Source organism: Pelomonas sp. BJYL3, assembly GCF_027257975.1.
Taxonomy (GTDB): domain Bacteria; phylum Pseudomonadota; class Gammaproteobacteria; order Burkholderiales; family Burkholderiaceae_C; genus Roseateles_B; species Roseateles_B flavus.
The window spans coordinates 1-112516 of sequence record NZ_JANZKX010000004.1 but is presented as its reverse complement, the minus strand read 5'-3'; the positions used below and the strand labels follow the sequence as shown (position 1 = coordinate 112516).

At 70.0% G+C, this 112516-nt stretch carries 91 protein-coding genes and 1 pseudogene; 47 read left to right on the top strand and 45 right to left on the bottom strand.

Annotated features, from left to right (window positions below; translation table 11 throughout):
• Nucleotides 1-238: 238 nt before the first annotated feature.
• From O9Y01_RS14075 to O9Y01_RS14060, 4 genes are all read left to right on the top strand, one after another.
• Nucleotides 239-2086, top strand: coding sequence for an ATP-binding response regulator (locus O9Y01_RS14075; protein WP_269632232.1), 1848 nt, complete (start codon nucleotides 239-241; stop codon nucleotides 2084-2086).
• Entirely contained in the window at nucleotides 2064-6209 is a 4146-nt protein-coding gene (locus tag O9Y01_RS14070; protein WP_269632231.1) for an alpha/beta fold hydrolase, read from the top strand. Before O9Y01_RS14075 ends, O9Y01_RS14070 begins: the two co-directional genes overlap by 23 nt.
• Nucleotides 6206-7870: an alkaline phosphatase D family protein gene (locus O9Y01_RS14065; RefSeq protein WP_269632230.1), complete on the top strand. Its 1665-nt coding sequence runs from the start codon at nucleotides 6206-6208 to the stop codon at nucleotides 7868-7870. The genes O9Y01_RS14070 and O9Y01_RS14065 overlap by 4 nt, the downstream gene beginning before the upstream one ends.
• Before the next feature lie 97 nt (nucleotides 7871-7967).
• On the top strand, nucleotides 7968-9029 hold the full coding sequence (locus O9Y01_RS14060) for an alpha/beta fold hydrolase (RefSeq protein ID WP_269632229.1): 1062 nt from the start codon (nucleotides 7968-7970) through the stop codon (nucleotides 9027-9029).
• A 34-nt stretch (nucleotides 9030-9063) separates the two neighbouring features.
• Here O9Y01_RS14060 and O9Y01_RS14055 read toward each other — a convergent pair whose 3' ends face one another.
• From O9Y01_RS14055 to O9Y01_RS14040, 4 genes are all read right to left on the bottom strand, one after another.
• On the bottom strand, nucleotides 9064-9909 hold the full coding sequence (locus tag O9Y01_RS14055; RefSeq protein ID WP_269632228.1) for a DUF6683 family protein: 846 nt from the start codon (nucleotides 9907-9909) through the stop codon (nucleotides 9064-9066).
• A 35-nt stretch (nucleotides 9910-9944) separates the two neighbouring features.
• Nucleotides 9945-11624 carry a hypothetical protein gene (locus O9Y01_RS14050; protein WP_269632227.1) on the bottom strand — a complete coding sequence of 560 codons (1680 nt, stop codon included), beginning with the start codon at nucleotides 11622-11624 and terminating at the stop codon, nucleotides 9945-9947.
• A gap of 159 nt (nucleotides 11625-11783) precedes the next feature.
• Nucleotides 11784-12176 (bottom strand): GFA family protein, encoded by a 393-nt coding sequence (locus O9Y01_RS14045; RefSeq protein WP_269632226.1) that lies wholly within the window; start codon nucleotides 12174-12176, stop codon nucleotides 11784-11786.
• A gap of 10 nt (nucleotides 12177-12186) precedes the next feature.
• Nucleotides 12187-12675 carry a VOC family protein gene (locus O9Y01_RS14040; protein ID WP_269632225.1) on the bottom strand — a complete coding sequence of 163 codons (489 nt, stop codon included), beginning with the start codon at nucleotides 12673-12675 and terminating at the stop codon, nucleotides 12187-12189.
• A gap of 181 nt (nucleotides 12676-12856) precedes the next feature.
• Between O9Y01_RS14040 and O9Y01_RS14035 the strand changes: the two genes are divergently transcribed.
• Nucleotides 12857-13363: a GNAT family N-acetyltransferase gene (locus tag O9Y01_RS14035; protein WP_269632224.1), complete on the top strand. Its 507-nt coding sequence runs from the start codon at nucleotides 12857-12859 to the stop codon at nucleotides 13361-13363.
• A gap of 196 nt (nucleotides 13364-13559) precedes the next feature.
• On the opposite strand, the gene O9Y01_RS14030 is transcribed toward O9Y01_RS14035, so the two are convergent.
• The 9 genes from O9Y01_RS14030 to O9Y01_RS13990 form a co-directional block, all read right to left on the bottom strand.
• The gene (locus tag O9Y01_RS14030; RefSeq protein WP_269632223.1) at nucleotides 13560-13952 is read right to left on the bottom strand and encodes a DUF1801 domain-containing protein; all 393 of its coding nucleotides are present in this window, start codon (nucleotides 13950-13952) and stop codon (nucleotides 13560-13562) included.
• An 18-nt stretch (nucleotides 13953-13970) separates the two neighbouring features.
• Nucleotides 13971-14378 carry a VOC family protein gene (locus O9Y01_RS14025; RefSeq protein ID WP_269632222.1) on the bottom strand — a complete coding sequence of 136 codons (408 nt, stop codon included), beginning with the start codon at nucleotides 14376-14378 and terminating at the stop codon, nucleotides 13971-13973.
• The gene (locus O9Y01_RS14020) at nucleotides 14375-14884 is read right to left on the bottom strand and encodes a helix-turn-helix transcriptional regulator (protein WP_269632221.1); all 510 of its coding nucleotides are present in this window, start codon (nucleotides 14882-14884) and stop codon (nucleotides 14375-14377) included. The genes O9Y01_RS14025 and O9Y01_RS14020 overlap by 4 nt, the downstream gene beginning before the upstream one ends.
• Nucleotides 14885-14972: 88 nt before the next feature.
• Nucleotides 14973-16148, bottom strand: a complete 1176-nt coding sequence (locus O9Y01_RS14015) for an alkane 1-monooxygenase (RefSeq protein ID WP_269632220.1) — start codon at nucleotides 16146-16148, stop codon at nucleotides 14973-14975.
• A 63-nt stretch (nucleotides 16149-16211) separates the two neighbouring features.
• Nucleotides 16212-16673, bottom strand: coding sequence for a DUF3224 domain-containing protein (locus O9Y01_RS14010; RefSeq protein ID WP_269632219.1), 462 nt, complete (start codon nucleotides 16671-16673; stop codon nucleotides 16212-16214).
• 121 nt (nucleotides 16674-16794) lie between these two features.
• The gene (locus O9Y01_RS14005) at nucleotides 16795-19506 is read right to left on the bottom strand and encodes a M16 family metallopeptidase (protein WP_269632218.1); all 2712 of its coding nucleotides are present in this window, start codon (nucleotides 19504-19506) and stop codon (nucleotides 16795-16797) included.
• Between the two features lie 91 nt (nucleotides 19507-19597).
• Entirely contained in the window at nucleotides 19598-20323 is a 726-nt protein-coding gene (locus O9Y01_RS14000; RefSeq protein WP_269632217.1) for a site-2 protease family protein, read from the bottom strand.
• Nucleotides 20320-21294: a DUF2167 domain-containing protein gene (locus O9Y01_RS13995; RefSeq protein ID WP_269632216.1), complete on the bottom strand. Its 975-nt coding sequence runs from the start codon at nucleotides 21292-21294 to the stop codon at nucleotides 20320-20322. The genes O9Y01_RS14000 and O9Y01_RS13995 overlap by 4 nt, the downstream gene beginning before the upstream one ends.
• Nucleotides 21295-21492: 198 nt before the next feature.
• On the bottom strand, nucleotides 21493-23520 hold the full coding sequence (locus tag O9Y01_RS13990; protein ID WP_269632215.1) for an Ig-like domain-containing protein: 2028 nt from the start codon (nucleotides 23518-23520) through the stop codon (nucleotides 21493-21495).
• Nucleotides 23521-23841: 321 nt separating this feature from the next.
• Between O9Y01_RS13990 and O9Y01_RS13985 the strand changes: the two genes are divergently transcribed.
• The gene (locus O9Y01_RS13985; RefSeq protein ID WP_269632214.1) at nucleotides 23842-25449 is read left to right on the top strand and encodes a S41 family peptidase; all 1608 of its coding nucleotides are present in this window, start codon (nucleotides 23842-23844) and stop codon (nucleotides 25447-25449) included.
• 84 nt (nucleotides 25450-25533) lie between these two features.
• Here O9Y01_RS13985 and O9Y01_RS13980 read toward each other — a convergent pair whose 3' ends face one another.
• Nucleotides 25534-29091, bottom strand: a complete 3558-nt coding sequence (locus O9Y01_RS13980) for an indolepyruvate ferredoxin oxidoreductase family protein (protein ID WP_269632213.1) — start codon at nucleotides 29089-29091, stop codon at nucleotides 25534-25536.
• Nucleotides 29092-29897: 806 nt separating this feature from the next.
• On the opposite strand from O9Y01_RS13980, the gene O9Y01_RS13975 reads away from it, so the two are divergent.
• The 3 genes from O9Y01_RS13975 to O9Y01_RS13965 are packed head-to-tail and all read left to right on the top strand — an operon-like array spanning nucleotide 29898 to nucleotide 33959.
• Nucleotides 29898-31244 carry an HlyD family secretion protein gene (locus O9Y01_RS13975; protein WP_269632212.1) on the top strand — a complete coding sequence of 449 codons (1347 nt, stop codon included), beginning with the start codon at nucleotides 29898-29900 and terminating at the stop codon, nucleotides 31242-31244.
• Nucleotides 31241-33361, top strand: coding sequence for a peptidase domain-containing ABC transporter (locus O9Y01_RS13970; RefSeq protein ID WP_269632210.1), 2121 nt, complete (start codon nucleotides 31241-31243; stop codon nucleotides 33359-33361). Before O9Y01_RS13975 ends, O9Y01_RS13970 begins: the two co-directional genes overlap by 4 nt.
• A gap of 52 nt (nucleotides 33362-33413) precedes the next feature.
• Nucleotides 33414-33959 carry an Lrp/AsnC family transcriptional regulator gene (locus tag O9Y01_RS13965; protein ID WP_269632209.1) on the top strand — a complete coding sequence of 182 codons (546 nt, stop codon included), beginning with the start codon at nucleotides 33414-33416 and terminating at the stop codon, nucleotides 33957-33959.
• Nucleotides 33960-33966: 7 nt separating this feature from the next.
• Here O9Y01_RS13965 and O9Y01_RS13960 read toward each other — a convergent pair whose 3' ends face one another.
• Together O9Y01_RS13960 and O9Y01_RS13955 are read right to left on the bottom strand one after the other, a co-directional pair.
• Nucleotides 33967-34524 carry a lipocalin family protein gene (locus O9Y01_RS13960; RefSeq protein WP_269632208.1) on the bottom strand — a complete coding sequence of 186 codons (558 nt, stop codon included), beginning with the start codon at nucleotides 34522-34524 and terminating at the stop codon, nucleotides 33967-33969.
• An 81-nt stretch (nucleotides 34525-34605) separates the two neighbouring features.
• Nucleotides 34606-35511: a LysR family transcriptional regulator gene (locus O9Y01_RS13955; protein ID WP_269632207.1), complete on the bottom strand. Its 906-nt coding sequence runs from the start codon at nucleotides 35509-35511 to the stop codon at nucleotides 34606-34608.
• Nucleotides 35512-35585: 74 nt separating this feature from the next.
• Between O9Y01_RS13955 and O9Y01_RS13950 the strand changes: the two genes are divergently transcribed.
• Nucleotides 35586-36581 (top strand): sodium-dependent bicarbonate transport family permease, encoded by a 996-nt coding sequence (locus O9Y01_RS13950; RefSeq protein ID WP_269632206.1) that lies wholly within the window; start codon nucleotides 35586-35588, stop codon nucleotides 36579-36581.
• A 33-nt stretch (nucleotides 36582-36614) separates the two neighbouring features.
• Here O9Y01_RS13950 and O9Y01_RS13945 read toward each other — a convergent pair whose 3' ends face one another.
• From O9Y01_RS13945 to O9Y01_RS13935, 3 genes are read right to left on the bottom strand one after another with little or no spacing between them, the layout of a single operon-like run.
• Complete coding sequence (locus O9Y01_RS13945) at nucleotides 36615-37307, bottom strand: ArsR/SmtB family transcription factor (protein WP_269632205.1); 693 nt, start codon at nucleotides 37305-37307, stop codon at nucleotides 36615-36617.
• 4 nt (nucleotides 37308-37311) lie between these two features.
• Nucleotides 37312-37656, bottom strand: coding sequence for an antibiotic biosynthesis monooxygenase family protein (locus O9Y01_RS13940; RefSeq protein WP_269632204.1), 345 nt, complete (start codon nucleotides 37654-37656; stop codon nucleotides 37312-37314).
• Nucleotides 37653-37991 (bottom strand): NIPSNAP family protein, encoded by a 339-nt coding sequence (locus O9Y01_RS13935; protein WP_269632203.1) that lies wholly within the window; start codon nucleotides 37989-37991, stop codon nucleotides 37653-37655. Before O9Y01_RS13935 ends, O9Y01_RS13940 begins: the two co-directional genes overlap by 4 nt.
• A gap of 170 nt (nucleotides 37992-38161) precedes the next feature.
• Here O9Y01_RS13935 and O9Y01_RS13930 point away from each other — a divergent pair, with 170 nt between their 5' ends.
• The gene (locus O9Y01_RS13930; RefSeq protein WP_269632202.1) at nucleotides 38162-39211 is read left to right on the top strand and encodes a transporter; all 1050 of its coding nucleotides are present in this window, start codon (nucleotides 38162-38164) and stop codon (nucleotides 39209-39211) included.
• Nucleotides 39212-39610: 399 nt separating this feature from the next.
• The gene (locus tag O9Y01_RS13925; RefSeq protein WP_269632201.1) at nucleotides 39611-40015 is read left to right on the top strand and encodes a hypothetical protein; all 405 of its coding nucleotides are present in this window, start codon (nucleotides 39611-39613) and stop codon (nucleotides 40013-40015) included.
• A 139-nt stretch (nucleotides 40016-40154) separates the two neighbouring features.
• On the opposite strand, the gene O9Y01_RS13920 is transcribed toward O9Y01_RS13925, so the two are convergent.
• The 6 genes from O9Y01_RS13920 to O9Y01_RS13895 all read right to left on the bottom strand — a co-directional run bounded on the left by O9Y01_RS13920 (nucleotide 40155) and on the right by O9Y01_RS13895 (nucleotide 49560).
• Complete coding sequence (locus O9Y01_RS13920; protein WP_269632200.1) at nucleotides 40155-41141, bottom strand: hypothetical protein; 987 nt, start codon at nucleotides 41139-41141, stop codon at nucleotides 40155-40157.
• Between the two features lie 253 nt (nucleotides 41142-41394).
• Entirely contained in the window at nucleotides 41395-43839 is a 2445-nt protein-coding gene (locus O9Y01_RS13915; protein ID WP_269632199.1) for a two-component system response regulator, read from the bottom strand.
• Nucleotides 43836-45668 (bottom strand): PAS domain-containing protein, encoded by a 1833-nt coding sequence (locus O9Y01_RS13910; protein ID WP_269632198.1) that lies wholly within the window; start codon nucleotides 45666-45668, stop codon nucleotides 43836-43838. The genes O9Y01_RS13915 and O9Y01_RS13910 overlap by 4 nt, the downstream gene beginning before the upstream one ends.
• Before the next feature lie 224 nt (nucleotides 45669-45892).
• The gene (locus O9Y01_RS13905) at nucleotides 45893-47863 is read right to left on the bottom strand and encodes an RDD family protein (protein WP_269632197.1); all 1971 of its coding nucleotides are present in this window, start codon (nucleotides 47861-47863) and stop codon (nucleotides 45893-45895) included.
• A 72-nt stretch (nucleotides 47864-47935) separates the two neighbouring features.
• Nucleotides 47936-48814, bottom strand: a complete 879-nt coding sequence (gene nadC / locus O9Y01_RS13900; RefSeq protein ID WP_269632196.1) for a carboxylating nicotinate-nucleotide diphosphorylase — start codon at nucleotides 48812-48814, stop codon at nucleotides 47936-47938.
• A 44-nt stretch (nucleotides 48815-48858) separates the two neighbouring features.
• Nucleotides 48859-49560 carry a fumarylacetoacetate hydrolase family protein gene (locus O9Y01_RS13895; protein ID WP_269632195.1) on the bottom strand — a complete coding sequence of 234 codons (702 nt, stop codon included), beginning with the start codon at nucleotides 49558-49560 and terminating at the stop codon, nucleotides 48859-48861.
• Between the two features lie 117 nt (nucleotides 49561-49677).
• On the opposite strand from O9Y01_RS13895, the gene O9Y01_RS13890 reads away from it, so the two are divergent.
• A complete protein-coding gene (locus O9Y01_RS13890) occupies nucleotides 49678-50736 on the top strand; it encodes a septal ring lytic transglycosylase RlpA family protein (RefSeq protein ID WP_269632194.1) in 1059 nt (352 codons plus the stop codon).
• Between the two features lie 88 nt (nucleotides 50737-50824).
• Nucleotides 50825-52360 (top strand): methyl-accepting chemotaxis protein, encoded by a 1536-nt coding sequence (locus O9Y01_RS13885; protein ID WP_269632193.1) that lies wholly within the window; start codon nucleotides 50825-50827, stop codon nucleotides 52358-52360.
• A gap of 22 nt (nucleotides 52361-52382) precedes the next feature.
• Here O9Y01_RS13885 and O9Y01_RS13880 read toward each other — a convergent pair whose 3' ends face one another.
• A complete protein-coding gene (locus O9Y01_RS13880; RefSeq protein ID WP_269632192.1) occupies nucleotides 52383-53129 on the bottom strand; it encodes an SDR family oxidoreductase in 747 nt (248 codons plus the stop codon).
• A gap of 100 nt (nucleotides 53130-53229) precedes the next feature.
• On the opposite strand from O9Y01_RS13880, the gene O9Y01_RS13875 reads away from it, so the two are divergent.
• A complete protein-coding gene (locus tag O9Y01_RS13875) occupies nucleotides 53230-54384 on the top strand; it encodes a GGDEF domain-containing protein (RefSeq protein WP_269632191.1) in 1155 nt (384 codons plus the stop codon).
• Entirely contained in the window at nucleotides 54378-55541 is a 1164-nt protein-coding gene (locus O9Y01_RS13870) for a GGDEF domain-containing protein (protein WP_269632190.1), read from the top strand. Before O9Y01_RS13875 ends, O9Y01_RS13870 begins: the two co-directional genes overlap by 7 nt.
• A gap of 18 nt (nucleotides 55542-55559) precedes the next feature.
• Here O9Y01_RS13870 and O9Y01_RS13865 read toward each other — a convergent pair whose 3' ends face one another.
• Together O9Y01_RS13865 and O9Y01_RS13860 are read right to left on the bottom strand one after the other, a co-directional pair.
• A complete protein-coding gene (locus O9Y01_RS13865; RefSeq protein ID WP_269632189.1) occupies nucleotides 55560-57185 on the bottom strand; it encodes a GGDEF domain-containing protein in 1626 nt (541 codons plus the stop codon).
• A gap of 158 nt (nucleotides 57186-57343) precedes the next feature.
• Nucleotides 57344-58861 carry a CoA-acylating methylmalonate-semialdehyde dehydrogenase gene (locus O9Y01_RS13860; protein ID WP_269632188.1) on the bottom strand — a complete coding sequence of 506 codons (1518 nt, stop codon included), beginning with the start codon at nucleotides 58859-58861 and terminating at the stop codon, nucleotides 57344-57346.
• Nucleotides 58862-59010: 149 nt separating this feature from the next.
• On the opposite strand from O9Y01_RS13860, the gene O9Y01_RS13855 reads away from it, so the two are divergent.
• Nucleotides 59011-59964 (top strand): LysR family transcriptional regulator, encoded by a 954-nt coding sequence (locus tag O9Y01_RS13855; protein WP_269632187.1) that lies wholly within the window; start codon nucleotides 59011-59013, stop codon nucleotides 59962-59964.
• A 193-nt stretch (nucleotides 59965-60157) separates the two neighbouring features.
• Here O9Y01_RS13855 and O9Y01_RS13850 read toward each other — a convergent pair whose 3' ends face one another.
• Nucleotides 60158-60721 carry a flavodoxin family protein gene (locus tag O9Y01_RS13850; protein WP_269632186.1) on the bottom strand — a complete coding sequence of 188 codons (564 nt, stop codon included), beginning with the start codon at nucleotides 60719-60721 and terminating at the stop codon, nucleotides 60158-60160.
• Nucleotides 60722-60851: 130 nt separating this feature from the next.
• On the opposite strand from O9Y01_RS13850, the gene O9Y01_RS13845 reads away from it, so the two are divergent.
• Nucleotides 60852-61757 carry a YecA/YgfB family protein gene (locus O9Y01_RS13845; RefSeq protein WP_269632185.1) on the top strand — a complete coding sequence of 302 codons (906 nt, stop codon included), beginning with the start codon at nucleotides 60852-60854 and terminating at the stop codon, nucleotides 61755-61757.
• A 42-nt stretch (nucleotides 61758-61799) separates the two neighbouring features.
• On the opposite strand, the gene O9Y01_RS13840 is transcribed toward O9Y01_RS13845, so the two are convergent.
• The 4 genes from O9Y01_RS13840 to O9Y01_RS13825 form a co-directional block, all read right to left on the bottom strand.
• Entirely contained in the window at nucleotides 61800-64259 is a 2460-nt protein-coding gene (locus O9Y01_RS13840; RefSeq protein WP_269632184.1) for an alpha/beta hydrolase family protein, read from the bottom strand.
• The gene (locus O9Y01_RS13835) at nucleotides 64256-64786 is read right to left on the bottom strand and encodes a GNAT family N-acetyltransferase (protein ID WP_269632183.1); all 531 of its coding nucleotides are present in this window, start codon (nucleotides 64784-64786) and stop codon (nucleotides 64256-64258) included. Before O9Y01_RS13835 ends, O9Y01_RS13840 begins: the two co-directional genes overlap by 4 nt.
• Nucleotides 64787-64847: 61 nt before the next feature.
• Nucleotides 64848-66173 (bottom strand): Hsp70 family protein, encoded by a 1326-nt coding sequence (locus O9Y01_RS13830; RefSeq protein WP_269632182.1) that lies wholly within the window; start codon nucleotides 66171-66173, stop codon nucleotides 64848-64850.
• A gap of 84 nt (nucleotides 66174-66257) precedes the next feature.
• Nucleotides 66258-67574: a D-amino acid dehydrogenase gene (locus tag O9Y01_RS13825; protein ID WP_269632181.1), complete on the bottom strand. Its 1317-nt coding sequence runs from the start codon at nucleotides 67572-67574 to the stop codon at nucleotides 66258-66260.
• Nucleotides 67575-67766: 192 nt separating this feature from the next.
• Between O9Y01_RS13825 and O9Y01_RS13820 the strand changes: the two genes are divergently transcribed.
• Together O9Y01_RS13820 and O9Y01_RS13815 are read left to right on the top strand one after the other, a co-directional pair.
• On the top strand, nucleotides 67767-68723 hold the full coding sequence (locus tag O9Y01_RS13820; protein ID WP_269632180.1) for a LysR family transcriptional regulator ArgP: 957 nt from the start codon (nucleotides 67767-67769) through the stop codon (nucleotides 68721-68723).
• Between the two features lie 296 nt (nucleotides 68724-69019).
• Nucleotides 69020-69247, top strand: a complete 228-nt coding sequence (locus O9Y01_RS13815) for a hypothetical protein (RefSeq protein WP_269632178.1) — start codon at nucleotides 69020-69022, stop codon at nucleotides 69245-69247.
• 45 nt (nucleotides 69248-69292) lie between these two features.
• Here O9Y01_RS13815 and O9Y01_RS13810 read toward each other — a convergent pair whose 3' ends face one another.
• The 4 genes from O9Y01_RS13810 to O9Y01_RS13795 all read right to left on the bottom strand — a co-directional run bounded on the left by O9Y01_RS13810 (nucleotide 69293) and on the right by O9Y01_RS13795 (nucleotide 72382).
• The gene (locus O9Y01_RS13810; protein ID WP_269632177.1) at nucleotides 69293-69715 is read right to left on the bottom strand and encodes a universal stress protein; all 423 of its coding nucleotides are present in this window, start codon (nucleotides 69713-69715) and stop codon (nucleotides 69293-69295) included.
• A gap of 116 nt (nucleotides 69716-69831) precedes the next feature.
• Nucleotides 69832-70605, bottom strand: coding sequence for a metallophosphoesterase (locus O9Y01_RS13805; RefSeq protein WP_269632176.1), 774 nt, complete (start codon nucleotides 70603-70605; stop codon nucleotides 69832-69834).
• Between the two features lie 51 nt (nucleotides 70606-70656).
• Nucleotides 70657-71412, bottom strand: coding sequence for a UPF0149 family protein (locus O9Y01_RS13800; RefSeq protein ID WP_269632175.1), 756 nt, complete (start codon nucleotides 71410-71412; stop codon nucleotides 70657-70659).
• A 34-nt stretch (nucleotides 71413-71446) separates the two neighbouring features.
• Entirely contained in the window at nucleotides 71447-72382 is a 936-nt protein-coding gene (locus tag O9Y01_RS13795; protein WP_269632174.1) for a LysR family transcriptional regulator, read from the bottom strand.
• Between the two features lie 121 nt (nucleotides 72383-72503).
• Here O9Y01_RS13795 and O9Y01_RS13790 point away from each other — a divergent pair, with 121 nt between their 5' ends.
• Nucleotides 72504-72743 carry a hypothetical protein gene (locus O9Y01_RS13790; RefSeq protein WP_183105918.1) on the top strand — a complete coding sequence of 80 codons (240 nt, stop codon included), beginning with the start codon at nucleotides 72504-72506 and terminating at the stop codon, nucleotides 72741-72743.
• Between the two features lie 183 nt (nucleotides 72744-72926).
• Nucleotides 72927-73145: a DUF6289 family protein gene (locus O9Y01_RS13785; protein ID WP_269632173.1), complete on the top strand. Its 219-nt coding sequence runs from the start codon at nucleotides 72927-72929 to the stop codon at nucleotides 73143-73145.
• A gap of 104 nt (nucleotides 73146-73249) precedes the next feature.
• Here O9Y01_RS13785 and O9Y01_RS13780 read toward each other — a convergent pair whose 3' ends face one another.
• Entirely contained in the window at nucleotides 73250-75118 is a 1869-nt protein-coding gene (locus tag O9Y01_RS13780) for a phosphoenolpyruvate carboxykinase (GTP) (RefSeq protein WP_269632172.1), read from the bottom strand.
• A gap of 426 nt (nucleotides 75119-75544) precedes the next feature.
• Here O9Y01_RS13780 and tssA point away from each other — a divergent pair, with 426 nt between their 5' ends.
• Nucleotides 75545-76609, top strand: coding sequence for a type VI secretion system protein TssA (gene tssA, locus O9Y01_RS13775; RefSeq protein WP_269632171.1), 1065 nt, complete (start codon nucleotides 75545-75547; stop codon nucleotides 76607-76609).
• A gap of 104 nt (nucleotides 76610-76713) precedes the next feature.
• Here tssA and O9Y01_RS13770 read toward each other — a convergent pair whose 3' ends face one another.
• The 4 genes from O9Y01_RS13770 to O9Y01_RS13755 all read right to left on the bottom strand — a co-directional run bounded on the left by O9Y01_RS13770 (nucleotide 76714) and on the right by O9Y01_RS13755 (nucleotide 83460).
• Nucleotides 76714-77514 (bottom strand): OmpA family protein, encoded by an 801-nt coding sequence (locus O9Y01_RS13770; protein ID WP_430765602.1) that lies wholly within the window; start codon nucleotides 77512-77514, stop codon nucleotides 76714-76716.
• A gap of 7 nt (nucleotides 77515-77521) precedes the next feature.
• Entirely contained in the window at nucleotides 77522-78517 is a 996-nt protein-coding gene (gene tagF / locus O9Y01_RS13765; protein ID WP_269632169.1) for a type VI secretion system-associated protein TagF, read from the bottom strand.
• Between the two features lie 3 nt (nucleotides 78518-78520).
• Nucleotides 78521-82354 carry a type VI secretion system membrane subunit TssM gene (tssM, locus tag O9Y01_RS13760; RefSeq protein ID WP_269632168.1) on the bottom strand — a complete coding sequence of 1278 codons (3834 nt, stop codon included), beginning with the start codon at nucleotides 82352-82354 and terminating at the stop codon, nucleotides 78521-78523.
• A gap of 284 nt (nucleotides 82355-82638) precedes the next feature.
• Nucleotides 82639-83460: a M15 family metallopeptidase gene (locus O9Y01_RS13755; protein ID WP_269632167.1), complete on the bottom strand. Its 822-nt coding sequence runs from the start codon at nucleotides 83458-83460 to the stop codon at nucleotides 82639-82641.
• 179 nt (nucleotides 83461-83639) lie between these two features.
• Between O9Y01_RS13755 and O9Y01_RS13750 the strand changes: the two genes are divergently transcribed.
• Entirely contained in the window at nucleotides 83640-84518 is an 879-nt protein-coding gene (locus tag O9Y01_RS13750) for a hypothetical protein (protein WP_269632166.1), read from the top strand.
• 195 nt (nucleotides 84519-84713) lie between these two features.
• On the opposite strand, the gene icmH is transcribed toward O9Y01_RS13750, so the two are convergent.
• Genes icmH through tssJ form a run of 3 tightly spaced genes read right to left on the bottom strand, consistent with a single transcriptional unit; the run spans nucleotide 84714 to nucleotide 87434 of the window.
• Nucleotides 84714-85484 (bottom strand): type IVB secretion system protein IcmH/DotU, encoded by a 771-nt coding sequence (gene icmH, locus O9Y01_RS13745; protein WP_269632165.1) that lies wholly within the window; start codon nucleotides 85482-85484, stop codon nucleotides 84714-84716.
• A complete protein-coding gene (gene tssK / locus O9Y01_RS13740; RefSeq protein ID WP_269632164.1) occupies nucleotides 85481-86824 on the bottom strand; it encodes a type VI secretion system baseplate subunit TssK in 1344 nt (447 codons plus the stop codon). Before tssK ends, icmH begins: the two co-directional genes overlap by 4 nt.
• 40 nt (nucleotides 86825-86864) lie before the next feature.
• Nucleotides 86865-87434 carry a type VI secretion system lipoprotein TssJ gene (gene tssJ / locus O9Y01_RS13735; RefSeq protein WP_269632163.1) on the bottom strand — a complete coding sequence of 190 codons (570 nt, stop codon included), beginning with the start codon at nucleotides 87432-87434 and terminating at the stop codon, nucleotides 86865-86867.
• A 414-nt stretch (nucleotides 87435-87848) separates the two neighbouring features.
• On the opposite strand from tssJ, the gene O9Y01_RS13730 reads away from it, so the two are divergent.
• The 23 genes and pseudogenes from O9Y01_RS13730 (at nucleotide 87849) to O9Y01_RS13620 (ending at nucleotide 112150) form a co-directional block, all read left to right on the top strand.
• The gene (locus O9Y01_RS13730) at nucleotides 87849-88577 is read left to right on the top strand and encodes a tetratricopeptide repeat protein (RefSeq protein WP_269632162.1); all 729 of its coding nucleotides are present in this window, start codon (nucleotides 87849-87851) and stop codon (nucleotides 88575-88577) included.
• 24 nt (nucleotides 88578-88601) lie between these two features.
• Nucleotides 88602-89111, top strand: coding sequence for a type VI secretion system contractile sheath small subunit (gene tssB, locus O9Y01_RS13725; RefSeq protein ID WP_269632161.1), 510 nt, complete (start codon nucleotides 88602-88604; stop codon nucleotides 89109-89111).
• 1 nt (nucleotide 89112) lies between these two features.
• Nucleotides 89113-90597, top strand: a complete 1485-nt coding sequence (gene tssC / locus O9Y01_RS13720; RefSeq protein ID WP_269632160.1) for a type VI secretion system contractile sheath large subunit — start codon at nucleotides 89113-89115, stop codon at nucleotides 90595-90597.
• Nucleotides 90598-90641: 44 nt separating this feature from the next.
• Nucleotides 90642-91187 (top strand): Hcp family type VI secretion system effector, encoded by a 546-nt coding sequence (locus O9Y01_RS13715; RefSeq protein WP_183106795.1) that lies wholly within the window; start codon nucleotides 90642-90644, stop codon nucleotides 91185-91187.
• 107 nt (nucleotides 91188-91294) lie between these two features.
• The gene (gene tssE, locus O9Y01_RS13710; RefSeq protein WP_269632159.1) at nucleotides 91295-91804 is read left to right on the top strand and encodes a type VI secretion system baseplate subunit TssE; all 510 of its coding nucleotides are present in this window, start codon (nucleotides 91295-91297) and stop codon (nucleotides 91802-91804) included.
• An 11-nt stretch (nucleotides 91805-91815) separates the two neighbouring features.
• Nucleotides 91816-93654, top strand: a complete 1839-nt coding sequence (gene tssF, locus O9Y01_RS13705) for a type VI secretion system baseplate subunit TssF (RefSeq protein WP_269632158.1) — start codon at nucleotides 91816-91818, stop codon at nucleotides 93652-93654.
• Nucleotides 93636-94718 carry a type VI secretion system baseplate subunit TssG gene (gene tssG, locus O9Y01_RS13700; RefSeq protein WP_269632157.1) on the top strand — a complete coding sequence of 361 codons (1083 nt, stop codon included), beginning with the start codon at nucleotides 93636-93638 and terminating at the stop codon, nucleotides 94716-94718. Before tssF ends, tssG begins: the two co-directional genes overlap by 19 nt.
• Nucleotides 94719-94752: 34 nt before the next feature.
• Nucleotides 94753-97473 carry a type VI secretion system ATPase TssH gene (tssH, locus tag O9Y01_RS13695; RefSeq protein WP_269632156.1) on the top strand — a complete coding sequence of 907 codons (2721 nt, stop codon included), beginning with the start codon at nucleotides 94753-94755 and terminating at the stop codon, nucleotides 97471-97473.
• 27 nt (nucleotides 97474-97500) lie between these two features.
• Complete coding sequence (locus O9Y01_RS13690) at nucleotides 97501-97875, top strand: hypothetical protein (protein WP_269632155.1); 375 nt, start codon at nucleotides 97501-97503, stop codon at nucleotides 97873-97875.
• 638 nt (nucleotides 97876-98513) lie between these two features.
• Nucleotides 98514-99380 (top strand): ankyrin repeat domain-containing protein, encoded by an 867-nt coding sequence (locus O9Y01_RS13685; protein ID WP_269632154.1) that lies wholly within the window; start codon nucleotides 98514-98516, stop codon nucleotides 99378-99380.
• A gap of 525 nt (nucleotides 99381-99905) precedes the next feature.
• Nucleotides 99906-100586, top strand: coding sequence for a hypothetical protein (locus O9Y01_RS13680; RefSeq protein ID WP_269632153.1), 681 nt, complete (start codon nucleotides 99906-99908; stop codon nucleotides 100584-100586).
• Nucleotides 100587-100591: 5 nt separating this feature from the next.
• Nucleotides 100592-100966, top strand: coding sequence for a hypothetical protein (locus tag O9Y01_RS13675; RefSeq protein ID WP_269632152.1), 375 nt, complete (start codon nucleotides 100592-100594; stop codon nucleotides 100964-100966).
• 27 nt (nucleotides 100967-100993) lie between these two features.
• Nucleotides 100994-103204: a type VI secretion system Vgr family protein gene (locus tag O9Y01_RS13670; RefSeq protein WP_269632151.1), complete on the top strand. Its 2211-nt coding sequence runs from the start codon at nucleotides 100994-100996 to the stop codon at nucleotides 103202-103204.
• A 3-nt stretch (nucleotides 103205-103207) separates the two neighbouring features.
• Nucleotides 103208-103735: a hypothetical protein gene (locus tag O9Y01_RS13665; RefSeq protein ID WP_269632150.1), complete on the top strand. Its 528-nt coding sequence runs from the start codon at nucleotides 103208-103210 to the stop codon at nucleotides 103733-103735.
• A gap of 9 nt (nucleotides 103736-103744) precedes the next feature.
• A complete protein-coding gene (locus O9Y01_RS13660; protein ID WP_269632149.1) occupies nucleotides 103745-104905 on the top strand; it encodes a DUF2169 family type VI secretion system accessory protein in 1161 nt (386 codons plus the stop codon).
• The gene (locus O9Y01_RS13655) at nucleotides 104902-106164 is read left to right on the top strand and encodes a hypothetical protein (protein WP_269632148.1); all 1263 of its coding nucleotides are present in this window, start codon (nucleotides 104902-104904) and stop codon (nucleotides 106162-106164) included. The genes O9Y01_RS13660 and O9Y01_RS13655 overlap by 4 nt, the downstream gene beginning before the upstream one ends.
• 6 nt (nucleotides 106165-106170) lie before the next feature.
• Nucleotides 106171-106557 (top strand): DUF4150 domain-containing protein, encoded by a 387-nt coding sequence (locus O9Y01_RS13650; RefSeq protein WP_269632147.1) that lies wholly within the window; start codon nucleotides 106171-106173, stop codon nucleotides 106555-106557.
• Between the two features lie 8 nt (nucleotides 106558-106565).
• Entirely contained in the window at nucleotides 106566-107801 is a 1236-nt protein-coding gene (locus O9Y01_RS13645; RefSeq protein ID WP_269632146.1) for an HNH/endonuclease VII fold toxin-2 domain-containing protein, read from the top strand.
• Between the two features lie 11 nt (nucleotides 107802-107812).
• The gene (locus O9Y01_RS13640) at nucleotides 107813-108871 is read left to right on the top strand and encodes a hypothetical protein (protein WP_269632145.1); all 1059 of its coding nucleotides are present in this window, start codon (nucleotides 107813-107815) and stop codon (nucleotides 108869-108871) included.
• Nucleotides 108864-109556 carry a hypothetical protein gene (locus O9Y01_RS13635; protein WP_269632144.1) on the top strand — a complete coding sequence of 231 codons (693 nt, stop codon included), beginning with the start codon at nucleotides 108864-108866 and terminating at the stop codon, nucleotides 109554-109556. The genes O9Y01_RS13640 and O9Y01_RS13635 overlap by 8 nt, the downstream gene beginning before the upstream one ends.
• Nucleotides 109553-109960 (top strand): thioredoxin family protein, encoded by a 408-nt coding sequence (locus tag O9Y01_RS13630; protein WP_269632143.1) that lies wholly within the window; start codon nucleotides 109553-109555, stop codon nucleotides 109958-109960. Before O9Y01_RS13635 ends, O9Y01_RS13630 begins: the two co-directional genes overlap by 4 nt.
• Before the next feature lie 820 nt (nucleotides 109961-110780).
• Nucleotides 110781-111536, top strand: a pseudogene (locus O9Y01_RS23175) (RHS repeat-associated core domain-containing protein); the annotation flags it as partial.
• Complete coding sequence (locus O9Y01_RS13620; protein WP_269632141.1) at nucleotides 111536-112150, top strand: imm11 family protein; 615 nt, start codon at nucleotides 111536-111538, stop codon at nucleotides 112148-112150. The pseudogene O9Y01_RS23175 and the gene O9Y01_RS13620, both read left to right, overlap by 1 nt.
• Nucleotides 112151-112516 lie beyond the last annotated feature (366 nt).

Sequence of the window (112516 nt, the reverse complement as noted above, 5' to 3'; positions counted from 1 at the left end):
CCCATTGGGGTGGCGGTGGTCGGCATAGTCATTTGTGGCGCCCCGGGCGGGAGGCCCCATTCGAGTTCGGGCAGCGTACCCGGCGGTATAGTCAGCGCACTTTGGTCAGCGCCTTGTGTGCCCAGGTCCGCTCCATGTCCTTCCGTTCCTTGTCCCTGCGCTTGTTGGCAGTACCGCTGAGGGGTGGCTGCGCAGCGCTGGACCGCGAGGCCCGCAGCCCCGTGGGGGAGTGCGCCCCATGAGTCTCAAGGAGCGCCTGGCGATCTGGACGGGCTGGCGCGCCGCGCCGCCCCACGAGACGCGCGACGAAGCGCAGCTCCTCATCAGCGTCGAACTCCTGCGCCTGCTGGCCCAGCAGAGCCGGCGCATGCCCTATCCCGTCGGGCTCAGTGCCTTCTTCATGGCCCTGATGGCCGCATTGCCGACCCGCTCTGCCTGGCCGGTGCTGTGGATGCTGGCCGTGCTGGGCACCCTGCTGCTGCGGCGTCATGTGCTGGGGCGGCTGCCTCAGCTGGATCACTACCCCGTCTCGCAGCGCATGCGCTGGGCCGTGATGCTGAGCCTGCTCAACGGGCTGGTGTTCTCGATGGTGCTGGTCTTCTCGGCCTCCATCAGCGACTACGAACGCATGGTGCAGACCATCCTGCTGCTGGGCCTGTGCGCCGGCGCCGTGGCCAGCACCGCGGGCTACCTGCCCGTGTTCATGGCCTTCTCCGGGCCCGTGACCCTGGCCAACGGCCTGGCCTGGCTGACCGGTGGGGCCGGCGCGCATGCCACGGTCTGGCAGGACGCGGTGATGGGCGGCCTGATCCTGCTGTTCGGCTTCATGCTGCGCAATCTGGCGCGGGACAACTACCGCGTCTTCTGTGATTCCGTGCTGATCCGACAGCAGCAGGTCAAGAGCAACCAGCAGCTGCGTGCCGCGCTCAAGCAGACCGAGCAGGCCATGCAGGCCAAGACCCGCTTTCTCGCCTCGGCCAGCCACGACCTGCGCCAGCCGATGCACACGCTGACCCTGTTCGGCTCCGCCCTGCTGCGCCGCCGCCTGGACGAGGACAGCCTGGGCGTGGTGCGCAACATGAATCTCGCCATCGACGCGCTCTCGGGCCAGATGGACGCGCTGCTGGACATCTCCAAGCTCGACGCCGAGGTCGTGCCCGTGCACCCCAAGGTCTTCAACCTGGGCCACTGGCTGGGCCGCTTGCAGCAGGAGTTCCTGCCCAGCGCCCAGCGCAAGCGCCTGGAGCTGACCCTGATCTGCCCCATGAACGCCTACGTGGAGACCGACGCCCTGCTGCTGGAGCGCGTGGTGCGCAACCTGATCGACAACGCGATCAAGTACACGCAGGCCGGCCAGATCAGCATCGTGGCCGAACGCCGCGGCGAGCTGTGGCAGGTCTCGGTGCGTGACACCGGCTGCGGCATTGCCGAGGAGGAACAGCAGAAGGTCTTCGACGAGTTCTACCAGATCGGCAACAAGGAGCGCGACCGCGCCAAGGGCCTGGGCCTGGGGCTCTCCATCGTCAGCCGCCTGGTGGACCTGCTGGACCTGCATCTGCAGCTGGAGTCCACGCCGGGGGTCGGGTCTTGCTTCACCCTGGGCATCGAGGCCGCCGAGCAGGGGCCGGACAGCCAGCTCGACGAGACCGGCGACGCCCGCTCCCTGCGCGGCCTCAAGGTGCTGGTGGTGGACGACGAGGAGCTGGTGCGCCAGGCCATGTGTACCCTGCTGGCCGAGCTCGGCTGCCAGGCGCGCTGCGCCGGCACCACCCGCGAGGCCGTGCTGCTGTGCATGCAGCAGGCGCCGGACCTGCTGCTGATCGACTACCGCCTGCGCGGCAGCGACGACGGGCTCTCCGCCGTGCGCTCGCTGCGCAACCTGGTCCCGGCCCTCCCGGCCCTCCTGATCAGCGGAGACACGGCGCCGCAGCGCCTGCGCGATGCGCAGGCCGCCGGCCTGGAACTCCTGCACAAGCCCGTTCGCGCCGACCAGCTCATGACCGCCATGCAGCGGGTGCTGGGCGGTGTCGCGCATGTTCCACGGTCGGCCAGGGAGGCTGAAGATGTACGAGGAACCCCGGCATGAGGACAGGCGCCGCCATCACTGGCTCTCCCGCCCGCTGAGCGACTGGCTGCTGGCCCATCCCCGCGGGGAGGCCGGCGCCCTTGATGCCGACGTCATCATCGTCGGCAGCGGCTATGGCGCGGCCGCGGCGGCCGAGCAGCTGTCCCGCTGCACCGACGCGCAGGGCACGCCGCCGAAGATCCTCCTGCTGGAGCGCGGCCTGGAATACCTGCCCGGCCGCTTCCCGGCCCGCATGGCCGAGCTGCCGGGGCATGTGCGCTTCTCGATGTCGGACGAAGGCCGGCGCGGCCAGGTGAAGGGCTACCGCGAGGCGCTCTTCGACTTCCGCCTGGGACCGGAGCTCTGCGTGGTGCTGGCCAACGGCCTGGGCGGCGGTTCGCTGATCAATGCCGGCGTGATGCTGGAGGCCGAGGCGGACGTCTTCCGCGGCCCGCGCTGGCCGGACCGTCTGCGCCGCGATCCCGCCGGCATGGCCCCCTGGTACGCCAGGGCCGCACAGCTGCTGGGCGCCGAGCCCGCCGCGCCGGAGGGCCACCGGGGCGAGCCCAACACCATTGCCGCCCTCACCCCGCATGTGCCGCGCCGCGCGGACTATCTGCGCAGCCTGGCCGCGCCCGGGCTGCCCGCCCGCGAGGTGCCCATCACCGTGGCCATGCGGGCGGATCCGCGCTCCGCGGCGGGCCTGCCCCTGGACCGCTGCGTGGCCTGCGGCGACTGCGCCACGGGCTGCAACCACGGGGCCAAGGAGTCGCTGGACACCAATCTGCTGTGGCTTGCGCGCCGCCGCGGCGTGGAGATGTTGACGGGCGCCACCGTGCTGCATCTGCGGCCCGAGGGCCTGGACCCGCGCACCGGCGAGGCCGCCGCCTGGCAGCTGGCCGTGCTGCCCACCGACGAGAACCAGGCACGCCAGGAGGCCCGGCCCTTTCTGCTGCGCGCCCGCCGCGTGGTGCTGGCCGCGGGCAGCCTGGGCTCCACCGAGATCCTGCTGCGATCGCGGCGCCAGGGCCTGGCGCTGTCGGACCGCCTGGGCGAGGGCGTCAGCGCCAACGGCGACCTGCTGGCCGCCGTGCGCGACACCCCGGCGCTCGACGCCCTGGCCGACGAGTCCCAGGACCCCACCACGCGTCAGGCCGGCCCCACCATCACCGCCATGCTGGATGCCCGCCAGCTGCGCGATCCCGATCCCGAGCGCCCGCCTCCCGGCGCCGGCCAGGCACCGCTGCTGGGCTGCGTGCTGCAGGACCTGGCCATCCCCGGCCCCATGCGCTGGGCCTTCGAGCAGCTCTTTGCCCTGGGCGAGACCCTGGACGGGCTGTCCCGCCCCGACCGCAGCGAGCATGGCGCCGGCTTCGACTTCCCCGATCCCTACGCCATCACCCGGGCTGCCAGCGCCCGCACCCTGCCCGTGGCCCTCATCGGCATGGACGCGGCGCAGGGCCGCATGAGCCTGCAGCAGGGCCGGGCCGGTGAGGACGCCGATCCGGGCAGCCTGCAGATCCGCTGGCCTGGCCTGGGGAGCGACCCGCAGGTGCTGTCCCGCCACCGCTGGTTGCGCCAGCACCTGGCGGCGCGCGGGCAGCGCCTGCTGGCCAACCCGCTGTGGGAGATCCTGCCCGAGGCCATGGGCTTTCTCATCGAGGACCGCAAGGGCCCGCTGCTGACGGTGCATCCGCTGGGCGGCTGCGCGATGGCGGACCGCATCGAGGACGGCGTGGTGAACGAGTGGGGTCAGGTCTTGCGTCCGTCGGTGGGCGCGGAAAGCCTGGAGCCGCCCGATCGCGTCTACCCAGGCCTGGCGGTGCTGGACGGCGCCATCGTGCCGGGGGCGCTGGGCATCAACCCGGCGCTGAGCATCACGGCGCTGGTGCTGCGCGCGCTGCCGGAGCTGTGCCGCCGCTGGGGCCTGCAGGCCGGCGCGGAGACGGCCTCGCAGGACCCCTTCTGGCTGCACCGCCCGATCTACCGCGACCGCCGCGGCCCGCCGCCGCCGCAGCGGCCCACCCTGCTGGAGCTGCGCGAGCAGCTGGTCGGCCTGGTGCGGGTGCCTGGCGCGCAGGGGGGCGAGACCAAGCAGCTGGAGCTGAGCTTCGAGTTTGAGCCGACGACGGTGCAGCGCCTGGTCGAGCCGGGCCCCGACCGCGTGCTGCACGGCACACCGGCCTGCCGGCTGCGGCTCTTCGACACCCGGCGCGATCCGCTGCGGCCCGGGCAGCGCATGGCCGTCAGCGCGCAGGGACCCGATGCGGGCCACAAGCTCTGGAAGCATGCCGAGCATCCGGATGCGGCGGCGCGCTGGATCGTGCCGCTGGAGCAGGTCAGCCTGCGTGTCTTCCACCGCGCGCCCAGCCACGCGCGGCAGCGCCTGTGGAGAGGCCTGTGGGCCTGGTGGCGCAACCGCGGCTGGCGCGACACGGTGCAGGCCCTGCAGGAGCGCCTGGCGCAAGGGGCAGCGCCCCGGGCGCGCCCCCAGAGCGCCTGGGCCGCGCTGTGCGAGCGCTGGGCCAATGCCCTGGCCCTGGCCAGCCACGGCGGGCAGGAGCGGCTGATGCGCTACGAACTGCGCATCCCCGCCACCCTGCCAGACGCGCCGGACTGGGCCCGCCCCCTGCTGGGCCAGCGCGTCGTGCTGCAGAAGCACCTGCGCTACACCCGGCGCGGCAATCCCTGGCAGCAGCTGACGCAGGCCCGGCTGGAGCAGGGCCCGTTTCGTGCCGTCGACGGGTCCGGCCCCGCCGTCCTCGCGCTGGACCTCGACGAGCTGGCCCGTCAGCGCCAGCCCCTGCTGCGCCTGGTGCAGGCCGAGGACCTCAGCAGCGCGCTGCGCGACGTCGGCAGCCTGCTGGCCTACATGAGCCGGCTGCTGATGGGCGTGCATGCCTGGACCTTCCGCAAGCCCGACGCCGCGCCGCCGCGCGAGATCCATCGCCTGCCAGGCGCCGTGCCCGGCCTGCCCCTGCCCGAGATCCAGGAGATCGCAGTGGGCCGCTGCGAGGATGCCGGCCTCTCGCGCGGCCCGGCCCGTCATGCGCACGAGGCCCGCGGGCCGGTGATGATCCGCCTCACGCGCTACCGCCGCGAGGGCGGCCGGCCCCTGCTGATGATCCACGGCTACAGCGCCAGCGGCACCACCTTCGCCCATCACTCGGTGCAGCCCGGCCCCGCAAGGCTGATGCACGAGGCCGGCTGGGACGTGTGGATCCTGGACATGCGCACCAGCGCCGGCATGCCCACGGCCCGCCTGCCCTGGACCTTCGAGGAGTGCGCGCTCAACGACATCCCCGTGGCCATGGACGCCGTGCGCCGCGCCACCGGCGCCGTGCCCATCGACGTGCTGGCCCACTGCATGGGCTCGGTGATGCTGCACATGGCCCTGCTGCAGCCGCAGCGCCAGCCCGAGGAGCATTTCTTCCCGCTGCGCCGGGCCTTGATGGAGGAGGGCTGGATTCGCCGGCTGGTGATCTCGCAGGTCACGCCGCGCATGGTGTTCTCGCCCACCAATGCCGCCCGGGCCCTGCTGATGCAGCACCTGCGGCCCTACCTGCCTCTGCAGGACTTCAGCTTCCGCCCCGAGCAGCCGGGCCTGTTGGACGAGCTCGTCGATCGTCTGCTGGCCAGCCTGCCCTACCCGGACGAGGAGTTCGACCTCGAGAACCCGCCCTTTCCCAGCCTGCGCCGCACGCCCTGGACCCGCACCCGCCATCGCATGGACCTACTCTACGGGCGGGACTTCGCCATCGCCAATGTCGCGCCGCCGGTCTTCGACTTCATCGACGACCACTTCGGCCCCCTCAACATGGACACCGTCGCCCAGGCCATCCACTTCTCGCGCAGCCGCGAGCTGACCGACTGGCGCGGCGCCAGCCTCTACCTGGACGACCTGCGCAAGGCCTTCGCGCAGCTGGCGAAGTTCCCCGTGCTGTCCCTGCATGGCGAGCTCAACGGCCTGTGTGAGCCGGAGAGCGGCGAGCTGCTGCACGATCTCTATGCCCAGGGCGCGCCGGGGCGGCACGAGTTCCGGCTCATCGTGGGCCACGGCCACCAGGACTGCCTGATCGGACATGACATCGAGCAGGCGGTCTTCCGCCATGTCATCGAGTTCCTGCGCCGGGAGATGCCATGAACAAGCCCTTGCCCCCCGTCGAGCCTCGCTGCGCCTGGCCGCCCCTGCACCGCGTGGAGCGCCGCCAGGAGGGGGACGAGCTGGCCCTGCTGACCGCCCTGCGCCCCGAGCTGGGCTGGCCGCGCCAGTGGGCCTGGCTGCCGGTGCGCGAGACACCCGCAGGCTATGAGCCGCTGCAGCCTGCGCGCCCCTTGCGCGAGCAGGTGCGGCTGCGCGACTTCGAACTGGCCGGGCAGCGTCATCCTGGCGAAGCCCTGCGCTGCCGCCTGCCGCTGGACGAGGTGCCCGCCGAGCCCGGCACCGGCCTGCTGTGCCTGATGCTGTATGCGGACCTGCGCGGCCAGTGGGTCGAAGCCGCCCGGCGCAGCAGCTCGCCCGAGGAGGAGCTGGAAGCCGCGCTGCGGGCGGCGCTGGCCATGGACGCGCTGGAGCTGCGCCACGCCTTCGTGCCCCGGCCCGAGCCCGAGGAGGCGGCGCCTCGCGAGGAGGGGCTGAGCTTCATCCTCGCCGCCTGCCAGTACCCGCCGGGCCTGCTGGATGCGCGCCAGGGCGCCGAGCGCGACCCGCGCCGCGCCGGCCCCGTGGATGCCGCCCTGGCCCGGATGGTGGACTTCACGCGCCACACGCCCGAGGGCCGTGCCTGCTCGCTGCTGCTGATCGCGGGCGACGAGATCTACGCTGACGCCAGCGGCGGCCTGGCCGACGCCCACAACTCGGTCGAGCGCTACACCCGCGCCTACCAGCACTTCAAGGCCGGCCTCGTGCGCCACCTGCCGCCCACGCTGCAGCGCATCGTCCATGCGCCGGACGACCACGAGATCGAGGACAACTGGGGCCCGGTGCTGCGCGCCGACGGCCAGGTGGACCACGGCCGCTGGGCGGCGCCAGCCCGCGCCGCCGCCTGGGCCGCGCGCTGGGAGCCGGGCGAGCGCGAGGGCCTGCATGCGCACTTCTGGCACCGCTTCGACTGGCGCGGCGTGCGCTTCTTCATCGCCGATGCCCGCCTGGAGCGCCAGCCCCGGCCGCAGTCGCGCCTGATGTCCGCCCGCATCATGGGTGATGCGCAGTGGCAGGCGCTGCAGCAGTGGCTGGCTCAGAAGGCCGAACGCCCGGACGAGCGCCCGCGCGTGGTGCTCAGCGGCTCCCTGCTGCTGCCCCGGCGCCGCAGCGTGGCCGAGTTCCCCGGCGCCGCGGCCGCCAGCGATGCCTGGGACGGCTTTCCCGCCAGCCAGCACGGCCTGCTGCGCGCGCTGTGGCGGCACGGTGCGCAGGACGTGCTCTTCCTCTCCGGCGACGAGCACCGCAGCGGCTACGCCACCGCCTGGGTGGGCGTGGACGACGGCCAGGGCGGCCTGCGCGTGGACCAGCCCCGGGTCCGCCTGCTGAGCGTCCACAGCTCGGCCCTGCATGCGCCCTGGCCCTTCTCGGTCACGGAGGCGGAGGCCTTCCAGGTGCCGGACTCCTTTGCGCTGATGCCCGATGCCGAGGCCCCCGCGGGGCCGGCCCTGCGCTGCCTCGTGACCGACTGGGCCGACCACCCGGGGGACGGGTTTGCCGTGCTGAGCCTGCGCGCGGGGCAGGTGAGCGTGGCCTTCGAGCGCGGGACGGGCTGCCGGCACACGGTCGTCTGGGAGGCCCGCGGCGCTGGCCATCCGGCGTGAGGCCGGGCTCGCCGGCCACGGACCCAGGGGTATGCCGACTGGCAGCCGCCGGCGGGATCGCTACGCTCCAGCATCTCCACCAACGACCGCTCGCCCCATGCCAAGACGCGCTCTCGCCCTCCTTGCCATTGCCTGTCTGCTGCCTGCCTGGGCGCTCGCGGCCACGGACGCCCCGCCCGCCACCGCCGCCTGTGCATCGCCGGCGCAGCGCGTCGACGAGCAGGGCTTCGTCAAGCTGGGCGGCATCGAGCAGTGGGTCACCGTGAAGGGCGAACGCTGCGGCAATCCCATCGTGCTCTTCGTCCATGGCGGGCCGGGCAATCCGCTGAGCCCCTATGGCGACGCCATGTTCGGCGCCTGGGCGCGGGACTTCACCCTGGTGCACTGGGACCAGCGCGGCTCCGGCATGACCTTCGGCCGCAACCCGACGGCTGACGACGTGCCGCTGACCGTTGCGCAGCTGGTCAGCGACGGCAACGAGCTGGCGGCCTACCTGGCAAAGCGCTTCGGTCAGAAAAAGGTCATCGTGTGGGGCAGCTCCTGGGGCTCGGTCCTGGGCCTCCACATGGTGCATGCGCATCCCGAGCTCTTCCATGCCTACCTGGGCACCTCGCAGATCGTGGACGAGGTCGAGAACGGGGTGCAGAGCTATGCCCATCTGCTCAAGCGGGTCCAGGACGCGCAGGACCAGGAGGCGCTGGCGGTGCTGCAGGCCGTGGGCGCACCACCCTGGACGGACCCGCGCAGCTTCGGCAAGGTGCGCCGCGTGATCCGCCGCTACGAAGCCCAGCGCACGATCCCGGCGCCCAAGGCCTGGTGGCAGCCGCCCGCGCTCTACGCCACGCCCAAGGCGCAGGCGGACTACGAGGCCGGCGAGGACTACTCCTTCCTGCAGTTCGTGGGCCTCAAAGGCGATGGCATGGCCTCGACGATCAATCTGCGCAAGCTGGGCACAGAGTTCCGGCTGCCCATGTTCTTCGTGCAGGGCGAAGAGGACCTGCTCACCACGCCCGACGTGACCCAGCCCTTTGTGGCCGGCCTGAAGGCTCCCGTGAAGGAGCTGGTCCTGCTGCCCCAGGTCGGGCATGACCCCAACCAGCCCATGCTGGACGCGCAGTACCGGCTGCTGCGCGAGCGCATCCTGCCGTTGATCCACTGATCCGCTGATCGGTTGAGCAGCGGGCTCGCGGCTTTCAGCGGATCTCCAGGCCCTGCGCGCCGATCTGCAGCCGCTCCACCCCCACGCCCAGGGCCGTCTCCAGATTGGCCCGGGCCGTGTTGCGGAAATGGACCTCCTCCGCCGGATTGGGCTTGAGCCTCAGCTGCTCGCGGTAGACGACCATGAAGGTGCCCACCATGGCCAGCTGCTCGTACATGGCGCGCCGCTGGGCCGGGCTGGCCTGCTGGATGCCGGCGTTCTGCCCCAGCAGGCCCTGCATCTGGCGCACCAGGGTCTTGAAGTGCTCGTCGGCCACCTGCTGCTGCGTGAAGGCGGCGTAGTTGCCCGCGATGAAGGCCGCCACGCCCGCTGCGAGGTCATTGGAGGCCAGGCCCAGCTGCGTCTCCAGCTTCTGCCAGAAGGCGAAGGACTCCTCGAAGGCCTTGCTCATGGCGCCGCGCTGGGCGGCCGGGAAGCGCTGGGCCAGCTCGGTGGCCGACTGCCGCAACTGCGCCGGGCCCTCGACCAGCAGCGGTGCCGCGGCCACGGCCGGCGCCGCGGTGAACAGGGGGCCGGTGCCCTGGGCTGCGACGGTTCCGGCGCTGCCGCCCGCCAAGGGGCCCGCACCCTTGCCTGCGCCGGCAGGCGTCCCCGGCGCGTTGCCGGCGGCCGGCTTGCCCAGCATGGCGCGCATCTGCTCGGCCAGGCTCAGCGTGGGCGTGGCCTGGGCGGCGGGCGCGGCGGCGTTGCCGGCACTGGGCAGGCCCAGCAGGGTGGCCGCCACCAGCACCAGGGTGGCGGCGGCCGCTTTCGGCGTGCGCGCCGGGCGGTGCCGCGGCGGGGTCAGGTCTTGCGTCAATGAGCAGGAATGAGGATGCATGGGACTCTCCGTCGGGGCTGCACGCGGTGCAGCGCTCACTTGTTGATCGAGTAGCTGCCCTGGCCGAGGTAGACCGAGCGGCTGCCGTCGTCCACCGGGAAGCTCAGCAGGCGTTCCTCGTGGCCGTCGTCGTAGCGCAGCACCGCCACATAGCCGCTGAGTGTGTAGCTGCCGCGGCGGCTGGCGCCGTCGTCCTTGCGCGCGGGGCCGGAGGTGGTGGTGACGTTGCCCAGGCCGGTGCCGACGGTACCGGCGAACACGCTCTGGCTGCCCTTGCCGTCGCCCGAGGAGGCGCCGTGGATCACCGTGCCCTGGACGGCGGCCAGGCTGCCCGAGCCGGACTGGGCATAGAAGCTGCGTTCGAAGCGGCCGTCGCGGCTGAAGCGGATGCTGTTCGTGGAGGCGGTGCCGCCGGTGAACAGGCTGCCGTGGAAGGCGCTGCGGCTGTAGCTGCCCTCCAGGCGGGTGCCGGGCGCCCAGGGTCGCATGGGCCGGTGCTGGGCGGCCTCCCAGGCGCCCTCGGGCGTGCCCTGCTCGTTCTGCGCCTGGAAGTCGTAGTGCTCGCCCCGGGCGCGCCACCGTGCCCATTGCTGCGGCTCCAGGCGCCGGGAGCGGCCGGCGTCCAGCTGGTCGGGGGGCATCTCGGTGCGCAGGTAGGCGCTGCCGTCGCGCAGCAGGAAGCGCACGTCTTCCCGCCACTGCGAGCCGTTGCTGTAGTCCCCGTAGCCGTAGAGCACGACGGCGGCCAGCTCCTTCTCCGGCACGCCCTGGCCGGGCTTGCCCAGCACGCGCTGCAGGGGCACGGGCTTGCGCCGGAGGGCCTGGGCCGGCAGCGGGGAGGCCTGCAGGCCGCCGGGGTCGCTGAGCCAGGCGGCATCGGAGAGCTCCACGGTGTAGGCGCGCGGGTCCTTCACGTCGCCCCGCAGCACCACCTCGCGGCCCAGCAGCGGTTCGGCATCGAAGCGCAGGACGATGGCGCGCTGCGCGCTGAAGGGGCCCTCGTCCTGCACCAGCTGGAAACTGACGCGGTCGTCCAGCCAGCGCACGACCCGCCCCCTGACCAGCACATTGGACAGCGGCCGGCGCGCGTCCTGGCCGCCGCCCGCCTTGCCCGCAGGCTCGATCAGCTTCAGCAGCTGGGCGATGGTCAAGACCTGACCCCCGCCCAGCAATCCCGGCACCACGGGCAGGGGCTCGGGCGCATGGGCCAGCTTTTCCGCGATGAGGGCCTGGGCGGTGGCCACGGCGGCCGGGTAGAGCGTGCTGGCGTCCATGGTGGGCGTGGACCAGTCCTGCATCAGCGCCTCGCAGGCCTTGTCGGGCTGGGGCTCGTCCAGCACCCGCTGGTACATGGTCTCGCGCAGGTCCTTCCAGGGGGGATCGCGGTGCTGGCGGGCCGCCAGGCTCATCACCACCGAGCGCAGCAGCGGCAGGCGGTGGCGCGTGCGCCAGTCGGCAAAGGCGGTCTGCAGGGCCGCGCCCTGGGGAACGCCCATCTCGACGCAGGCCCGCACCGAGGCCTCGGCCATGGCGTCCAGCGTGGCGGCACCGACCACCTGCCCGATCGTGCCGGCGTCCAGCGCCGACGCGGCCGCGGCTTCCGTGCCCGGGGCGCCCAGGGCGAGCGTCAGCCCCAGCCCCAGTGCCTGCACGCTGGTCCTGATCCGGTGGCGGGGCGCGCGCAGCCCCATCCCGACGCCTGTCTCGGCCTTCATGGCATCCCTCCCTGCACATCCTGTCGTCGGTGGCAGGCGGGCCTCCGCCCCCTGCACCGCGGCGACACCATGCCTGTTCCCGGGCGCTTGTGGCAGCGGAGATGTATCGGCGCGTTAACCCACGCCCGGCGACCCCCTAGTCCGCAGGAGGGCGGGGCCTCAGCACTCGCGGGGGGCGTCCGCCGGCCGGTCGCCGGGGTAGTGCCCCGTCAGCTCAAAAGGCGGCAGCCAGGACTCGCGCCGCACGGTCCACAGCTCGTAGTGCGGGCGGAACTGGTCGGGGGCGTCCAGCGCACCGAGGTGCACCTCGACCTCGTCTCCCGAGCGCGAGAAGACCGAGGAGCCGCACTGCGGGCAGAAGTGGCGGCCGCGGTAGTGCTGTGTAGGGCCGCTGATCGCGACGGCCGTCTGCTCGAAGATGGCTGAGGCGTGGAAGAGGGCGCCGTGGTGCTTGCGGCAGTCCAGGCAGTGGCACAGGCCCACGCGCCGGGGCCGGCCGCTGGCCACGAGTCGGACCCGGCCGCACAGGCATCCACCGCTGACGCTGTCCATGGGGCCGCCCTCAGCCACGCCGGGCCGCCTCGATGGTGGCGATGTCGATCTTGACCATGTCCATCATGGCCAGGAAGACGCGCCGGGCGACGGCGGGATCGGGGTCCGAGATGCCCTCGCTGAGTACGCGCGGCGTGATCTGCCAGTGCACGCCCCAGCGGTCCTGGCACCAGCCGCAGGCGCTGGGCCGGCCGCCGCTGCTCAGCAGGGCGTCCCAGAGCCGGTCGGTCTCGGCCTGATCCTCGGTGGCGACCTGGAAGGAGAAGGCCTGCGTCGGCGGGAAGCCGGGGCCGCCGTTGAGGCCCAGGCAGGGAATGCCCATCACGCTGAACTGGACCGTCAGCACGCTGCCGGCCTTGCCGCTGGGGAAGTCGGCCGGCGCGCGGCAGATGGGGCCGACGTGGCTGTCAGGGAAGGTGCGGGCATAGAACTCTGCGGCCTCGAGGGCCGTGCCGTCGTACCAGAGGCACAGGGTGTTCTTGGGTGTCTTGGGCGTCATGAGGGGGCTCCGGCTGAAGGAGGGGTGCGCCCGGCCCGGACGGCCGGGCGCCTGGCTGAAGACTAGCCGAGTCGGCCTCGCCTGGCGGGGTGCCCGCCCTGGTCGGTGCAGGGTTGTTGCGGGGCGGTCAGTCGCGCCGTCCCAGGGCCACAATGCCGGCTCTGCGATTGCCTGCCTGTCCATGCCACCGTCCCGCATCTATCTCCGCTCGCCCGAGGCCGGCGACGCCCCCGCCTTCCTGGCCGCCGTGGCCGCCAGCCGGCGCCTGCACGGTCGCTGGGTGTCGCCGCCGGCGGATGCCGTGGCCTTCCTGGCCTGGCTCGACCGCATGCGCCAGCCGGGGCAGCAGTCCTTCCTGGTCCTGCGGCGTGACGACGACAGCCTGGTGGGCGTCGTCAACCTCAGCCACATCGTGCTGGGTGCCCTGCGCAGCGCCTACCTGGGCTACTACGCTTTCGCGCCCCACGCCGGCCAGGGGCTGATGGGCGAGGGCCTGCAGGCGGTCTGCCGTCACGCCTTCCGGGTGCTGAAGCTGCATCGCGTGGAGGCCAACATCCAGCCGGGCAATGCGGCCTCCCTGGCGCTGGCGCGGCGCTGCGGCTTCCGCAAGGAGGGCTTCTCGCCGCGCTACCTCAAGATCAACGGGCGCTGGCGGGACCACGAACGCTGGGCGCTGCTGGCGGACTGAGCGCCGGTGCTTCGCCCGCGGGCGCGGCGGGGGCCAGGGCCGTCAAGGCCGGCAGGGCCACGGCCTGCATGCGCACGCTGTGCTCGGCCACCGGTCGGCGGTCCACGACGGGGCGGGGGTGGAAGAACTGGAACATGGGGCCATAGCTGGAGGCCGGGGCCCGCATTTCAAGCGCGGGCCGGCCCCTGGCGTGGGGTCAGGCCTTGCCGGCGTTGTAGTCGGCCGCCGCACGGATCAGGGCTTGCAGCGCCGGCCCGTCCACCACCGCGTCCTGGGCGAAGTCGATCGCGCGGCGCACGCGGCCGTCCAGGCTGCTGTTGAAGAGGCCGGACGGGTCGGGCAGCGAGGCGCCATGGGCGAAGGTGAGCTTCACGTGGCGCTGGTAGGTCTCGCCGGTGCAGATCAGGCCGGCATGGGTCCAGCAGGGGCCGCTCCATTTCCAGTCTTCCTCGATGTCGGGCCTGGCCTCGAGGATCAGTGCGCGCAGCCGGCCCAGCAGGGCGCCGCGCCAGTCGCCCAGGGTGGCGATGCGCTCGTCGATCAGGGTGGAAGGGGAGGGGCCTGCGGGCTTGGCGCTGCGGCTGGGCATGGGCGGTTCTCCTGTGGTTCAGTCGCGGGTCTGGATCAGCTTCCACCCATTGCCGGAAGGGTCGCGGAAGCCAGCGTCCACGCTGCCGAAGCGCTCCACGGGCTCCTGGGTGATCTCCACGCCGGCGGCACGGAAGGCCGCGCAGCTGGCGCGGCAGTCCTTCACGCGCATCACCAGGGGCGGCATGGCGCCCTTGGCCACCAGGGCCTGCAGCGCGTCGGCCGTGGCCGCGTCCTGCATGGGCGGGCCGGGCTTGAAGAGGCCCAGTTGCACCTCCGGCTGCTCCGGGTGCTGCACCGTCAGCCAGCGGAAGGGGCCATTGCGCACATCCGTGTGCACCTTGAAGCCCAGCCGCTCCACATAGAAGGCCAGGGCTTCGTCCTGGTCGTGAACGTAGAGGCCCATCACGTCGATTCCTGCATTCATGTCAGCTCCTTGTCGCTGTCAGTGTCCGAGGCCTCGTTTGTAGCGGCTGCGGCCTGGCGGCGCTTCTCCGAAACTGCGCTGAGCAGATCGGGGCGGTGGGCGGCCATCAGGTGGCACAGGGGCATGCCGGCCAGGGCCTGGACGGGGGTCTCGCGGCGCAGCTGCTCGCGCACGGCGGCAGGGTGGCTGCCGGTGATGTCGCGGAAGGTGCGGCCGAAGGTGCCCAGGCTCTCCCAGCCGGTCTGCAGTGCGATCTCGGTGACGTTCATCTCGGTGTCCCGCAGCAGGGCGCAGGCACGCTCGATGCGGCGGCTCAGCAGGTAGCGGTGCGGTGGCAGGCCGAAGGCGGCCTTGAAGGCGCGGGCGAAGTAGGCCTCGGTGAGCCCGCACAGCGCGGCCAGGCGCTGCACCGGCCAGGCCTCCTCGGAGGCGGCGTCCATGCGGTCCCGGGCGCGCAGCAGGCGGCGCAGCAGCGCGGGGCTCGGAGAACGGGGGGGCAGGGACATGCCAGGGAAAGGGCGCGGCCGCCCTGTCGTCGGGAAGCTGCGGATGATAGAGGCGGCGCGGCGGAACGCCTGCCGCAGGGGCTTGCGTTCAGCGGGAGGCCGGCGTGCCCCAGCGCGCCAGCAGGCGCCGCCGGCGCGAGGGCTGCAGATTGGCCCGGCCCAGGTCCCCGCCGTAGTGGGTGACGACGCGCGGGTCCATCACCCGGAACCACAGCGGTGGCACATAGGCCAGCAAGAGCATGCCGGCGTAGCCCGAGGGCAGCTGCGGGCTTTCGTCGAAATGGCGCAGCACCTGGTAGCGGCGGCCGGGGTGGGCGTGGTGGTCGCTGTGCCGCTGCAGCTGGTAGAGGAAGACGTTGGACACGCGGTGGTCCGAGTTCCAGGAATGCGTGGGGTCGCAGGGCGTGAGGCGGCCTTGCGCATCACGCGGGCGCAGCAGGCCGTAATGCTCGATGTAGTTGACGACCTCCAGCAGGCTGATGCCGTAGGCCGCCTGCGCCGCCAGGAAGAGCAGCACCGGCGCGCCCAGCCACAGGGCCAGGGCGCCGTAGAAGGCCAGGGTCATGGCCCAGGCCTGCAGGCACTGGTTGCGCCAGTGCCAGGCGGGCAGGCGCAGCCGTGCCAGGCGTTCGGCCTCGATGGCCCAGGCCGAGGCCAGGCTGCCGAAAACGGTGCGCGGCAGGAAGGCCCAGAAGCTCTCGCCCATGCGGCTGCTGGCCGGGTCTTCCGGCGTGGCCACGCGCAGGTGGTGACCGCGGTTGTGCTCCACGTAGAAGTGCCCGTAGGCCACGGGCGCCAGGGTGATGCGCGAGAGCCAGCGCTCCCAGCGCGGCCGCTTGTGGCCCAGCTCATGGGCGGTGTTGATGCCCACGCCATTGATGCCGCCCACGCTGAGCACCAGGCCCAGCCAGCCCCACAGGCTCAGGGGCTGCGTGGCAGCGACCCAGGCGCCCTGCACCGTGAGCCCGTACTGCAGCGGCACGAATAGCACGAGCAGCACGCGGTACCAGGGGTCGGACTCGATGCGGGCTCGCTCATCCTCGGGCGTGTTGCTGCGGTCCTGGCCCAGCAGGGTGTCCAGCAGCGGAATGCCGACATAGACGACCAGGGTGCTGATCCACAGCCAGAGCTCGTCGCCCGTGGCGAGGTAGCGCAGCACATTGAGCCAGACCAGCGCAGGAAAGGCCGGGGACATGAGCCACCACCAGCGCTTGGGGTCGCGCCAGCGGGCCTGGGTGGGCGATGGGGAACTGAGCGTGCGCATGGCCGTCCTCCTGTGCGCCGTGGCGCTGCGGCCGGGCCATGCTGCGCCTGGCGCCGGCCAGCGTCAATCCCGAGGCGGGGTGGCGATACCGGCCTGCTCCGGCAGCGTGTAGGCCAGCTCGTAGTGGTGCACGCCGCCCTCGATGCGCAGCGTCAGCTCGCCCGTGATGCCCTGCAGTGCGCCCATGCCGGAGCCCGGGACGATGGCGATGCGCAGGTCGTGCCGGCCGGCCTGCATGAGGCCCAGGTGGGCCAGCGCGAAGCCGCCCGGGCGGCCCTGCAGCGTGCCGTGGAAGGACTCCAGCGCCACATAGGCGGCCTCGCCCTGCTGGGGCTGGCCGGCCGCCAGCATCTCGCCCACGGAACGACCCTGCAGGCCGCCCTCGAACTGCTTCTCCAGGGGCCGGCGCGCCTGGGCCGGGCCGCCCTCCGGGCTGGCCATCATCTGCGGAGGCTGGATGCTGACCTTGAAGGTGCCGCTGCAGTACTGCGGCGCGACGGTCTCGGCTTGAGGGGCAGGTGACATGGCGTGGGTAATGAAAAAGGGGGCCTGCCTGGGCACAGGCGGGCCCCCATCTTCGCAGCCCGGGGCGGGCGGCGGCATCGAATGACCCCGCCCTGCGCGCGGGCAGGGCGGGGTCCCGGGATCACTTGAAGTCGCCGGCGAAGACCAGCTGGAAGGCGTCCAGCTTGAAGTGCTTGCGCAGGGCGGCGTTGACCTGGTCCAGGGTCTGCTGCTGCAGGGCCTCGTCCAGCTTCTGCTCGCGCGCGAAGCTGCGGTTCAGGCGCTGCTGGCTGCTGAGCATGCCGGCCACCGCGCCGTCCTGGGCCAGGCTCAGGCGGCGCTGGTTCAGCAGGGCCTGCTTGGCCTCGTCCAGCTCCTTGGCATTGAAGCCGTCCTTCAGGGCGCGGGCCACCTCCTCGCGGAAGGCGGTCTCGACCTTCTCGCGGTTCTGCGGCGCGAAGATGGCGTAGACGTACCAGGCGCCGGAGGGGTCCTCGGCGCCCAGGTTGACGCCGGTGCCGGTGCCGTAGGACAGGCCTTCCTTCTCGCGGATGCGCGTCCACAGGCGCGAGCTGCCGCCGCCGCCCAGGATGTGGTTGGCCAGCTGCAGGGCCGCCAGGTCCGGCGAGCTGTCATCCAGAGGCAGGGACTGGACGCCCAGCATCATGGCGTTCTGCTTGTCCGGCGTGCGCAGCAGCTGCACCTGGCCGGGCTTGTCCACGTGCAGGCGGGGGATGCGGCTGTAGGCGGCCTGGGCCTTCCAGCTGCCCAGCTCGGCGCTCACGGCGCTCTTGACGGCGGCAGCGTCGAAGTCCCCGACCATGGCCAGCTGGGCCTGGCTGGCACCGTAGAAGGCGGCATGGAAGGCCTTGAGCTGGTCCAGCGTCACCGCCTTCACGTCCGCCTCTTCCTCCTCGAAGCTGCGCACATGGCGCACGTCGCCGCGGGGCTCGGTGTTCAGGGCCACGCCCACGGCCTTCTGCGCGATGCCTTCGGGGTTGTCCTTCTGGGCCTGGATGCCGGTCAGCGACTGGGCGCGCAGCTCTTCCAGGCCAGCGGCTTCCAGGCGCGGCTGCTTGAGGATCTCGCCGATCAGGCTGAGGGCCTGGAGGGCGAACTCCTTCTTGGTGCTCCAGCTCAGCACCACGCGGTCGGCAGAGGGGCTGCTGATCTGCAGCTCGATCTTGGCTGCGTCCAGCGCGTCGCGCAGCTGCTCGCGGGTCTTGCCGGCCGTGCCCATCTTGAGCATGGCGGCGGTGAGCTCGGCCACGCTCTGCTGGCCGAACAGGCTCTTGGCGTCACCCAGCTGCAGGGCCAGCACGCCGCGCACCGCCTCGCCGCGGGTGGGCTTGGGCAGCAGGGCCAGCTTGAGGCCGTTGGGCAGCTGGCTGCGCTGGGTCGAGCGGTCCAGATTGGCGGGGCTGGCATCGAAGGCGGCGACCGCGCCGGCCGCGGCCTGCGGCTTGAAGGTCTTGAGCTCGGCGGCCACGTCCACGAAGGCCGGGGCCGGCGCGCGTACCGGCTTCTCGGTCGGGATGTACTGCGACAGCGTGCGGTTGGCCGGCAGGAAGCGCTCGGTGGCCACGCGCTGCACATCGGCCACGGTCAGTGCCTTGACGCGGTCACGCAGCAGGAAGAAGAGGCGCCAGTCGCCTTGCGCGATGGTCTCGGACAGGGTGATGCCCACCTGCTCCGGGCTGGTGAAGAGCTTCTCCCAGCGGTTGAGCCAGCGGGTCTGGGCGCGCTTGAGTTCCTCCTCGGTGACGGGGCGCTCGGCGAAGCCTTCGGTCACGGCCAGCAGCTCGCGGTTGAGTTCGTCCTGCGAGGCCTTGGGGGCCAGCTCGGCGATCATCATCGTGAAGCCGGGATCGGCCAGGGCCAGGCCGAAGTTGCCCACGCTGGCGGCCAGCTTGGTCTCCTCGACCAGGCGCTTGTGCAGGCGGCCGCCGGGGGCCTCGGTGAGGATGAGGTTGAGCACCTCGATGGCGGCCTGGTCCGGGTGCGCACCCGGGGTCACGTGGTAGGCGGCCAGGCTCATGGGCGTGCCGCCCTGGCGGCGCACGGTGACGGCATGCTCGCCGTCCTGCACCGGGTCGATGGTGTAGAGCTTGGTCAGCTGGCGCTTCGGCTTGGGCAGCTTGCCGAAGCTCTGCTCCACCCAGTCCAGCACCTTGTTGGCGTCGAACTTGCCGGCCACGATCAGGGTGGCGTTGTCCGGCTGGTAGTAGGTGCGGTAGAAGGCCTGCAGGCGGCCGATGTCCACGTTCTCGACGTCGGCGCGGGCGCCGATGGTGTCCTTGCCGTAGTTGTGCCACTGGTACATGGAGGCCAGGGTGCGCTGGGTGGTGACGCCGCCCGGGTCGTTCTCGCCCATCTCCATTTCATTGCGCACCACGGTCATCTCGGTGTCCAGATGGCGGCGGGCGATGTAGCTGTTCACCATGGCATCGGCCTGCCAGGTGAGGTACCACTTGAGGTTGTCCTCATTGGCGGCGAAGGCGGCGAAGTAGTTGGTGCGGTCGAACCAGGTCGAGCCGTTGGCGGCCAGGCCGCGCTTGGTGAACTCGGCCCAGGGGTCCTGGTGCTTGGGGCTGCCCTTGAAGATCAGGTGCTCCAGCAGGTGGGCCATGCCGGTCTCGCCATAGTTCTCATGCCGGGAGCCCACGCGGTAGGTCACATTGACCGTGGTGGTGGGCTTGGAGGCGTCCGGCGCCAGCAGCACCTGCATGCCGTTGGGCAGGCGGTACTCGCTGATGCCTTCGACGCTGTGGACGGGCTTGAGCGAATGCGCCTGGGCGCCGAAGGCAAAGGCCAGGCCCAGGGCCAGGCTCAGGGGGTGTAGCGTGCGTGTCATGGTGGCGGTGCAGGTTTTCAACCGCGGCGAGTGTGCACCCGCCGGGGTCGTGATGATGAAAGTCAGAGAAGGACGGGCGGGAGGGGCGGCCTCAGTGCAGGCCGGCGGGGCGCTGCAGCATCTCGTGCACGTCGTGGCTCATCAGGGCCAGGAAGGCGGCGAGCGCGAGGTAGTAGGTGCCATATTCCCATTTCACCGCGGCGGGCACGGCGTAGTAGGTCTGGCCCTCGGCGCTGTCGCTGCGGTACTTCCAGGCTTTCCACAGCTGCGGCCAGGCCAGCACGGCCATGAGGATCAGCATGGGGCTGGGGCGCCACACGAACAGCCCCACCAGCACCGGCACGCCCAGCAGCCAGATGCGTGGCGAGAGGACGGCCGTGATGCGCCCGCCGTCGAAGGGCGAGACGGGGATCAGGTTGAAGAGATTGAGGAAGAAGCCGGCGTAGGACACGGCCAGCAGCCAGTCGACGCCCCAGCTGCGGGCCATCAGGTAGCAGACCGTGGCGCCCACGGTGCCCAGCAGGGGGCCGGCCAGGCCCACGAAGGCCTCGGTCTGCGCGTCATGCGGCTGGTCCTTGAGCTCGATCCAGGCGCCCACGAAGGGGATGAAGGTGGGCAGGCCCACGTTCAGGCCCTTGTAGCGGGCCGCCAGGTAGTGCCCCATCTCGTGCACGAGGAGCAGGGCGATGAAGCCCGCCGCATAGCGCCAGCCGTAGAGCAGGGCATAGACGCCCAGGGCCAGCAGCATGCTGCCGCCCGAGAGCAGCAGCTTGCCCAGCTTCAGGCCGGAGAACAGCAGCAGGAGCAGCTTGATCATTCGGCGGCCTTGCCACCCTCGGGGCGCGGCATGGGCAGGGTGTCCTGGTGGGTCTCCACGACCGCGGCCTCTACCTTGGGCTTGCGCTTGAAGAGCTTCAGGAGGGCGCCGCCGAAGCCCAGCACGGCCAGGATGGCCAGCTTGGCGAACTTGGCCAGGAAGGCGAAGATCACCGCGAAGAAGCCCAGCTTCTTGGCGCCCACGCCCAGCACCAGCGCGGCCAGGCCGTACTCGGCGACCTTGTCGGTGCTGCTGTTGAAGTCGGCGTAGCGCTTGCCGTCATTGAACTCCATGGCGCCCAGCAGCTCGCGGGCCTGCTCCTTGTGGGCGCCCAGGTCCTTCAGGTCCGTGACCAGGTTCAGGCTCAGATAGCCTTCGCGGCCCAGGGCGTAGGTGTTGTAGTTGACGCCCTGTTCCTCCTCGGCCGGTGCGTTCTTGCTGCGCGAGCTCATGGCCCAGACCAGGCGGTGGCTGTCGGCGGCATAGGCGGGCTTCTCGGCCCAGCCCACGATCTCCAGCTCGGGCACGCCCATCTTGGCGCGCTCCTTGTTGCTGGCCTCGGTGCCTTCGCGGTAGGACTTCAGCAGGTCGTCGGCGTTCCAGTCCTTGGCATCGTCATCCTTGATGTAGCCGGCGCCCTCGAAGCGCAGCACGGCAAACCAGCCGTCTTCGCCGCCTTCGGGGAAGACCAGGCCCAGCAGGTCGCTGTAGTCGCCCGGATTGCCCATGGCGCGCATCAGCTTGGCGGCCTGGGGCTGGGGGATGAAGACCTTGCCCGCGGGCAGGTGCAGCACGGCCTGGTTGGCCAGCGTGACGTCGCTGGGGCCGGCCGTGGCGGCCTGCTTGGCCTCGGCGAAGACCTGGGCCGAAGGGTCGGGGGCCTCGTCGGCCAGGGCCGGTCGGCCCAGCAGGGCCAGAGGCAGGCTCAGCAGACATGCGGCGGCCAGGCGCCGCCAGAAGTTCGTGTTCATGGATTCCTCCCTGCGGTGTGGCTACCGCTGATGGTTGTCTGAAGCGAAGGCAGGGCCCGGGCACGGGACGGCACCCGTTCAGGCCCGCCCACGGCCTGGCCGGACGCGGCCGCCGAGGGAGTCTAGCAAGGCGCCGACACCTGCCGCCCCGGCGCCGTGGGGCTCATCGCCCCAGGCGGGGCGGGTGCCCCGCGCCTGTCAGGGCCCGGCGCGTTCGTAGCGATAGGGGGTGCTGGTGAAGGCCTGGTCCGGCGTTGCCAGGGCATGGCCGCCTTCAATGACCAGGGCCCCGGACTTGTCGCTGCTGAGGCCCCACCATTGCAGGACGAAGTCCGCGGCCTCGTTGCCGAGGCGGACCTGCAGGCTGCCGTCGGCGGCCAGCATCCAGCGGCCCTCGTAGCTGTCATGGTGCGTCATCAGGCTGGCGCTGCCGTCGGCGCGCAGCTGCAGGGTGCGCAGGAGTCGGCTGATGCGCCACTCGCCGATCAGCTGCTCGCGCTGCCAGTTCAGCGCGGGATCCTGCACATAGGCCTCGCCCAGGCTGGCGCCCTGGCCCTGCGGCCCTTCGTAGAGGGCATGCATCAGGAACTGCCGGGGGGCGCTGCGCTGCAGCAGCTGCAGGCGCCAGCGCTGGCTGCTGCCGTTCTCCACCAGCAGCTCACCGCCGTCCAGGCGCCAGCGCCAGTTGCGGCCCGCGATGCTGCCGTCGGACTGGAGGTCCAGCGGCGCGGCCAGCAGGGGGCCGACCCCGGTGTGGGCCTTGAGCTCCAGGGTCTCGGCGATGGGCAGGAACCAGCGGCCGGGGATCTCCGCGGCCTGCAGGGCCAGCGGCGTGTCGCTGAGTCCCAGGCTCAGCTGCTCGCCTTGCACGGCCGCGCCGTCCTCGGGGCCGCAGTCGAACTCGCTGGTGCACACGCTGAGCTGCAGCACGTCACCGAAGGCGAAGCGGCCCAGACGCCGCATGCCCTGGAGGTACTGGTGGTAGGGCTGGTCGAAGATGTCCGTGCCCGCCGCCTGCTCGGTGCCGCTGCCGCTGAGCAGCAGGGCGCCCTTGCCGTTGATCTCCCAATGCAGGGCGCCGTGGGCCGGCGCAAAGCTCTGGCGGGGACGCAGCTGCCCGGTGCCGCCCGCCTGCAGGGTCAGCAGGGCGCTGCTCTTGGCCGTGCTGAAGACGGGGGCCTGGTCCAGGGCGCCGACGGGGCCCAGGATGTAGCGGGCGGGCAGGCTGGCCTGCGTGAAGGGACTGCGCGCCAGCAGGGCGGTCTGGGCGTCCTGGCGCAGGCGCTCCAGGGTGTCGCCCAGGGTGGCCTCGGCCGCGGCACGGAATTGCCGCAGGCCGGCGTCGTCCGCCAGCAGCTGGGCCAGCGTGGCGATGCCGTCGGGCAGCGGCACCAGGCCCTGCCGGGCGGCCAGGACCAGGGCGCTGCGATCCCCGACGCCTTCCACGGAATAGCCGGACACCGCGCGGCGCAGGGCCAGCTCGTCAGGCACGCTGACCTGCTGGGTCAGGCTGCGGTGCTGCCCCAGCAGCAGCGCGGCTTCGCCGATGCTCGACTCGTCCACCTGCAGGGCCGAGAGGCGGCCGGCATCCAGGCGCCGGGCGTCGCCCGCCAGCGTCATCAGGGTGGCGCCGGACGCGAGGTAGAGCTCGGCACGGTCGCGCGGATGGCCGCTGTCTTCCTTCAGGCGCAGGCGCAGCAGGCTGTCGCGCTGGCTGGCGTCGGCGAGCCACAGCTGGAGGCGGTAGCTGCCTTTGTCGTCCGTCTGGGCACTGGCCAGGGCCTGGTCGCCGGACAGCAGCTCCAGGCCGCGACGGGCCTGCCCCTGGCCGCCCAGCAAGACCTGACCCTCCAGCAGCAGTTCGCGGCGCAGGGTCAGCGATACCGTGGCCTGCTGGGTGAGCCCCTGGGCGTCGTGCACCCGGTAGGTGAAGCGGTCCTGGCCCAGGGCATGGGCAGCCGGCGTGTAGCGGATGCGGCCGCCTTCGATGCTGGCCTGGCCGAGGCTGGGGGCCTGCACGCTGTCCAGCACCAGTCCCTGGCCCTGGTCATTGGCCAGCACGTCGATCAGCACGGCTGCGCCGTTGTCCACCGTGGCGCTGTCGTCACGGGCCTGCAGCGCGGCCGTCAATGGCGCGTCGCCCGAGCCGCAGGCACCGAGCGCGAGCAGGCCTGCCAGCAGCAGGGCCAGGGGCAGCCGGCGCTGCCGGCTCGTGAGCTGTTTCATTGAGACGAGGCCTCCACTCATCAATTGCCCCGCGCAAGGGGCGCAACGGGATCCCTCCCCAGGGTCCCGACGAAAGCCCGCAGCCTAGCCGCAAGGCGGCGGCCCTTTGTTGCTGCAGATTGCTGCTCAGGGGCATCCCCCTTGTCGAAAACCCGTGCAATCCCGCACGGTGGGGCGGGGTTGTGGTGCGATTGCCGCGCAAAAAGCAGCACGAGCCCGCGGGCTGCAGTGTCAAATCGCGGGCTTTGTCCGGCGATCCCCGCCGCTGACGACGCGAAACCGGTGGCAGGTGACTGAGATCACCCCGCACGAGGAGGATGTATGAACACACGATGGAATGGGGCGGCCCTCGGCGCCGTCCTGGGCGCCTGCGCGCTGCTGAGCGCCTGCGGTGGCGGCGGTACCAACGCCGGAGCGCCGGTCTTCGGCAACGTGCCGTCGGACAACGCCACCCCCAGCACGCCCAGCACCCCCGTCAACGAGCCCCTGAAGCCCAGCGCTGTCTATGCCCAGCAGTGCGCGCCCGAGAACGCGCAGGCCCCGGCCGGCAATCGCAACGGCAGCCTCAGCCAGGAGAAGCGCTGGCTGCGCTCCTACTTCGACGAGGCCTATCTGTGGCGGGAGTCCGTCCCCAACGTGAACGCCAGTGCGGCGAGCTTCAGCAACACCGCGGATGTCCAGGGCTCGCTGGAGGCCTATTTCGACGCCCTGCGCAGCCCGGTGCTGACCGCCAGTGGCGCGCGCCAGGATCGCTTCAGCTTCATGATCCCCACGTCCAAGTGGCAGCAGATGACCCAGGCCGGCGTGGACGCGGGCTTCGGCATCGAATGGACCATGGCCTCGCCCACGCCGCCGCGCGGCATCCGCATCGCCTACGTGATGCCCGGCAGCCCCGCCGAGCGTGCCGGCCTGCGGCGCGGTGACACCCTGGTGACGGTGAACGGCGTGTCCGCCGACAGCAACGACCGCGCCGGCATCGACGTGCTCAACGACATGATGAGCCCCGACCAGCTTCAGAAGCGTTTCGACTTCAGCTTCAGCCGGGCGGGCGGCCAGAACGTGCAGGTGAGCCTGCTCAGCGCCGAGGTCGAGACCCAGCCGGTGACCCTGGACGAGGTGCTGACTGGCGCTGACGGCAAGAAGGTCGGCCACCTGGTCTTCAACACCCACATCGCCAAGGGTGAGATCCAGCTGATCGATGCCATGACCCGCTTCCAGCAGGCCGGCGTCTCCGACCTGGTGGTGGACCTGCGCTACAACGGCGGCGGCCTGCTCTTCATGGCTTCGCAGCTGGCCTACATGGTGGCCGGCTCCCAGCAGACCAGCGGCAAGGACTTCGAACGCAGCCGCTACAACAGCCTGCGCCAGGCCACGGAGGGCGGCGCGACGCCCTTCTACGGCGTCTCCTGCCTGCTCAACGCCAACTTCCAGTGCACCTCCGAGCGCCCGCTGCCCGCGCTGAACCTGCGACGCGTCTATGTGCTGGCGCAGAGCGGCACCTGCTCGGCCAGCGAGGCCTTCATCAACGGCTTGCGCGGCGTGGACGTGGAGGTGGTGCTGATCGGCGGCAAGACCTGCGGCAAGCCCTATGGCTTCACCGCCAAGGACAACTGCGGCAACTCCTATTTCCCCATCGAGTTCGGCGGTGTCAACAACAAGGGCTTCGGTGACTACGCCGACGGCTTCGTGCCCGGCGGCAACGGCCCGACCGGCCTGCCCGGCTGCGCGGTGGCGGACGACCTCGGCCACGAGCTCTCCAATCCCGGCGAGGCCCTGCTGGCGACGGCCCTGGAGCACCGCATCAGCGGGCGCTGCCTGGCCCAGGCCCCGGGCATGCGCCCGGCCAGCGCCCGGCCGCGCGAGGGCGATGTGGCCCTCACGCTCAAGCGCTCGCCCGTGCGCAGCAACGCCTTCCGCCTGCCGCGCTGATCGCCGTCGCGCCTGCCCCCAAAGACAAAGCCCGCAGGCCTTCCGGCCTGCGGGCTTTCTTCATGGTGCTTGATCAGGCGTTGATCAGGCCGCCTGCCACTGCTTCATCAGGCCGTCCCACTTGGCGCGGGCGGCATGCACATGGCGCTCCTTCACGTGGCCGTAGCCGCGGATCTCTTCCGGGATGCGCGCGATGTCCGAGGCCAGGGCGAGGCGCTCGGCCGTCAGGCCCTTGGCCAGGATCTGCTCGATGCTGGCGCGGTAGTCCTGGATCAGCTGGCGCTCCATCTTGCGTTCGGCGGTGTAGCCGAAGATGTCCAGTGCCGTGCCGCGCAGGCCCTTGAGCTTGGCCAGCACGCCGAAGGCCGGGCGGATCCAGCCGCCCATCTGCTGCTTGACCAGCTCGCCCTTCTCGTTCTTCTTGGCCAGCAGGGGCGGGGCCAGGTGGTGGACGATCTTGTAGTCGCCCTCGAACTGCGAGGCGATCTTCTCGACGAACTTCTTGTCGCTGTGCAGGCGGGCGACCTCGTACTCGTCCTTGTAGGCCATCAGCTTGAACAGATAGCGGGCCACGGCCTCGGACAGGCGCGTGCTGCTCAGCGGCTTTTCCGCCGCACGGACCTTCTCGACGAAGGCCTGGTACTGCGCGGCGTAGGCGGCGTTCTGGTAGTCCGTGAGGAAGGCCACGCGCTTGGTGATCATCTCGTCCAGGCTGTCGCGCTTGACGATGTTGATGACCTGCTGGGCGGCGAACAGGGACTGCACGGCGGCCAGGTCATGGGCGCAGCGGCGGCCCCATTCGAAGGCGGCCTTGTTGTTGTCGATCTGCACGCCGTTGAGCTCGATCGCGCGCATCAGCGCGGCGTAGCTGAGGGGCACCCGGCCCTGCTGCCAGGCGTAGCCCAGCATCAGCGGGTTGGTGTAGAGCGAGTCGCCCAGCAGCTTGACGGCCACGTCTTCCGCGTCGAAGGCGCGGAAGTGCTCGGCGCCCACGGCCTTGGCCACGGCGGCTTCGCAGGAGGCGCCGGGGAAGGACCAGTCGGCGTTGTTCACGAGGGTCGCGGTGGGCGAGCCATGCGTGTTCAGCGCGACGAAGGTGCGGCCTTCACGCATCACGGCCAGCGTGGTCTTGTTGGCGGCCACGATGGAATCGCAGGCGATCACCAGCTGGGCCTCGGCCGTGCCGACCTTGGTGCAGTGGATGTCTTCCGCCTTGTTGGCGATCTGGATGTGGCTCCAGGTCGCGCCGCCCTTCTGGGCCAGGCCCGCGGCGTCCTGCGTGATGACGCCCTTGCCTTCCAGATGGGCGGCCATGCCCAGCAGCTGGCCGATGGTGATCACGCCCGTGCCACCCACGCCGGCCACCACGATGCCCCAGGCCTCGGTGGCGTTGGGGATGACGGGCTCGGGCAGGGCGCCCAGCTTGGCGTCGAAGGGCGAGATGCGCTTGTCCTTCTTGGGCTTCTTCAGCTCGCCGCCCTCGATGGTGACGAAGCTGGGGCAGAAGCCCTTCACGCAGCTGAAGTCCTTGTTGCAGGTGTTCTGGTTGATCTGGCGCTTGCGGCCGAAATCAGTTTCCAGCGGCTCGATCGAGAGGCAGTTGGACTGGATGGAGCAGTCGCCGCAGCCCTCGCAGACCAGCTCGTTGATCACCGTGCGCTTGGCCGGGTCGATCAGCTTGCCGCGCTTGCGGCGGCGGCGCTTCTCGGTGGCGCAGGTCTGGTCGTAGATGATGGCCGTGGTGCCGGCGATCTCGCGGAACTCGCGCTGGATGCGGTCCAGCTCGTCGCGGTGGTGCACGGTGACGCCGGCCAGCAGCGCCACGCCGTTGTACTTCTCGGGCTCGTCGGTGACGATCACCAGCTTCTTCACGCCTTCCGAGATCAGGCTCTGCATGATCTGCAGCACCGTGTGGCCCTCGGCGCGCTCACCGACCTGCTGGCCGCCCGTCATGGCGACGGCGTCGTTGTAGAGGATCTTGTAGGTGATGTTCACGCCCGAGGCGATGCTCTGGCGGATGGCCAGGATGCCCGAGTGGAAGTAGGTGCCGTCGCCCAGGTTCGAGAAGATGTGCTTCTCGTCGGTGAACCACTGCTGGCCGGTCCAGGGCACGCCCTCGCCGCCCATCTGGGTGAAGGTGGCGGTGTTGCGGCCCGGCATCCAGGTGACCATGTAGTGGCAGCCGATGCCGCCCACGGCGCGCGAGCCTTCGGGCACGCGGGTGGAGGTGTTGTGCGGGCAGCCGGAGCAGAACCAGGGCGTGCGGTCGGCGCCGCCGGCGGCCTTCTCCTCAGCCTTGAGCGCGTTCTCCTTGGCGTCGATGACGGCCACGCGCGCGTCCAGGCGGGCGGCGATGTCGGCATCCACGCCCAGCTTCTTCAGCCGCTTGGCAATGGCGCGGGCGATGATGGCCGGGGTCAGGTCGGCCTGCGGGCGCAGCAGCCAGTTCTTGCTCGGATTGGGCAGGCCCCATTCGCCACCCATGCCGCCTTCGGCGTCGTCGTCGAACTTGCCCAGCACGTGCGGGCGCACGTCGGCGCGCCAGTTGTAGAGCTGTTCCTTGATCTGGTACTCGATGACCTGGCGCTTCTCTTCAATGACCAGGATCTCCTGCAGGCCGGTCGCGAAGTCGCGGGTGATGTTGGCCTCCAGCGGCCACACCACGTTGACCTTGTGCAGGCGGATGCCAAGGCGGCGGCAGGTGTCGTCATCGAGGCCCAGGTCGTGCAGGGCCTGGCGGGTGTCGTTCCAGGCCTTGCCGGAGGCGATCAGGCCCAGGCGGTCGTTGGGCGTGGCGATGACGTTGTAGTTGAGCTTGTTGGCGCGCACATAGGCCAGGGCGGCGTACCACTTGTGGTCCATCATCCGCGCTTCCTGGTCCAGGGGCGGATCGGGCCAGCGGATGTGCAGGCCGCCGGCCGGCATGGGGAAGTCGTCCGGCGTGATGATGTTGACGCGGTCCGGGTCCACGCTGACGCTGGCGCCCGACTCCACGATCTCCTGGATGGTCTTCATGCCGGACCACAGGCCCGAGAAGCGGCTCATGGCGATGGCATGCAGGCCCATGTCCAGGATGTCCTGCACGCTGGACGGGAAGAACACCGGGAAGCCCGCGGCCTTGAAGACGTGGTCGCTCTGGTGGGCGGCGGTGGAACTCTTGGAGATGTGGTCGTCACCCGCGATGGCGATCACGCCGCCGTGCTTGGAGGTGCCGGCCATGTTGGCGTGCTTGAAGACGTCGATGCAGCGGTCCACGCCCGGGCCCTTGCCGTACCAGAGGCCGAAGACGCCGTCGAACTTCGCCTTCTCCTTGAACAGGTCCAGCTGCTGCGTGCCCCACACGGCGGTGGCGCCCAGCTCCTCATTGACGCCCGGCTGGAACACGATGTTCTGCTTGGCCAGGTGCTTCTTGGCGGCCATCAGGGCCTGGTCATAGCCGCCCAGCGGCGAGCCACGGTAGCCCGAGACGAAGCCGGCGGTGTTCAGCCCGTTCATCGCGTCCCGCGTGCGTTGCAGCATGGGCAGGCGCACCAGGGCCTGCACGCCGCTCATGAAGGCACGACCGCGGTCGAGCGCGTACTTGTCGTCCAGGGTGACCTTTTCCAGCGCGCGCAGGATGTGTTCGGGCAGCGGTGCATTCATGCGAGGGGTACTCCGAGAGGGGGGTGCCGAAGAGAGGGTGGACCAGGTCCGGCATCACCTCGCATCAGGAGGTGCATGTGCAGGCGGCTTGTGGCCGCCGGACCTTCCGGGGGGTGGCTGCAGTATGGGCCGGGGAGGGAGTGTAGGGAAAGAGGGGGGGTGTGTCTTTTCTAAGTTTGCGCAGTCAAGGCCTTGTCTGGCATGAAGATGGTGACTTCTGGTTCAATGGAGAAATGTCTTGATCGCGCAATCGCAATAGAGGGAAAAACCCGGAGTCCGAAGGCTTGTGCTGCGGCTCAAAGCGGGCCGTCCGGCGCTCGTCGGGCCGGCGGATCGCGGCGCGCATGACTTTCAGCACCTGATAAATATGTCAGGTGGCTGTCCCGTGAAACTGGGATAACCTGCCGCTACTCGAACAACGGCGGACGTTTCGGCACAGAGGCGACGCACCAGCTGAAGAGAAAGCAACGAGGATCGCGCGGTGCATCAGGCACTGCTCGGGGAGAAACTGGAGAGGCCCGGCCCGTGATGGGTCGGGCCTTTTATTTTTGCCACATTGCAGGCGGGCGTTTGGCAGGCTGCATCGCAGGGCTTCATGGATGACGCATCCGGCCAGGCCCTTGTCGCGCACCCGTCCCTGTGGGCGTGCACCTCGAACACCGCCCTGACCCCATGAGCGCCGGCTGGATTCATCGCCATGGTCATGGAGAGTGGCAAAGTCTCTCTAGGCAAGCGGCCCGGCCGCATTGATGATGTTGCGCCTGGCCGGCGGCCAGATTCCATTCCAAAGAACGAGCGTGAGCCGGATGAGGGAGACCCTGTTCAGAACCGAAGTGGTGCAAGCCCAGTCCACCCAGTGGCTGGGCTCCATACGCATCGGCCGCCCGCCCAGCTTTGCCTGGCTGACGGGCATCGCCCTGGCCCTGCTGGCCGGATTGCTGGCCTTTGCGCTGCTGGGCGAGATCAGCCGCAAGGCGCGTGTCTCCGGTGTGCTGCTGCCCACGGGCGGGCTGATCGGCGTCACCGCGCCGCAGGCCGGCACCGTGGCCGAGCTGCTGGTGAAGGAGGGGGACGAGGTCCAGGCCGGTCAGCCCCTGCTGAAGATCCGCACCGAGCGCCGCCTGGCGCAGGGCGATGTGGCCCTGCTCAACGCCCAGGCCCTGGCCCAGCGCCGTCAGAGCCTGGACACCGAGCGCCTCCTGCAGCAGCAGCAGGCCCGCCAGCGCGCCGATGCGCTCAACGACCGCCTGCGCAGCCTGCAGTCCGAGGAGCGCCAGGCCCAGGGCGAGCTGGACTCCAGCCGCCAGCGCGCCCAGCTGGCGCAGAAGAGCGTCGATCGCTTCAACGAGCTGGCGCGCAGCGGCTATGTCTCGGCCGCCCAGGTCCAGCAGAAGCAGGAAGAGCTGCTGGATCTGCAGATGCGCGAGCGCAGCGCCGAGCGCAATCTCCAGGCGCTGCAGCGCGATGCCCAGGCCGTGCGCGCCGACCTCACCGCCAACGAGACCAGCCTGCGCAGCGCGCTGGCCCTGGTCGACCGCAACCTCGCCAGCCTCTCGCAGGAAGCCAATGAGAACGAGGCCCGCGGCGCCGCGCTGGTGCAGGCCCCCCAGGCCGGGCGCGTGGCCACGCTGTCCCTGCATGCGGGGCAGTCGGTCCTGGAGGGTCAGGCCTTGCTGAGCCTGGTGCCCCAGGCCGGCGAGGGTCGGGGCGACCAGGCGCTGGAGGCCCAGCTCTTCGCGCCCAGCCGCACCAGCGGCTTCGTCCAGCCGGGCCAGCAGGTGTGGCTGCGCTATGCCGCCTACCCCTACCAGAAGTTCGGCATGGCGCGCGGCCGCGTGGTGGCGGTCAGCCAGGCGCCGCTGTCGGCGCAGGAGCTGCCCACCGGGCAGAGCCAGGCGCTGCAGGCCGCGGGCCAGTCGGGCGAGCCGCTGTACCGCATCCGCGTGGCCCTGGACCGCCAGGACGTGCAGGCCTATGGCGCGACCCTGCCGCTGAAGCCGGGCATGAGCCTGGACGCCGACGTGCTGCAGCAGCGTCAGAAGGTCTGGGAATGGGTGATGGAGCCCGTCCTGGCCGTGTCCGGCCTGGCGCCTTTCGTGAACACGCCTGAGGACGGCAGCCCCGCGCCGCAGAAAGCCGGGGCCCCGCGATGAAACTCTTCCTGCAATCCGAAGCCGCTGAATGCGGCCTGGCCTGCCTGGCCATGGTCGCGAGCCATCATGGCCTGGGCCAGGACCTGGGCGAGCTGCGCCGGCGCTTCCCCATCTCGCTGAAGGGCGCCAAGCTGGCCAGCCTCATCAGCCATGCCGGGGCCCTGGGCTTCTCGGCGCGCCCGCTCAAGCTGGAGATGGAACACCTGGGCCAGCTGAGCCTGCCCTGCGTCCTGCACTGGGACCTCAACCATTTCGTGGTGCTCAAGAAGGTCGGTGCCAGGTCTTGCGTGGTGCTGGACCCGGCCATCGGCGAGCGCCGCCTGAGCCTGGCGGAGATGTCCAGCCACTTCACCGGCGTGGCCCTGGAGCTGACGCCCAATGCCGACTTCAAGCCCGCGAAGCAGGCGCCCCGCCTCTCGCTGGGATCGCTCACGGGCAAGGTCAGCGGCCTCAAGCGCTCGCTGCTGCAGATCCTGGCGGTGGCGGTGGTGCTGGAGGCCTTTGCCGTCGTCGCGCCGCTGTTCAACCAGCTGGTGGTGGACGAGGTGCTCAGCAGCGGAGACGCAGAGCTGCTGGGCGTGCTGGTGCTGGGCTTCGGCCTGCTGCTGCTGATCCAGACGGCGCTGTCCCTGGGCCGCTCCTGGATGGTGGTGCTGCTGAGCCAGACCCTGGCGCTGCAGTGGCAGTCCAATGTCTTCGCCCACCTGATCCGCCTGCCTACCGCCTTCTTCGAGAAGCGCCACCTGGGCGACATCACCTCGCGCTTCGGCGCCGTCAACGCGATCCAGCGCAGCCTCACCACCGCGGCCATCGAAGCCGTGCTGGATGGGCTGATGGCCCTGATCGCGCTGGCCATGATGCTGCTCTATTCCGTGCCGCTGACCGCCATCGTGCTGGGCGCGGTGGCGGCCTACGGCGCCCTGCGCTGGGTGGCCTACCGGCCCTTCCGTGACGCCTCCGCCGAACGCCTGATCATCGCCGCCAAGGAGAACACGCACTTCCTGGAGACCCTGCGCGCCATCACGCCGCTGAAGCTCTATGGCCGCGAGGACGAGCGCCGCGCGCGCTGGCAGAACCTCATCGTCGACGTGCAGAACCGCGACGTGCGCACGGCCAAGATGAGCATGGCCTTCCAGACCGCCAACACGCTGATCTTCGGCCTGGAAAACCTGGCGGTGCTGTGGCTGGGCGCCCGCACCATCCTGCAAGGCCAGCAGAACCACGCGGTCGCGCTGACGGTGGGCATGCTCTTCGCCTTCGTCAGCTACAAGAGCCAGTTCACCAGCCGCGTGGGCAAGCTGATCGACTACGGCGTGGAGCTGCGCATGCTGTCCCTGCATGGCGAACGCCTGGCCGACATCGTCCTGGAAGCGCCGGAGCAGGACGATGTCCCGCACAGCGAGCTGGACCACCTGGCGCCCTCGCTGGAGCTGAGGAACGTTTCCTTCCGCTATGCCGAGGGCGAGCCCTGGATCCTCAAGGACGCCAGCTTCAAGGTGGAGGCCGGCGAGAACGTGGCCGTCACCGGCCCCAGCGGCGCGGGCAAGACCACGCTGCTGAAGATCCTGCTGGGCCTGCTGCCGCCCACCGAGGGCGAGGTGCTCTACGGCGGCGTGCCGGTGCGCCACCTGGGCGTGCGCAACTTCCGCCGCCAGATCGGCACCGTCATGCAGGAGGACGCCCTCCTGACGGGCAGCCTGGCCGACAACATCAGCTTCTTCGACAGCCATCCGGACCGTGAGCGCATCGAGCATTGCGCGGCCCTGGCCCAGCTGCACGAGGACATCCGCCGCATGCCCATGGGCTATCAGACCCTGGTGGGCGACCTCGGCTCGGGCCTGTCCGGCGGCCAGAAGCAGCGCCTCCTGCTGGCCCGCGCCCTCTACAAGCAGCCCCGCGTGCTGGCCCTGGACGAGGCGACCAGCCACCTGGACATCGCCAATGAGCGTGCCGTCACGGCGGCGCTGGCGCAGATGAAGCTGACGCGCCTGGTCATCGCCCACCGGCCCGAGACCATCGCAGGCGCCCAGCGCGTGGTGCAGGTGCGCGAGGGGCAGGTGCTGGAGCTGGCGCGCCAGGTGAGCAACGGGCCGGCGGACAGCACGGCAGCCTTCTGAGGCGTCGCGCTCCTCCAGTAGGATGGGTGCTCCGCTGCCAGCCTGCCGAGCCATGACCAAGACCAATGCCTCTCTCGCCACCCGCGGACGCCTGCCTGCGCCGGAGTCCGAGGACCCGCAGGGCGAGCGCCTGGACCGCTGGCATGTGGCCATCCTGGCCGAGCTGCAGCGCGACGCGCGCCTGTCCAATGCGGAGCTGGCCAGCCGCATCGGCCTGTCCACGGCGCCCACCTGGCGCCGGGTCAAGTGGCTGGAGGAGCAGGGCTACATCACCGGCTACCGCGCCGAGCTGGACCGCCGGCGCCTGGGCCTGGGTGTGCTGGCCTTCGTGCGCCTGGACGCTGACCGCAACAACGCTTCGGCGACCAAGGTGCTGGAAGAGGCCATCTGCCAGCTGCCCGAGGTGATCTCCTGCCACTACATCTCCGGCGCCGGCACTTTCGAGTTGCAGGTGCTGGCCACCGACCTCGACGCCTTCAGCCGCTTCACCATCGACACCCTGCTCAACCTGCCCAACGTCAAGGACGTGCACACGAGCTTTTCGCTGGGCGAGGTCAAGGCCGGCGGCGGCGTGCCGCTGGGGCACCTGAAGCCCTGATCGACCCTCAGCGGCCGTCGCCGAGGCCGGCCGACGAGAGGGCGGCGCTCTGCGGCGTGCGCTGGAAGGCGTTGCGATCGAAGCCCAGCGCCGCCGCACGGTCCAGCAGGGCCTGCAGCCGTGACTCCGGCAGCTGGGGTTCGCGGGCCAGGACCCAGGCATAGCGCCGGTCGGGCGCCCCGACCAGCACCTCGGTATAGCCCTCGTCCAGCGCCAGGATCCAGTAGTCCCCGTAGAAAGGCCAGAAGAAGGTGACCCGCAGACGGGCATTGCCAGAATCCGGGACCACCTTGGCATGGCCGCGGACGTCGTCCATGCCCCCGTCGGCCGTGCGGCAGCGGTTGATCACCTCGATGCGGTTGCCGTCCTGGCGGTACTGCGCCTGGGTGTCGGCCACGCACTGGCGCTGGAAGCGGTTGGGCAGCCGCGCGATCTCGTACCAGCGGCCGGCGTAGCGCGCCAGGTCCACTTGCGGCACGGTGGGCAGGGGCGCATCCGCCCCGAAGGACAGCCCGGTCAGGCACAGGGCCGGCAGCATCAACAGGACGCGGATCATCGAACGCATGGGGACCTCCTTCACATGATGGCTCGGACGCTGGCCGCCGTGCCTCGTCCTCGCGGGATTCTGGGCCATGCGCCGGCGGCCTCAGGAGTGGACTTCCCAATGGCCCGCCAGCCCTTGCAGATGCTGCAGAAAGGCTTGCGCCAGCGGGCTCAGGCGCTGGCCGGGCAGCCACATCACCGACCAGGCCGAACGCACCGGGAAGCGGTCCACCTGCAGCACGGCCAGGCCTTCGCTGGCCGGATCGGCCGACAGGGCATGGCGGGACACCAGGCCCAGGCCCATGCCCGCCGCCACCGACTGCTTGACCGCCTCGTTGCTGCCCAGCTCCAGCCGCACGCGCGGGCTCAGCCCCAGCTTCTCGAAGTGGGCATCACCGGCAAGCCGCGTGCCGGAGCCGGCCTCGCGCAGGATGAAGGGCTCCTCCTGCAGGCGCTGCGGCCGCACGCGCGTGCGGCCGGCGAGTGCGTGCCCCAGCGGTGCGATCGGCACCAGCGGGTTGTCCAGCAGATGGGCCCGCTCATGAGGCAGGCCGCGCGGCGGGATGGAGAGGATGTAGAGGTCGTCCTGGTGCGCCCGCATGCGCTGCAGCACGCCGTCGCGGTTGAGCACCTGCAGGGCGATGTCCACCTGCGGATGCCGGGCACAGAAGGCTCCGAGCATGCGGGGCACGAAGTACTTGGCCGTGCTGGCCAGCGCGATGCGCAGGCGCCCGTGCTGCAGGCCGCGCAGGCCGGCCAGGCGCTGCTCGAGCGCCTCCCACTCGGACTGCAAGGCGCGGGCCGTGGCCAGCACCGCCTCGCCCGCCTCGGTGAGCTGCAGGCGCTTGCCGAACTGCTCGTACAGCGGCAGCCCCGCAGCCTCGGACAGCTCCTTGAGCTGCATGGAGACCGTGGGCTGCGTGACGTGGCAGGCTCGAGCCGCCCCGGTGATGGAGCCCGTCTCGGCGAGGGCCAGCAGCAGCTTCAGCTGACGGAAGGTGGCATGCATCGATGAATGTCGATGGAAAGCATCAGAACAATTGATTTTCCGTGATTGTCTGATGTCCCTAGCATCCAGGCCTCATGAATGCCCTTCTTGATCCCGCCCTGCTGTTCTTCGTCCTCGGCCTGCTGGCCGGGGTGCTGCGTTCCAACCTCGAGGTGCCGGCGCCGCTGTCGCGCTTTCTGTCGCTGTACCTGCTGATGGCCCTGGGGCTCAAGGGCGGATTCGCCCTGCACCAGACCGGCCTGAACGGCACCGTCGTCGCCGGCCTGGCCAGTGCCATGGCCTTGGCCGTGCTGCTGCCGCTGCTGGACCTCCCCCTGCTGCGCCGCTGGCTGCCGCCCTACGATGCCCTGGCCGTGGCGGCGACCTACGGCAGCGTCAGTGCCGTCACCTTCGTGACCGCCAGCCACCTGCTGGAGGTGCAGGGGCAGCCTGCCGGCGGGCACATGGCGGCGGCCATGGCCCTGATGGAGTCGCCGGCCATCATCCTGGCCCTGATGCTCAGCCAGCGGGCCCGCGCGGCGAGCACCGTGCCGGCCGGTGGTGCCCTGGCACTGGGCGGGCCGACGGCGGCGCTCGCGCCGGGCGGGGGCGGCCATTGGCGCGAGGCGCTGACCGAGGGCGGCACCCTGCTGCTGCTGGGCGCCCTGGCCATCGGCTGGATCACCGGACCGGCAGGTGCTGCGGCGATGAAGCCCTTCACCGGCGAGATCTTCAAGGGTCTGCTGGCCTTCTTCCTGCTCGACATGGGCCTGCTGACCGCCCGCCAGCTGCCGGGGCTGCGTGCCCTGCCGGTCTCGCTCTTCGCCTATGCGCTGGGCGCGCCGCTGCTGCATGCCGGTCTGGCCCTGCTGCTGGCCGGGGCCCTCGACCTGCCGGTGTCCGATGCCATCCTGCTGGCCGTGCTGGCCGCGAGCGCGTCCTACATCGCCGTGCCCGCCGTGCTGCGCCACGCGGTGCCCGAGGCCCGGCCGGCGGTGTACATCGGCCTGTCGCTGGGCGTCACCTTTCCCTTCAACCTGCTGCTGGGCATCCCGCTGTACCAGTGGGCCGCTCGAACCTGGCTGGGCTGAGGCCGGAGGCGGTGAAGGGCGGCGGCGGGGGCGTCAGCCCGTCAGCTGGGGCAGCAGGATCTGCAGGCCCGGTGGCGTGAGCTCCACCGAGCGGCCTTCGCCCCGCCGCAGCCAGCCCTGGGCCAGGCAGTGGGCCAGGATGGACTCGGCCAGCTGGCCGGCCAGGTGGTCGCGGCGCTCGGACCAGTCCAGGCAGGCATAGGCATAGCGCCGGCGCGTGGGCTGCGGTGCCTGCAGGCCCAGGCTCTGGAGCCAGGCACGGCCCGCGGCCGTCAGCTCGAAGCCTTGCGGCACCGCCTGCAGCCCTTGCAGCGCGTGCAGGCGCTCGTACAGCTGCACGCCCAGCTGGCCGGCCAGATGGCCGTAGCAGCAGCGGGCCGCCCGCAGGCGCTGGCGGGCCGGGGCGGCCCAGTGGCGTGCGTGGCTGTCGCGTTCGGCGACCAGGGCCAGGGCCTCCAGCGCATGGGCCACCTCCGGCCCGGCCAGCTGGTAGTAGCGGTGCCGGCCGCGGGACTCGCAGCGCAGCAGGCCCGCATCCATCAGCCGGCCGAGATGGCCGCTGGCCGTGGCGGCCGTGACCGAGGCCGCGCGGGCCAGCTCGCCGGCGCTCGCGCAGGCGCCGGACATCAGGTAGGCCAGCATGCGCGAACGCGCGGGATCGCCCATGGCAGCGGCCACGCGGGCGATGCGGGGTTCGTGGGGAGGGTCCGTGTCGAGAGCGGCCATGGCTTCAGCCTAACGCATACCGGGAGTCCTGCGGCGCCTGCGCGCGGTCGTGCAGGCCGTAGTCGCGCAGGACCTGGGCCACGCGCAGCCGGTAGTCGGCAAAGAGCTGCCCGCGGCCCTGGCGCTGGGCCGCGCGATGGTCCATCTGCTGGCGCCAGCGGGCCACGGCGGCCTCGTCGCGCCACAGGCTCAGCGAGAGGTAGCGGCCGGGTCGGCCGAGGCTCTGGAAGCGCTCCACCGAGATCAGCCCCTCCTGCTCGGCCAGCACCGACTGCAGGGCCGCGGCCTGGGCGAGATAGGCCTCGGCCTGGCCCGGGAGGGCTTCCAGCTCGAAGAGGACGGCGATCATGGCCGGCACTCCGCGGGTCGGTCCCGGGTGCCGGCCACGTCCTCCAGCCAGCTGCGCTCCTCACGCAGGATGAAGCGGTGCTGGCGGGCCTCCTCGAAGTTGGCGCGGCCGTCGGGATCGCGGCGCAGCGCCGCGCGGTAGCGCTCGTAGGCCGCGAGATCCTCGAAGCCGATGAGGCCCCAGGCGATGTCATTGCTGCCCTCGTGAGGCAGGAAGTAGCCGATCAGCTGGCCGCCGCAGCGGGGGATGATGCGGCCCCAGGCCTCGGCGTAAGCCTGGAAGGCGGCGCGCTGGAAGGGGTCGATCTGGTAGCGGATGAAGCAGGTGAGGGCCATGGGATTTCCAATGTTGCGAGAGCCCCCATGCTGACGGCGGCCGCTGCGGCCATGTTTCGGCGCGGGCCGAAGCATCGGCCCCTCGTGGCCTGCGGGCGCCTCCGCGGCCCCTGCTGTCATCGCGCGGACATGGCCCGGCCCTAGGCTGGCCGGTCCGCCAAGCGCCCACCATGCCGAACGAGAACCCGCACCCGGCTCCCCCCACCGCCCCGCTCCCCACTTATGGCGCCAGCGAGCAAGGCCTGATCTGCGCCTACCGTTTCGACGCTGGCGGCCAGGCCAGCGCGCTGGGCCAGGTGCCTTCGCCGCAGGCGCTGGCCGAGGCGCCGCCCGGCTTTGTGTGGCTGCACGTGAACCTGAGCCATGCCGGTGCGCTCCAGACGCTGCGCCAGGCCGGCGTGCTGGACGACGAGCTGCTGGCCGCCATGCAGCAGGGTTCGCGGGCGACGCGCATCGAGCGCCAGGGCGAGACCCTGTTCGCCGTGGTCAACGACGTCACCTTCGACTTCAGCTTCGATCCGGACGACATCGCCACGCTGTGGGTCCATGTGCGCCCGGGCTGCGTGCTGAGCGCGCGCCGCCAGCCGCTGCGCTCGGTGGACCGGCTGCGCATGGCCGTCAAGCGGGGCGAGGGTCTGCGCTCGCCCATCGCCCTGCTGGATCATCTGCTGCAGGACCAGGCCGACGAGCTGCAGGCGATCGTGCGCCGCACGGCCGATCGCATCGACGACATCGAGGACGAGCTGCTCCGGGGCCGCCATGCGCGCCATGCCGTCGAGGTGGCGCACCTGCGCCGCGTGCTGGTCCGGCTGCAGCGCCTGCTGGCGCCCGAGCCCAGCGCCCTGGCGCGCACGCTTGCGCACCCGCCGGCCTGGGCGACGGACGAGGACCGCGCCCAGCTGCAGCGTGCCAGCGAGGAATTCGCGCTGGTGCTGCGCGATGCGGCCGCGCTGCAGGAACGCATCAAGCTGATGCAGGACGAGACGGCGGCGCGCCAGGCCGAGGAGAACAACCGCAGCCTGTTCACGCTGACAGTGGTCACGGTGCTGGCCCTGCCGATCAATCTCGTGTCGGGCCTGCTGGGCATGAATGTGGGGGGCATTCCGCTGTCGGATCACGGCCAGGGCTTCTGGATCATGCTGGCCCTCATCGCCGCCTTGACCGGCCTGGCGACGGTGCTGGTGCGGCGGCAGGTGCGAGGGGCGCGCGACGGCGCTTGAGCAGGGCCCGGCGGCCGTGACGCTGCGGTGACGCGCAGGCACGACAGATGACCCTGCCATCCCTGGCAGGTTCGGGCGCAGGAGCGCTGGAAGGTCAAGCATCCGTCACCGGGATCGGTGAGCATGCGGCCATTCCTTCGCCAAGCCCCACCATGCCGCAGAACACCGCTTTCGGCCTGTCGTCCGGCCCTTCTTGCCGCCCCCTCGTGGCCCCGTCCCTGCCTCGCGCGACCGAATGCCAAGGCGCAGGGCGCCGGCCGCGGTCCGGGGGCGTGCCGCGGGCGGCGGGCGGTGCTCCTCATGCCGCAGGATGTGCCGGGGCTCGGCATCGCAAGAGTGACGGATGCCGCCGGGAGTGCGGCTTGCCATGCTCGTCCTTCCCGAGTCTGGAGTCTCACCATGATTGACAAGCAAACGACCGGCCGCCGCTGGGGGTGGCCCATGCTGGCCCTGCTGTCGCTGGCTGCGCTGCTGGCGGGCGCCTGGTGGCTGGCCAGCGCACGTCCCGACACCACCCGCGGCTTCCTCCAGCCGCGGGCGAGCCAGCAGCCTGCGCAGACCAGTCGGCAGGCACGCCCGCATCCCCATCCCGCGGGGCAGGGCGCTGGCGAGGCGCCGCGCCGCCGGCCGCCGGTACAGGCGGCTGCGGGTGAGGGGCTGCCGTCCCTGTCCGCCGGCTTTGCCGCGCAGGCCATGCGCAAGGCCTCGGCGCCGGACGGCGAGCCGGAAGCCGCCCCGGCGCGGACGCTCGCCCGGCAGGACGCGCGGCGCCAGCTGTCGCTCAAAGCCTGGCTGCCGATGTGAGCGCGTGGCGCTGTCCGGGCGTCCTCTGACAGGCTCGCCGGGGTCGGGTCCATGAAGAACGGCCGGCAAGGCGCCGGCCGTGATCAGGGCAGTGCGGGGTGCCAGGGTGCGCGCGAGCGCGACGCTGGCCCGGGCAGTCTCACCGGCTGGCCAGCACCTGTGGGCAGGACGCGGGCTTGCTGCCGGGCGGCACCACCGTGAAAGGCATGCCCGCCCAGGGCGTGCCCTTGCCGCACTCGGGGCCGGCCTTGCATTCGCAGCTCTTGGCCTTGACCAGCTGGTCCATGGCCTGGGCGTCCCGGCTGCCGGCCTTGACCGGGCGGGTGGCAAAGCTCAGCTGCAGGGCATCGTCGGGGACGATGCCGTCCCGGGCCAGGGCCTGGCCCAGCACCGTGCGCTGGCCCAGCGCCTCGCTGGCCGCGACGGCGCGCGAGGCATTGCGCTGGCGCTTGAGGTAGGCCAGGGCCACCTCCATGGCCGCATGGCCGCGGGCCGCCGACACGCTGAAGGGCTTGCGGAAGGCCGCCTCATAGGACGCGGCGACCTCGGCCCAGCGGCCCTTGTCCACGCTGAGCGCGGGGCACAGGCCGGCGTCGTACTTCTCGGAGACTGGCGTCTCGAAGTCGATCCAGCACGTGCTGGACGCCGTGACCCGCAGGCCGGTCTGGGAGCGCAGCTTGGCCGCGATCTCCTCGGCCACCCCGGCGCCCACACGCCCCAGCTGCAGCAGGCCGTCATGGCTCTTCAGCCGTTCGGCGTTGGCCGACACCATGGGCACATTGGCCGCCTTGAGCATGGAGGGCACCTCGCCCAGCACGCAGAAGCCGCCGATGACGAGGTCCACCTTGGCAGTGAGAAAGGACTGCGCCGCCGCTTGCGCCTTCCGGGCGTCGCAGCCGCTGTCCTTGACGACCAGCTTGGGTGCGGGCTGCAGGGAGGTGGTCTTGAGGGCCAGGGTCATGCCGTCGCGCATGTCCTCGGCTTGGGTTGTGCTGGGCCAGGACTCCGGCAGGATGGCGCCGATGCTGAGATTCTGGGCCTGGACCAGCCCGGGGGCAGCCAGGGCCAAGCCCAGCAGGGCGGCCGTGAGTGAGCGGGCCGGGCGGGCAGGCTTGATGTTCAACATGGGGTCCCTTCGACGTTTTATGAATCGCTTTGCATCGCCGTTCTCCATGGGGGAACGACACTCCCGTCAGCGCATTCGCATGCTATGCAAGCCGGGCGCAGGTTGTCTGAGGGAAAGCGCGCAGAAGCGATGGGCCGATCTGCCTAATTCGCGGCAAAGCGGCGTATTGCACAGGAAAGGCGGCGCCGAGGCGCGGCCGCGTGCGATGCCGGGGCGTCAGTCCTGCGGGTTAATACCGGGGGCTGGGGCGCGCTCAGTGCAGGTGCCGCGCCAGCTCGGCCTGCAGCTGGGTGAGTGCGAACTCATGGGCCGGGACCGCCTTGCTGAACAGCCAGCCCTGGGCTTCCTCCACCCCCAGGGCCTGCAAGGCCTGACGCTGCGCCGCGCTCTCCACGCCCTCGGCCGTCAGGGCCAGGCCCAGGGCGCGGGCCAGGGCCACGATGGCGCGGGTGATGGCCTGGTCGTTGGCATCCGTCTCCAGGTCGCGGATGAAGCTGCGGTCGATCTTGAGGCGGTCCAGCGGGAAGTACTTGAGCATGGACAGCGAGGAGAAGCCGGTGCCGAAGTCGTCGATGGCCAGCTTCACGCCCAGGCGGCGCAGCTCGCCCAGCAGGCGCTGGCCGCTGTCCACGGTCTGCAGGGCACTCTCGGTGAGCTCCAGCTCCAGGCGCTCGGCCGGGAAGGCATGCTGCAGCAGGGCCTGGCGCACGGCATTGACGAAGCCCTCGCGCTGCAGCTGGCGGGCCGAGACGTTGACGGCAATGCGCTCCAGGTGCAGGCCGGCGTCCAGCCAGGCGCGGCCCTGGCGGCAGGCCTCCTGCAGCACCGCGCGGCCGATGTCCTCGATCAGGCCGCTTTCCTCGGCGATGGGGATGAAGCGCTCCGGGCTGATGGCGCCGTATTCCGGGTGCTGCCAGCGCAGCAGGGCCTCGGCCCCCAGCACGCGGCCGCTGGCGAGCTCGACGATGGGCTGCCAGTGCAGCTGCAGCTGCTCGCCGACGCGGGCGCGGCGCAGGCCCTGCTCGATCTGCAGGCGCTCCACGGCGCGGGCGGCCAGGTGGCTGTCGTAGATCTCACAGCGGTTGCGGCCGGCGGACTTGGCGGCATACATGGCGGTGTCCGCGGCCTTCACCAGCTCGTCGGCCGTGCTGGCATGCTCGGGGAACAGGGCCAGGCCGAGGCTGGCCGAGACCGAGACCGGCTCGACCCCCTCCAGCTGCACGGGCTCGCGGATGGCCGCGAGCAGCTTGTCGGCCAGGGCCAGCAGCGCGTCGCGCTGCACCAGCTGGCTCAGCAGGATCACGAACTCGTCCCCGCCCAGGCGGATGGCGACGTCCGAGCGGCGCAGGCAGGCGCACAGCCGCTGGGCGATGGCGACCAGCAGCTCGTCGCCGCGGTGGTGGCCCAGGGTGTCGTTGATGGTCTTGAAGCCGTCCAGGTCCAGGAAGCACAGCGCGAAGCCGCCGCCCTCCGGCTTGGCATCGCTGGCGCCGATGAACTGCTTGAGGCAGTAGCCCATGTGGTGGCGGTTGCCCAGGCCGGTCAGGGCGTCGTGGAAAGCCAGGTGCTGGATCTGCGTCTCGGCCCGGCGCAGGGCGGAGATGTCGGTGAAGCTCAGCACCTGGTGGCTCAGGCGGCCGTCGTCGGAGAACACCGGCGCCACATGCTCCCAGGCGGGGAACTGGCTGCCGTCGCGCCGCTTGCACAGCACCTCGCCATGGCGGGGCTCGGCCTGGTTGTGGGGATCGTGCAGGAGCAGGTCGGTCTGGCGCTGGGTGTGGAGGATGTCGGTCAGCCGCGTGCCCAGCACCTCCTCCGCCGCCCAGCCGGTCAGGGAGCAGAAGGCGGGGTTCACGGCTCGCAGACGGCCGTCCACGTCCAGGATCACGATGGCGTCGGCCGCGGACTCGAACACCACCGCAGCCTGGCGCAGCTGGGCCTCGGAGTCCACCTGGCCGCTGACGTCGCGGAACACACCGATGATGCGGGCCTCCTGCGCGAAGTGCCGGGCGTGGATCTCCAGCCAGAGCTGGCGCTGCGGCCCCAGCTGCCAGCGCGCCAGGGCATGCAGGTCCTGCCCCGGCTGCGAGCGCAGGGTACCGAGCCGCGCCTGCGAGACGGCATCCAGCCGGGCCATGAAGGCCTCGCGGGTCAGGGCGGGCGGCGGGCCGGCCTGCTCGAACAGGAGCGCCGAATGGCCGTGCAGCTCCAGCTCGTTGCCGCTGGCGCTGAACTCCAGCACGCCCAGCTGGCCGGCATCCAGGGCCAGGCGATAGCGCAGCTCGGCGCGCTCGGCCTGGCGCTCGACCTCGCGCCGGGCCAGGGCCATGTGGATGGTGGCGTTGAGCTCTCGCAGCTCAAAGGGCTTGAGCAGGTAGCCGTAGGGCGCGGTCAGGCCGGCCCGCTTGAGGGTCTCGGGTTCTGCATAGGCGGTGAGGTAGACCACGGGCACGCGGTACTCGTCCATCAGGCGCTTGGCGGCGCGGGTGCCGTCGCCGCCGGCGCCGAGGTTGATGTCCATGAGGACCAGGTCGGGCGCCTCGCGCCGGGCCAGCTCCAGGGCATGGCTCTCGGAGGCCGCGACGCCGCAGACGCGGTAGCCCATGGACTCCAGGTCCTGCTTGAGGTCCAGGGCCACGATGCGCTCGTCCTCGACGATCTGGATGCGCACCTCGGCGCGCTCACCGGAGGTGCTCATGCCGCACCCCCCGGCTGTCTGAACGCCAGGCGGATGCACGTGCCCGGCCCCGCCACCAGGGCCAGGCGTGCCTCGAGCTGGTCGGCCAGCAGGGGGATCAGCTGGTAGCCCAGGGTCTGGCACTGGTCGTGGTCGGGCAGGGCCTGCATGCCCGGGCCGTCGTCGGCGACCTCGATCTCGAACAGGCCCTGGGCATCCCGCGTGGCCCGGATGCGGATGCAGCCCTGGCTTCGCTGCTGGAAGGCGTGCTTCAGCGCATTGGTGACCAGCTCGTTGACGATCAGGCCGCAGGGCACGGCCGCCTGCAGGCTGATGCTGAGGCCCTCGCCGGGCAGGTCCAGCTGCATGGCGATGTCCTTGCCGGGCTCCACATAGGCCTCCCGCAGCAGGGCAGCCAGGCGGCTCAGGTAGGGGCCCAGTTCCAGGGCGGAGAAGTCGCTGCGCTCGTAGAGCAGCTGGTGGGTGAGGGCCATGGCCTTGACCCGGCTCTGGCTCTCGCGCAGCACGGCGCGCACCGGCTCGTCCACATGGCGGGACTGCAGTCGCAGCAGGCTGGAGACGATCTGCAGATTGTTCTTCACCCGGTGGTGCACCTCATTGAGCAGCGCCGTCTTTTCCTTGAGTGCCCGCTCCAGCAGGGCCTGGGCGGCGAGGCGGTCGTCGATGTCGACCACGGTGGCCAGCACTTCGGGCGGCTCGCTGCCCGGGATCGGGTTCAGCCCCACCTCGATGTTGAAAAGGCTGCCGTCCGAGCGCAGGCCCTGCAGCCGCTTGCGCTTGCCCATCAGGCGGGGCTGGGCATCGGCGAAGTAGGAGCGGATGTGGTCGGCATGGGCCGGGCGGTCCGTGGTGGGCACCAGGCGGTCGATGCAGCCGCCCACCAGCTCGCTGGCCTCGCTGCCGAACAGCCGGCCCATGGCGCGGTTGGCCAGCAGCATGCGGCCCTGCACGTCGACCAGGGTCATGCCGTCGGGCGCGGCCTCGAAGACGCTGCGGAAGCGGGCCTCGCTGGCGCGCAGGGCCCGCTCGCCCGCCACGCGGTCCGAGACGTCGATGCCCGAGGGCACGAGATGCTGCACGCGGCCCTCGTCGTCCAGCATGGGGGCCAGCATGAAGTCCACGGTGACCCGGGCGTCGCCCCGCATGCGCACCACCACGTCCTGGCGCACGACCTGACCCTGTGCCGCGGCGCGCACCGCCTCGCGCAACCAGCGCTGCATGGCGGGGTCGTAGCTCCACCAGTAGGTGTCCCAGAAGGGGCGTCCCTGGACGTCCTCGAGGCTGATGCCGGCCGCCTCCAGCGGTGCGCGGTTGGCTTCGAGCACGGTGCCGTCGAGATCCAGCACACCCACGAAGGCGAAGAGGCTGTCCAGCACCCGCCGCAGCCGGGCGGCACTGGTGCGCTGCCGGCGCTCGGCCTCCTGCTGGACGCTCTGGTTGACAGCCTGCACGAGCACGCCCTGCACGCCGCCATCGCCACCGCGGATGGGCAGGTAGCTGGCCTCCCACTGCGAGAGCTCGCCAGGCCGGCTGGGCACCTCCAGCCGCAACTCGCAGCCCAGCAGCGGCTCGCCGGCATCCAGCACGCGCCGCAGCAGGGGCTGCAGCTGCGGCCAGGCCAGGGGCAGGACCTCGCTCACGCAACGACCCAGGGCCTGCGCGGGCGGCACGCCATTGAAGGCGGCCAGCGTGGGATTGATGCGCCGGTAGCGCAGCTCATGGTCGAGCACGGCCAGGCCCACAGGGAGCTCGCTGGCGAAGAGCTGGTCCAGGGTGGCGTCGCTCAGCGGCGGCGGGCTGGACGGGGGCGCGGAGGTGGGCGCCAGCATCTCAGGCGCTCCGCCCTGCAGCCCGCCAGTGCCCGCGCGGGCCGGGGGCTGGCCGGTGGACCCCTTGCCGATCTTCCTCGAAAAGCGAACGCATGCGGCCACTCCCAGGCTGGGCCGGGGCTGCAGCAGCCCGGGCTGACGGCCAGTCTAGCCGTGCTGCGAGGCCTGCGCCATCGTTGTGCATGCCGGCTGTCGTGCCGGCGCGGCGATGCCCTTGGAGGGGGTCAGGCCGGGCGCTGGAACATCAGCCGTTCGGCGAGTTCCCGCTGCTGCACGGGCAGGCGTCCCAGCTGGTCCAGGATCTGCAGGACCTGCTCGCAGCGCGGCGCTGCCGGCACGCCCGGCTGGGCGCCCCACCAGTGAGCCAGCATGCCGGGCGCCAGCGGCCCCAGGCGGCGGCGCACGACCTCCAGCTCGACGGGTGTCGGCACATTGGAGCTGCGGCGGGCCCGCGGTGAATTGGCGGCTTCCTGCATCCAGTGGCTGTCGGTGACATGCAGCTCCAGGGGCAGCAGGCGGCGCAGGATGAGCTGCCCGCCCAGCAGGCCCTGGCAGGCCTCGGGGCTCTGTGCCTTGGCCGCCCGCAGCTGGGCCTCCACCTGGCGGACCAGCTGGTGGCGCAGCACCGGCTGCAGCTCGTGGACCAGGGTGCCCATCTGCTCGGCGGCCACCATGTAGCCGGCGGCCTGCACCGCGTCTTCAGGCAGCTGGGCCTGGCGGGCGGCCTGCATGCGCTGGGCGGCCTGCTCGATGCTGCCGGAGAAGCGGCCCTCCAGCGCATACCAGGCCGGGTTGGCGCGCAGGGCCTCCACATAGGCCTTGAGCGGGCTGTCCGCGCCCGGTGGCAGGAAGATGTCCAGGGTCTTGGGCGGCTCGGGGATCAGCGCGTGGCTGATCAGCTCGTCCATGCTGGGGTACCACATGCTGCGCGAGGGCGTCTTCAGCGTGCGCTTGATGAAGTAGTCCGGCAGGTTGAGCTTGCGGTAGGTCTTTTCCAGCTCCTGGTTGGCCAGCTCGTCGAAGACCGGGTTGTAGGTGCCGGAGGAGGCCCGGTGGAAGCCCAGACGGGCCTCGGGCATCAGCTGGCGCGAAGGCGCGGCCAGGAAGAGGATGGTGCAGGCGCTCTCGCAGTGCTCGACCACCCAGGCGCTGGCGCCGGAGCGGCCCGAGATCATCTCGGCCATGCGCTCGGCCTCGTACAGGCGGCCGCCCGGCGATTGCAGCTCGAAGCGCTGCAGCTGGGGCTGGGCCTTCATCAGGGTGTCCAGGCGCGTGGCATCGCCCATGCCGATGGGACCTTCCATGCGCACGGTGGTGCCGTCCTCGGCCAGGTGGAACTCGGTGCGGCCGATGGGGTCGATGCCGCGGGCCATCTGCCAGTACTCGCCCAGCTGGGGCAGGAAGCCCACCAGCAGCGAGGCGGCGACCTGCAGCATGCCCAGGCCCATCAGCAGGCGGGCGCCGTAGCCCCACAGCGCGGCGCCGTTGTGACGCAGGTAGTTGCCTGCGGAGCGCCAGGCCCCGACCACGCACCAGGTGTCCAGGGCCAGCATCAGGGGCCAGCCCACCATCACGGCGATGGCGCTGGCCTGCAGGTGCTCGCCCTTGGCACCGATCCAGCTCATCAGCCCGGTGATCAGCATGGCCAACGGCACGGCCAGCAGCAGGTTGTTGATCCAGAAGCTCTGCGCCAGGCCTTGTTCGCCGCGCCAGTGGCGCAGCACATAGCCCAGCTCCTCGGGCTCGCCTTCTGCGCGCGCGCGGCGCCAGACCACCTGGGTGCCGGCCAGGCGGTCATGCCAGCTCTGGCCCCGTGCGTCCACGGCGGACCACCACAGGCCCAGGCCCAGCGGCAGCAGGGAGACGAAGGCCCCGACCCAGCGCAGCAGCGTCTGCTTCAGCGTGGGCTTCTCGCCCGAATAGAAGTCGACCACCCGGATGCCGCTGAACAGCATGCCGAAGCTCGCCCCCTGCCAGGCCCAGAAGCCGACGAAGTACAGCGCCGGCAGCAGCCAGTTGACGAAGAGGCTGGTGGGGCTGAAGTCGTCCAGCCGGCTGACCAGGCGGTGCTGGCTCACCCACAGGACGGGCGCGCCCAGCAGCACCAGCAGCAGGGCGTCGATGCAGAAAGCCTGTACCCGGACCACCAGACCGGCGGGCCACAGCTTGGGTCTGGGCTTGAAGATTGGATCCATGTCACTCCCTCGGGGCCGAGGCTCCTGGGCCCGGCGGTTCAGCCCCGGGAGTGTACGCAGGCGCCGGGGTGTTCAGGCCGGGGTGTCGACGGGGCCCTCGACGCGCATGGAGTAGTCCACGGCCTTGACGTCCTTGGTCAGCCGGCCGATGGAGATGCGGTCCACGCCCGTGGCGGCGATCCAGCGCAGCTGGTCCAGCGCCACGCCGCCGGACACCTCCAGCAGTGCCCGCCCGGCGTTGAGCGCCACGGCCTCGCGCATCATGGCCTCGCTGAAGTTGTCCAGCAGCACGCTGGTGGCGCCGGCGTCCAGGGCTTCGCGCAGCTCGGCGATGGACTCGACCTCGATCTGGATGTCCACGCCCGACTGCAGGGCCTGGGCGGCCCGCAGCGCGGCGCCCACGCCCCCCGCGGCGGCAATGTGGTTCTCCTTGATCAGAATGCCGTGGTAGAGGGCCAGGCGCTGGTTCGCGCCGCCGCCCACGCGCACCGCGTACTTCTGGGCCAGGCGCAGGCCCGGCACGGTCTTGCGGGTGTCCAGCACGGCGCAGCCGCGCGCATTGGGGCTGGCGCCGGCGATGGCGTCCACGTGCTGGCGGGTCAGCGTGGCGGTGGCCGAGAGCAGCTGCAGGAAGTTCAGCGCCGGGCGCTCCGCGCTGAGCAGGGCACGGCCGTCGGCCACGATGTGGCAGACCAGGGTGTCGGCCTGCATGCGGGCGCCTTCCTCGTAGCACCAGTCGATGCGGCTGGCGGGGTCCAGGGCCTTGAACACGCCCTCGAACCAGTCGCGGCCGCACAGCACGGCATCTTCGCGGACCCGCACATGGGCCTTGACCTGCCGCCCGGCCGGCACCAGCTGGGCCGTCCAGTCGCAGCGGCCGATGTCCTCGAACAGGGCATCGCGGATGTTGCGCTCGCGCGCTTCTTGCAGGGTTTCGTCGTGGTCGAACATGGCAGGGGGCAGGGGAAGCGGGGAGGACGCGCGGGCGTCCGTCGTCATTCGGCAGGGCCGATTGTCAGGGCGAGGGCGCCCAGGCCGGCGATCTCACCGGCCAGGCGGTCGCCGGGCAGCACGGGGCCCACGCCGTCCGGGGTGCCGGTGTAGATGAGGTCGCCCGGCTTCAGGTGATAGAACTGGGACAGGTTGGCCACGATCTCGGCGACGTTCCAGATCATGTCGGCCAGGTCACCTCGCTGCTTCTGCACGCCGTTGACCGAGAGCGTGATGGCGCCGGCGTCCATGGGCCCGCATTCGGCCGTGCGCACCAGCTCGCCCAGCACGGCGGACTGCTCGAAGCCCTTGGCGACATCCCAGGGCCGGCCGGCCTTCTTGGCTTCGGCCTGCAGGTCGCGACGGGTCATGTCCAGGCCGGGCGCGAAGCCCCAGATGGCGGCGCGCGCCACCTCGGGGCTCACCCGGAACACGGGCGCGCCCAGGGCGATCACGAGCTCCATCTCGTAGTGGTAGTCCTGGGTGCCGGGTGGATAGGGCACCGTGCTGCCGCTCGGCACCAGGGCCGAGGCCGGCTTGGTGAAGTAGAAGGGCGGCTCGCGGCTGGGATCTCCGCCCATCTCGCGGGCATGGGCGGCGTAGTTGCGGCCCACGCAGAAGATGCGCGAGACCGCATAGCGGCGGTCCGTGCCACGCACCGCGGCACTGGGCTGCTCGGGAGGGGTGAAGATGTAGGCGCTGTTCATGGAGCATGGCCTCTGCGACGAAGCCCGCAGCATACAAGGCGGGCGCGGCGGAGGTCGAAATCCCCGGGCATTCTTGGCGAGGCCCGCGCCATGGTTTAGGGTTGCGCCATGTCAAGAATGAACCCCGCCATTTCCTTCGCCTGGCGCCGCACTGGTCCAGCATGGCTGGCCGCGCTGGCGATCCTGGGCGGCTGCGCCAGCCGCGCGCCCGTGTCCTCGCCCGCCAGCCTGCCCTCGCGGGCCCCCGCCTCCGACCGCGATGGCCCCGAGGCCCAGGTGCCGCCCAACCTGATGCAGGTGCCCGATGCCGAGCCGCGCCTGGAGCCCATCCGCAAGGGCGGCCCCAACAAGCCCTACGAGGCCCTGGGCCAGCGCTACGAGCCCATGACCGACGACGCCCCACTGGCCGAGCGCGGCCTGGCCTCCTGGTACGGCCGCAAGTTCCACGGGCGGCCGACCTCCAGCGGCGAGCTCTACAACATGTACGCGATGACTGCGGCGCATGCCACCATGCCCATCCCCAGCTATGCCCGGGTGCGCAACCCGGCCAACGGACGCGAGGTCATCGTGCGCGTCAACGACCGGGGGCCCTTCCACCCCGGCCGCATCGTTGACCTCAGCTACACGGCCGCGCTGAAGCTGGACATCCTGCGCGGCGTCACGCCCGTCGAAGTGGAGCGCATCACCTACGAGGACATCCGCACCGGGGCCTGGCAGCGGCGCGACGAAGGCACCCGCCTGGCGCAGGCTCGGGACGCCCGCCCTGGCGCAACACCTGCCCCCGCCGCGCCCCAGGCCGCTGCCACGACCCTGCCCGCGACCCCGCCCGCCGGCGCTGTCACGGCAATCTCCGCCCTGCCGCAAGACCTGACCCCGACCCCGGCCCCCGGGGCGGTGAGCCTGCCCATTCCCGAGGGCGGCACCGCGCCGAAGGCCGCAAGCAAGGGCTTCTGGGTCCAGCTGGGGGCCTTCAACCGCATGGATGGCGCCGAGGCCTTCCGGCAGCGGCTCAGCCAGGAGCTGGACTGGCTGTCGCCCCTGCTGGCCATCTTCAAGGAGGCGCAGATGCACCGCCTGCAGGCCGGCCCCTATGCCAGCCGCGAGGACGCCCGCACGGCCGCCGAGCGCATGCGCCAGGCCCTGGCCCTGACGCCACTGATCGTCGAGAGGCGCTGACGCCACGCTCCGTGCGCAGAGTCCTGGCTCTGGCGGAAGCCCGGCGCTACAGTCGGCGGCACAGGTCCACCGAATCCGGAGCGTTGCCATGCAGTTCAGCAGCATCAAAAGTCGACTGATCCTGTTCTCGGTTCTGCTGATCGTCCTCCTGGGCATCAGCGGGGGCTGGAGCCTCTACGCGCTGGGGCGCGTCAACGACGGCATGCAGACCGTCTACCAGGACCGGGTGGTGCCGCTCAAGCAGCTGAAGGAAGTCTCCGACGCCTACGCGGTCAACATCGTGGACACCACGCACAAGGTCCGGGCCGGCACTGTCGAGATGGGTGCCGCCCTGCGCCTGCTGGATGAAGCCGAGCGCGACATCGCCAAGTACTGGGGCGAGTACATCGCCACCAAGATCGAAGGCAATGAAGCGGTGCTGCTGGCCAAGGCCAGGCCGCTCAAGGGGGCTGCCGAGGCGGCGGCCGCCAAGCTGCGGGGCATCCTGGGCAAGCAGGACCGCGAGGCGCTGGAAGCCTTCGCCATCAAGGAGATGTACCCGGCCATCGACCCCTTCACCGGGGCAGTGTCCGACCTGGTGGACGAGCAGCTCAAGGTGGCCGAGCAGGAGTACCAGCTGAGCCAGGCGACCTACCGGCGCTCGGTGATGATCGTGCTGCTGATCTTCGCCGTGGCCCTCGGGACCGCGCTGGTGCTGGCCTGGCGCACCGTGGCCGCCATCATGCGGCCCCTGGGCGAGGCCTTGCGCCTGGCCGGTGCCATCCGGGAGCGCGATCTCAGCCAGCGCTCCGACCTGCAGGAGCGCAACGAGATCGGCCAGCTGCTGCAGGCCATGCGCGAGATGCAGCAGGGCCTGGTCGAGACTGTCCAGCAGATTCACCACAGCGCCGGGACGGTCTCCGGCGCCTCCAGCGAGATCTCCCAGGCCAGCCATGACCTCAGCGCACGCACCGAGGTGCAGGCCTCGGCCCTGCAGCAGACGGCCGCCTCCATGGACGAAATGGCTGCCGCGGTGAAGAACAACGCGGCCTCCGCCGAACAGGCCAACGCCCTGGCCCACGAGGCGTCGGGAACGGCCGAACGCAGCGGCGAGGCGGTGGGCCGCGTGGTCAGCACCATGGACCAGATCAACACCAGCTCCAAGAAGATCGCCGACATCATCGGCGTCATCGACGGCATCGCCTTCCAGACCAACATCCTGGCCCTGAATGCGGCCGTGGAGGCCGCACGCGCCGGCGAGCAGGGCCGCGGCTTCGCGGTGGTGGCCGGCGAGGTGCGCACCCTGGCCCAGCGGAGTGCTCAGGCTGCGCGCGAGATCAAGGCCCTGATCGGGGACAGCGTGGCGCAGGTCGAGAGCGGCGCCGTCGTGGCCGCCGAGGCGGGGCGCACCATGAGCGAGCTGGTCGATCAGGTGCAGCAGGTGACGGCCATGCTGGGCAATATCTCCACGGCGACGCGCGAGCAGAGCGCCGGCATTGCCCAGGTCAACGTCGCCATCACGCAGCTGGACCACAACACCCAGCAGAACGCGGCGATGGTCGAGGAGTCCACCGCCGCCGCGGCCAGTCTGGCCCAGCAGGCCCAGGCGCTGGCGGGCATCGTGGGGTCCTTCCGCCTGAGCTGAGGCGGGCGGACTGCTGCCGCGCTCAGCGACCGCCGGTGACGTCCAGCATCGTGCCGGTGGTGTAGCTGGCGGCCTCTGACAGCAGCCAGGCGATGGCCTCCGCCACCTCCTCGGCGCGGCCCAGGCGCTGCATGGGGATGCCGGCCGCTGCCGAGGCCAGCTCCTCGCTCATGCCGCTGTCGGCGTGGATGTCGGTGGCGATGATGCCGGGGCGCACGCCGTTGACGCGCACGCCCTCGGCCGCCACCTCGCGGGCCAGGCCCACGGTAAAGGCCTCGATGGCTGCCTTGCTCGCCGCATAGTCCACGTAAAGCCCCGGCGAGCCCAGCAGCGCCGCACGCGAGGACAGGTTGACGATGGCGCCACCGGCCCCGCCGTGCGCCCGGCTCATGCGCTTCACCGCCTCGCGGGCGCACAGCAGACTGCCCATCACATTGACCGCGAAGACGCGCTGCCAGCGCTCGGGCGCCATCTCGTCCAGCCGGGCCTTGGGGGCCACCACGCCGGCGTTGTTGACCAGGCCCCACAGCGGGGCGGCCTGCTGGTCCAGGCGCTGGAACAGGGCCAGGACCTGGCCCGGGTCCGCCACGTCGGCCTGCAGCAGCAGGGCCTGGGCGCCCAGCGCGCGGACCTGCGCGGCGGTGCGCTCGGCGGCGGCGGCGTCCCGGTGGTAGTTGAGGGCGATGTCGTAGCCGGCCTGAGCGCAGCGCAGGGCGGTCGCCGCGCCGATGCCGCGGCTGGCGCCTGTGATCAGGATGATTTTGCGCATGGGCCTCATTGTGGGTTCAAACGGATAGGATCAGCGGGGCCAATCTCTGGGAAGATGGCTGGCCTAGAGCTGAGTCCGTCCCAGGCCTGCCCCGCAACGCATGATCGAACTGGATTCCAACACCCTGCTCCTGGTCAACGCCCTGTTCGGTGCGCTGGCGGTGGGCGTCTGGTTGTTGCTGGCCTTTCCCTTTCGTGTCGCCCGCCAGGCCTGCGTGCTGCTCGCCGGGGCTCAGGCCCTCATGCTGCCGCCCCTGCTGGCCGGGCCCGGGCCGGTCCAGGCGCTGGCCGGCATCTGCACGCTGATGGCCCTCGGGCTGCTGAGCCTGGGCCTGCGCCAGCTGCTGCGCCTGCGCCAGCAGCGACTGGACTTGCTGAGCCTGCTGGCCCTGGGGCTGTTCGCCGACCTGGCCCGCCTGTCGGGGCTGTCGGCGGGCCTGTCCACCGCCCTCATCTCCTTGAGCATGGCCGCGCTGTGCCTGCTGGCCGGTCGCGACCTGCTGCTGGGCAGCCTGGGGCTGGCCGGCTGGCTGCGCGTGGGGCTGGTGGCGCCCTATGCGCTGTTGACCTGCTTCCTGCTGCTGCGCGGCATTGCCCTGGCGCAGCAGGAGCCGGGCGTCGGCTGGCTGCTGCAGGACCCTCGCCGTCATGCCGGGCTTGCTGCTGCCTGGCTGGTGCTGGCCATGGCCATTTCCGGCGGGCTCATCGCCCTGGTGCTGAGCCGGCTGATCCAGCGCATCGAGTCCCTGACCCGCCATGATCCGCTGACCGGCCTGTGCAACCGGCGGGAACTGCGGGAGCAGCTGGCCCGGCAGCAGGTCCGGGCCCAGCGTGGCCGCTGTCATGCGCTGCTGATGGTGGACCTCGATCATTTCAAGCGCATCAACGACGAGCTGGGCCACGCCGCCGGTGATGCCGCCCTGCGCCACGTGGCGCGCCTGCTGCAGGCCTCCTTGCGCGAGCAGGACTGCGCGGCCCGCTATGGCGGCGAGGAGTTCGCGCTGCTGCTGCCGGACACGCCCCTGGCCGGCGCCCAGGCCCTGGCCGAGCGCCTGCGCGCCACGCTGGCCGCCAGCGTGTGGAGCTGGCAGGGCCGGCACTGGCCCCTGACGGCCAGCCTGGGTCTGGCGATGGCGGCCCCCGGCCGTTTCGCCGACGCGCTGGTGGAGGCGGCGGATCGCGCCATGTACCAGGCCAAGGCCCAGGGGCGCAACCGTGTCTGCCTGGCCCCGCCCGTGGAGGGCGCGGCATGCTGAGCGTCAGCGCCCAGACCCTGGTGGCCGCCACCGTGCTGGTGCTGCTGATCGCCTGCCTGCTGTGGCTGGTCTTCGCTTTCGGGCTGAAGCTGCAGCCGCGGGCGTCCAAGGGCATGGCGGGGGCCAACGTGCTGGTCGCCTCGGCCCTGCTGCTCAGTGGCCTGCGCGGCGGGCTGGAGCGGCCCTGGCTGACGGTCTATGCGGCGGATCTCACCGGCACCGCCGCCTTCGCCTTGCTGAGCCTCGTGCCGGCCTGGCTGGAGGAGAGCCGCCCGCCCTGGCGCTGGCCGCTGGCGCTGTGCCTTCTGGCCCTGCTGCTGATGCCCGGCTTCGTGATGGGCTGGCCCATGCGCTGGCATGGCACGGTGCTCTACTGCCTCCAGGCGCCCCTGCTGGGCCTGGCCTCCTGGCAGGCCTACCGGCTGGTGCGCAGCCGGACGCGGCCGGCCTTCGCCCTGGCCCTGAGCTTCCCGCTGGGCGCACTGACGCTGCTGCTGGCCGCCCGTGCCGTCGAGCCCCTGCTCTGGCCGGGCAACACACCGGACCTGCGCTCCGGCAGCGGCTTCAACGTGGCCTGGCTGTGGGCGGGGCTGGTGCTGGGCATGGTGGTCAACTCCGTCGTGGCCTTCCTGGTGCTGGTGCAGCTGGTCCTGCGCATCCGCAAGCTGACGCTGTACGACCCGCTCACAGAGGTGCTGAACCGCCGCGCCATCGGGCAGGCGCTGGAGCAGGCCCATGCGCGCTGGCGGCGCGGCGAGCCCTATGCCCTGGTGCTGCTGGACATGGACCACTTCAAGGCACTCAACGACACCCTGGGCCATGGCGCGGGCGATCAGGCGCTCAAGGCCCTGGTCGGCGCGCTCAAGCCCTGTGTGCGCGATGACGACGCCCTGGGGCGCTGGGGCGGGGAGGAGTTCCTCATCCTCCTGTGCGACACCGGCCTGGCCGGCGCGGCGCTGGTGGCCGAGCGCATGCGGGCCAACCTGGAAGCCCAGCCCCTGCTGTGGGGGCCCGAGCAGCGCCGGCTGACGGCCAGCTTCGGCATTGCCGAAGTCCTGCCCGAAGACAGCAGCCCCGAGGCGGTGCTGATGCGGGCCGACCAGGGCCTCTACCAGGCCAAGCGGCAGGGGCGCAACCTGGTGCAGTCGCGCGAGTGAGCCCCCCGGGCCGGCGGCTCAGGCCAGGGCAACGCGGTTGCGGCCCAGGTGCTTGGCGCGGTACATGGCGGCGTCGGCACGGCTGATGAGCAGGTCCGTCGAATAGGGCGGGGCGCTGGCCAGGCCGATGCTCAGCGTCACCACCAGCCCGGGGGACAGGTCTTGCCAGTCATGGGCCTCGACGCTCTGGCGCAGCCGCTCGCACACTTCGAAGGCGCGGTCCGCCACGGTGTCCGGCAGCACGGCCAGGAACTCCTCGCCGCCGTAGCGCAGCAGCAGGTCGCTGCCGCGCGTGTTCTCGCGCAGCAGCTGGGCCAGCTGCTGCAGCACGGCGTCGCCGATGGCATGGCCGTGCTGGTCGTTGATCTGCTTGAAGTGGTCGGCGTCGATCAGGGCCAGGGTCAGCGGGCGCTGCTGCTGCTCGCAGTCCAGGATCAGGCCGGGCATGCGCGCCTCCAGGAAGCGGCGGTTGCCCAGCCCGGTCAGCGGATCGCGCTGGACATGGGCTTCCAGCTCCTGTGTGCGGGCGGTGAGGGCATCGACCTTGCGGTGGGCCTGGTCGGCCGCGGCCCGGGCCTGCTCGGCCTCCAGACGGCTGACGAAGAAGCGTGACTGCGCCATCAGCTGGGCCACGCTGCGCCGCCGCTCCAGGCGCTGGAAGGCTTCCAGGTGGTGCAGGGCTTCGTCCAGGTTGCCCTCGGCCTTGGCGCAGCGGTAGGCCACACGATGCAGGCGCAGCGCCTGGTAGCTGTTGAACAGCACGGTGGTCTCGTCCTGCACGGCCAGCACGTGGGACCAGGCACGCGCGAGGTCGTCCTGCGCCAGGGCCATCTCCGCCAGGTTGCAGTGCACGCGGCCGGCCAGGGCGTCGAACTGCCGCGCCTGGGCCTGCGCCAGGGCGGCGCGCAGATAGGGCTCGGCCTCGCCCAGCTCCCCCAGCAGCAGCAGGACCTCGCCGAGGTTGCTGTCGGTGAGGGCCAGGGCATAGAGCTCACCCAGCTGCCGGGCATGCGGGCGCACCTCGCGACCATAGTGCAGGGCCCGCTGCAGGGCCTCCTGGCAGGCCTTCTCGTGGCCGCTGTCTCGCATCAGGTGGTACTCGCCCAGGGCCGTGGTGCAGAGGTTGTTGAGGGTGATGACGCGCTCGTAGGCCGTGGCCTCGTCCCGCACCAGGGCGGCGGCCTCGTTCATCAGGCGCTCGGCCTGCCAAGGGTCGCCCATGCGCTCGAAGCAGGCACCCAGCGCATTGAGCGCGGCGGCGAGCACGCGCTTGTCGTCCAGGGCGCGGGCCAGCTCGTGGCACTCGTTGGCGCAGTTGAGGCCGGTCTCGAAGTCGCCCAGCTCGGAGGCGGCCAGGCTGGTCCAGCGCAGCAGCTCGCACAGCGGAGCGCTGGCGCCCAGCGGGCGCATGAGGGCCTGCACCTCCTGGGAGAGCTCCAGCATCTCCTGCAGCTCGCCGCGCCGGTAATGGAAGTACACGCGCAGGCGGCCGGCCTCGATCTGCTCGCTCAGGAAACCCAGCTGGCGGGCATGGGTCCAGGCCTCGCCGGCCCGCGCGAGGCCCAGCTCCAGCGTGGCCTCGTGCTGGGCATCGCGGGCCTCCTTGAGGCACTGGGTCAGGCGGTCGGTGAGGGCAATGGGCATCTCGGGCGTCGGCTTCAACAGCAATGAAGCGAAGCCGGCTAGCGTAGCCGAAACCGGCGTCAGCCCCGCGTGCTGACGTCACGTTTGCGAGCCCACCGCAAAGGCAGCGGCCCGCTCTGTCACCCAGATGACAGGGCGGGCCGTGCGCGAGGTGGCGGTCAGCGGTGCGTGGGCATCGCGAACTGGGCGCCCTTGGGCGTGCTGGCGGGCCAGCGCTGCATCACGCTCTTCTGCTTGGTGTAGAAGCGCACGCCTTCCTCGCCGTAGGCGTGCATGTCGCCGAACAGGCTCTTCTTCCAGCCACCGAAGCCATGCCAGGCCATGGGCACGGGGATGGGCACGTTGATGCCCACCATGCCCACCTGGATGCGGCGTGCAAACTCGCGGGCCACATTGCCGTCGCTGGTGAAGCAGGCGACGCCGTTGCCGAACTCGTGCGCATTGACCAGGTCCACCGCGGTGGCGAAGTCGGGCACGCGCACACAGGCCAGCACGGGGCCGAAAATCTCCTCGCGGTAGATGCGCATGCCGGGCGTCACATGGTCGAACAGGGTGCCGCCGGTGAAGAAGCCGCCCTCGTGGCCGGCGACCTGATGGCCGCGGCCGTCCACCAGCAGCTCGGCGCCCTCGGCCACGCCCAGGGCGATGTAGCCCTCGATGCGCTCGCGGGCCTCGCGGGTCACGATGGGGCCCATCTCGGCGGCCGGGTCCATGCCGTTGCGGATCACCAGGCTGCGGGCGCGCTCGGCCAGGCGGGGCATGATGCGGTCCGCCGCCTCGCCCACCAGCACGGCCACCGAAATGGCCATGCAGCGCTCACCCGCCGAGCCGTAGGCCGCGCCGATGAGGGCGTCGACGGTCTGGTCGATGTCGGCGTCGGGCATGACCACCATGTGGTTCTTGGCCCCGCCCAGGGCCTGGACGCGCTTGCCCTGCGAGGCGCCCGTCTCATAGATGTACTGGGCGATGGGCGTGGACCCGACGAAGCTGAGGGCCTTGACGTCCGGGTGGTGCAGCAGGGCATCGACCACGGTCTTGTCGCCCTGCACCACGTTGAAGACGCCGTCCGGCAGGCCGGCTTCCTTGAGCAGCTCGGCCACGAAGAGGCTGGGCGAGGGGTCGCGCTCGCTGGGCTTGAGGATGAAGGCATTGCCGCAGGCGAGGGCCACCGGCGCCATCCACATGGGCACCATGAACGGGAAATTGAAGGGCGTGATGCCGGCCACGACGCCCAGGGGCTGGCGCAGGGTCCAGTTGTCGATGCCATTGGAGACCTGCTCGGTGAAGTCGCCCTTGAGCAGCTGCGGGATGCCGCAGGCGAACTCGACGATGTCGATGCCGCGGGCGACCTCGCCCTGGGCGTCGCTGAAGACCTTGCCGTGCTCGGCGGTGATCATGGCGGCCAGGGTGTCGTGGTGGCGATGCAGCAGCTCCAGGAACTTGAACATCACGCGGGCGCGGCGCAGCGGCGGGGTGTCCGCCCAGGCCGGGAAGGCGGCCTGCGCGGCGGCTACGGCGGCCTGCACGTCTTCCACCGTGCCCAGCTGCAGCTGGCGGGCCACGGCGCCGGTGGCGGGGTTGTAGACGGGCTGGCGGCGCTCGCCGCGGGCGGCCACGCGCTGACCGGCGATGAAGTGGCCCAGCTCGCGGGCGTCGGTGTAGGCAGGGGTGCTCATGGGGTCGCTCCGGGGAAGAGGTGGATGCCGGCGCTGGGTCGGCGGGGATGCAGGCAGTCTAGGGAGCGCCATCCGGCCTGCCTAGCCCAATGGGCTGACTTCATTGTTCAGTAATATGAACAATCCGCTGCAGCGATTCCTGGTGATCCATGACGACGTCCCCCCCCGCCTCCCGCGCTCCCGCCCGCGAGGAGCAGCACTGGCTGCAGCTCCAGGCTCTGGTGGCGGTGGCGCGCCTGGGCAGCTTCACGCAGGCGGCGCAGCGCCTGGGCCTCTCCAAGGCGGCGGTGAGCCAGCGCATCGCGGAGCTGGAGCGGCACCTGGGGCAGCAGCTGGTCCAGCGCAGCACGCGCTCGGTGCGGCTCAGCGAGGCGGGCCGGCGCCTGGTCGAGCAGGCCGAACCCGGCCTGCAACTGCTCAGCCGCAGCCTCAGCGAGGCCCGCGAGGCTGCCGGTACGCCGCGCGGCCTGCTGCGGGTCACCGCGCCCGTGGCCCTGGGCCGCCAGCACATCGCGCCGGCCCTGCCTTCGTTCTTCGAGCGCTATCCGGAGATCCGCATCGAGCTGGACCTCTCCGATCGCCTCGCCGCGCTGGCCCAGGAGGGCTTCGACCTCGCCATCCGCCACACCAGCCGGCCGCCGGACACCCACGTGGCCTTCAAGCTTTGCGCCTCCCAGGCGCTGCTGGTGGGCAGCCCGGCCTACCTGGCGCGAGCCGGGCGCCCGCAGCACCCGGCGGAACTGGCGGCGCACGCCTGCCTGCCCTACCTGCGGCCGGGGCCGGCGCAATGGTTCTTTGCCCGGGGCAAGGGCGAGGCCACGGAGCGGGTGCGGGTACCCGTGCAGGGCCTGCTGCGGGCCGGGAACAGCGAGGTGCTGCGTGAAGCCGCCCTGGCCGGCCTGGGCCTGGCCCTGCTGCCCGACTTCAGCGCCCGCGACGCCCTTCGCCAGGGCCTGCTGGAGCCCGTGCTGACCGGCTGGCGACCGGTGGACTTCTTCGGCGACGCGATCTACGCCATCCACCCATGGAGTGGCCACACGCCGCAGCCGGTGCGCCTGCTGGTGGAGCATCTGCGCCAGTGCCTGCACGCCGGCTTCGAATGAGGCCCCGCGCGGGCCGGCTGGGCAAAAAAAACGCCCAAGCACTTGCGTGCTCGGGCGGATAAGTCCTTGGGTAAGGACGTCGTTGGGATCCGTGCTGGCCCTGAGGCCGGCATGGGTGCAACTCTAGGGTTGGCCCGGGGGGCTCGCTATCCCTACTTAGTGGGATGAGCCCCCTCTTTGGCAAGCAGATGTTTCAAACCCCCGCAAACCAGCGGGTGGCCTGAGTCAGGGCCTCCTGGTCCGCGCGGATGGCCTCGGGCGCGCCGCCCTTGCCCCACAGCGCGCCCATCCAGGCCATGCCCAGGAACTCGGCGCACAGGCGGGTGCTGTCCATCATGGGCTGGGCCTTGGCGCGGTCACCGCTGGTGGTGACCAGCCACAGGCGGCGGCCGGCCATGCGGGCCTTGAAGTCCAGGCCGGGCACGCGCATCCAGGCACTGAAGTGGTCCAGGTAGAGCTTCACGGTGGCCGGCAGGCTGTACCAGTAGACCGGCGCGACCAGCACCAGGTCGGTGGCAGCCAGGGTGGCGTCCAGCAGCTGGCGGGCATCGCCTTCGGGCATGGGATAGCTGCCGATGTCGTGACGGTGGTCGACAAAGGGCGGCAGTGTGAGGTCGGCCAGACGCAGCCACTGCTGGCTGGCCCCGGCGGGCAGGTGCTCGGCAGCGGCGCGGGCCAGGGCCTCGGTGTTGCCGACGACGCCGGCCACGCGAGTGCTGGCGGTGAGGAAGAGGAAGTGGCGGGAGGAGTCGCTCATGGGGTGAGTCAGCTGGGCGGGACAGGAGGGAGAGGGCGAGACGCAGCCGGCATTGTGCGGGCCGCCGGCCCGATCTGCCCGGACCTGCGGCAATGCCCTGGCAAGGGGCGACGCGCCGGATAATGCAGGCATGAGCACCTCCAAGCCGCGCAAGCCTTCTGCCCTCCGTCCCGCCGCCTCGAAAGGAGGGGCGCAGGGCGCCTCGAAAGGCGGCAAGAGCGGGGGCCCGGCAGGCGATGCAAAGCCGCGGCGCCCCGCGGGAGGCGCCCCGGCCACACCGGCGGGCAGCCTCGGGGGGCGCAAGCCGGGCGGCCCGGCACGGCCCACCCGGCCGGGGCCGGCGGCGGCCCCGCGCCCGACGGCCGCCGAGCGAGCCAAGGCTGACGAGCCCCTGTCCGAGCAGGACATGGAGCGCCTGCAGGACCTGCTGGACGCCGTGCCCGCGCCGCTGGAGCCGCTGGACATCAGCATGCTGGACGGCTACCTCGTGGGCGTGCTGCTGCAGCCGCGGCCCGTGCCCTTTGCCGACTGGGCGCCCTTCGTGCTGGATCCCGACGGCCGCCAGCCGCCCCGTCAGTTCGATGGCGAGGCCCTTTTCGCCCTGGTGCGCCGCCGCCATCGCGAGCTCAACACGGCCATCGCCGAGCGCCAGTGGTTCGACCCCTGGGTCTTCGAGCTGGATGAGGACGCCGAGCCCTCCGAGGTCGTCTACGCCTGGGTGGCCGGCTTTGCGCTGGCCTCGGAGCATTTCCCCGAGCTGATGGAGGAAGAGGCCGCCGAGCTGCTCGAGCCGCTGGCGCAGCTCTATATGCACCTCGACCCTGACGACCTCGAGGACGCCGAGGAGCTGATCGAGGAGATCGAATCCCTGGAGCCGCCCAGCGACGTGGCCGAGGCGGTGGAGTGCCTGGTGCGCGCCAGCCTGCTGCTGGCCGATGTGACGCGCCCGCTCAAGAGCACCCAGCCCGCGGGCCACCCGGGTGGCCCGCGCCGGCCGGGCCCCGGGGGGCGCGGCGGCCCGTCTCGTCGCCACTGAAGGCGGCCTGACCCCTGCGACGGGGGCAGGTCTTGCGCGACCTCAGTTCAGCGGCTTGCCCTCGCCCACCTGGCGCTTCATCCACTCGCTCATTTCCCACAGCGTGTGCCCGATGGACTCGCGCGCCGTGTAGCCATGGCCCTCATAGGGCAGGGACACGAAGCGCACATGGCCCCCCGTGCCGGCCAGTGCCTGGTACAGCCGCTGGCTCTGGAGGGGGAAGGTGCCGGGGTTGTCGTCGCTGTCGCCGTGGATCAGCAGCAGCGGCTCCTTGAGCTTGTCCGCATAGTTGAAGGGCGAGAGCCGCTGGTAGACGTCCTGCGCCTCCCAGTAGGTGCGCTGCTCGCTCTGGAAGCCGAAGGGCGTCAGCGAGCGGTTGTAGGCGCCGCTGCGGGCGATGCCGGCCTTGAAGAGGTCGGTGTGCGCCAGCAGGTTGGCCGTCATGAAGGCGCCGTAGCTGTGGCCGCCCACCACCATGTGGTCGCGTGAGCTGACGCCCAGCTCGACGGCCTTGTCGATGATGGCCTGGGCATTGCTGGTGATCTGGGCGATGAAGCTGTCGTTGACCGTCTTGGGGTCGCCCACCACGGGCATGGTGGCGTCCATCAGCACCACGTAGCCATCCAGCAGCAGCATCAGCGGGCTGCTCGTGCCGAAGCTGGTGAAGCGATTGCCCGAGCCGCTGACCTGGCCGGCCACCGACGCGTCCGTGAACTCCAGCGGGTAGGCCCAGACGAAGGTCGGGCGGCGCTCGCCGGCCTGGTAGCCGGGCGGCTTGTAGAGCCAGAAGGACAGCTCCACGCCGTCGGCCCGCTTGAACTTCACCAGTTCGCGCTGGATGTCGCGCAGCTGCGGGGCCGGGTCGGTGTAGCGGGTGAGGGCCTGCATCTGGGCCAGGGCCGCGCCGCTGCGCAGCACCAGCTGCGGAACCTCGCTGGTGCTCTCGCGGCTGAACAGCACGCGCTCGCCGCGGGCATCGAGCACCGTCACCGGGCGTTCGTAGTGGCTGCCGCCGGCGCGGTAGAGGCGCTGCACCTGGCCGTCGGCCAGCTGCATGCGGTCCAGGAAGGGTCGTTCGCCCTCCGGGCTGGCGCCAGCGCCGACCAGCCACAGCGCGCCCTCGTCCACGCGCAGCGCCTGGCGGCCGTTGGCCTGCATCCGGCGCAGGGGCTGGCCGATGTCCTTGTAGCGGTCGCGCAGCGAGCGCTCGCTGAGCAGGCGGGCCGGGGCCGGCGTGGGGCCGAGGTCCAGCAGGCTCAGGCGCATCCACTGGCGGTCGCGGTCCACGTCGGCCTGCATGGCCTGGCGGCCGCCTTCGAGGAACTCCATCATCGAGACCCGGCCCACGCTGCGATGCAGCTCCTGTGGCTCGCCGGTGTAGGGCGCGGCCAGGCGCATCAGGCGGTCGCGGTGCTCGGCCTTGCGGCGGGGATCGCCGCCGTCCAGGGCCTCGATCCAGTACAGCGCGGCGTCCGCACCCGGCGAGCCGGTGTAGTGGCGCGGGCCGGTGATCACGCCGTCCACCGGCACGTCCTTCTTCAGCGCGATCGGCGCCAGCGCACGCAGCACGCGGCCTTCGGCATCGCGCAGCTCGACCTCGCGCCCGAAGTCCTGCCAGGTGACCTGGTAGCTGAAGGGCTGGCGCAGGCGCTCGGTCAAGACCTGACCCTGCGTGCCAACCGCCTGGAGGGAGGCGAAGAGGCCCGGTTCGCCCAGTGGCTGCAGCTGGCCGGTGCGCAGGTTCACGCGCGTCAGCTGGGAGCGGGCGTAGTGGGCGAACAGGGCTTCGTCCTGCGCGTTCTTCAGCAGGTCCTGCAGCGTGCGTTCAGGCGACTGGCGGCCCAGGGATTCCTGCACGGTCGGGCCGTCCGGGGCCTCGAAGCGTGGCGCCGGGCCGAGCTTGGCCGGCACGGCCAGCACCAGCAGGGTTTCGGGGCCCTGCCAGGCCACGTCCTGTTCCAGCACGGTGTTGAGCTGAAGGCCTTGCACCTTCTTCAGCGCGCCGTTGGCCGCCTGGCCCAGCCAGAGCTCCACGCCGGCCGGCGTGCGGCGGTTCAGCAGGAAGTGCCGGCCGTCGGGTGACCAGCGCAGGTGGTGGAAGCCGCCGCCGGGCGGCAGGGCGACCGGGCGCTCGGCGCCGCCGTCCAGCGGTCGCAGCACCAGGGATTCCAGCGAGGGCGTGCTCAGCAGGGGCGCATGGGCCGCGGGGTCGATGCGCATGCCGGCCAGCTTGAGCGCCGGTCGCGCCAGATCCGCCACCTGGCGGTAGCGCTGGCTGCGCTGCACGGCCAGGGTCTTCTGGTCCGGCGAGAGGCTGTGGGTGGGCAGGCCCGGCGCATCCAGAACGGCGCGCAGGGCCGGGCTGGGCTGCTGGTAGCGGCTCACGGCGCTGGCGGCCGGGGCGGCGTCGCCAGCGCGGGCCTGCATGGGCATCAGCGTGCCGAAGGCCAGGGCCAGTGCGAGGCTCAGGGGGGCCATCGAGGGACGGAGGGGACGGATCATGACTTCAAGGCTTCCGTGGAGAGGAGGGGCTTGGACAGCTGGATCATCAGCGTGCCCGTCAGGTCGTTGGGTCCCTGGTCGGTCTGCACATAGCCGTGGCGGTGGTACAGCGCGATCAGGGGCTTGTTGGTGGACGAGGTCCAGGTGCAGCAGCGCGCCAGACCCTGCGCGAGGAACCAGTCCTCGGCGCATTGCAGCAGGCGGGCGGCCAGGCCGGCCCGGCGGTGGGCGGGCCAGACGTAGGTGGTGGAGATCAGCCCGAAGCGCGCCTCGGCCGGGCCTTCGACGCGGAAGATGGTGTGGGCCAGGACCTCGCCCCGCGCGCCGAGGGCCAGCACGACGCGGGCCTGCGTCTGCGCCGGATCCAGGTGCCAGCGCACCCGATCGCGCAGCCAGTCCAGCGTGTACATCGCCGTGCCGCGGGCCTCGCCCTCGACCTCGATGAGGGTCTGGCGCATGCCCTGGGCGACCCGCTCGATCTCGTCGGGTCGGGTCAGGTCCAGGTCACGGAGCAAGGCGGTCTGCATGGTCTGCGGCGCGTGGCAAAGCCCTGAAATCTAGCAGGGACGGCGCTGCGCCGGCAGCGGGTCAGGACGCGGTCTTGAACAGGCGTGCGGCATGCAGCCCCAGGCCGCTGGCCACCGAGGCGAAGGCGTCGCCCTGGATGCGCCGGGCCGCGGGGTAGTCGGCGGCGATGCGTTCCGCCAGCGGCAGCAGCCCGGTGGAGCCGCCGGTGAAGTAGAGGGCATCGATCTGGTCCAGCCTCAGGCCCGCCAGGGCCACGGTCTCGCGGCCGGCTTCGGCGATGCGCTCGATGTCCCGGCCCAGCGCCTGCTGCGCGCCCACGGCGCTGAAGCCCACCGTCAGGCCCGGCTCGATCAGGCCCAGGTCCACCGAGACCTCCCCGCCTGCGGCGACGGCGATCTTGGCGTCCTCGGCGCGGCCCGCCAGCTCGTGGCCCATGCGGTCTTCCAGCACGGTCATGAGGCGGTCGTGGTGGCGGGTGTCGCCGTAGAAGCTGCGCATGCCGCGCAGCTCGGCCACGCGGCCCGGGCTGTAGACGGTGTTGATCAGATGCCAGGTGGCCAGGTCGAAGTAGACGCCGCTGGGCACCTCGCGCGGGGTCTGGCCGGGCTTGGCCGGGCCCAGGCTGCGGTAGCCGAACTCCGGCAGGATGGCGGCCAGCTCCACGTGGCGGTCGAAGTCCGTGCCGGCAATGTGCACGCCGTGGCTGGCCAGGATGTCCTCGCGGCGGTCCAGGCGCGCCATGCGCTCCGGACCCACGCGCACCACCGAGAAGTCCGAGGTGCCGCCGCCGATGTCGGCCACCAGCACGCGCTGCTCGCGCGGCGCCTGGCGTTCGTAGTCGAAGGCCGCGGCGATGGGCTCGAACTGGAAGTGGATGTCGGTGAAGCCCACGGCGCGCGCGGCGGCCTCCAGCGAGGCCTGGGCGGCGGCGTCGCGCGCGGGCTCTTCGTCGACGAAGAAGACCGGGCGGCCCAGCACCACGCGATCGATGGCATGGCCGGCGCTGGCCTCGGCCTGGCGCTTCAGGCGCTTGAGGTAGCCGGCCAGCATGTCGAAGTACTTCACGCCGCGGCCGCCACCCACGTCCGTGGTCTGGTCGATCAGGGCCGAGCCCAGGATGCTTTTCATGGAGCGCATCAGGCGGCCGTCCGCCCCTTCCACGTAGGCGGCGAGCGCGGCGCGGCCGAAGGCGCGGGGCGGTCCGTCGGCGTCATGGCGGCCTTCGGCGAAGTAGAAGACCGCCGTGGGCATGGTCAGCCGCCCGGGCTCGAGCTCGACCAGGCGCATGGCCCCGCTGTCCCCGTTGGCGTCGGGAATGGCGATGGCGGAGTTGGAGGTGCCGAAGTCGATGGCACAGAAGCCGGTGGCGCGGGAGGAGGCAGACATGACAGCGCCCAGAAATGCAGAAGCGGGGCGCGGATTGTAGTCATGCCGCCCGCCGCGGCCTGGCCCGCGGCGGCGACCGGGTGATCAGGCCGTGGCCATGCGGCGCGCCGGCGCGGCCGGCAGCGCGTCGCCGTAGAAGCCAAAGCCCTCCAGCGCCGGGCGCTTGCCGCTCATCAGCTCGGCCAGCGCGCGGCCGGAGCCGGCGCCATGCGTCCAGCCCAGGGTGCCGTGGCCGGCATTGAGCCAGAGGTTGGACACCTTCTTCGAGCGGCCGATGTAGGGGATGTTGGTCGGCGTGCTGGGGCGCAGGCCGGTCCAGTAGTTGCGCTCGCCGAGGTCGGCCACGCCGGGGAAGAGCTCCTCGTAGCGCTTGACCAGGGCGTCGCAGCGCACGCGCGAGGTGGGCGTGTCCAGGCTGGTGTCCAGGCCCACGAGCTCGGCGGTGCCGGCGATGCGCACGTAGTCGCCCAGGCGGGAGATGGCGATCTTGCGGGTGTCGTCCAGCAGGCTGACCACGCTGGCCTGCTCAGGCTTCTTCAGGCGCAGGGTGGCCGAGTAGCCCTTGGCGGGGTAGATGTTGAGGAACTCGCCCAGCGGCTTGAGCAGCTGCGGCGTGTAGGAGGCCATGGCGGCCACGAAGGCATCGCCCTTCACCACGCTCTTCTGGCCGGTGCGCACGTGGGCGATCTGGGCGCCGCTGACGGCCTGACCCTCGCGCTGCAAGGCCAGGATGTCGTGGCCGTAGAGGAAGGTCGCGCCGCGGGCGATGCAGGCCTGGGCCAGCTTCTGGGTGAAGACGCGGGCGTCGCCGGATTCGTCGCTGGGCGTGAAGGTGCCGCCGAAGATGTTGTTGCCGAAGGCGCGCAGCGCGGGCTCGACCTTGAGTACTTCGTCGCGGCTCAGCACGCGGCGGTCCACGCCGTGGGCGCGCATCACCTCGGCACCGGCGGCGCCGGCGTCGAAGTCGGCCTGGCTGGAGAAGAAGTGCAGGATGCCGCGCTCCAGGCGCTCGTACTCGATGCCCGTCTGCGCCACCAGGGACTTCAGCGATTCATGGCTGTAGCGGCCCAGGCGCACCAGCTGCTCCACATTGCGCTCGAAGGCGGCATTGGTGCACTGGGTCAGGAAGCTCAGGCCCCAGCGCCACTGGGCGACTTCCAGGCGCGGGCGGAACAGCAGGGGGGAGTCGTCGCGCAGCAGCCACTTGGCCACCTTGAAGGGCGCGCCGGCATTGGCCCAGGGCTCGCAGAAGCTCACGGAGATCTGCGCGCCGTTGGCGAAGCTGGTTTCCATGGCCGCGTCTTCCTGGCGGTCGACCACGACCACCTCGTGCCCCTCCTCCAGCAGATACCAGGCGGTGGCGACGCCGATGATGCCTGCACCCAGAACGACGACTTTCATCTGTACTGCTCCTGCGAAGGAAGCCCGCGGGCGGGATTCCCGAATGATCGACGCTCGGGCGATCGAGTTGAAGGGGGAAGAGGGCTGGAATCCGACGCGGGCGTGAGGCCCGACACGGCTGGCGCATTCTCCGCAGCCTGATGGAAATCAAGAAGCGCCATTCATATTTCTCGCGCTACATTAATTGAACTTATGAAAGACCTGGATTCCGCCGGACTCGACTGCCTGGCCGCCCTGGCGGACGAGCGCAGCTTCGAGCGCGCCGCCCAGCGCCTGAGCGTGACGCAGAGCGCCGTGTCCCAGCGCCTGCGCAGCCTCGAGGCCCAGGTCGGCCAGCTGCTGGTGGTGCGCTCCCGGCCCCTGCGGTTGACGGAGCCGGGCAAGGTGCTGTTGCGCTTCGCCCGCCAGCTCCAGGCCTTGCGCACTGACGTCGCCCGCGAGCTGGGCAGCCAGGTGACGCCGCACGAGCGCCTGCCCATCGCCGTCAACGCCGACAGCCTCGCAACCTGGGTGCTGCCCGCACTGGACGGCCTGGTGCAGCAGGGCCTGCGCGAGGGCTTCGGCCTGGAGTTGATCGTCGACGACCAGGACTTCACCCACGACTGGCTGCGCCAGGGCGAGGTGCTGGGCTGCGTCAGCACCGTCCAGCAGGCACTGCGGGGCTGCGTGGTCCAGCCGCTCGGGGTGATGTCCTATGTGGCCGTGGCCAGCCCGGACTTCGTCGCCCGCCAGCTGCCCTCGGGGCTCAACGAGGCCAACTTCGCGCAGCAGCCCTTCCTGGTCTTCAACCGCAAGGACGACAACCAGGTCCAGTGGATCAGCAAGGCCTTCGGCGTGCGCCACCCGCGCCTGAAGGAACGCTACGTGCCGTCCAGCGACGCCATCGTGCGGGCCGCGTGCATGGGCTGGGGCATCGCGGTGGTGCCGGAGCTGCAGGTGCGCGAGGGGGTGCGCAAGCGGCAGCTGCAGCCCCTGCGGCCCGAGGTCAGCGTCGACCTGACGCTGTACTGGCATCAATGGAAGCTGGTCAGTGAGGCCGCTCCCGCGCCGGGGCGTGTCGCCCTGCTGGACCAGGTCGGACAGGCGCTCAGCGCGGGCGCCAAGGGGGCGCTCAAGCCCTTGCCGTCCCGCCGCCGGTCTGCCAGCTAGGCGCCGGGCCCGGTCTTGCGGCCGGCCAGACGGCGGGGATGCCCTTTCGGGCAGGGCCGGCCAAAGTCACCGGGAATGCACGGATGACACCGGCAACAAAGCCATGCAGTTGCATCACTTTGAAAGCGCGTGCGTTTTTGCCAACTGCGCGTCGTTTTCCACCCAATTTGGGGGTATCTGCGGGCGCTGGGACGCGCACACTGGAACCCTGCGTGATCCAGCGCAATACGCGCCGGAAACGCGATGGAATCGGGCCTCCCGCCCGTTTCTCGCCCAGCTGTAAGACGAGGTCCACCATGCGATTTGCCCCTGCCGCCGCACTGCGATTCTTCCGCCGTCAGCCCAGCAATCGCCCGGTCCAGGACCCGGCGGACATGGGCACCGCCTTCGGCCTGGAGGTCACGCTCGAGGATGAGGCTGACTCATTTCGGCGCACCAGCGACTACCAGACCCTGGAGTCGTCCCAGGCCGTGCCGGTGAGCAGCGGCGAGTCGCCGCTGGCCTGGTTGCATCGCCGGGGCTAGATGTGCCCGGTGCCGGCCCTAAGGGGCGGACCGGGGGCCGCCCGGTCAGCGCACCAACAGCACGGGCACGTCCGTCTGGCTCATGACCTTGGTGGCCACCGAGCCCAGCACCAGATTGCCGAGGGTGCTGTGGCCATGCGAGCCCATCAGCAGCAGGTCGAACTTGCCCTTGTTGGCGGCGGCGCCGATCACATCGGCCGCCGGGCCCACCTTGCTGATGAACTCGGCACGCACCTTCTGCTTCTCGAAGAAGGTACGGACGGTCTTGAGCACCTTCTCGGCTTCGTCGTCGTAGTAGGACTTGAGCACGGCCTTGTCCAGCACCGCGGCGGCGCGGGGTGGCACCGCCGGGACCGCATGCAGCACGGTGTACTGGTGGGCGTTGCCCAGCCATTCATCATGCGCGACCAGGTAGGCCAGCATGCGCTTGGTAAAGGAGCTGCCGTCAACGGCGACCAGAATCTTCATGCCATATCTCCCCGCCTGTTGAGGCGTCTTGTGGATGAGGGTGCAGGCGCCAGTCTGGCACAGGCTACGGGGCGCGGATTGACGCATCTCAAGCGCCGGGGCGCTCCGTTCGACCTTCAGACCTCGACGCAGCGCAGCGGGTCGTAGTCCGCGGCCTCTCCTTTGCGGCCGTGGCCGCGGGCGTTGCAGATCACGCGGGTCTGGCCCAGGGCGTGGCTCACGTGATAGTCGTGCCGGCAATGCAGATGGCCGTGGATCCACAGTTGCACGCCGGGCATCAGCGCCTCATCGTCATTGCAGAAGCTGGCGGTGCCGGGCTGCTTGCCGTAGCGTGGGTCGGCGCTCTTCAGGCTCGGGGCGAAATGGGTGATGACCACGGTGGCGTCCACGGTCTCGCCGCCGGTCACCGGCAGCGTGCGCTCCAGCCAGGCGCGGTTCTCCAGGCCCAGGCGTCGCACGGCCTCGGCATCGAAGGGCTGGCCGTCCAGCCGGGCCGCCATGACGCGCTGGAAATAGCCGGCCGCGCGCATGGCACGCTCGCGCTGGGCGCTGCCGAAGACATCGAAATCGCTCCAGCGCGTGGAGCCCAGGAAGCGGATGCGGCGGCCCTGGCTGTCGTCCAGCACCAGGGCCTCGTCATCGAGCATGCGCAGGCCCAGGCGCTCGCATTCGCGGCGCAGCACGGGGCCGGTCTCGCGGATTTCGCGCTGGTCGTACTCGTGGTTGCCCGGCACGAACAGCACCGGCACCGGCCAACCGGCGAAGGCCGAGAGGCCGCGCCAGCTGCTGTCAACGTCGCCGGCCAGCACCAGCAGCTCGGCGCCGGGCGCCGGCTGGGGCTCGAAGGCCTCGGTCTCCATGTGGAGGTCCGAGAGGATCTGCAGCTTCATGGCGATGTCATCGCAGCGACGCCAACCCCGGGCGGAGCCGGCGGCCGGCGCTCAATTGGCGCCGTGGCACTGCTTGTACTTGCGGCCCGAGCCGCAGGGGCAGGGGTCGTTGCGGCCCACCTTGGGCGTGTCACGGCGCACCGCCTCGACCTTGTAGCGCAGGTCGGTGGTGAGGTCGTAGAGATCGGCCACGTTGACCACCAGGTCCTCGATGGCGTCGTCGATGTCCTTGAGCGGGTGCTCGCGGTCCAGGGTGGCGACGATTTCCTTCTCCTCTGCCGTCTCCGCCGGCAGGTGGCGGTACAGGCGCGCCATGGCGTTCATCACGCCTTCGTCGTCCAGCTCGCTCAGCTCGGGGAAGCACAGGGCGGCATGCTGGAAGCCGGCCACCCAGGGCAGCAGGGTGCGGGCGATGGGCGAGAGCTGCTCGTCATCGGCCGCGTCAGCTTCGGGCTGCTCGCCGGACTCGGCCGCCGCGGCGGCTTCGGCATCGAGATCCAGCACGACCGGGTCGAACCAGCCGTGCTCGGCCAGGCTGCGGTTCAGCGCGGCATGGCGGCGCAGCACCAGCTCCTGGATGCGGGCCAGCCACGTCGGGTCGGCATCGGCCGGCAGCTCGCCGCCGTCGTAGTCGAAGATGGGCGGCAGCCATTCCTCGATCTCGATCAGGCGGGGCTGGACCAGCACGCCGCAGAGGTAGCCGTCCAGCATGGAGGCGTCCAGGGCTTGCAGGGGTGCGGGCGTGGTGGCCAGCAGTTCGTCGAGTTCGGCGAACTCGGCGTCGTTCAGGTCGGCGATCTTGCTCATCCGGCGATTGTCGCTGATCGCTGTCGTCCGCCGTTCAGGACGCTGCCAGCGCCGCGGCCAGCAGCAGGCGTTCCCGCAGCCAGCGCTGGGGCGGGCGGTCCTCGTTGCGCATGTGCCAGAGCATGTCCACGTGCACCGGCGCGAGGGCGAAGGGCAGGGGGCGCTCGATCAGCTCGCTCTTGTAGCCGGTGGCGCTCATGAAGCGCGCAGGCAGCACCGTCAGCAGGTCGGACTGGGCCACCACGCGGCCGGCGGTGAAGAACTGATTGACCGTCAGCACGATGCGCCGGCTGCGGCCCAACGCCGCCAGGGATTCGTCCACGAAGCCGTGCGGGCGGCCCGAGAAGCTCACCAGGAGGTGGTGGGCGGCGCAGTAGGTCTCCAGGTCCAGGGGCGCCTGGGCCAGGGGGTGGTCCCTGCGCATCACGCAGACGTACTGGCTCTCGTACAGCCGGTGCTGGCGGATGGCTGCCAGCTGGCCCTGGCCCTGCAAGGCGGCGACGGCCTGAGGGAAGTAGCCCAGGGCGAAGTCCGCCTCGCCCTGTTCCAGCAGGCTGCGGGGATCGCGGGTGGTCAGCGGCAGCACATGGACGCGCGCCCGGGCCTGCTGGGCCTCCAGATCCGCCACCAGCGGCGGCAGCACCAGGGCGGCGGTGGCGTCGGCCATGGCGATCTGGAAGGTGGCGTCCTCGCTGGCGGGCAGGTACTCGCGCGGATCCAGCACCGCCCGCAGGCGGTCCAGGGCCTGGCGCACCTCGGGCCACAGCCCTTCCGCCCGCGAGGTGGGCTTCATGCCAAAGGCCTGCCGGACGAAGAGCTCCTCGCCCAGCGCCTCGCGCAGGCGCTTCAATGCGTGGCTGACCGCCGGCTGGGTCATGGCCAGGCGCTCGGCCGCCCGGGTGAGGTTGCGCTCGGCCATCACGGCATCGAAGACGCGCAGCAGGTTGAGGTCGAGGTTGCGAAAGCTCATATGAACAGTGTTTATAGAGCAAATGCAAACAATTCATTTGGAGAATGTCTAGGGTTTACCCCAGAATTCATCCCATCGCACCACACCCTGGTGCCCACAACACCCACAAGGAAGTCAAATCATGAGCGTCGCCACCCAAACCTTCGGTCTGCCCCTGCACCGCACCGTTCGTCATGGGGGTTCCTTCGCTGCCATCGGCGCCCGCCTGTGGCTGAGCCTGATCGCCAAGGTCCAGGCTCATCTGGCTGCCGCCAAGGCTGCCCGCGAAGAGCGCGAACTGCTGGCCCTGGCCGCCCAGTACGAAGACAGCATGCCCAGCTTTGCTGCCGAACTGCGCGCCGCCCACGCCCGCAAGGACTGAGTCTCCTGCAACGGCCTTCGTGCCGTCTTGCTCTGTTGAGCCTGCCCGCTGATGAAGCCGGCAGGTTTTTTTGCGTCTGATCGCGGCCTGGGGCGCCAGCGAGGATTCCCTGATCTGTGCGGCTAACAAGAAAGTTACGCTCCTTGGGTCGCCGCTTGGGTGACGTCAATCGTGGAGGAGCTTATGAAGCGCAAATGGATGGCCCTGTGTCTGGCCCTGGTCGCGGCTCTGGGTCTGAGTGCGGCCTGGGCGCGCCCCAGCTACGGCGTCCGGCTGGAATTCCTGGACGGGCAGGGCCAGGTCGTGGGCGGGCTGGCTCGCAGCTGTATCGGGCAGACCTACGACCGCTGGGGCACTGTCACGGCCAACCAGCGTGTCGTGGATTCCTGGGAATGTCCTTGAGCGGATTCGGGCCTGAATCCGGACCTGAGTCAGGCCGGCAGTAAAAAAGCCCGCTCGGATCCGAGCGGGCTTTTTCGTGGTCGGCAGGCGCTGAGGCCGGGTGATTACTCGGCGGCCAGGCGCTGCTCGATCTTGGCCTTGGTGGCCGGCAGCTCGGCCGGCAGGTGGTAGGCCAGCTGGGCAAAGAGCTCGTCGTGCAGCTTCAGCTCGGCGGCCCAGTCGGCCTTGTCGATGCGGGTGGCGACGTCGAACTGCTCCTTCGTGAAGCTCAGGCCTTCCCAGTTCAGGTCTTCGTAGCGCGGGGTCACGCCGAAGACGTGCTCCTCACCGGACTGGCTGCCGGTCACGCGGTCCAGCATCCACTTCAGCACGCGCATGTTCTCGCCGTAGCCGGGCCAGACGAACTTGCCGTCGGCGCCCTTGCGGAACCAGTTGACGCAGAAGATCTTGGGCAGGGTGGCGCCGCTGTCGGCCAGCTTCTTGCCCAGATCCAGCCAGTGCTGGAAGTAGTCGGCCATGTTGTAGCCCATGAAGGGCAGCATGGCGAAGGGGTCGCGGCGCACCACGCCCTGCTGGCCGGCGGCCGCGGCGGTGGTCTCGGAGCCCATGGTGGCGGCCATGTAGACGCCTTCCACCCAGTCGCGGGCCTCGGTCACCAGGGGCACGGTCGTCGAACGGCGGCCGCCGAAGATGAAGCCGTCGATGGGCACGCCGGCCGGATTGTTCCAGTCGGGGTCCAGGGCCGGGTTGTTGGTGGCGGCCACGGTGAAGCGGGCGTTCGGATGGGCGGCCTTGGCGCCGGTCTCCTTGGCGATGGCGGGCGTCCAGTCCTTGCCCTGCCAGTCGATCAGGTGGGCCGGCGGGGTGTCGGTCATGGACTCCCACCAGACGTCGCCATCGTCGGTCAGCGCGACGTTGGTGAAGATGACGTCCTTGTTCAGGCTGGCCATGCAGTTGTAGTTGGTCAGCGTGTTGGTGCCGGGGGCGACGCCGAAGTAGCCGGCTTCCGGATTGATCGCGTACAGGCGACCGTCGGCGCCGGGCTTGATCCAGGCGATGTCGTCGCCCACGGTGGTCACCTTCCAGCCATCGAAGGCCTTGGGCGGGATCAGCATGGAGAAGTTGGTCTTGCCGCAGGCGCTGGGGAAGGCGGCGGCGAAGTGGTACTTCTTGCCCTCGGGTGAGGTCAGGCCCAGGATCAGCATGTGCTCGGCCAGCCAGCCCTGGTCACGGCCCATGGTGGAAGCGATGCGCAGCGCAAAGCACTTCTTGCCCAGCAGGGCGTTGCCGCCGTAGCCCGAACCATAGGACCAGATCTCGCGGGTCTCGGGGTAGTGGACGATGTACTTGGTCTTGTTGCAGGGCCACTTGACGTCGGCCTGGCCGGCTTCCAGCGGCGCGCCCACGGTGTGCACGCAGGGCACGAAGGCGCCGTTGTCACCCAGCACGTCCAGCACGGCCTTGCCCATGCGGGTCATGATGCGCATGTTCACGGCGACATAGGGGCTGTCCGAGAGCTCCACGCCGATGTGGGCGATGGGCGAGCCGATGGGGCCCATGCTGAAGGGCACGACGTACAGCGTGCGGCCCTTCATGGCGCCCTTGAAGAGAGCCTGGTCACCGGTCTGCAGCAGCTCGCGCATCTCGGCCGGGGCCATCCAGTTGTTGGTGGGGCCGGCGTCTTCCTTCTTCTGCGAGCAGATGAAGGTGCGGTCTTCCACGCGGGCGACGTCGCTGGGGTCGCTGCAGGCGAGGTAGCTGTTGGCGCGCTTGGCCGGGTTGAGTTTCTTGAAGGTACCGGCGTCGACCAGCTGCTGGCAGAGGCGGTCGTACTCTTCCTGGCTGCCGTCGCACCAGTAGACGTCCCTGGCCTGGGTCAGGGCGGCGATCTCCGCCACCCAGGCGATCAGGCGCTGGTGCTTGACATAGGCGGGCACGTTCAGGCGCAGCCCTTCCATCACGGGTTGGTTCATGGCAAGTCCTTCAATGTTGAAAAGCAGAATTGGGTCAGGCTCGGACAGCAGCCCCGGGGCAGTGAAGCGGGGGGGAATGCGGGCCGGGCCTGGCCCAATGCCGCTTCGAAAACGCAGCCGGATCGCCGGTCTGCCTCTCGATGTCAGGCACTTGCCGAGCCTCATGTTCAGCCCGGCGGGGTGTCCACCGCCGGGTTGCGGCGGGTGGGGAATCGATTGTCACCGCAATGTAATCACGCGGTAACTCCCCTGCCGGCGCCCTTCATGCGTTTCCGGAATAGATATCGCAGCTTCAGGCATCGGAGCGCCGGGCACGGTCGCCGGGGCGACAGTCCGCAGATCGCACCGTAACTTTTCCATACAGCAGCGGGCAGGGCGGCTCCGGACAATCCGGGCTCCGCCTGCTCCCTTGAGCCTCCAGACACCATGCAAAGCCTGCTCGGCCCCATTTCGCCGGACCATCCGGCCGGTGAGGATCTCTCCTTCTCCCCCGAGTTCGACACCATCCATAAGCTGCGCGAGCAGGACGACCCCAGCCTGGACCAGGGGGAATGGGTGACCAGCCTGCGGGTGGCCGACTGGCCCGCCGTGCTGAAGCAAAGTGAGCAGTTGCTTACGCAGCGCAGCAAGGATTTGCGCCTCGCCAGCTGGCGGCTGGAAGCCCTCGGCCATCTGGAAGCCTGGCCCGGCCTGGCCCGCGGGCTGCGGGACTGGGTGGATCTCTGCGAAGCCTTCTGGGCCGAGCTCCACCCGCGTGTCGAAGACGGCGACTGGGACGAGCGCGCCGGCGTGTTGCGCTGGCTGCTGCAGACCGTGGAGCGCGGTGCACAGCAGGCCCGGCTGCTGGGCCGGGGGCGTGACGCCTACAGCCTGCAGGACATGGCGGCCGCTCGCCACTGGGCCCAGCGCCTGGAACGAGATCCCCAGCTGCAGCAGCAGCTGGACGAGACCCAGCCCACGCCGGACCGGGTGGCCAAGGCCCTGAAGGACACACCGGCCGCGCAGCTGCAGCAGGCGCGTGCGGCGGCCGAGCAGATCCTCGAGGAGCTGCGCCGACTGCAGGCCTGGGTGGATGCCGCCATGGGTGCCGAGGCGCCCGGATTCAGCAAGACCCTGGACCAGCTGGACGACGCCCGTCGCCAGATCGAGCGCACCTTGCGCGACGCCGGCCTGGCACCTGATGGCGGCGCATCCGCACCGTCGCAGGCCGAGCCGCAGGACGCGGGCTCAGAGTCGCCGCGCGGCGCCCTTGCCCCCGCGGCCGCCGGCCCGCTGCAGAGCCGCCAGCAGGCGCTGCAGCAGCTGCGTGAGGTGGCGGCCTTCTTCCGCCGCACCGAGCCTCACAGCCCGGTGGCCTACCTGGCCGACAAGGCCGCGCGCTGGGGCGACATGCCTCTGCACGAGTGGCTGCGCCATGTGGTCAAGGATGGCGGCACCCTGGGCGCGCTGGAAGAGCTGCTGGGCACCGAGCCCCCGCATCAACAGGAGTAGCCCGTCAGCGCCAGGGCGTGGGCGGGCCCGTACCTGGCGGCCCGTGGCGAGGCCCGCCGGCGCCTGCCCGGGCCGGCCTCTGGCGAACGCAGCGGCCTGGGCGCTCAGATCCCGGCGCGGAACTCGATCCTGCGGTTCCGGGCGCGGCCTTCTTCCGTGGCGTTGCTCGCCACCGGCTGGTCGGGCCCCACGCCGTCGATGGACAGCTGCTGGGCCGGCAAGCGGTGCTTCTGCACCAGGTACTGCCGCACGGCGTCGGCCCGTGCCAGCGACAGCGTGATGTTGCTCGCCCGCTCGCCCTGGCCGTCGGTGTGGCCGACGATCTGCACGCGCTTGCCCTGCACCGACTGCAGCACGCTGCCGATCTCGTCCAGCAGGGCCATGCCCTGCGGCCGCAGCACGGCGCTGCCCGGCTCGAATTCGACGATGCGGCCCGCCAGCACCTGGTCGAGCTGGCCCTGCTCCGTGCTGCCCACGCGCAAGGCGTTCTTGAGGCTGTAGGCCCCATTGAGCTGCTGGGACAGGGACTGGGCGACATCCTGGCGCAGCGCCTCCGAGGCGACCTCGCCCTGCAGCTCCACCTGCTGGCCGCGCACGATCAGCTGGCCATTTCGCACCTGCTTGAGGAGAGGGTCCGCGAGCAGCTTCTGCACGTGCTGCAGCCAGTTGGGCGGCATCTGCACCCCGCTGACCTGCAGCTCGTTGACCACCTGGTCGGCGCCGTACTGGTCCCGCAGGCGCTGCAGCACGGCGGCCTTGGTGGCCTCGTCAGGCACTTCGCCACTGGCGACGACGGGCCGCGCCGCCTTGGGCGGCGGCACGGTGGCCGGCGCGCTCCAGGCCTGCAGGGCCAGCGCCGCCAGGCCCAGGCCCAGGGCCCGCGTGGGGGAGTTCAATCGCTTCACCATCTGTTCACCGTCCATCATTGCCAAACACGGTCTCGAAGCCACGCAGCACCTCGCGCAGCGAGAGGCCGGGATGCTCCAGCTCCGCGGACCAGCGCATCAGTTCACGCCACTCTCCCAGGCAGTCATCCACCCACAGGGGTTCGTCCAGGCTGATCATGTCTTCCTGGGCCATGTCGGGATGCAGGGCCGCGCAAAGAGCGCGTGTGCTGGCGCCGTGGAAGCTGAGCAACAGCCATTGAGGGGCGCGACGCGGCAGCATCAGTGCCAGCTCCACGCCCTGGTGCTGAACCTGGCTGGACAGCAGCCGCAGCCAGAAGGCCAGGGCCTGGCTGCGCAGCGGTTCCTCCATGGGCATGGGCAGGCGCAGCCCCTTGGCCAGGGCCTGCGGGCCCTCCTGGCGCAGCGGCTCCAGCAGGATGCCCAGGGCGATCACGCAGCGGCGCAGGTCCACCTGCCGGCCGTCGCTGGACATGCCCAGCTCCAGGTCCAGCAAGCCCTGCTCTTCCACCAGGGCCTGCCATTGGGCCCGGCAGGCGGCGTCGGCCGGAGGAACCTCCAGGGCCTGCGTGCGGCTCATGAGGGCCTGGACGGCGTCGTAGCTGTCGGCCCGCACGAGGGATTGGCCCAGCGCATCCAGCGTCTCCCACGCCGGACCCAGCTGCAGGCTGCCCTCGCCCAGCCAGCTCATGGGCTGGGTCGTCGGGAACTGGGCGGTCATGGAGAAGGGGAACAGCCGGCCCGAGGCGTCCTGGCTGGCGCGGATCTGGCCCAGCAGTCCGACCTGGCTGCGCGAGCCCAGCACGGCAAAGTCCACCGGCGGGCACGCTTCCCAGAGCAGGCGCCAGCGCACGTCGTGAGCCAGGCGGGCCAGGGTCTGGGAGAACCAGGGGTCCAGGCGCGCGATCAGGGCCTGACCGGTGCTGGAGCGGATGAAGTCGCCACGGCAGGGCAGTTTGCCGAAGTAGATGAGGGGCCAGGCGGAGGCCAGTGTGCTCATCATGGCTCAGCCTCCGTTCGCCGGCGTGGTGCGGGTGGCGCCCGCATTGGCCTGGCGGGCCTCGCCGCCGAGCTGGCCCACGACCTGGGCCGGCAGGGTCAGGCCTCGCAGGGCGGCCATGCCGCTCATGCCAGGCGATGCGCCGGCCGTGGCGGGCCCCCCGGTGCCGGCGGCCTGGCGCACCAGGCGCAGCATCACGGCCACGCTGAGCTTCCCCTGGGTCCAGCGCAGCTCGTGCAGGCCCTCGGGCGTTTTGCGCTTCTGGGCCGCTTCCACCATGCGTTGCAGGCCCATGCCGCCGGGCTCTTCCAGGAAGCTCACCGGACGACCCTCGAAGTCGACGCCGCTGATCTTCACGCCGGGCGCACCCTGACGCGAGGGCGAGACGAAGCTGACCCATTGCGGCGCGCTGTTGCGGTAGCGCAGGACCTGGCCGTCGATCTCCAGCGTGTATTCGCTCAGGCCGGGCGCGGGCAGGGCCTGGATCTCGAACTGGGTGGCGTCAGCCGCCGCTCCCCCGCCGGCGCCTGCCGTGGCTGCCGAGCCGCCGGCGGCTTCACCGCCGGCCATCCAGCTGCCGAAGGCCGTACTGAACTCGGGCAGCAGGCGGATGCCCTGCTCGCCCCAGGTCCGGGCCTGCAGGGTGTCGCCGCGGCGATTCACCAGGCCTGCCAGGGTCTGGTCCGCGAACTTGGCGATGGCGCCCTGGGCGCCGAAAACCTTGGCGATGTCGGCCGGTGCTGCCTCGATGCGTGAACTGGAGGAGAAGGGGTACTTGCCGGCCAGCTGCTTCTGGAAGGGCTCGTAGACCTGGGCCTGCCAGACGCGGTTGATCTCCTGCTCGGCAGTCGGCACCAGCACGGCGAAAGACTGCTGCAGCGGCCGCACAAGCATGGGGCGCAGCACGGCGCGCGTGTTGTCGGGCATGCCGCTGAGCATCTGCTCGTCCACCAGCTTGAGGGCGTCCACCAGTTCCGAGCCCTGGCCTTCCAACGTCAGCTGCAGCAGCTGGCGCGCGGCGGGGCCGGGGTCGCCCTGGTTCTTCATCTGGTTGAAACGGGCGCGCAGCTTGCCCAGCGATTCCAGGTAGGACTTCAGCAGCGCCGACTGGCCATCGGCCGCCACCATCACCCGCTGCAGACTGCCGAACTCCTTGCCGATGGGGCCCAGCGCGATCTCGGCCTTGGGGGCTTCCAGTTTCACCTCGACCTGCACGGGGGCCTGGCCGAAGAGGCGCTGCTTGATCCAGTTCAGCACGCCTTCGCGGCCTTCGGACAGCTTGCCGTTGAGCAGGCCGGGGTTGTCCCAGGCGGTTTCGTCCCAGACACGCTGCAGCACCTTGCCGATCGGCGACTGCTGGGGGTCGCCCAGCACGTTCATCTGTTGCTGGGCCTGCTCGAAGCTCGCGAACTCCGGCACGCTGATGTCCTGCACGAAGCGGCGCCACTCGGTCGCGTACTCGGCCTTGTAGAGCTGGACCAGGGCGCGCTTCACCTGTTCGGGGCTGCCTTCCAGGGTGAGGTCGTCGCGCTGGGCCGTCTTGAGGACCCAGTCCTCGGCCTGCAACTCCTTGTTGGCCGCATCGTCGATGGCGGACTGCACATAGCCTGTCCAGGCCTCGCGGGTGAAGGCGCCGCTGACCACGCGACTGCCCTGCAGGCTGCTGCGACCGGCATCGCCCACGATGCGGGCCACGGACACCGGCGCATAGCGCGCAGCGGCCCGGGCGCGGATCTCGGCGTAGACACGCTCGCGCGCCGGCAGCCCCTTGACCACCTGGCGCAGCAGCTCGCGGGACTGGTCGACCACGCTGTGGTTCATGGCCACCGCCGGGAAGCCGGGGCGGTTCAGCTGCGTGCCCATGAAGGCCAGCAGCTTCTCGGCGCCGCGCACCAGTTCCTCGCGGGACTGTCCTTCGCGATTGGCCTCCAGCCACTGGCGCCAGAAGCGCGTCACCTGGTCGCTGAACACGCTGGGCTCGATGCGCTCGGGCTCGGCCAGCATCAGGTAGGCCTTGAGGGCGTTGTAGGCCTCGTCGGCATTGAGTGCCGAGGCCTGCTGGTACAGGGTGGACGCAGGCCGCGCGGTCGCTGCGGCAGGCGCCGTACCGGCCGGTGCCGAGGCGCCGGCGGCCGGGGTGGACGCCTGCAGGTCCTGCGCACTGTGACGGGCGACCTCGCGCAGATAGGACTCCATCTCGCCGGCAGCCGGCTTGAGCACGAGTTCCTTGAGCCCTGCCAGGTACTCGCGGCGCAGCTGCTGCTCCACCGCCTGGCCCTGGAACAGGCCGAAGGACAGGCTCCAGGGGCGCTCGCGCTGCAGGGTCTCCAGCTGGGCGAGGCGGTCGGAGATGAGCTCCAGCGCCTCCATGCGCGCGGCAACGTCGGTGCGGCCCTTCTGCAGCATCTGCACCTTCTGAAGGTCGGCCTGCACGCTGGCCACCCACTGGCGGTTGCCCATATAGGACCAGGTCCACAGGCTCAGCAGCAGGCCCAGGGTCAGGGCGCCGCCGGCAAAGCTGGCCATGCGCAGCCGGACCTTGTGGCGCGAGGTGTACTGGCGGACCAGGTTGCGGTCCTCGAAGATGACCTTGGTGAACAGGTCCTTGAGGAACATGCCCTGGGCGGTGGGGGCCTGCTTGCGCAGGGCCGGCAGCGATCCGCTCAGGCGGAAGCGCTGGGCGACCTTCTCGGCGCAGCTGCTGCGAGATTCCCCCTCGATGACGGCGCAGGTGAAGTAGAAGCCGCGCAGCACCGGGCAGAACTGGTAGGGGTTGTCCTCGAAGAGGGTGGCCACGAAGCTGCGCAGGGCGGGCTTCAGGGATGCGAATTCGTCCGGGAAGGCCAGCAGGCCCGGCGGCAGCTCTTCGCCGCGATGCAGGCTCAGGCGGGCCACGCTGGCGGCCTTCAGGCCATCGACGAGGGTGTCGAAGTGGCTCTGGAAGCGCTGCAGGGCCTGGGCGTTGGTCTGGTCGTCATAGGGGAGGGTGGCCCCCCAGGCCTTCTCCTGCTCCTCGGGCTGGCTGCCCTCGAAGAACTCGGTGAAGCCGGCGACCAGGTCCGCCTTGGTGAAGACCAGGTAGACCGGCGCCACCACCTCGAGCGTCTCGGTCAGCTCCTGCACGCGCTGGCGCAGGCGCTTGGCCAGGTCGACGACGGCGTTGGCAGGCTGCCCACGCAGCTCCGCCAGGCTCACGGCGATCAGGATGCCATTGATCGGCGCCTTGGGTCGGTGCTTGCGCAGCAGGCCCAGGAAGCTGCGCCATTCGGCACGGTCTTCCTCGTAGACCGAGTAGCGGCCCGCGGTGTCCAGAAGGATGCCCTGGGAGGTGAAGAACCAGTCACAGCTGCGGGTGCCGCCCACACCCTGGATGATGTTCTCTGATGGATCGCCCAGCGGGAAGTGCAGGCCCGAGCGTGCCACCGCCGTGCTTTTGCCGGCCGCGGGATTGCCGATGATCATGTACCAGGGCAGCTCGTACAGCGCCGCCGAGCCGCGGTGCTGGCCGATGCGGGAGGTCTTGAGCATGCGGATGGCATCGCGCATGCGCTCGCGCAGGTCCTGGGCCTCGGCCTGCTTGTGGGCGCCGAGCGCCTTGCCGGCGGCCACGGCCTGCTGGTCCACGGCCTGTTCGAGCGCCTGCGCCGCGCGCCGCTCCTTGCGCCAGCGCAGCAGCTGCACGCCGCCCCAGACCAGCACCGCCAGGAGCAGGATCAGCAGGGCCCAGTACAGCGTCAGCTGCAGCGTCTCGGCCCCCAGGAAAAGAAAGGCTGCCAGGGCAGCCAGGCCGATCACCGCGATCACCCGCGTGTCGAACAGAAAGGACCAGAGTCGTTGCATTTGCTAACCAATTTGTTCGCTGCCCGTTTGGCGACGGGTGCGCCCAGCCATCGCCGTGGCGGCGTGGCCCTCCCATGACGCGTGTGTAGGAATTCTTCTCGTCAGTTCATGCGCGCCCGGCATGGCGGTGAGGCGGCGGGACGGATGAATGCGCGGAAAGCCCCATGAACACGGGCCGTTGCGGGCGGAGTCTATCCAGCGGGTGTGCAATTCCGCACGCGTGCCTGCGTCAAGCTGTGAGGCGCTGTAACAATCAATGCAAGTCCTGCAATGGCTTGCAGTGCTCAGCCGCCCGGCGACGCGGCGGCCTTCTTCTCTGCGCCGGCCAGCTCCACATGACCATAGTCGCGCATGCGCCAACGGCCACCCCATCGCAGCCCGTAACGCTCGGATTCCCGGCCAAACAATTCGTAACCTTGCAGCGCCCAGGGGTCGGACTCGCTGATCACCAGGCGGCCGTCACGCAGGAAGGCGCTGTCGGCGGCCAGCCCATGCTGGTGATAGCTCTGCATGGGGCCGGCCTGCGTGACCTGCGGACCCTGGCGCTGCAGCATGGCCTGGCGCTCCGGGCTGCGGTAGCCTTCCAGCAGCACCATCTCGTAGCCCTGCTCGCGCATGGCCTTGTAGACGGCCAGCAGGCGCTGGCGGAAGCCCGCATCGAGCAGCTCCCAGCGACGATCGGCGCTGACGATCTCCACGGCCAGGCCCTCGGCCTGCGCCCGGGCGAAGACCTCCGGCGGCAGGGGCGGCGGCGGCACCAGCTGCTCCCCGGCCAGGAGGGCGGCGAGGCGTTCATCCTGCGTGCCCGGGGTCTGGTCCGGCAGGCTCAGGCGCAGGCGCCAGCCACTCAGCACGACCAGCAGCGGCGGCAGGGCCAGCAAGGCCAGAGCGGCCCACATCCAGGGGCGCATGCGCTGCCTCAAGCGCCCCGGGGCAGGCGCAGCCTCGGTGTGCAACGGGGTGGCCGGCGCGCCGGCGAGCACGCCGCGGGTCTCGATGGCCTCAGACCGGCCCGAGGCAGCGCGGGCAGGGCGGTGGACGCCGAACCAGTAAATGCCCAGGCAACTCAGTGCCACGACCAGCCAGATGAGGAGTGCAAATGTCACCGGGGTAACCAAGGGTAAGAAGCCACCTGTCGGTCTTCGCGGATGCCGACAATTCAGCGCGCCCTGCGGCGCGCCGCGCATTCCACCATGAGCCCGCGGGCGCTGCAAACAGGAAATCGTGACCGCATGCTGCGTTGCCGTGCACGTCCTGTCCGGACCCTGACCTGTTGGAGTCATTCTTGAGTCGACCTACCCTGCGAGCCACTTCTGCGAATCCGGCGGACCCCGTGCGCGCCAGCGCCCCCGATGCTGGTGACGCCGATGCCGACGGTCTGCTGTCCGTGCTGTCCCTGGAGGACCTGCAGGCACAGGCGCCGCGTCGCCGCAGCGGCGGCTCCATGATCTGGGCCCTGGGCGGTGCGGCGCTGCTGTGCGGCCTGTGGCTGGCCTGGCTGCTGTGGCCTTCCAGCCCTGCAGGGGAGCCGGTGCCCACGGTGCCGGAGTTGTCGACCCGTCCGGCGCCTGCCCCGGCCGTGCTGGCGCAGGATCCCGCCCTGGGCTCGCGACCCGCAGCCATCATCGATGCGCCCCAGGATCCCGCGGTTGCCGCGGCCCTGCCGGCCCAAGCGGCCAGCTCGGGTCTGGCGACCCTGTCGGCCCTGCCCGCCAGCGCGAGCCTGCCTGCACAGGCGATGCCGGCCGCTGCCGTCGGCAATGTCGCCCCGCAGGAGGCCGCGATGGCCTCCCAGGCCGTGGCTCCGGTGGCGCCTGCCGCGGCGGTGCCGCGGGAGAACCGTCGCGTGGCGTCCAGGGATGCCAGGGAGCCCAAGCGCGCCGCAGCCAAGGCCGAGCCGTCACGCAGTCGGGCGGCGGCGGGCAGCGGCAAGGCAGCCAGCGCCGATCCCGATGCGCAGCTGCTGGCGGCCGTCGTCCAGCACCTGGACCAGCAGCAGGCCCCCCATGACTTCAACGAGAGCCCCGAGGCCGCGCCCAAGGTGAACCTGGCGCAGTGCAAGGGCCTGCGAGGGGCGGATGCCAGCCAGTGCCGGGCCCAGGCCTGTGCCGGCCGCTGGGGTGTGGACCGGGCCTGCCCCATGCGCAACGGCGGCAAGTCCTGAAGGGCCTGAGCCCGGAGTGCTGGGCGCGGAACCAGGAAGGCAGGGTCTGCTGGGGCTGCCATGCACGGCCGCACGGCGCGGCAACGGTCGCTTGCGTGGCGATGACTGCTGGTGTGAATGGCCGGCGCTGACAGCCTGTGACGCGGACCCAGGCCGCCGCCCACCGGGCAGGCGGCATGAGGCCGTGCTGCCCGGTCAGGGCAGCTGGATGGTCACATGGGCCTGGCGCGGCGGCAGCTGGACCAGCTGCTGGTAGGGGGCCAGGTCTTGCTCGGTCTGGTGCCGCAGGCCGGTGCGCAGGCCGAGGTAGGCCAGCAGGGCCAGCAGGGCGAAGCCGCTGGCCACCGCCCACACGGGAATCTCGGTGCGCAGCACATGGATGATGCGGTCCGGGGCGCGCCAGAACGGCGCCAGCTCGCGGCGGCCGCCCTGGTGCAGCTGGATCTCGTCACCCAGCCGGGCGATCAGGAAGGCGAGCTTCTCGCGGCCTTCCAGCACATACATGCCCTGGAAGCCCAGCAGCAGGCACATCTGGTAGACCTCCAGCGAGGGCAGCCGGCGGGCGCCTTCGCGGCGCAGGTTCTCCAGGTGCTGGAAGAACTGGTCGCCTGCCAGCTGGTCGCCGAAGCACTCCAGCTGCAGCGGGCGCAGCTGCCACACGGCGGCGAGGGGGCCGTGGCCCTGCAGCACCACCTCGTCCAGCAGGGCGCAGAAGGCGTACTTGCTGAGGTGCACGTCCTCCGCGCTGGCGCCGCTGCGCTGGGCCTGGCGTTCGAAATCCTGAAGAAAGCGCAGGACGGCCTCGCGGAAGGCGTCGGCGTCCGTGCTGCTCTGGCCACTGCGCAGCAGGAAGATCAGTGTGAAGCCCTCGGCCATGAGGTCAACCAGCCTTGCCGGCCGCGTGAGGGCGCCGGCAGGGGCGGGGGCAGGGCGTTCCGGGGCGAGGCTGGGGACGGCGGCGTTCATGGGTTGATGGCGATCAGATCGGTCTGGAGCTCGGGGATGCCCGAGGGCGCGTAGAGGCACAGCGCGCGGGCCTGCATCATGCGGTCATACAGAGGGCCGCGCGCCTCGATCAGGAAGTAGTAGGTGTTGGGCTTCACGGGCACGGCCGAGGGCACCTGGGGCTGGTGCTGCAGGCGAAGGCCGGCCATGGCCGAGAGCACCAGCTTGGCCACGTCGTCCGGTGCGCCGATCTTGAGGCGCATGGGCATGGTCTCGACCAGCTCCTGCGGCGGCAGGCTGCTGCGGATGCCCAGCAGGAGCTGGGTCTGGGCGCCGATGAAGTCGCTGTCCAGCCGCGCGTGCCAGTAGCCCGGGCGCTGCTCGAGCAGCGCCAGGCTGAGATGGCGGGTGGAGATCACGGTGTCCAGCAGCTCGCGGATGATGAGCTCCAGCTTGTCGAAGCCGGCGCCCGGGTTCTCGTGCTCGTAGACCGGCAGGTCGGCCAGGCGGTAGGACTTGGCGAAGGTCAGCAGCGCGCCGGCCAGCGAGAGCAGGCCCTGGAACAGGCGCTCGGGGTGCAGCTGGGGATGCCAGTGCAGGTGTGCCAGCTCGGCGAAGGCGCGGCTGGCGGTGTGCAGCAGCCAGAAGGAGGCCACGTCGCCGGAGCGGAACTCGATGAAGTCCTTGGAAGGCTCGCGGTGGAAGCCGTAGAGCGCGTCCACCTTGGCCTGCAGCATGTCCAGCAGCTGGCGCAGGCGGCGCTGCAGCAGCGGGCTGCCACGCAGCTGGAGCAGGGGCGGCACGAAGCCGGCGTCCAGCTCAAAGCCGCCCGCGGCGCCGCGGCGAACGCGCAGCAGGGGCAGCGTGATCAGGCCGGAGCGGGGTTCCAGCTCCGAAAGCAGTCGCAGCGACTTGCGCAGCACGGTCAGCTCGGCCTCGGCGGCCTGCGTGAAGACGTCGCGGGTGGCTTGCTGGTCCAGCACATAGCGTTCCGAGCGTGCCGCCTCGCGGCTGTCCGCCACATTGCTGCCTGCGCTGCGCAGGGGTGCCAGGGCCAGGTGGAAGACCATCTCGGTCTGCTGCACCGGCCAGTCAGCCAGGCTGACGGCTGCGGGCAGCTCATCCTCGCCGGGGGCATCCACGAGCTCGCCGTCGGGCATCACCACGCGCAGCTCGTCCACGCGCAGCAGGCCGGCGGCCAGGGATTCCTCGTCCACCTTCAGCTGCATCAGGCCGTGGGCATAGGGATGCAGGGCGCGGCTCATCTGCACCAGGCGCCATTCGTGATACGCGTCCTGCTGCTGGAAGTGCTGCGGGCGAAGGAACAGGCCTTCGCCCCACAGTGGTTTGCTGGCTTGCATGGGCTTGGATCCGGGCTGGGCGGTTCGGTGAGGGGCTGGGTCAGGAGCAGAAGGGCGGCGTGCTCTGGGCGAAGGCGCGATTCACGCCCACGGGCTCACCCTGCTGGACGCTCAGCGCGCAGGCATGGGCGCCCAGGATCAGTCCCTGCGGCGAGAGGCCTTCGGTCTTGAAGGCATAGCGCCAGCGTTGCGGGGCAGGCGCCAGGAACAGGCCCACCACGCCCACGAAAGGCTGCTCGGGCTCGAAGCTCTCCTCGACGCGCAGCGCCTGCCCGGGCACGAGCTGGACGTCGCGCACGCTCAGCAGCTGCTCGCCCAGGACCTCGCGTTCGCGCTCCTTGTTGCCGAAGGTGTCGTAGGGGGCCGAGAGAAAGGCGTCCGCCTGCTTGAGCTTGTAGATGCGCACCCAGAGGCCCAGGGAGCGGCCCTTGGCATCGAGGTTGAGGGAGGGGCTGGCCTGCAGACGGATGGGCAGGGGCAGGGCCTTGCTGGGCGGCGGCTTGGGGGCTTCAGCCTTCTTCAGGACGCCGACGGCCTCCAGGGCCTTGTCCAGGGTCTCGCCAGGCGCGCTGGCGCATCCCGCGAGCGCGCATGCGCCCAACAGTGCCATGCCGGCGCCAAGGCCGCGCCACGGGCTCCCTGTCTTGTCCATCCCCTGCGCTCCCTCGCTCTTGTGTCGGTACTTCACGGCACGGATTGTGGAGTGCCAGGCCAAGCCGGGCCCGCGCTAACTAGAAACAGAAGCGCATCAAGTTGTTGCGAAAAGCTACTGGCGTAACCCAGTCTGTGAGCGCGATTTACCTGTGTGCAATCGACGTTAGATGTGAAGTTGTGCACAAAACTTCCGTTTACATCTGTAACCCCGTCGCCGCTGGGCCAGAGCGGCAGCGGCCAACAGAATCCACCGGGATCGCGTCGCCTCCTGCCTGTGCAGCGGGCATTCACCGACCTTGAGTTCCGCGAGTCGTCCGCCAGAGACGCCAGCGGCGCTCGCGACAGGCCCAGTTACGAGGGAGTTATCCATATGCAGTTCCGTTTCGAGCCCCGTCTGCGGGCCCTATGCCTCGCCTTTGCCGTCCTCGGTCTCTCCGCCTGCGAGACCATGCCCCGCGAGGGCAAGCCCGCCCCCGTTGCAGAGATTCCCCTTGACGTGCGCATCCAGGATGCCCGCAAGCTGCTGGCCGCCAACGACGTCGCGGGCGCCCAGTCCGCGCTCCAGGAGGCCGCGCGCCTGAACCCCGGCAGCGCACGTCCCTGGCAGGTCCTCGCCCAGATGCACTTCGATGCCGGCAACTATGGCGCGGCCATCGTGGCCAGCCAGGAAGTGCTCGCGCGGGATGCCAACGACACCACCGCCAACAACATCATCGCTGTCTCCGGACTGCGCTCGGCCGTCGCGGCCATCGCCTACCTGCGCCGTGTGGACGGGATCCACGGCAGCGCGCGCCAGGAATCCGAACAGCTGGCCGAGCGCCTGCGTGACACCCTGGGCCTGCCAGTGCTGGTTCCGGCCCCGGAGCCTGTGGTCGCCAAGCCCGCCCCGAGCGCCCGCCGCACGACGGTGAAGCCCGCCGCGCCCGCCGCAACGGCGGCTGCGCCCGCGAGCACCAAGCCCGTGGCTGCCGCGCCGGCTGCGCAGCCCGCCAGCACCGCCGCCGCCCCCAAGCCGGCCGCAGCGACGGCAGCGAAGCCTGCACCCGCGCCGGCCACGGCAGGCGCCACCGCACGCGATCCCTTCAGTTCCCTCAAGTAAACGCCTCACCCGGGAGAGACGGCCATGGCCAAGAAAGAAAGTGTTCAGAAGCGCCTGGAAAAGGTGCGCCCGCCCCGCGTGCAGCTCAGCTACGAGGTGGAGATTGGTGACGCCATCGAGGCGAAGGAGCTGCCCTTCGTCGTCGGCGTGATGGGGGACTTCTCCGGCAAGCGTGATGCGGATGCGCCGCTGCCCAAGCTGAAGGACCGCAAGTTCGTCAACGTCGACATGGACAACCTGGACGAGGTGATCGACGGCATCACTCCGCGCGCCAGCTACCGCGTCAAGAACACGCTGAGCCCTGAGGGCGGCGAGTTCGCCGTGAACCTCGAGTTCCACAAGCTGGATGACTTCCGCCCTGAGGCCGTCGTCGAGCAGGTGGAGCCGCTGCGCCGTCTCCTGGAGGCCCGCACCAAGCTGGCCGACCTGCGCAACAAGCTGGCCGGCAACGACAAGCTCGAGGACCTGCTGGCCGACGTGCTGAGCAGCACCGAGCAGCTGCAGCAGCTGCAGTCGCAGACCAAGGAGAACTGAGATGAGCGTGAGCGCCCTGCAAGACCGCCAAGCCGCCCCGGCCGAAGGCGTGGATCTGCTCGACCAGATCGTCACTCAGAGCAAGGTGGCCCGCTCGGAGACCGAGCACCAGCGAGCCCGTGACATCATCACCGAGCTGGTCCGCGAGGTGATGGACGGCACCGTGGTGGTCTCTGACAACCTCAGCGCCACCCTGGATGCCCGCGTGGCCGAGATCGACGAGCTGATCAGCCGCCAGCTCAGCGAAGTCATGCACCATGCCGATTTCCAGCGCCTGGAAGGCAGCTGGCGCGGCCTGCACTACCTTTGCCAGCAGACCTCCACCAGCTCGCAGATGAAGATCCAGCTCTTCAATGCGCAGAAGAAGGAGCTGGTCAAGGACTTCCGCACCGCCATCGACTTCGACCAGAGCGCGCTGTTCAAGAAGGTCTACGAAGAGGAGTTCGGCACCTTCGGTGGCGCGCCCTTCGGAGCTCTGCTCGGTGACTTCGACATCACCCGCCAGCCGGAGGACATGTACTTCCTCGAGCAGATGTCGCACGTGGCCGCGGCGGCCCATGCGCCCTTCATCTCGGCGGCATCGCCCGAGCTGATGGGCCTGGAGACCTTCTCCGACCTGTCCCGCCCGCGCGACCTCTCCAAGGTCTTCGACACCGTGGAGTACGCCAAGTGGAAGTCCTTCCGCGAGAGCGAGGACGCCCGCTACGTGGGCCTGACCCTGCCGCGCTTCCTGGGCCGCCTGCCCTACAACCCGCTGGACGGCACCACGGTGGAAGGCTTCAATTTCGTCGAGGAAGTCGACGGCAGCGACCACAGCCGCTACCTGTGGGTCAACACCTGCTATGCCTTCGGCGCCCGCCTGACGCAGGCCTTCGAGAACCATGGCTGGTGTGCGGCCATCCGCGGTGTCGAGGGCGGTGGCCTGGTCGAGGACCTGCCCACCCACACCTTCAAGACGGACGAGGGCGAGGTGGCGCTGAAGTGCCCCACCGAGATCTCCATCACCGACCGCCGCGAAAAGGAACTCAGCGACCTGGGCTTCATCCCCCTGGTCCACTGCAAGAACACCGACTACGCCGCCTTCTTCGGCGCGCAGTCCACGCAGAAGGCCCGCAAGTACGACAGCGACGCGGCCAATGCCAATGCGTCCCTGTCGGCGCAGCTGCAGTACATGTTCGCGGTGTGCCGCATCGCGCACTACCTGAAGGCCATGATGCGCGACAAGATCGGCAGCTTCGCCTCTGCTGCCAACGTCGAGGACTACCTGAACCGCTGGATCTCGCAGTACGTCACCAGCGATGACGCGGCCTCCCAAGCCACCAAGGCCCAGTACCCGCTCCGCGAAGCCTCGGTGCAAGTCTCCGAGGTTCCGGGACGTCCCGGCGTCTACCGCGCCGTGTCGTTCGTTCGTCCGCATTTCCAGCTGGACGAGCTTTCGGTCTCGCTGCGGCTGGTCGCGGAACTGCCGCAAGGCACCCGCGGCTGATCCGGCGCGGACCTCTCTTTCACCCTAACGGGAGCATTTAGAAAATGGCAAAAGACATTTACGTCGACTTTCACAGCAAGGGCGGCGACATCAAGGGGGACTCGCGCGACACCAAGCACAAGGACACCGTCGAGGTGTACTCGTGGTCGCATGTGGTCAAGCAGCCCAAGTCCGCGACGGCCTCGACCGCCGGTGGCCATACCTCCGAGCGTTGCGAGCACGGCGAGATGATCTTCACCAAGGACATCGACGGCTCGACCCCCAAGCTGCTGCAGGCCTGCTCGGCCGGCACCATCATCAACGATGTCAGCATCTACTTCTACCGCGCACACGGCGGCAAGAACTCGGTCGGCAGCCCCTCGGGCACGCAGAGCCGTCACCAGTACCTGCGCGTGGACCTGAAGAACGTGATCGTCGCTTCGGTGCAGACGACCGTGTCGGCCGAAGGCATTCCGTCTGAAGTGTTCTCGCTCAAGTACTCCGCCGTGAAGTGGACCTACGACGAGCTGAACATCGCTGGCGAGAAGTCTGGCAAGGTCAACATCCAGGGTGCCTGGGACCTGGCCAAGAACGTGCCCAACTTCTCCTGATCCTTCCGAATGGCCCGGTCGCTGCGGCGCCGGGCCGGCCGCGCTGTGCCGTCGCCCGCTTGCGGGCGGGCCGCGCGGCTTGTCTGTCTTCTTGCCTCGAGTTGTTCATGGCCGCGCTGCGACCCAGTCTGCTGGACCGATTGCTGGATACCGAGCCTGTCCAGGCCGGCCTGCAGCAGCTGCAGTCCCTTGCCCGCATCAAGCAGGGCGTGGCCCGGGATCTCGAGATCCTGCTCAACACCCGCCGCGGCCTTTCCGCCGAGCAGCTCAGCCCCTATCCGCTGGCCAGTGCCTCGGTCCTGGGCTTCGGCCTGGAAGACTTCGTGTCGCTGACCCTGCTGTCCCCCACGGACCGCAGCAACATCTGCCGCGCCATCGAGCGCTGCATCCGGGATCATGAGCCGCGCCTGCGCGCCCTGCGCGTGCAGCTGGAGGTCGATCATTCCAACCGCCACGCGCTGCGCTTCTCCATCCATGCCGTACTTCAGCTGCATGCGCTGAGCGAGCCGGTCAACTTCAACGCCGTCCTCAGCACCATGACCCAGCAGTACGCCGTGCGCACTGAGGGTCGCGGGCATGAGCAGCTCGCCAGCCCCGTCCTGGCCCATTACGCCTGAGGCGCCCGCGCATGGATGATCTGCTGCCCTATTTCGAGCAGGAACTGGCCTTTCTGCGCCGCCAGGGCGAGTCCTTTGCCCGGCAGTACCCCAAGCTGGCCGGCCGGCTGACGGTCTCGGGCGACCTGTCCGATGATCCTCACGTCGAGCGCATGATCCAGTCCTTCGCCCTGCTCAGCGCACGGGCGCACAAGCGGCTGGACGACGACTTCCCGCTCTTCACCGAGACGCTGCTGGATGTGCTGTACCCGCACTATCTGCGCCCCTTCCCCTCCTGCGCCATCGCGCAGCTGGAGCCGGCGCCGGGTGCCATGCTGCCGGCAGGTGCCGTGCTGCAGAGCCGCCAGGTGCAGGGCGTCAACTGCCGCTTCCGCAGCACGCATGCCGTGCAGAGTCCGCCTGTGCGCCTGAGCGCACTGCGCTTCTCCGCCACCGTCCATGCGCCGCTGGGCACCCGCCTGCCGCCGCAGCTCAGCGCCATGCTGAGCCTGACGCTGCAGATCGATCCCTCCTGGCAGCCGGACGAGCCCCTGCCGTCCCAGCTGCGTGTCTACATCGACGGTGAAAGCGCGACGGTCTGCGCGCTGCGCCACGCCTTGTGCCAGCAGACCCGCGCCCTGTACCTGCAGCAAGCCGATCGCGAGGCCTGGGCCTGCCTCGGCCAGGGTGAGGAACCCGATTGGCGGCCGCGTCTGGCCGGCTTTGCGCCAGAGGAGGCCCTGCTGCCGCCGGATTCCCGCAGCAGCCCGGCCTATCGACTGCTCACCGAGTACCTGGCCTTCCCGCAGAAGTTCCAGTTCGTGGACCTGCCTTTGCAACGCTGCCACGTGGCGCTGCGCAGCGGCCGGCCCTTCACCCTGCACTTCCTGCTGGGCGGGCTGCGGGCCGATGGCGAGGAGGCCCGGCTGCTGGACGGCGTGGGCGTCGACCACCTGCAGCTCGGCTGCGTGCCGGTGGTCAACCTCTTCGAGCAGCATGCCGACCCGGTGCGCGTCGACCACCGCCAGGCCAGCTACTCCGTGTTGCCCGATGCGCGCCGCGCCGCCTGCTACGAGGTCTACTCGCTGAGCCGCGTGCAGCGCGTGCGCAAGACCGAGCAGGGCGAGCAGGTGCAGACGCTGAGGCCCTTCTATGGACTCGGGCACAGCTTCGAGTCCGAGGCCGGCGAGCCCGGCTTGTTCTACCACCTGCAGCGGGATACGGAGCTGGCCAAGCTGAGCCCCGGCCACGAGCTGCAGATCAGCCTGGTCGACCCGGGCTTCGATCCGGCTGTTCTGCTGGGCGAGACCCTGTCCATCGACGTGCTGGCCACCAACCGCGAGCTGCCCACGCTGCTGCTCATCGGGCAGGCCGGCGGCGACCTGACGCCGGAAGGCGGTGGCAGCGTGCGGGGCCTGCGCCTGCGCAGCCGGCCGACCGCGCCGCTGCGCTTCACCCGTCAGCGCGGCACGCTGTGGCGGCTGATCTCGCACCTGAGTCTCAACCATCTGTCGCTCAGCGAGGGCGGCATCGAGGCCCTCAAGGACATGCTGCGCCTCTACGACCTGCCGCGCAGCCCGGTCAACCGGCGCCTGATCGACGCCCTGCAGGCCGTGCGCTTCGAGGAGTCCACCGCCTGGATGCCCGGCAAGCCCTTCGCGAGCTTCGTGCGCGGCCTGGACATCGAGCTGCTGATCGATGAAGACGGCCATGTGGGCACCGGCATGGAGCTGCTGGCGCACGTGCTGGACCACTTCTTCGCGCTGTTTGCCCACGTCAACAGCTTCACCCGGCTGCGTCTGCGCGGCCACCGGTCCAAGGAGCTGCTGTTCAGCTTCCCGGCGAGGAGCGGATGGCACGCCCTGCTCTGATCGACCGCCTGGCGCAGCAGCCGCAGGGATTCGGCTTCTTCCAGGCCGTGCGCCTGCTGGAGCACTGGCTGGCGCGCCGCGCGAGCCCGTCCGGTGCCGCGCGCCCGCTGGCGCTGGAAGCGCCGAAGGGCTCGGTGCGGGCGTCGTCCTCGCAGGCCGTGCGCGAGCGGCTGCGCTTCATCAACCATGTCGCGCTGGACTTCCCCGCCAGCGAGGTGGCCTCCCTGCGGCTCAGCGACGAGCCCGGCGTGCCCAGCCAGCTGGCCCCGGCCTTCATCGGCCTGCTGGGGAACTCCGGTGCCCTGCCGCTGAGCTACACCGAGCTGCTGATGCGCCACGAGCAGCGGGAGAAGGACGGCAGCCTGCGCGCCTTCTACGACTGGATCTCGCACCCGGCGGTGGCCACCTTCTACGAGGCCTGGAAGAAGCACCGGCTGCATGTGCAGTACGAGCTCGACACCCGCCGCCAGTTCCTCCCCCTGGTGCTGGCGCTGGCGGGGCTGGGCGAGCCGGGTCTGCGCGAGCGCGTCCTGGGCAGCGAGCACGGCGGCGTCCATGACGAGAGCCTGGCCTTTCACGCCGGCATGCTGCAGCGGCGGCGGGTGAGCGCCGCGGAGCTGGGGCCCGCCCTCAGCAGGCACTTCGGCGTGCCGGTGCTGCTGGAGAGCTTCGTGGGAGCGTGGTATGCGCTGCCCGAGGAGCAGACCGGTCGTCTCGGTCAGCGCCAGATGCGCCTGGGCCAGGACACCCTGCTGGGTGAGCGCGTCTGGCAGCGCCATCTGCGAGTGCGTCTGCGGGTGGGGCCGCTGACCCGGCAGCGCTACCGCGACTTCCTGCCCGGGGCGCGTGCCACGCGGGCCCTGCGCTCCCTGTTGCGCCTGCTCATCGACCCCTGCATGGAGGTCGAGCTGCAGCCCGTGCTGCGCCGCGAGGACGTGCAGGGCGCCCGCCTGGGCGGTGAGGCGCTGCTCGGCTGGGACAGCCGGTTGGGGCACCGCCCCGCTGCCGCAGACCAGGACGACCTGCGCTTCACGCTCGGCCCGGCCGAGGCCCGTGCGGCCTGAACCCCTTTGACAAAGAACACCAGGAGAGGAATCCATGTCCCAGCATTTGAAGACCCTGATCGCCAAGCTGCACCCCGTCTGCCGCCAGGCTGCCGAGCGCGCTGCCAGCATCTGCATGAACCAGGGCCATTTCGAGGTGGACCTCGAGCACCTGCTGCTGGGCCTGATGGAGCAGCCCCAGGGCGATCTCGTCCTGCTGTGCCATCGCCATGACATCGACCCGCAGCGCCTGAGCCAGGACCTGGAGCGTGCCATGCATGCCCTGCGCCAGGGCAACACCCGCACACCGGTGTTCTCTCAGAACCTCATGCAGTGGCTGGAGCATGCCTGGCTGATTGCCTCCCTGGACGGCCTGGAGCCGCGCGTGCGATCGGGTCACCTGCTGCTGGCCTTGCTGAACACGCCGGCCCTGGCCCAGCAGGCTCAGGCCATGAGCCCCCTGTTCGCCCGCTTCCGCATCGAGGACATCAAGCACCGCCTGGACGCGCTCACGCAGGGCTCCCTCGAGACCCCGGCCCCGGGTGAAGGCCCCACGGCCACGGCCGGCGCGGACGAAGCCGCCGAGGCCCCTGCCAGCGCCATGCCGGCCTCCACCCAGGCCCTGGACCGCTACACCACCAACCTCACCCAGCGGGCCCGCGAGGGGGCCATCGATCCGGTGATCGGCCGCGAACCCGAGATCCGCCAGCTGATCGACATCCTCATGCGCCGCCGCCAGAACAACCCCATCCTGACGGGCGAGGCCGGCGTGGGCAAGACGGCCGTGGTGGAGGGCCTGGCCCTGCGCATCGCCTCGGGCGAGGTGCCGCCGCCGCTGCAGGGCGTGGCCCTGCACGTGCTGGACCTGGGCCTGCTGCAGGCCGGCGCCAGCGTGAAGGGCGAGTTCGAGAACCGCCTCAAGCAGGTGATCAACGAGGTCAAGGCGAGCCCGCATCCCATCGTGCTCTTCATCGACGAGGCCCACACCCTGATCGGCGCTGGCGGCCAGGCCGGCCAGAACGATGCGGCCAATCTGCTCAAGCCGGCCCTGGCCCGCGGCGAGCTGCGCACCATCGCCGCCACCACCTGGAGCGAGTACAAGAAGTACTTCGAGAAGGACGCCGCCCTGGCGCGGCGCTTCCAGGTCGTGAAGGTCGAGGAGCCCAGCGAGCCCCTGGCGGCGGCCATGCTGCGCGCCATGGTGCCGTTGATGGAGCAGCACTTCGGCGTGCGCGTGCTGGATGAAGCCATCGAGGACGCCGTGCGTCTCTCTGCCCGCTACATCAGCGGCCGCCAGCTCCCCGACAAGGCCGTGGGCGTGCTGGACACCGCCTGCGCCAAGGTGGCGCTGGGCGGCCATGCCCGGCCCGCGCCGCTGGAGATGGTCGAGCGCGACCTGCGCCACCTGGATGGCGCCATCGCGGCCCTGGAGCGCGAGCTCGCTGCCGGCGCGCCGCACCAGGATCGCCTGCAGCAGATGCGCACGGAGCGCGAGGCCCTGCAAGCCCGCGAGGCGCAGCTGCGGGCCCGACTGGAGCAGGAGCAGGCCCTGGTGCAGCAGATCCAGGCCTTGCGCCGACAGCTGGAAGACGAGAAGGCCGCCGAGCCTGCCGCACTGGGCGAGCCAGCGGCCGAGGCTCCGGCAGGCCGCCGCCGCCGCGGTGCCGCCCAGGCCACGCTGACGCCCGCGCAGGCCGAGCTGCGGGCCCTGCAGCAGCAGCTGGACACCCTCCAGGGGGACGAGCCCCTGCTGCCGCTGCAGGTGGACCGCCGCGTGGTGGCCGACATCGTCTCCGGCTGGACCGGCATCCCCCTGGGCCGCATGATCAAGGACGAGCTGCAGGCCGTGATGCAGCTGGAGTCCAGCCTGCAGGAACGCGTCATCGGACAGGACCATGCGCTGGCCGCGATCGCGCAACGCGTGCGCACCGCCCGCGCCCAGCTGGAAGACCCGAACAAGCCCAAGGGCGTGTTCCTGATGGTCGGCCCCTCGGGCGTGGGCAAGACCGAGACCGCCCTGGCTCTGGCCGAGACGCTCTTCGGTGGCGAGAAGAACCTCATCACCATCAACATGAGCGAGTACCAGGAGGCGCATACGGTGAGCGGCCTCAAGGGCTCGCCCCCCGGCTACGTGGGCTATGGCGAAGGCGGCGTGCTGACCGAGGCCGTGCGCCGCAAGCCCTACAGCGTGGTGCTGCTGGACGAGGTCGAGAAGGCGCACCCGGACGTCCTCGAGATGTTCTACCAGGTCTTCGACAAGGGCTGGATGGACGACGCCGAAGGCCGCGAGATCGACTTCCGCAACACCCTGATCCTGCTGACCTCCAATGTCGGTTCGGCCCAGGTCATGCAGGCCTGCATCAACAAGCCGGCCAGCGAGCGGCCGTCCGTCGAGGCCCTGGAAGAGCTGCTGCGCCCGGCCCTGTACAAGACCTTCAAGCCGGCCTTCATCGGCCGGACCAAGGTGGTGCCCTTCTATGGCCTGGACGACGACACCCTGGCCGCCGTGATCCGGCTGAAGCTGCAGCGCATCGCCGAGCGCATCCACACGCACCACCAGGCCGAGATGAGCTTTGACGACGCCCTGGTCGAGGCCGTGCTGGCCCGCTGCACCGAGGTCGACACCGGCGCCCGCAACATCGACCACTTGCTCAACGGCACCCTGCTGCCCTCGCTGGCCGCCCAGATGCTGGGCCGCATGGCCGAGGGCAAGGCCATCCAGCGCGTGAAGGTCGGCGTGAATGCCAAGGGCGACTTCGCCGTCAAGGTGCAATGATTCGCCACTCACGAGGAGCCCATTGCCATGAGTGACATCAGCGATTCCACCCTCGCGCAGTGCGCCGCCCACTGCCTGCCGGGCGACTGGCAGCAGCAGCAGGGCCAGGCCCTGGCCAGCACGGGCGCCGAGGCCAACGGCCTGCCGGTCCTGCTCGTGCAGGCGCTGCAGCAGGCCCACCTGGGCCTGCGCGACCAGTCCCAGGCCCTGCTGCGCCAGATGCAGCAGGGCTGGTGGAGCCTGCGCTTCGATGACGGCCCGGGCAATGCAGCGCTGAGCCTCAGCGCCATCGCGCCCTGGCAGCTGGAGGTGCGCGCGGGTGCCCTGCAACTGCGTGCCCTGATCCATCCGCAGCCGCTGCGGCTGCTGGCGCTGCAGGGACTCGATCACCGCACGGTGTGAGCAGTTCGCAAAGCCGCGTGGTACGTGCCGCCTGCTCATATCGGCCGTTCAGCGGCCTGCATCATTCGTGGAAGCAAGAACCTTGCGTTCCAGCGCGTTGGCGACGGCAGGCATGGAACCCGCTACGGGAGCGCGCGGCACGGCTTCGATGCGTGGACAGGACGGCCTTCGAAGCCGAACGGCATCCCTGGCTGGCATTGCGTCCGCCGCGCCGGCTGCGGGACTTCCTGGACGCCGAGGTGCTGGCATCGGACATCCGGGGGGGGGCCGGCAGGCGATCGAGCATCGGGCGGACTGGCAAAGGAGCGTGGCGTTGAGTACGGTGGCCGTGTGTTTTTGGCTGACGGTCTGGGCGGCGGGGCCCTGGGTTCTGCATTGGCGGTCGGCGCGGTGACCGGGGGCTGGGGACTCGTTGCGGTCGGTCTCGTTGGCGGCGTTGCCGGTGGCGCCGTCGGCCAACATCTGGCGGCACGGCTGCTGTTCTCGCAGGACAGCGAAGCCGCGCCTCGCGGACTTGCCCGTCACGGCTACATCGCACGGGCGTCCTTGACGACGCGCCTGCAGGCCCGTTGATGCGCGCCAGCCTGTCCGCTCCCCGAGGGCCACGCCTGCGTGCAGGTCACCGGCCGGTGACGGACATGCCTGGGCTGAGCCGGACGCGCGCGGCCTTCCGTGGTCTTGCCTGGGGCGTACTCCTGGGCCTGGCCTGGGTGTGCCTGTCTGCTGAAGGCGCCCCAGCGCATGCCAAGCCCGTGGCCACCGACGCCCAGCTGCTGGAGATGGCTCGCCAGCACCTGCAGGAGCCGCTGCGTCAGGCGCTGAGCCAGCGGCCGGTCGCGACCCTGCCGCGCCCGACCTGGCAATCGCTGCTCGCCCTGTCCCTCATGCGCCGGGACCTGCCGACTCTGCAGCTGCTGCTCCCGCGTCCGGCCGCGGATCTGAATGCCAGCTTCTCCCTGCGCGAGTTCCCCGAGGCTCCCTTGACGCCGCTGCTGCTGGCGGTCATCGCAAAGGCGGAGCCGGAGGCGATCCAGCTGCTGGTGCAGTCGGGGGCCCGCATCGACGGTGCCGATGCCGTCGACGGTGAGGGCGGCGTCACAAGAAGGACTTCGCCGCTTCGCCTGGCCGTCCTGCTGGCGCGCTTCCCGCAGGCCCAGGCCCTGCTGGCGCTGGGGGCGGACCCGCAGCCACGGGACGACCCCGTCGACCTGACGCTCTGGCAGGAGCTGCCCGCCGCAGTCACGCAGGCGCCCGAGTCCCTGGACCCGTGGATGCGTCTGCTGCTTGCCCATGGCTGTCCGGTGGACCAGGCGGATGGGCGGGGTCGAACAGCCCTGATGCATGCCGCGCGCTACAACGCCCTGGTCCTGGCGCGTGCCCTGCTGGCCCATGGCGCGCGCACCGATCTGCGGGACAACGCGGGCCTGAGTGCACTGGGGCTGGCGATGCAGGGTGGGCATCAGGAGTTGGTGGACCTGCTGCTGGTGAACGGAGCCTTGCCCTGAGCGGTGCACAGGTGAGCGTCGAGAAGGCGCGAGTTCCCTGCGCTGACTCGGCAGAGCGTCTCAAACCCCTGGAATCGAGGGGAGGCAGAACGGCAAATGCGGCACATTCATTTGCCCTTGAAACATTCGCTTTCGCCGTGAAGCACCTGCTTGCGGACTTTTCCCGATGCGCTTGAAACAATTCGTCCGCCGCCCCTCAGGCCGCATGGCCACTCAAGTACACGGTTGGAAGCTGAGGCACTGACGTAGATCGTTGGCGCCGAGCCTGGGGAGCGGTTTCGAAGTAGAAGCAGCACGGCGCCCCCGAACGGGCGCTGTGCGGCCAGGCCGGGGCAAGCGACTGGACCTGCGCCAGGGAGGAATCAACAATGTCATCACAAGCGCTGGTCCGCGCGGTCGGTTTGCTGCGTTCGTTCCTGCTGCATGGGCCAGCCCAGTTCGGGCTGCAGTCTGCTGCAACTGGCGCCATCCATTCTCTTGCGCCCCTTTCCTCCACCGAGCTGCTGAGCTGCGTCGAGGCCTTGCATGCCTGACTACCGGCTGGGTAAGGACGGCCCCAGCATCCGGCCGGACGTCGGTTCCGGTGCGTGGTGCTCCGCGCCCCAGACGGCCAATCTGCTCGTCTACAAGCGGGCCCTGGAGATGGCGATGGACACCGGCGCGCTCAGCGTGTCCATCGGGACGGACGCCGTCAGGCACATGCAGCACTACATGAACAACACGGGCCGGGATCTCAATCTCGACATGCCGGCCCTGCTGGGCAAGTCCGCGCAGCTGCGGCAACAGATGGCCGAGGAGGTGGAGGCCGCCAAGCGCTTCGCGGAGACCCTGCCGCCCGGCGAGCATGAGTTCAACTCCAGCCGCCTCGGGCATGGCTACTTCCGCCAGTCCGTGGACCGCAACCTGTTCTTTGCCATCGGTGGCTATTCCTACTGGGGGAGCGGGCGAGTTCGCAAGACGGTCTCGCCTCAAGGGCAGATGCTCCAGCTGAGATTCGAATTCCACTTCTATGACCGCTACAACTGGGATGGCGGCAAGAAGGTGCAGATCGCGGGAGTCACCGTGACGGACGCCTTCATGCAGCAGTTCCACCGGCAGTGCTACGCCCGGGAATATGACGTCAAGGGCAGCATCGCCCAGGACCTCAGTTGGCAGGCCAAGCCGGTCGCGCCCGCCCCGAATCCCTTTGCATCCCTGTCCCAATGAACCGAATGGTCATCATCTTGATTGCCTGCGTGGCGCTGCTGATCGGCGCCGTGGCCTATCTCTACCCCCGGGCCACCTTCGGGGATCGTCTGGTCGCGGTGAGCTGGGGGGATGGGCCCATGGGCAAGGCGCTCTATGGGGCCTACGTCGTGCTCGAGCCTGCCGCGCAGGGCTATGACGTCCGGCTTCGCCTGTACATCGACCGGCCCAGCCTTTGGGTCCGTCAGGAGATGGAGCCCGTGTTGCTCGGGACCGTCGCGACGCCGGAGGATGCCGTGCAACGCTGGGGTCGCCTGACCTGGGACGCTGCGGGCCTTCATGTGGGGCAGGGCCCGGAGGCGCGGCTCATTCCCGCGACCGAGATTCAGCGCCATCGCTGACCTCCCATCATTTCAACGAGTGCCGCCATGAGTCTGGGTCAATTCTTCGGTCATCTCCAATCCGGCCGCTTCCTGCGCCTGAAGTTTCCTCGGGAGGATGGCCCGCAGGCCAGCCTGCTGCCGCAGGAGCTGCATGCGACCGAGTACCTGTCGCGGGATTTCGAGTTCCGGGTGCAGCTGGTGTCCGACGACGCTTCGCTGGAGCTCAAGTCCCTCATCGGCAAGATGGTGACCATCTCCATGGTGAGGGAGGACGGCGGGCTCCGTCACTTCAATGGCTACGTGTTCGAGTTCAGCCTGCAGGGCGTGGACGGCGGGCTGGCACGCTACCAGATGGTGCTGCGCCCGTGGCTGGCCTTCCTGCACCTGCGGCGGGACAACTTCCTCTTCCATCAAGCCTCGGTTCAGGACCAGACCGCCAGCATCTTTGGTGACTACGAGGCGCAGGACTGGAGCTGGCGCGTGCAGGGCGCGGACCCTGTGATGACGGATGCCTGCCAGTTTGGTGAGACGGACTACAACTATGTGCACCGCCGCTGGGAGCACATGGGTGTGTTTTACTGGTACGAGCACCGCGAGGACGGCCATACCCTGGTGCTGGCGGACGACAGCGGCGCGCAGTGCGCTCCGATCGACGGTGCGCCGACCATGCAGTGGCAGGACGAAGCCGGCTCGCTGGATGACGACGGCATCCACCGCCTGGTGCCTCTGCGCGTTCTGTCCTCCAACCACTACACCAGTCGCAGCTTCGACTTCAAGAAGCCGCGGCCGCAGCAGGCGGATACGCCCAGCATCAACAGCCAGGGCGACGTGCCGCGCCTGGAGGTCTATGAGTTTGCGGGGGCCTACGGCTTTGCGGACGCAGGCGCCGGCAGCATGCTCACGCGCCAGCGCATGGAGGCCATCGAGGCCCAGGGCAAGCTCTTCGAGGCTTCCAGCAACGAGCGCAGCGCACAGCCGGGGCGCACCTTCACGCTGACCGGTCATTTCGATTTCGAGAGTCTCGGCGCGAGCGCCTCGGACGCCGAGTTCCTGGTGGTCCATGTCCACCACTTCGCCCGCAACAACTACAGCCTGGGCCAGGGGGCCGACCAGCCGGCGCACTACAGCAACGCTTTCCGCTGCCTGCGCAAGAAGGTGCCCTGGCGCCCCGGGCCGGGCTACAACTCCGTCGAGCCCAAGATCTACGGCCTGCAGACGGCCCTCGTGGTGGGGCCCGCGGGCGAGGAGATCCACACCGACGAATACGGCCGCGTGCGCGTGCAGTTCCACTGGGACCGCGAGGGCACGTTCGATGACAAGAGCAGCGCCTGGGTGCGCGTGGCCTCGACCTGGGCGGGCAGCAACTTCGGCTTCGTGGCGATCCCGCGCATCGGGCAGGAGGTGCTGGTGCAGTTCCTGGACGGCAACCCGGACCGCCCGCTGATCACGGGCCGCGTCTACAACCAGGAAAACATGCCGCCCTGGGAGCTGCCGGCCAACAAGACGCAGACGGGCATCCTGAGCCGCTCCAGCAAGGGCGGCGGCTACGAGAACGCCAACGCGATCCGCTTCGAGGACAAGAAGGGCCAGGAAGAGGTCTGGCTGCACGCCGAGAAGGACCAGCGCATCGAGGTCGAGCACGACGAGAGCCACTGGGTGGGCCACGACCGCAGCAAGACGATTGACCACGACGAGACGGTGCACGTGAAGCACGACCGCACCGAGACCGTGGACCACGACGAGACGATCACGGTGCACAACGACCGCAAGGAGCGGGTGGACCACAACGAGACGATCAGCATCGGGGACAACCGCACCGAGGACGTGGGGCAGAACGAGACCATCACGATCGGGCAGAACCAGACGGTGAGCATTGGGTCGAATCGGAGCGTGACGATCGGCGGGGCCAAGACCGAAACCATCGCGCTCGCCAAGGCCGAGACCATCGGTCTGGCCAAGGCTCTGAGCATCGGCCTGGCCTACCAGACCACCGTCGGCGCAGCCATGAACACGACCGTGGCGCTGAACCAGAGCGCCCAGATCGGCATGAGCAAGAGCACCACGGTGGGCAAGACCTACACCATCGAGGCCGGCGACGAGCTCAGCATCACGGTGGGCAAGGCGAGCCTGACGATGAAGTCGGATGGGACGATCACGATCAATGGCAGCACCTTCAGCCTGGGCACCTCCGGCAAGCAGGAGTTCAACGCTGAGGCGGAGATCACGCTCAAGGGTGAAAAGATTCAGGAGAACTGAGCAATGAGCCTCACTCAGATGAACGAGGCCATGGACCTCAGCTCAGAGCAGTCGATGGTCGCGCGGGAGAAGATGGCTGTGCTTGACTCGGTCGTTGCTGCAAGCCAGCCCGTTGTCGGACAGGTGCTGCTCGGCACCCTTGGGCGAAGCGCACAGGGGGATGACTGGTTTGTCGATGCCCCCGGCATGGGGCGAATCGCCGTGCAGGCGGCGCTGGTCGCACTTGACGACGCGGCATGTGGCCAGGAGCACGCCGTCAGTCTGCTGGGTGACGGGCGTGGGCTCGTGCTGGGCTGCATCTGGAGGCCAGGGCAGGAAGCGTCGGCGAGGACGGTTCTCACGTCTGCGGAGACAGCCGAGGTTCATGGGCGCCGTGTGGTTGTGGAGGCCCAGCAGGAGCTTGAGCTTCGTTGCGGTGAGGCTGCCATCGTGCTGCAGGCCGATGGGCTGATCCAGCTGAGAGGCACGGACATCCACTCGCAGGCAGAGGCCACGCAGCGGATTCTTGGTGGCTCAGTGCACGTCAACTGAACGCGAGCGATGCAACTGACGACGCATTCAAAGTACTGGCGTGGGCATCTGACGCCCGGGCTGGACGCACAGGGCTGGGAGTACCTGGTCGTGATTGCCAAAGCCGCATGGACGATTCCGATGCCAGGTCAGCGGCCGCGGCCGCTGCTGCCGCCTGAGATCGAGATGAGTGATCGGTGGGACGAGGCGCCGGCCAAAGCGCTGCGCGTCGCCAACGACCTGGCTCGCTTCAAGCCGCGCTGCGACATCCTGTTCGATGGCATGGCCCACAGCCCGAGTGGCCGCCCAGAGCGGTCCTGGGTGTGCCGCTTTCAGGTCGGTGAGTTGCGCAAGTCCGCGCGGCTGCATGGGCCCCGAAACTGGCAGCGCCTGCTGGGCGTTGTTTCGCTTGGCGACGCAGAGCCAACACTGACCGTGCCTCTGCACTACGGCGCCGCGCTGGGCGGCACTCGCAGCCAGGTTCGGCGAGGCCTGGGCGGGGAGCGCCAGATCATCGAGGCCCATGCGGACAATCCGGACGGCAGGGGCTGGTTCGGACCCCAGACCCTGTCGCTTTGCGACGGTGAGCCGGCTCCGCAGATCGAGGCAGAGAAGCCGCGCATCAAGGCGCCCGACAGCAAGGCGGCGCCTCACGCCCTGGGTGCGTTGCCACCGTATGCCGGGTCGCGCCGCCGCCATGCCGGCACCTACGATGAGGCCTGGCAGAAGGAGGTATTCCCTTTCCTTCCCCAGGATTTTGATGAGCAGTACAACCAGGCCGCCGCGCCGGATCAGCAGCTGGCTCAGTTGCGAGGTGGCGAGCCGGTGGTGCTGGAAGGACTGGTGGCAGGGCAGGCCAAGCTGAGTTTCCAGCTGCCACGCCTGGATCGCCTGTGGGCCCATGTGCATCGGCGTGACGGAACGCTTCAGCCGCTGGCCCTGGTGCCGGATACCTTGCTGTTCGATCTCGACGCCCAGCGCTTCTCCATCGTGTGGCGTGCTGCATTGAAGCTGCGGCGCCATCCTTCCGAGGTCAGCTTCGTGGGCATTGGCCCGGCTGATGCGCAATGGGACAGCGACAGCTCCCGCTGCACCAGCTGCGCCGGGCAAGGCAGCTTCCGCACCCGCCCCGACGACAACGCGGCCCATGACATGCAGCCCGAGGGCGCGAGCCAGGAGGCGGTGGCATGACTTGGTGGCGACGACTGTGGGCAGGTGACGCTCCGAACGCGACGGCCCCTGCTGCGGATGCCGCGGTCAGCGCGGCAAAGCCGCCTCTGCTGGCCGCCCGTGCGCTGAGCCTGGAAGTACGCAGCAGCGGCATGTGCTGCTCGCTGGGCCATCGACTGGCCCCGGCCAGCGCTGCCATCCGCGCCAACATGGACCGCTTCGTCCAGAGCGAGTTCACCGCTCACTCCGGCCAGGCGGTCCGCGTGGCGCGCATGCCGAGCAATGACCAATGGGGGCGCGGTCGCCTCGCGCTGTGGATTGCCATGGCGGTGCGTGACTGCCTTCTCGCTGATGCCGAGCGTCGGCCCGCATCGCAGGCGGCGCCCGCGCTGCAGCGCTGCGCCATGGGCATTCTGGTGGGGGAGGCGTCGCGCACCGATGTGGCGGACTGGGTCGATCAGCCGGATGAGCCCCTGGACGAGCTCGTGGGCCAGGCCCTCGCGCATCTCGGCTACAGCCCCTCCGATCTGCATCCCGCCTCGCGGGTCATGGCGCTGGGGGCTGCAGGGCTGCCGCAGGCCCTGGACTGGGCCGAGTCGCTGCTGAGCACCCCGGCCCGGCCAGGGCAGGCGCCGGGTCCCGAGACGGTCCTGCTGGTCGGTGTGGACAGCCTGCTCAACAGCCGGCTCATCAACCACTACCTGAGCCAGCAGCGTCTGATCCTGGAGGGGCACTCCGATGGCTTCCTGCCGGGCGAGGCCGCAGCTGCTCTGCTACTCCAGAAGGCGCGCCCTCAATCGCCAGGCCTGACGATTCTGGCGGCAGGGCAGGACTGGGAGCCGGCCGCCTGGGCGCCTGGCATCCTGCCAGAAGGCGCGCCGGGTGCCGTTCCCAACCGCGGGCAGGGGCTCAGTCGTGCCATTGGCCGCACCCTGGCTGCCGTGCAACCGGCCCCTGCCGCCTGGGACTACCGCTGCAGTGACCAGAACGGTGAATCCTGGCGGGCTCGCGAGGCCACCAATGCCTGCACACGGGCCCTGCAGGGGCAGGCCTTTCCTGCGCTGCTGACGCTCACCGACAAGATTGGTGACGTGGGTGCTGCCAATGGCGTGGCATTGCTCGCTTACCTCGACAGCCTTGCTGCGCAGGGCCATGCGGCCGCCTCCGGGCATGGCTTCATTCATCTGGCCAACGAGCAGCATGTGCGAGCCGCTGTCGCCGTGCGCCCACGTCCCGACTCCCGTTCGAGAAGCACTGCCCCCAACGCCACAGGCCGCTGAACCGTCATGGAAACCCACGTTTACGCCAACGACAACGAAATCTGCTCCAAGGCCGCCGACGGCAAGGCCACGGTGCCCACGGATCCCTGCTGGAGCCCTCCGCCGCCCAGCGCCGGCCCGGTGGTGGTGGTCTACCCCAACACAGCCAAGGCGGCCGACCTCGCTCAGGGCAGCGAGACGGTGGACATCTGCGGGACGCCCGTGGCGCTGCGCGACAAGTCCTACTTCAGCACCAGCACCGGTAACGAGGCCGCTACGCGCCAATTCCCCATGGGCGTGGCCAGCCACACCATCACCGGCAAGATGTACTTCACCGACTGGTCTCCCAACGTCAAGGTTGAAGGCCTCAATGTGTGCAGGCATTGCGATCCGACGACGCACAACCACGCCTGATTCCCGCAATGGCTACCACCCCTAACACCCCGGCGTCCTACTACCTGGATACCGAAGACGCGAAAACCAAATGCGCCAAGGACAAGGCGGAGATGGAGAAGAAGTGCGCGCCGGACGACAAGAACAAGTCGCGGGGCAAAGGACGGCCCAAGTCCCGGCAAACACATAAGGACGGCCATAAGGACTCCGATTGGGTGCTGGATCACTGCGGCCCGCTGATGGTGCAACCTGGCCTCGGCAACTTCGAGGAATGGCGCCAGGAGTTTGGCGACATCCAGGGATCGATCAAGAAGATCGCGGACACCCTGAAGGACAACGTCATCGCCAAACTGGAGCAGGAGGCGCTGGAGTACACCGGCAAGCAGATTGCCAAGCTGGCAGTGCGCCGCGGCTTGACGGGCTGGATCCCCATCGTTGGCTGGGTGATGACGGCGGTGGACGTGGCCGTGACGGCGCACGATGCGATCGGCAAGGTGCAGGCCATCAATGAGACCGTGACGGACCTCAAGGGGACGGTGGACCGGCTCAAGGAGGCCGCGGACAAGATCTCGGGCACGCTGAACAAGTACAAGGATCAGCTCAAGGACTTTGGCAAGCTCAGCAAGGAGCAGCAGAAGAAGGTGGCCCGCGAGGTGATGGCGGATATCCAGTCGGCCTACGGGGCTGCTGATCCCTGCCTGCGGGCCCGCAAGTGCATGCTGGTGCCCTTTGACAAGAAGACGGCGGCGAAATGGGCGGGCAAGGGCTGCTGCCCGGGGCAGACGGGGCACCACCTGTTGCCGGATGCGATGTTCCGGGATGAGGCTGGGACGGAGAAGGCCAGGGCCAACTACAAGGCCAAGCATGGCGACATGAAGGGGTGGAGCCGAGACATGGCACCGACGCGTGCCTGCTGGGGAAACTACAAGGAAGACCCTTCACCCACGATTTGCGTGGAGGGCAATAACCAGTACTCGGGCTCGCATGGCGCCATTCACAAGCTGACGGGCGAGAAACTCAAGTTCAAGGGCGCGCATGGCAAGGCGGACATGCCTTATACCGACGCGCGCGATCTCGTGCTGGACGAAGTCAGCAAGATGTATGGCTGCAGCAAGGAATGCTTGCAGGCCCAGCTAGACAACTACTACTGCGGCAAGGCTGCTAGCAAGGGGCCAGGGTGCCCGGACTGCAAGCATGCAACGGTGAGGCCGCATGATGGGACTGGAGACCAGGGTGGAACGGAAAGCGGATCGGAAGAAAGTTAAAGGAGCTGAAATTGATTCTTGATAAAGAGCGCTATCAGAAGTTTTTCGATGGCTACTTCGTTCGCGACGCCACATTTGGCTTTACCCATACCCGATTAGGCCTCTTGCTGGTCGAAGAATCAGATCCAGACGAGCAAGCTGATGAGCACTGGCAGACGAAGCTGGTTGCCTTGAACTTGGATCAACCAATGGAGTCGCGGGTCTTTTCCTGGAAGGGGAACAGCCTGGACTTCGCCAGCATCAGCAGTGCCTGGGAGCCCAGCCAGACCGAGTACCTAGCGGTTGACGTCGGCCGCCGCGTCTGGTCGTACAAGCCCAAGACCTACAAGGGCAGCGAGACGCCGATTCCCTTCCCCGCCGCCGGCAAGCTCAAGCCCGATGCCTACAGCGAGTTCGATTGCGCCATCATGAAGACCGTGCGGGTGGGCAGCACGGTGTTTGCCGTTGGTGGACCTTTCCGCGTGTTTGAACGCACGGCCAACCAGCAGTGGATCGAGCACAAGGACATCCCGATTCCTGCGGCCATCGGCAGCGCCGACCGGGAGACCGCACTGCATGCCATCGGCAACAGCGGCTTCGAAGACCTGGCCGGGCTCTCGCCTGACGATATGTACGCGGTCGGCCGAGAAGGCACGATCTGGCAACGCACCCAAGGCCAGTGGCGCCAGCGCGCCTTCCCCAGCAACCTCGATCTGTTCACCGTGGCCGTGGCGCCCGATGGCACGGCCTACATCACCGACCGGCGCTGCTCGGTGTGGAAGGGGCAGGAGGAGCGCTGGGAGCGCATCGTGCAGGCGGACAGCACGCTGCCTTACCAGGACTCGGCCTGGTTCGCGGGGCGGCTGTGGTGCACCAATGACAGCGCCGGGCCCTTTGTGCTGGAGGGCAAGAAGATGGTGCCCGCGCATCAGGCCAAGAAGGACCCGATGCCGGCGCAGGTGGCGTGCTTCGCGCACCGCATCGATGTCTCGCCGGACGGCAAGACCATGCTGGTGGCGGGCCGCTATGGCGCGGCCACCTATGACGGCAAGACCTGGACCGTGCTGTTCGATGGGATGCCGGATGACTGAGGAGGTTGAGGTGGCGGAAGGCACGGGCCCGGCCGTCGGGCCTGATCTCGCTCTGTTGTCCGGCCCCATCACCCCGCTGCTGCGCCGTCACCTGCAGGATGCGGCGTTCTACGACATGCAGCTGCGCAAGTCGCAGCAGCGAGCGCTCGAGCAAGCGTCGGACGCCAGTGCCCCGCCGCCGCTCAGCCTCGACAAGACGCAGCAGTTCGAAGACCTGCTGTGCGCGCACCTGGAGGGCATCTGGGTGGCAGGACCGGCGGCCTGGCCGCTGGCGCTGGAGTCCCTGCAGCGCTGGCGCAAGGCCTCTGAGGCCTTCGCGGCCACCTGGGCCTTGCTGGCGCTGGGCACGCCCGCCACGCCCACACGCCCGGAGCGGGCCGACGAGCAACAACGGGCCGCGGCCTGGCAGGCCTGGTCCTCGGAGATGTGGCGCCAGCGGGCGCACTGGGACACCCATCTGCCGGCTGTTGCCCGCGCATGGCGGCGTCTCGTTCAGGAGCCTGCCAAGTGGCAGGCCGCCCAAGAGGGCATTTGCGTGGGCTTGGCGCAGCTGGGCTCGCCGTCAGCGGAGGACGCCGCCGCGCGCCAGTCCCTGAGCGCCCCAGATTCTCCGGTGGACATGATCATTGGCAGCCTGCGCCGGCTCCTGTCGCCTGCAACAGCAGTTGAGGAAGCATCCCCATGACGACGGTCCTGGACCCCTGGAACGATGCCCAGGCCATTGCCCAGCGACTGGGCCAACCTGGCGCCGAGCTGCTGGTGGCACTTGGCGCTGAGGGCTGGTGCATCAAGTGCCAAAGTCTGCGACCACGGTTCGAGGAACTCTGTGCCACGCAAGAGCCGCCGCAAGTCACCTGGCTCTGGCTCGATCTCGAAGACCACGCCGAGTTCCTGGGCGACTTCGTCCCCGAGGACCTGCCCTTGCTGCTGCGCTGGCGGCAGGGGCGGCTGCAGCAGGTGGCGGTGCTGGAGGCCATAGACCCGGCGCCTGCGCCGGGCGCCTTGCCGGAGCGGCTGAGGGAGTTGCCCATCAGCGCGGAGCTGCCGGATCTGTGGGCGGCGTTCAGTGCGAGGAATTGGGCGGCTTGAGGGCTGCGACGAGACGGCGGCAGCCTCAACCCATCGCATCCGCACCCAGCTGCCCGACCAGCGCACGCTGCACTGGCTGTTCTACGGCTCGGGGCACCTGCACCAGATCAACATCGAGATGGACGGCCGCCACGAGCTGATCAGCGACATCGAGCGCGACGCCCTGCACCGCGAAGTGGGCCGCAGCCAGGGCCAGCTGGCCAGCCAGTACGAGCATGACCCGCAGGGCCGGCTGCTCAAGCACCGAGCCTTGCGGATGGGGAACGCGCAGCAGGTGGCGCTGGAGCGCAGCTACCAGTACGACGCGTCCGGCAACCTGACCCAGCGCCAGGACAGCCTGCGGGGAGAGCAGCGCTTCCGGTATGACCCGACGGGTCGCATCCTGCAGGCCACGGGGAAGGTGGAGGAGTACTTCGCCTTTGACCCGGCGGGGAACCTGCTGGCGCAGCGTTCAGGGCCGCAGCCGGCCATCGGGGGCAATCGGCTGAAGGTCTGGCAGGAGCTGCGTTTCGAGTACGACGTGCATGGCAATGTGGTGCAGCGTCGCAAAGGGGCGCATGAGGAGGCGCAGCTGCGGTGGAATGCCGAGCACCAGCTGCTGGAGGCAGAGGTCACGCGCCACGGGGTGACGCAGACCACGCGCTACGCCTATGACGCGCTGGGCCGGCGGGTGAGCAAGAGCGATGCCTTCGGCAGCACGCACTACCTGTGGGACGGCGACCTGCTGCTGCAAAGCCAGCGCCGCGCCCGGCAGGCCCTGTTCATCTATGAGCCCAACTCCTTCGTGCCCCTGGCCACCGTGCAGGAGGGGCAGACCTACTGGTACCAATGCGACCAGATCGGTGCGCCGCTGGAGCTGACGGACTCGCAGGGCCAGGTGGCCTGGGCGGCCGAATACCGGGTGTGGGGCGAAGCCCAGCTGCTGGCCACGGGCACGCATGGCGCGAGTGGCTCACGCTGGGGCGCACGCGCAGAAGGGCGTCCGGCGCTGGAGCAGCCGTTCCGGTTCCAGGGGCAGCAGTTTGATGAAGAGACGGGGCTGCATTACAACCGGTTCAGGTACTACGATCCGGGGGTGGGGAGGTTTGCGAGTCAGGATCCGATTGGGCTAGAAGGGGGGATTAATACCTTCCTATATGGCGAAAATCCGACGGGGCGCATAGATCCATTCGGCCTTAGTAGTGCACGTCTGGATCGAAAACTCGGAGGCCGTAAGGGGGATTGTCACGAGGCTCACCATCTCATTCCTGAGGAGGTGATGAAGGATCCGCAATATAAATCTATGTTCGATCGGCTCAAATCGATGGGCTTCGATCCTGACGGGGCAGGAAACGGGATTCATTTGCCAGCCAACGAAACACTCGCTCAGCAGACTGGATTGCCGGGGCATTGGAGCAGTCACGATCAGTATACTCAATCAATCAAATCAAGAGTTGATCAACTGTTCAGATCTTGGCAGCGAGGGCAGGTTTCAGATACTCAGCTGGCGCTAGGGGTTAAGGACATTCAGCGCCGCGCAAAGGATGACATATCTTCAGGGCGTGTTCAGGTGAATTCAAAATGCAGGCTGATTTAATGAACTACTTTGTTATTGAGTATAAGGGTGGAGGTCGTGGTTGCCCTGGTTATCTGAAGGGTGATTTGAATTTTGATCTGGAATGGGATCCTCTCGACCCAAATATCGAAAAAATATGCCCCACCAAAAAATATGAATTCCGAGCTAAGCATTCGCTCATTGAGTTGGATTTTTGGGATGGCCTGCTCTGCTCTGATCGATTTTTGGATCTGTGTGTGGATTATGGTATGAATTTGAAGAGGGTTCCGGTGAGGATGATCCAATCAAATGGAAGTGTTGCCGGAAAAACGTACTCGTATGTGCTGACGTCGGATTATATTTCAATATTGGATGAGGCCAATTCTGAGTATCTTGATGCGATTTCTCTGGAGTCGGGCTTGCCGGTGCGGGATAGGTATTTTGGTGAGTACACAAGAAAAGAGAAAATCACGAAATTCAAAATTTCTCCAGATAAGGCGGGGGGGCGTGATGTCTTTAGATGCTTGGATATCGATGACAAATTTGTTTGTAGTGAACGCTTCCGGAATGCATGTCAAGAGCATGGGTTGTTAGGAATGGACTTCATTAGTATTGACGAGGGGTTTAAGGTCGTTCCATTCTGGCTGGAAGATTGATCGTGACAGAGGGGGCTTTAGCTGCGACGCCCTGCACCGAGAGGTCGGCCGCAGCCAGGGCCAGCTGGCCAGCCAGTACGAGCATGACCCGCAGGGCCGGCTGCTCAAGCACCGAGCCTTGCGGATGGGGAACGCGCAGCAGGTGGCGCTGGAGCGCAGCTACCAGTACGACGCGTCCGGCAACCTGACCCAGCGCCAGGACAGCCTGCGGGGAGAGCAGCGCTTCCGGTATGACCCGACGGGTCGAGACCGCTGCACAACTCCCCCTCGCGACACCGCCCCCCGGTCGATGTGAAGGGAATTCCGCGATGTGCAATCCGATTCGAGCTTTTAGCCCGTTTCAGGACCTTTTGAGCCCTTCTCCCG

What these genes read in the sequence shown, in the direction of transcription:
- O9Y01_RS13855 (WP_269632187.1), top strand. Translation starts at nt 59,011, where the DNA reads ATGACGACGTCCCCCCCCGCCTCCCGCGCTCCCGCCCGCGAGGAGCAG.
- O9Y01_RS13795 (WP_269632174.1), bottom strand. Translation starts at nt 72,382, where the DNA reads ATGAGCTTTCGCAACCTCGACCTCAACCTGCTGCGCGTCTTCGATGCC.
- tssE (WP_269632159.1), top strand. Translation starts at nt 91,295, where the DNA reads ATGGCCGCGCTGCGACCCAGTCTGCTGGACCGATTGCTGGATACCGAG.
- O9Y01_RS13655 (WP_269632148.1), top strand. Translation starts at nt 104,902, where the DNA reads ATGACTTGGTGGCGACGACTGTGGGCAGGTGACGCTCCGAACGCGACG.
- O9Y01_RS13680 (WP_269632153.1), top strand. Translation starts at nt 99,906, where the DNA reads ATGCCTGACTACCGGCTGGGTAAGGACGGCCCCAGCATCCGGCCGGAC.
- O9Y01_RS13830 (WP_269632182.1), bottom strand. Translation starts at nt 66,173, where the DNA reads ATGTCTGCCTCCTCCCGCGCCACCGGCTTCTGTGCCATCGACTTCGGC.
- O9Y01_RS13620 (WP_269632141.1), top strand. Translation starts at nt 111,536, where the DNA reads ATGAACTACTTTGTTATTGAGTATAAGGGTGGAGGTCGTGGTTGCCCT.
- O9Y01_RS13940 (WP_269632204.1), bottom strand. Translation starts at nt 37,656, where the DNA reads ATGATCGCCGTCCTCTTCGAGCTGGAAGCCCTCCCGGGCCAGGCCGAG.
- O9Y01_RS14030 (WP_269632223.1), bottom strand. Translation starts at nt 13,952, where the DNA reads ATGCCCAGCCGCAGCGCCAAGCCCGCAGGCCCCTCCCCTTCCACCCTG.
- nadC (WP_269632196.1), bottom strand. Translation starts at nt 48,814, where the DNA reads ATGTTCGACCACGACGAAACCCTGCAAGAAGCGCGCGAGCGCAACATC.
- tssB (WP_269632161.1), top strand. Translation starts at nt 88,602, where the DNA reads ATGGCCAAGAAAGAAAGTGTTCAGAAGCGCCTGGAAAAGGTGCGCCCG.
- O9Y01_RS13915 (WP_269632199.1), bottom strand. Translation starts at nt 43,839, where the DNA reads ATGAGCACCTCCGGTGAGCGCGCCGAGGTGCGCATCCAGATCGTCGAG.
- tssH (WP_269632156.1), top strand. Translation starts at nt 94,753, where the DNA reads ATGTCCCAGCATTTGAAGACCCTGATCGCCAAGCTGCACCCCGTCTGC.
- O9Y01_RS13860 (WP_269632188.1), bottom strand. Translation starts at nt 58,861, where the DNA reads ATGAGCACCCCTGCCTACACCGACGCCCGCGAGCTGGGCCACTTCATC.
- O9Y01_RS13840 (WP_269632184.1), bottom strand. Translation starts at nt 64,259, where the DNA reads ATGATCCGTCCCCTCCGTCCCTCGATGGCCCCCCTGAGCCTCGCACTG.
- O9Y01_RS14020 (WP_269632221.1), bottom strand. Translation starts at nt 14,884, where the DNA reads ATGTCCCTGCCCCCCCGTTCTCCGAGCCCCGCGCTGCTGCGCCGCCTG.
- O9Y01_RS13975 (WP_269632212.1), top strand. Translation starts at nt 29,898, where the DNA reads ATGAGGGAGACCCTGTTCAGAACCGAAGTGGTGCAAGCCCAGTCCACC.
- O9Y01_RS13895 (WP_269632195.1), bottom strand. Translation starts at nt 49,560, where the DNA reads ATGAACAGCGCCTACATCTTCACCCCTCCCGAGCAGCCCAGTGCCGCG.
- O9Y01_RS13945 (WP_269632205.1), bottom strand. Translation starts at nt 37,307, where the DNA reads ATGGCCGCTCTCGACACGGACCCTCCCCACGAACCCCGCATCGCCCGC.
- O9Y01_RS13675 (WP_269632152.1), top strand. Translation starts at nt 100,592, where the DNA reads ATGGTCATCATCTTGATTGCCTGCGTGGCGCTGCTGATCGGCGCCGTG.
- tssK (WP_269632164.1), bottom strand. Translation starts at nt 86,824, where the DNA reads ATGCAAGCCAGCAAACCACTGTGGGGCGAAGGCCTGTTCCTTCGCCCG.
- O9Y01_RS14015 (WP_269632220.1), bottom strand. Translation starts at nt 16,148, where the DNA reads ATGCGCACGCTCAGTTCCCCATCGCCCACCCAGGCCCGCTGGCGCGAC.
- O9Y01_RS13730 (WP_269632162.1), top strand. Translation starts at nt 87,849, where the DNA reads ATGCAGTTCCGTTTCGAGCCCCGTCTGCGGGCCCTATGCCTCGCCTTT.
- O9Y01_RS13685 (WP_269632154.1), top strand. Translation starts at nt 98,514, where the DNA reads ATGCCTGGGCTGAGCCGGACGCGCGCGGCCTTCCGTGGTCTTGCCTGG.
- O9Y01_RS13815 (WP_269632178.1), top strand. Translation starts at nt 69,020, where the DNA reads ATGCGATTTGCCCCTGCCGCCGCACTGCGATTCTTCCGCCGTCAGCCC.
- O9Y01_RS13805 (WP_269632176.1), bottom strand. Translation starts at nt 70,605, where the DNA reads ATGAAGCTGCAGATCCTCTCGGACCTCCACATGGAGACCGAGGCCTTC.
- O9Y01_RS13825 (WP_269632181.1), bottom strand. Translation starts at nt 67,574, where the DNA reads ATGAAAGTCGTCGTTCTGGGTGCAGGCATCATCGGCGTCGCCACCGCC.
- O9Y01_RS13630 (WP_269632143.1), top strand. Translation starts at nt 109,553, where the DNA reads ATGACGACGGTCCTGGACCCCTGGAACGATGCCCAGGCCATTGCCCAG.
- O9Y01_RS13665 (WP_269632150.1), top strand. Translation starts at nt 103,208, where the DNA reads ATGAGCCTCACTCAGATGAACGAGGCCATGGACCTCAGCTCAGAGCAG.
- O9Y01_RS13930 (WP_269632202.1), top strand. Translation starts at nt 38,162, where the DNA reads ATGCCGAACGAGAACCCGCACCCGGCTCCCCCCACCGCCCCGCTCCCC.
- O9Y01_RS13800 (WP_269632175.1), bottom strand. Translation starts at nt 71,412, where the DNA reads ATGAGCAAGATCGCCGACCTGAACGACGCCGAGTTCGCCGAACTCGAC.
- icmH (WP_269632165.1), bottom strand. Translation starts at nt 85,484, where the DNA reads ATGAACGCCGCCGTCCCCAGCCTCGCCCCGGAACGCCCTGCCCCCGCC.
- O9Y01_RS13980 (WP_269632213.1), bottom strand. Translation starts at nt 29,091, where the DNA reads ATGAATGCACCGCTGCCCGAACACATCCTGCGCGCGCTGGAAAAGGTC.
- O9Y01_RS13810 (WP_269632177.1), bottom strand. Translation starts at nt 69,715, where the DNA reads ATGAAGATTCTGGTCGCCGTTGACGGCAGCTCCTTTACCAAGCGCATG.
- O9Y01_RS13870 (WP_269632190.1), top strand. Translation starts at nt 54,378, where the DNA reads ATGCTGAGCGTCAGCGCCCAGACCCTGGTGGCCGCCACCGTGCTGGTG.
- O9Y01_RS13955 (WP_269632207.1), bottom strand. Translation starts at nt 35,511, where the DNA reads ATGCATGCCACCTTCCGTCAGCTGAAGCTGCTGCTGGCCCTCGCCGAG.
- O9Y01_RS13820 (WP_269632180.1), top strand. Translation starts at nt 67,767, where the DNA reads ATGAAAGACCTGGATTCCGCCGGACTCGACTGCCTGGCCGCCCTGGCG.
- tssF (WP_269632158.1), top strand. Translation starts at nt 91,816, where the DNA reads ATGGATGATCTGCTGCCCTATTTCGAGCAGGAACTGGCCTTTCTGCGC.
- O9Y01_RS13835 (WP_269632183.1), bottom strand. Translation starts at nt 64,786, where the DNA reads ATGCAGACCGCCTTGCTCCGTGACCTGGACCTGACCCGACCCGACGAG.
- tssA (WP_269632171.1), top strand. Translation starts at nt 75,545, where the DNA reads ATGCAAAGCCTGCTCGGCCCCATTTCGCCGGACCATCCGGCCGGTGAG.
- O9Y01_RS14010 (WP_269632219.1), bottom strand. Translation starts at nt 16,673, where the DNA reads ATGTCACCTGCCCCTCAAGCCGAGACCGTCGCGCCGCAGTACTGCAGC.
- tssJ (WP_269632163.1), bottom strand. Translation starts at nt 87,434, where the DNA reads ATGGCACTGTTGGGCGCATGCGCGCTCGCGGGATGCGCCAGCGCGCCT.
- O9Y01_RS14060 (WP_269632229.1), top strand. Translation starts at nt 7,968, where the DNA reads ATGCCAAGACGCGCTCTCGCCCTCCTTGCCATTGCCTGTCTGCTGCCT.
- O9Y01_RS13670 (WP_269632151.1), top strand. Translation starts at nt 100,994, where the DNA reads ATGAGTCTGGGTCAATTCTTCGGTCATCTCCAATCCGGCCGCTTCCTG.
- O9Y01_RS14075 (WP_269632232.1), top strand. Translation starts at nt 239, where the DNA reads ATGAGTCTCAAGGAGCGCCTGGCGATCTGGACGGGCTGGCGCGCCGCG.
- O9Y01_RS14045 (WP_269632226.1), bottom strand. Translation starts at nt 12,176, where the DNA reads ATGGACAGCGTCAGCGGTGGATGCCTGTGCGGCCGGGTCCGACTCGTG.
- O9Y01_RS14040 (WP_269632225.1), bottom strand. Translation starts at nt 12,675, where the DNA reads ATGACGCCCAAGACACCCAAGAACACCCTGTGCCTCTGGTACGACGGC.
- O9Y01_RS13875 (WP_269632191.1), top strand. Translation starts at nt 53,230, where the DNA reads ATGATCGAACTGGATTCCAACACCCTGCTCCTGGTCAACGCCCTGTTC.
- O9Y01_RS13660 (WP_269632149.1), top strand. Translation starts at nt 103,745, where the DNA reads ATGCAACTGACGACGCATTCAAAGTACTGGCGTGGGCATCTGACGCCC.
- O9Y01_RS13690 (WP_269632155.1), top strand. Translation starts at nt 97,501, where the DNA reads ATGAGTGACATCAGCGATTCCACCCTCGCGCAGTGCGCCGCCCACTGC.
- O9Y01_RS14065 (WP_269632230.1), top strand. Translation starts at nt 6,206, where the DNA reads ATGAACAAGCCCTTGCCCCCCGTCGAGCCTCGCTGCGCCTGGCCGCCC.
- O9Y01_RS13865 (WP_269632189.1), bottom strand. Translation starts at nt 57,185, where the DNA reads ATGCCCATTGCCCTCACCGACCGCCTGACCCAGTGCCTCAAGGAGGCC.
- O9Y01_RS13905 (WP_269632197.1), bottom strand. Translation starts at nt 47,863, where the DNA reads ATGGATCCAATCTTCAAGCCCAGACCCAAGCTGTGGCCCGCCGGTCTG.
- tssC (WP_269632160.1), top strand. Translation starts at nt 89,113, where the DNA reads ATGAGCGTGAGCGCCCTGCAAGACCGCCAAGCCGCCCCGGCCGAAGGC.
- O9Y01_RS13960 (WP_269632208.1), bottom strand. Translation starts at nt 34,524, where the DNA reads ATGCGTTCGATGATCCGCGTCCTGTTGATGCTGCCGGCCCTGTGCCTG.
- O9Y01_RS13645 (WP_269632146.1), top strand. Translation starts at nt 106,566, where the DNA reads ATGGCTACCACCCCTAACACCCCGGCGTCCTACTACCTGGATACCGAA.
- O9Y01_RS14035 (WP_269632224.1), top strand. Translation starts at nt 12,857, where the DNA reads ATGCCACCGTCCCGCATCTATCTCCGCTCGCCCGAGGCCGGCGACGCC.
- O9Y01_RS14055 (WP_269632228.1), bottom strand. Translation starts at nt 9,909, where the DNA reads ATGCATCCTCATTCCTGCTCATTGACGCAAGACCTGACCCCGCCGCGG.
- O9Y01_RS14000 (WP_269632217.1), bottom strand. Translation starts at nt 20,323, where the DNA reads ATGATCAAGCTGCTCCTGCTGCTGTTCTCCGGCCTGAAGCTGGGCAAG.
- O9Y01_RS14050 (WP_269632227.1), bottom strand. Translation starts at nt 11,624, where the DNA reads ATGAAGGCCGAGACAGGCGTCGGGATGGGGCTGCGCGCGCCCCGCCAC.
- O9Y01_RS13880 (WP_269632192.1), bottom strand. Translation starts at nt 53,129, where the DNA reads ATGCGCAAAATCATCCTGATCACAGGCGCCAGCCGCGGCATCGGCGCG.
- O9Y01_RS13650 (WP_269632147.1), top strand. Translation starts at nt 106,171, where the DNA reads ATGGAAACCCACGTTTACGCCAACGACAACGAAATCTGCTCCAAGGCC.
- tagF (WP_269632169.1), bottom strand. Translation starts at nt 78,517, where the DNA reads ATGATGAGCACACTGGCCTCCGCCTGGCCCCTCATCTACTTCGGCAAA.
- O9Y01_RS13635 (WP_269632144.1), top strand. Translation starts at nt 108,864, where the DNA reads ATGACTGAGGAGGTTGAGGTGGCGGAAGGCACGGGCCCGGCCGTCGGG.
- O9Y01_RS13970 (WP_269632210.1), top strand. Translation starts at nt 31,241, where the DNA reads ATGAAACTCTTCCTGCAATCCGAAGCCGCTGAATGCGGCCTGGCCTGC.
- O9Y01_RS13990 (WP_269632215.1), bottom strand. Translation starts at nt 23,520, where the DNA reads ATGAAACAGCTCACGAGCCGGCAGCGCCGGCTGCCCCTGGCCCTGCTG.
- tssM (WP_269632168.1), bottom strand. Translation starts at nt 82,354, where the DNA reads ATGCAACGACTCTGGTCCTTTCTGTTCGACACGCGGGTGATCGCGGTG.
- O9Y01_RS13910 (WP_269632198.1), bottom strand. Translation starts at nt 45,668, where the DNA reads ATGCTGGCGCCCACCTCCGCGCCCCCGTCCAGCCCGCCGCCGCTGAGC.
- O9Y01_RS13920 (WP_269632200.1), bottom strand. Translation starts at nt 41,141, where the DNA reads ATGTTGAACATCAAGCCTGCCCGCCCGGCCCGCTCACTCACGGCCGCC.
- O9Y01_RS13850 (WP_269632186.1), bottom strand. Translation starts at nt 60,721, where the DNA reads ATGAGCGACTCCTCCCGCCACTTCCTCTTCCTCACCGCCAGCACTCGC.
- O9Y01_RS13715 (WP_183106795.1), top strand. Translation starts at nt 90,642, where the DNA reads ATGGCAAAAGACATTTACGTCGACTTTCACAGCAAGGGCGGCGACATC.
- O9Y01_RS13890 (WP_269632194.1), top strand. Translation starts at nt 49,678, where the DNA reads ATGAACCCCGCCATTTCCTTCGCCTGGCGCCGCACTGGTCCAGCATGG.
- O9Y01_RS13950 (WP_269632206.1), top strand. Translation starts at nt 35,586, where the DNA reads ATGAATGCCCTTCTTGATCCCGCCCTGCTGTTCTTCGTCCTCGGCCTG.
- O9Y01_RS14070 (WP_269632231.1), top strand. Translation starts at nt 2,064, where the DNA reads ATGTACGAGGAACCCCGGCATGAGGACAGGCGCCGCCATCACTGGCTC.
- O9Y01_RS13785 (WP_269632173.1), top strand. Translation starts at nt 72,927, where the DNA reads ATGAAGCGCAAATGGATGGCCCTGTGTCTGGCCCTGGTCGCGGCTCTG.
- O9Y01_RS13780 (WP_269632172.1), bottom strand. Translation starts at nt 75,118, where the DNA reads ATGAACCAACCCGTGATGGAAGGGCTGCGCCTGAACGTGCCCGCCTAT.
- O9Y01_RS13935 (WP_269632203.1), bottom strand. Translation starts at nt 37,991, where the DNA reads ATGGCCCTCACCTGCTTCATCCGCTACCAGATCGACCCCTTCCAGCGC.
- O9Y01_RS13995 (WP_269632216.1), bottom strand. Translation starts at nt 21,294, where the DNA reads ATGAACACGAACTTCTGGCGGCGCCTGGCCGCCGCATGTCTGCTGAGC.
- O9Y01_RS13965 (WP_269632209.1), top strand. Translation starts at nt 33,414, where the DNA reads ATGACCAAGACCAATGCCTCTCTCGCCACCCGCGGACGCCTGCCTGCG.
- O9Y01_RS13790 (WP_183105918.1), top strand. Translation starts at nt 72,504, where the DNA reads ATGAGCGTCGCCACCCAAACCTTCGGTCTGCCCCTGCACCGCACCGTT.
- O9Y01_RS13985 (WP_269632214.1), top strand. Translation starts at nt 23,842, where the DNA reads ATGAACACACGATGGAATGGGGCGGCCCTCGGCGCCGTCCTGGGCGCC.
- O9Y01_RS13885 (WP_269632193.1), top strand. Translation starts at nt 50,825, where the DNA reads ATGCAGTTCAGCAGCATCAAAAGTCGACTGATCCTGTTCTCGGTTCTG.
- O9Y01_RS13845 (WP_269632185.1), top strand. Translation starts at nt 60,852, where the DNA reads ATGAGCACCTCCAAGCCGCGCAAGCCTTCTGCCCTCCGTCCCGCCGCC.
- O9Y01_RS14005 (WP_269632218.1), bottom strand. Translation starts at nt 19,506, where the DNA reads ATGACACGCACGCTACACCCCCTGAGCCTGGCCCTGGGCCTGGCCTTT.
- tssG (WP_269632157.1), top strand. Translation starts at nt 93,636, where the DNA reads ATGGCACGCCCTGCTCTGATCGACCGCCTGGCGCAGCAGCCGCAGGGA.
- O9Y01_RS13925 (WP_269632201.1), top strand. Translation starts at nt 39,611, where the DNA reads ATGATTGACAAGCAAACGACCGGCCGCCGCTGGGGGTGGCCCATGCTG.
- O9Y01_RS14025 (WP_269632222.1), bottom strand. Translation starts at nt 14,378, where the DNA reads ATGAATGCAGGAATCGACGTGATGGGCCTCTACGTTCACGACCAGGAC.